110 protein-coding genes and 1 tRNA gene (1 of these 111 running past the window's edge) are annotated in these 115,343 nt (G+C 34.1%); 78 read left to right on the plus strand and 33 right to left on the minus strand.

Annotated elements, in window-relative coordinates; genetic code table 11:
- On the minus strand, positions 1–589 hold the 5' portion of the coding sequence (locus J2786_RS11585) for an MgtC/SapB family protein (RefSeq protein WP_047434878.1). 110 nt of this gene lie to the left of the window's left edge; the window shows 589 of its 699 coding nt (coding positions 1–589); the start codon lies at positions 587–589; its stop codon lies off the left edge, out of view.
- Between the two features lie 405 nt (positions 590–994).
- Between J2786_RS11585 and J2786_RS11590 the strand changes: the two genes are divergently transcribed.
- Complete coding sequence (locus tag J2786_RS11590) at positions 995–1,846, plus strand: EamA family transporter (RefSeq protein ID WP_047434875.1); 852 nt, start codon at positions 995–997, stop codon at positions 1,844–1,846.
- 61 nt (positions 1,847–1,907) lie between these two features.
- On the opposite strand, the gene J2786_RS11595 is transcribed toward J2786_RS11590, so the two are convergent.
- Both J2786_RS11595 and J2786_RS11600 read right to left on the minus strand, forming a co-directional pair.
- Entirely contained in the window at positions 1,908–3,269 is a 1,362-nt protein-coding gene (locus J2786_RS11595) for an ATP-binding protein (protein ID WP_047434873.1), read from the minus strand.
- A 31-nt stretch (positions 3,270–3,300) separates the two neighbouring features.
- Positions 3,301–4,002 carry a response regulator transcription factor gene (locus J2786_RS11600; RefSeq protein WP_047434870.1) on the minus strand — a complete coding sequence of 234 codons (702 nt, stop codon included), beginning with the start codon at positions 4,000–4,002 and terminating at the stop codon, positions 3,301–3,303.
- Between the two features lie 171 nt (positions 4,003–4,173).
- Here J2786_RS11600 and J2786_RS11605 point away from each other — a divergent pair, with 171 nt between their 5' ends.
- Together J2786_RS11605 and J2786_RS11610 are read left to right on the plus strand one after the other, a co-directional pair.
- Positions 4,174–4,776, plus strand: coding sequence for a YiiX/YebB-like N1pC/P60 family cysteine hydrolase (locus J2786_RS11605; protein WP_310025623.1), 603 nt, complete (start codon positions 4,174–4,176; stop codon positions 4,774–4,776).
- Positions 4,777–4,937: 161 nt separating this feature from the next.
- Positions 4,938–5,249, plus strand: a complete 312-nt coding sequence (locus J2786_RS11610) for an NIL domain-containing protein (protein WP_047434867.1) — start codon at positions 4,938–4,940, stop codon at positions 5,247–5,249.
- A 393-nt stretch (positions 5,250–5,642) separates the two neighbouring features.
- Here J2786_RS11610 and murA read toward each other — a convergent pair whose 3' ends face one another.
- Both murA and J2786_RS11620 read right to left on the minus strand, forming a co-directional pair.
- Entirely contained in the window at positions 5,643–6,950 is a 1,308-nt protein-coding gene (gene murA / locus J2786_RS11615; RefSeq protein WP_047434862.1) for a UDP-N-acetylglucosamine 1-carboxyvinyltransferase, read from the minus strand.
- Positions 6,950–7,621, minus strand: coding sequence for a DUF4290 domain-containing protein (locus tag J2786_RS11620; RefSeq protein WP_047434860.1), 672 nt, complete (start codon positions 7,619–7,621; stop codon positions 6,950–6,952). The genes murA and J2786_RS11620 overlap by 1 nt, the downstream gene beginning before the upstream one ends.
- 187 nt (positions 7,622–7,808) lie before the next feature.
- Between J2786_RS11620 and J2786_RS11625 the strand changes: the two genes are divergently transcribed.
- Positions 7,809–9,248, plus strand: coding sequence for an alpha-amylase (locus tag J2786_RS11625; protein ID WP_047434857.1), 1,440 nt, complete (start codon positions 7,809–7,811; stop codon positions 9,246–9,248).
- 224 nt (positions 9,249–9,472) lie between these two features.
- On the opposite strand, the gene J2786_RS11630 is transcribed toward J2786_RS11625, so the two are convergent.
- Both J2786_RS11630 and J2786_RS11635 read right to left on the minus strand, forming a co-directional pair.
- A complete protein-coding gene (locus J2786_RS11630) occupies positions 9,473–9,883 on the minus strand; it encodes a thiol-disulfide oxidoreductase DCC family protein (protein ID WP_047434854.1) in 411 nt (136 codons plus the stop codon).
- A 4-nt stretch (positions 9,884–9,887) separates the two neighbouring features.
- Complete coding sequence (locus J2786_RS11635) at positions 9,888–10,355, minus strand: heme-binding domain-containing protein (protein ID WP_047434850.1); 468 nt, start codon at positions 10,353–10,355, stop codon at positions 9,888–9,890.
- 451 nt (positions 10,356–10,806) lie between these two features.
- Between J2786_RS11635 and katG the strand changes: the two genes are divergently transcribed.
- The 10 genes from katG to J2786_RS11685 all read left to right on the plus strand — a co-directional run bounded on the left by katG (position 10,807) and on the right by J2786_RS11685 (position 21,698).
- Entirely contained in the window at positions 10,807–13,086 is a 2,280-nt protein-coding gene (gene katG, locus J2786_RS11640; protein ID WP_047434848.1) for a catalase/peroxidase HPI, read from the plus strand.
- Positions 13,087–13,262: 176 nt separating this feature from the next.
- Positions 13,263–13,784 (plus strand): hypothetical protein, encoded by a 522-nt coding sequence (locus J2786_RS11645; RefSeq protein ID WP_047434845.1) that lies wholly within the window; start codon positions 13,263–13,265, stop codon positions 13,782–13,784.
- Between the two features lie 211 nt (positions 13,785–13,995).
- Positions 13,996–15,459: a tyrosine-type recombinase/integrase gene (locus J2786_RS11650; protein ID WP_310025270.1), complete on the plus strand. Its 1,464-nt coding sequence runs from the start codon at positions 13,996–13,998 to the stop codon at positions 15,457–15,459.
- Positions 15,460–16,604: 1,145 nt separating this feature from the next.
- Positions 16,605–16,868: a helix-turn-helix domain-containing protein gene (locus J2786_RS11655; RefSeq protein WP_310025272.1), complete on the plus strand. Its 264-nt coding sequence runs from the start codon at positions 16,605–16,607 to the stop codon at positions 16,866–16,868.
- A gap of 222 nt (positions 16,869–17,090) precedes the next feature.
- Positions 17,091–18,320 carry a BT4734/BF3469 family protein gene (locus J2786_RS11660; RefSeq protein WP_310025274.1) on the plus strand — a complete coding sequence of 410 codons (1,230 nt, stop codon included), beginning with the start codon at positions 17,091–17,093 and terminating at the stop codon, positions 18,318–18,320.
- A gap of 256 nt (positions 18,321–18,576) precedes the next feature.
- Positions 18,577–19,281: a hypothetical protein gene (locus J2786_RS11665; protein ID WP_310025276.1), complete on the plus strand. Its 705-nt coding sequence runs from the start codon at positions 18,577–18,579 to the stop codon at positions 19,279–19,281.
- A 41-nt stretch (positions 19,282–19,322) separates the two neighbouring features.
- Positions 19,323–20,420, plus strand: coding sequence for an ImmA/IrrE family metallo-endopeptidase (locus J2786_RS11670; RefSeq protein WP_310025278.1), 1,098 nt, complete (start codon positions 19,323–19,325; stop codon positions 20,418–20,420).
- Entirely contained in the window at positions 20,420–20,974 is a 555-nt protein-coding gene (locus J2786_RS11675; RefSeq protein WP_310025280.1) for a hypothetical protein, read from the plus strand. Before J2786_RS11670 ends, J2786_RS11675 begins: the two co-directional genes overlap by 1 nt.
- A 4-nt stretch (positions 20,975–20,978) precedes the next feature.
- Positions 20,979–21,122: a hypothetical protein gene (locus J2786_RS11680; RefSeq protein WP_310025283.1), complete on the plus strand. Its 144-nt coding sequence runs from the start codon at positions 20,979–20,981 to the stop codon at positions 21,120–21,122.
- A gap of 105 nt (positions 21,123–21,227) precedes the next feature.
- Entirely contained in the window at positions 21,228–21,698 is a 471-nt protein-coding gene (locus tag J2786_RS11685; protein WP_310025285.1) for a hypothetical protein, read from the plus strand.
- A 113-nt stretch (positions 21,699–21,811) separates the two neighbouring features.
- On the opposite strand, the gene J2786_RS11690 is transcribed toward J2786_RS11685, so the two are convergent.
- Both J2786_RS11690 and J2786_RS11695 read right to left on the minus strand, forming a co-directional pair.
- Positions 21,812–22,606, minus strand: a complete 795-nt coding sequence (locus J2786_RS11690; protein ID WP_310025287.1) for an SH3 domain-containing protein — start codon at positions 22,604–22,606, stop codon at positions 21,812–21,814.
- Positions 22,607–22,632: 26 nt separating this feature from the next.
- Positions 22,633–24,246, minus strand: a complete 1,614-nt coding sequence (locus J2786_RS11695) for a GIY-YIG nuclease family protein (protein WP_310025290.1) — start codon at positions 24,244–24,246, stop codon at positions 22,633–22,635.
- A gap of 531 nt (positions 24,247–24,777) precedes the next feature.
- Here J2786_RS11695 and J2786_RS11700 point away from each other — a divergent pair.
- The 6 genes from J2786_RS11700 to J2786_RS11725 all read left to right on the plus strand — a co-directional run bounded on the left by J2786_RS11700 (position 24,778) and on the right by J2786_RS11725 (position 30,834).
- Positions 24,778–25,686 (plus strand): ParB/RepB/Spo0J family partition protein, encoded by a 909-nt coding sequence (locus tag J2786_RS11700; RefSeq protein WP_310025292.1) that lies wholly within the window; start codon positions 24,778–24,780, stop codon positions 25,684–25,686.
- Between the two features lie 3 nt (positions 25,687–25,689).
- A complete protein-coding gene (locus J2786_RS11705; protein ID WP_310025294.1) occupies positions 25,690–27,090 on the plus strand; it encodes a recombinase family protein in 1,401 nt (466 codons plus the stop codon).
- Positions 27,091–27,662: 572 nt separating this feature from the next.
- Positions 27,663–28,016, plus strand: coding sequence for a hypothetical protein (locus J2786_RS11710; RefSeq protein WP_310025296.1), 354 nt, complete (start codon positions 27,663–27,665; stop codon positions 28,014–28,016).
- A 146-nt stretch (positions 28,017–28,162) separates the two neighbouring features.
- Positions 28,163–28,450, plus strand: coding sequence for a hypothetical protein (locus J2786_RS11715; protein ID WP_310025298.1), 288 nt, complete (start codon positions 28,163–28,165; stop codon positions 28,448–28,450).
- 159 nt (positions 28,451–28,609) lie between these two features.
- Positions 28,610–29,839 carry a MutS-related protein gene (locus J2786_RS11720; RefSeq protein WP_310025300.1) on the plus strand — a complete coding sequence of 410 codons (1,230 nt, stop codon included), beginning with the start codon at positions 28,610–28,612 and terminating at the stop codon, positions 29,837–29,839.
- A gap of 275 nt (positions 29,840–30,114) precedes the next feature.
- On the plus strand, positions 30,115–30,834 hold the full coding sequence (locus tag J2786_RS11725; RefSeq protein ID WP_310025303.1) for a CPBP family glutamic-type intramembrane protease: 720 nt from the start codon (positions 30,115–30,117) through the stop codon (positions 30,832–30,834).
- Here the strand turns inward: J2786_RS11725 and J2786_RS11730 are convergent.
- Complete coding sequence (locus J2786_RS11730; protein ID WP_310025306.1) at positions 30,826–32,043, minus strand: aldo/keto reductase; 1,218 nt, start codon at positions 32,041–32,043, stop codon at positions 30,826–30,828. The two genes, J2786_RS11725 and J2786_RS11730, sit on opposite strands and share 9 nt — an antisense overlap.
- 35 nt (positions 32,044–32,078) lie before the next feature.
- Here J2786_RS11730 and J2786_RS11735 point away from each other — a divergent pair, with 35 nt between their 5' ends.
- The 11 genes from J2786_RS11735 (at position 32,079) to J2786_RS11785 (ending at position 46,634) form a co-directional block, all read left to right on the plus strand.
- The gene (locus J2786_RS11735; RefSeq protein ID WP_310025309.1) at positions 32,079–34,292 is read left to right on the plus strand and encodes a peptidase domain-containing ABC transporter; all 2,214 of its coding nucleotides are present in this window, start codon (positions 32,079–32,081) and stop codon (positions 34,290–34,292) included.
- Positions 34,292–35,572, plus strand: a complete 1,281-nt coding sequence (locus J2786_RS11740; protein ID WP_310025311.1) for an HlyD family secretion protein — start codon at positions 34,292–34,294, stop codon at positions 35,570–35,572. The genes J2786_RS11735 and J2786_RS11740 overlap by 1 nt, the downstream gene beginning before the upstream one ends.
- A 2-nt stretch (positions 35,573–35,574) precedes the next feature.
- Entirely contained in the window at positions 35,575–36,714 is a 1,140-nt protein-coding gene (locus J2786_RS11745) for a hypothetical protein (RefSeq protein WP_310025313.1), read from the plus strand.
- Between the two features lie 309 nt (positions 36,715–37,023).
- Positions 37,024–37,200, plus strand: coding sequence for a hypothetical protein (locus J2786_RS11750; RefSeq protein ID WP_310025317.1), 177 nt, complete (start codon positions 37,024–37,026; stop codon positions 37,198–37,200).
- Positions 37,201–37,588: 388 nt separating this feature from the next.
- On the plus strand, positions 37,589–38,104 hold the full coding sequence (locus J2786_RS11755; RefSeq protein ID WP_310025320.1) for a hypothetical protein: 516 nt from the start codon (positions 37,589–37,591) through the stop codon (positions 38,102–38,104).
- Between the two features lies 1 nt (position 38,105).
- Complete coding sequence (locus J2786_RS11760) at positions 38,106–38,909, plus strand: tetratricopeptide repeat protein (RefSeq protein WP_310025323.1); 804 nt, start codon at positions 38,106–38,108, stop codon at positions 38,907–38,909.
- 417 nt (positions 38,910–39,326) lie between these two features.
- Positions 39,327–41,528: a sigma factor-like helix-turn-helix DNA-binding protein gene (locus J2786_RS11765; RefSeq protein WP_310025325.1), complete on the plus strand. Its 2,202-nt coding sequence runs from the start codon at positions 39,327–39,329 to the stop codon at positions 41,526–41,528.
- A complete protein-coding gene (locus J2786_RS11770) occupies positions 41,525–41,704 on the plus strand; it encodes a DNA modification system-associated small protein (RefSeq protein ID WP_310025327.1) in 180 nt (59 codons plus the stop codon). Before J2786_RS11765 ends, J2786_RS11770 begins: the two co-directional genes overlap by 4 nt.
- The gene (gene dndD / locus J2786_RS11775; protein ID WP_310025329.1) at positions 41,701–43,812 is read left to right on the plus strand and encodes a DNA sulfur modification protein DndD; all 2,112 of its coding nucleotides are present in this window, start codon (positions 41,701–41,703) and stop codon (positions 43,810–43,812) included. Before J2786_RS11770 ends, dndD begins: the two co-directional genes overlap by 4 nt.
- Entirely contained in the window at positions 43,793–45,370 is a 1,578-nt protein-coding gene (locus J2786_RS11780; protein WP_310025331.1) for a DndE family protein, read from the plus strand. The genes dndD and J2786_RS11780 overlap by 20 nt, the downstream gene beginning before the upstream one ends.
- Positions 45,371–46,103: 733 nt before the next feature.
- On the plus strand, positions 46,104–46,634 hold the full coding sequence (locus J2786_RS11785; RefSeq protein ID WP_310025334.1) for an antirestriction protein ArdA: 531 nt from the start codon (positions 46,104–46,106) through the stop codon (positions 46,632–46,634).
- 144 nt (positions 46,635–46,778) lie between these two features.
- Here J2786_RS11785 and J2786_RS11790 read toward each other — a convergent pair.
- Positions 46,779–46,852: transfer RNA gene (locus J2786_RS11790), tRNA-Gln, on the minus strand.
- Between the two features lie 360 nt (positions 46,853–47,212).
- Between J2786_RS11790 and der the strand changes: the two genes are divergently transcribed.
- A complete protein-coding gene (gene der / locus J2786_RS11795) occupies positions 47,213–48,523 on the plus strand; it encodes a ribosome biogenesis GTPase Der (protein WP_047434842.1) in 1,311 nt (436 codons plus the stop codon).
- A 163-nt stretch (positions 48,524–48,686) separates the two neighbouring features.
- Positions 48,687–49,337 (plus strand): uracil phosphoribosyltransferase, encoded by a 651-nt coding sequence (gene upp, locus J2786_RS11800; RefSeq protein WP_047434840.1) that lies wholly within the window; start codon positions 48,687–48,689, stop codon positions 49,335–49,337.
- Between the two features lies 1 nt (position 49,338).
- Here upp and J2786_RS11805 read toward each other — a convergent pair whose 3' ends face one another.
- The 3 genes from J2786_RS11805 to J2786_RS11815 form a co-directional block, all read right to left on the minus strand.
- Positions 49,339–50,025 (minus strand): alpha/beta fold hydrolase, encoded by a 687-nt coding sequence (locus J2786_RS11805; RefSeq protein ID WP_047434836.1) that lies wholly within the window; start codon positions 50,023–50,025, stop codon positions 49,339–49,341.
- Between the two features lie 220 nt (positions 50,026–50,245).
- On the minus strand, positions 50,246–50,899 hold the full coding sequence (locus tag J2786_RS11810) for a ComF family protein (protein WP_047434834.1): 654 nt from the start codon (positions 50,897–50,899) through the stop codon (positions 50,246–50,248).
- Positions 50,900–51,230: 331 nt separating this feature from the next.
- Positions 51,231–52,709 carry a helix-turn-helix domain-containing protein gene (locus J2786_RS11815; RefSeq protein WP_047434830.1) on the minus strand — a complete coding sequence of 493 codons (1,479 nt, stop codon included), beginning with the start codon at positions 52,707–52,709 and terminating at the stop codon, positions 51,231–51,233.
- Positions 52,710–52,835: 126 nt separating this feature from the next.
- Here J2786_RS11815 and aceB point away from each other — a divergent pair, with 126 nt between their 5' ends.
- The 11 genes from aceB (at position 52,836) to J2786_RS11870 (ending at position 63,452) form a co-directional block, all read left to right on the plus strand.
- Positions 52,836–54,410, plus strand: coding sequence for a malate synthase A (aceB, locus tag J2786_RS11820; RefSeq protein WP_047434827.1), 1,575 nt, complete (start codon positions 52,836–52,838; stop codon positions 54,408–54,410).
- A 120-nt stretch (positions 54,411–54,530) separates the two neighbouring features.
- Complete coding sequence (gene aceA, locus J2786_RS11825; RefSeq protein ID WP_047434824.1) at positions 54,531–55,811, plus strand: isocitrate lyase; 1,281 nt, start codon at positions 54,531–54,533, stop codon at positions 55,809–55,811.
- Between the two features lie 182 nt (positions 55,812–55,993).
- Complete coding sequence (locus J2786_RS11830) at positions 55,994–56,566, plus strand: OmpH/Skp family outer membrane protein (protein WP_047434821.1); 573 nt, start codon at positions 55,994–55,996, stop codon at positions 56,564–56,566.
- Between the two features lie 129 nt (positions 56,567–56,695).
- Positions 56,696–57,082 carry an acyl-CoA thioesterase gene (locus J2786_RS11835; RefSeq protein ID WP_047434818.1) on the plus strand — a complete coding sequence of 129 codons (387 nt, stop codon included), beginning with the start codon at positions 56,696–56,698 and terminating at the stop codon, positions 57,080–57,082.
- Between the two features lie 29 nt (positions 57,083–57,111).
- Positions 57,112–58,278: a hypothetical protein gene (locus J2786_RS11840; protein ID WP_047434815.1), complete on the plus strand. Its 1,167-nt coding sequence runs from the start codon at positions 57,112–57,114 to the stop codon at positions 58,276–58,278.
- 32 nt (positions 58,279–58,310) lie between these two features.
- Complete coding sequence (locus tag J2786_RS11845) at positions 58,311–58,703, plus strand: hypothetical protein (RefSeq protein ID WP_047434813.1); 393 nt, start codon at positions 58,311–58,313, stop codon at positions 58,701–58,703.
- A gap of 71 nt (positions 58,704–58,774) precedes the next feature.
- Complete coding sequence (locus J2786_RS11850; RefSeq protein ID WP_052187128.1) at positions 58,775–60,217, plus strand: serine hydrolase; 1,443 nt, start codon at positions 58,775–58,777, stop codon at positions 60,215–60,217.
- A gap of 73 nt (positions 60,218–60,290) precedes the next feature.
- Positions 60,291–60,737: a 6-pyruvoyl trahydropterin synthase family protein gene (locus J2786_RS11855; RefSeq protein ID WP_047097353.1), complete on the plus strand. Its 447-nt coding sequence runs from the start codon at positions 60,291–60,293 to the stop codon at positions 60,735–60,737.
- Positions 60,738–60,757: 20 nt separating this feature from the next.
- Positions 60,758–61,528 carry a UDP-2,3-diacylglucosamine diphosphatase gene (locus tag J2786_RS11860; RefSeq protein ID WP_047434810.1) on the plus strand — a complete coding sequence of 257 codons (771 nt, stop codon included), beginning with the start codon at positions 60,758–60,760 and terminating at the stop codon, positions 61,526–61,528.
- Positions 61,529–61,724: 196 nt separating this feature from the next.
- Entirely contained in the window at positions 61,725–62,717 is a 993-nt protein-coding gene (locus tag J2786_RS11865) for a LuxE/PaaK family acyltransferase (RefSeq protein ID WP_185097564.1), read from the plus strand.
- Between the two features lie 189 nt (positions 62,718–62,906).
- Positions 62,907–63,452 carry a hypothetical protein gene (locus tag J2786_RS11870; protein WP_047434806.1) on the plus strand — a complete coding sequence of 182 codons (546 nt, stop codon included), beginning with the start codon at positions 62,907–62,909 and terminating at the stop codon, positions 63,450–63,452.
- A 262-nt stretch (positions 63,453–63,714) separates the two neighbouring features.
- On the opposite strand, the gene aqpZ is transcribed toward J2786_RS11870, so the two are convergent.
- On the minus strand, positions 63,715–64,431 hold the full coding sequence (aqpZ, locus tag J2786_RS11875) for an aquaporin Z (RefSeq protein WP_034696881.1): 717 nt from the start codon (positions 64,429–64,431) through the stop codon (positions 63,715–63,717).
- A gap of 219 nt (positions 64,432–64,650) precedes the next feature.
- Between aqpZ and J2786_RS11880 the strand changes: the two genes are divergently transcribed.
- The 13 genes from J2786_RS11880 (at position 64,651) to J2786_RS11940 (ending at position 81,045) form a co-directional block, all read left to right on the plus strand.
- A complete protein-coding gene (locus tag J2786_RS11880) occupies positions 64,651–65,271 on the plus strand; it encodes a DUF5715 family protein (RefSeq protein ID WP_047434802.1) in 621 nt (206 codons plus the stop codon).
- 62 nt (positions 65,272–65,333) lie between these two features.
- Positions 65,334–66,113 (plus strand): hypothetical protein, encoded by a 780-nt coding sequence (locus tag J2786_RS11885; RefSeq protein WP_310025346.1) that lies wholly within the window; start codon positions 65,334–65,336, stop codon positions 66,111–66,113.
- Positions 66,114–66,129: 16 nt separating this feature from the next.
- Positions 66,130–66,753, plus strand: coding sequence for a hypothetical protein (locus J2786_RS11890; protein WP_047434796.1), 624 nt, complete (start codon positions 66,130–66,132; stop codon positions 66,751–66,753).
- Positions 66,754–66,863: 110 nt separating this feature from the next.
- A complete protein-coding gene (locus tag J2786_RS11895; RefSeq protein ID WP_226798686.1) occupies positions 66,864–67,535 on the plus strand; it encodes a sensor histidine kinase in 672 nt (223 codons plus the stop codon).
- Positions 67,504–68,181 (plus strand): response regulator transcription factor, encoded by a 678-nt coding sequence (locus J2786_RS11900; protein ID WP_047434794.1) that lies wholly within the window; start codon positions 67,504–67,506, stop codon positions 68,179–68,181. The genes J2786_RS11895 and J2786_RS11900 overlap by 32 nt, the downstream gene beginning before the upstream one ends.
- A gap of 151 nt (positions 68,182–68,332) precedes the next feature.
- Complete coding sequence (locus tag J2786_RS11905) at positions 68,333–69,688, plus strand: T6SS phospholipase effector Tle1-like catalytic domain-containing protein (protein ID WP_047434791.1); 1,356 nt, start codon at positions 68,333–68,335, stop codon at positions 69,686–69,688.
- Positions 69,689–69,960: 272 nt separating this feature from the next.
- Positions 69,961–71,889: an ABC-F family ATP-binding cassette domain-containing protein gene (locus J2786_RS11910; protein ID WP_047434788.1), complete on the plus strand. Its 1,929-nt coding sequence runs from the start codon at positions 69,961–69,963 to the stop codon at positions 71,887–71,889.
- 149 nt (positions 71,890–72,038) lie between these two features.
- On the plus strand, positions 72,039–72,395 hold the full coding sequence (locus J2786_RS11915) for a hypothetical protein (protein WP_047434786.1): 357 nt from the start codon (positions 72,039–72,041) through the stop codon (positions 72,393–72,395).
- A 267-nt stretch (positions 72,396–72,662) separates the two neighbouring features.
- Positions 72,663–75,047: a TonB-dependent receptor gene (locus tag J2786_RS11920; RefSeq protein ID WP_047434783.1), complete on the plus strand. Its 2,385-nt coding sequence runs from the start codon at positions 72,663–72,665 to the stop codon at positions 75,045–75,047.
- A gap of 53 nt (positions 75,048–75,100) precedes the next feature.
- Positions 75,101–75,673, plus strand: a complete 573-nt coding sequence (locus J2786_RS11925) for a hypothetical protein (protein ID WP_047434782.1) — start codon at positions 75,101–75,103, stop codon at positions 75,671–75,673.
- A gap of 136 nt (positions 75,674–75,809) precedes the next feature.
- Positions 75,810–77,144, plus strand: coding sequence for a trigger factor (locus tag J2786_RS11930; protein ID WP_047434779.1), 1,335 nt, complete (start codon positions 75,810–75,812; stop codon positions 77,142–77,144).
- 194 nt (positions 77,145–77,338) lie between these two features.
- The gene (locus tag J2786_RS11935) at positions 77,339–78,025 is read left to right on the plus strand and encodes a hypothetical protein (RefSeq protein ID WP_047434776.1); all 687 of its coding nucleotides are present in this window, start codon (positions 77,339–77,341) and stop codon (positions 78,023–78,025) included.
- Positions 78,026–78,180: 155 nt separating this feature from the next.
- The gene (locus J2786_RS11940) at positions 78,181–81,045 is read left to right on the plus strand and encodes a M16 family metallopeptidase (RefSeq protein WP_052187126.1); all 2,865 of its coding nucleotides are present in this window, start codon (positions 78,181–78,183) and stop codon (positions 81,043–81,045) included.
- A 75-nt stretch (positions 81,046–81,120) separates the two neighbouring features.
- On the opposite strand, the gene J2786_RS11945 is transcribed toward J2786_RS11940, so the two are convergent.
- Positions 81,121–81,705, minus strand: coding sequence for a DUF3109 family protein (locus tag J2786_RS11945; protein ID WP_034696856.1), 585 nt, complete (start codon positions 81,703–81,705; stop codon positions 81,121–81,123).
- 6 nt (positions 81,706–81,711) lie between these two features.
- A complete protein-coding gene (locus J2786_RS11950; protein ID WP_047434772.1) occupies positions 81,712–82,617 on the minus strand; it encodes a DUF6427 family protein in 906 nt (301 codons plus the stop codon).
- Positions 82,618–82,659: 42 nt separating this feature from the next.
- Between J2786_RS11950 and J2786_RS11955 the strand changes: the two genes are divergently transcribed.
- Positions 82,660–82,893 (plus strand): DUF6341 family protein, encoded by a 234-nt coding sequence (locus tag J2786_RS11955; RefSeq protein WP_047434770.1) that lies wholly within the window; start codon positions 82,660–82,662, stop codon positions 82,891–82,893.
- A gap of 85 nt (positions 82,894–82,978) precedes the next feature.
- Here the strand turns inward: J2786_RS11955 and J2786_RS11960 are convergent, their stop codons facing one another.
- From J2786_RS11960 to J2786_RS11985, 6 genes are read right to left on the minus strand one after another with little or no spacing between them, the layout of a single operon-like run.
- Positions 82,979–83,416 (minus strand): universal stress protein, encoded by a 438-nt coding sequence (locus J2786_RS11960; RefSeq protein ID WP_047434768.1) that lies wholly within the window; start codon positions 83,414–83,416, stop codon positions 82,979–82,981.
- 59 nt (positions 83,417–83,475) lie between these two features.
- Complete coding sequence (locus J2786_RS11965) at positions 83,476–84,081, minus strand: fumarylacetoacetate hydrolase family protein (RefSeq protein ID WP_047434766.1); 606 nt, start codon at positions 84,079–84,081, stop codon at positions 83,476–83,478.
- A 7-nt stretch (positions 84,082–84,088) separates the two neighbouring features.
- A complete protein-coding gene (locus J2786_RS11970; protein WP_047434765.1) occupies positions 84,089–84,649 on the minus strand; it encodes a hypothetical protein in 561 nt (186 codons plus the stop codon).
- A gap of 8 nt (positions 84,650–84,657) precedes the next feature.
- A complete protein-coding gene (locus tag J2786_RS11975; protein WP_047434762.1) occupies positions 84,658–85,056 on the minus strand; it encodes a putative signal transducing protein in 399 nt (132 codons plus the stop codon).
- Between the two features lie 2 nt (positions 85,057–85,058).
- Entirely contained in the window at positions 85,059–85,823 is a 765-nt protein-coding gene (locus J2786_RS11980; RefSeq protein ID WP_047434759.1) for a 3'-5' exonuclease, read from the minus strand.
- A gap of 41 nt (positions 85,824–85,864) precedes the next feature.
- The gene (locus tag J2786_RS11985) at positions 85,865–86,578 is read right to left on the minus strand and encodes a CDP-alcohol phosphatidyltransferase family protein (protein WP_047434758.1); all 714 of its coding nucleotides are present in this window, start codon (positions 86,576–86,578) and stop codon (positions 85,865–85,867) included.
- A gap of 89 nt (positions 86,579–86,667) precedes the next feature.
- Between J2786_RS11985 and J2786_RS11990 the strand changes: the two genes are divergently transcribed.
- The 10 genes from J2786_RS11990 (at position 86,668) to J2786_RS12035 (ending at position 98,097) form a co-directional block, all read left to right on the plus strand.
- On the plus strand, positions 86,668–88,596 hold the full coding sequence (locus J2786_RS11990; protein ID WP_047434755.1) for an LTA synthase family protein: 1,929 nt from the start codon (positions 86,668–86,670) through the stop codon (positions 88,594–88,596).
- A gap of 196 nt (positions 88,597–88,792) precedes the next feature.
- Positions 88,793–89,212: a DUF2147 domain-containing protein gene (locus tag J2786_RS11995; protein ID WP_047434752.1), complete on the plus strand. Its 420-nt coding sequence runs from the start codon at positions 88,793–88,795 to the stop codon at positions 89,210–89,212.
- A 238-nt stretch (positions 89,213–89,450) separates the two neighbouring features.
- Positions 89,451–90,431, plus strand: a complete 981-nt coding sequence (locus tag J2786_RS12000) for a pyruvate dehydrogenase complex E1 component subunit beta (RefSeq protein WP_047378880.1) — start codon at positions 89,451–89,453, stop codon at positions 90,429–90,431.
- A 114-nt stretch (positions 90,432–90,545) separates the two neighbouring features.
- Positions 90,546–92,540 (plus strand): KUP/HAK/KT family potassium transporter, encoded by a 1,995-nt coding sequence (locus J2786_RS12005; RefSeq protein WP_047434751.1) that lies wholly within the window; start codon positions 90,546–90,548, stop codon positions 92,538–92,540.
- 65 nt (positions 92,541–92,605) lie between these two features.
- Positions 92,606–93,079, plus strand: a complete 474-nt coding sequence (locus J2786_RS12010) for a Fur family transcriptional regulator (protein ID WP_002976876.1) — start codon at positions 92,606–92,608, stop codon at positions 93,077–93,079.
- Positions 93,080–93,082: 3 nt separating this feature from the next.
- A complete protein-coding gene (locus tag J2786_RS12015; RefSeq protein WP_047434747.1) occupies positions 93,083–94,822 on the plus strand; it encodes an OstA-like protein in 1,740 nt (579 codons plus the stop codon).
- A gap of 12 nt (positions 94,823–94,834) precedes the next feature.
- Complete coding sequence (locus J2786_RS12020) at positions 94,835–95,425, plus strand: hypothetical protein (RefSeq protein ID WP_156121579.1); 591 nt, start codon at positions 94,835–94,837, stop codon at positions 95,423–95,425.
- Between the two features lie 27 nt (positions 95,426–95,452).
- Positions 95,453–96,628, plus strand: a complete 1,176-nt coding sequence (locus J2786_RS12025; RefSeq protein ID WP_047434743.1) for an aspartate aminotransferase family protein — start codon at positions 95,453–95,455, stop codon at positions 96,626–96,628.
- A 188-nt stretch (positions 96,629–96,816) separates the two neighbouring features.
- Positions 96,817–97,203, plus strand: coding sequence for an START-like domain-containing protein (locus tag J2786_RS12030; RefSeq protein WP_034696870.1), 387 nt, complete (start codon positions 96,817–96,819; stop codon positions 97,201–97,203).
- Positions 97,204–97,281: 78 nt separating this feature from the next.
- Positions 97,282–98,097 (plus strand): aminotransferase class IV, encoded by an 816-nt coding sequence (locus tag J2786_RS12035; protein WP_047434742.1) that lies wholly within the window; start codon positions 97,282–97,284, stop codon positions 98,095–98,097.
- Positions 98,098–98,182: 85 nt separating this feature from the next.
- On the opposite strand, the gene J2786_RS12040 is transcribed toward J2786_RS12035, so the two are convergent.
- Positions 98,183–98,767 (minus strand): N-acetylmuramoyl-L-alanine amidase family protein, encoded by a 585-nt coding sequence (locus J2786_RS12040; protein ID WP_047434739.1) that lies wholly within the window; start codon positions 98,765–98,767, stop codon positions 98,183–98,185.
- A 104-nt stretch (positions 98,768–98,871) separates the two neighbouring features.
- Positions 98,872–99,420, minus strand: a complete 549-nt coding sequence (locus tag J2786_RS12045; RefSeq protein WP_047434736.1) for a YqgE/AlgH family protein — start codon at positions 99,418–99,420, stop codon at positions 98,872–98,874.
- A gap of 24 nt (positions 99,421–99,444) precedes the next feature.
- Between J2786_RS12045 and pdxH the strand changes: the two genes are divergently transcribed.
- Positions 99,445–100,086, plus strand: coding sequence for a pyridoxamine 5'-phosphate oxidase (gene pdxH, locus J2786_RS12050; RefSeq protein ID WP_047434732.1), 642 nt, complete (start codon positions 99,445–99,447; stop codon positions 100,084–100,086).
- A 490-nt stretch (positions 100,087–100,576) separates the two neighbouring features.
- On the opposite strand, the gene J2786_RS12055 is transcribed toward pdxH, so the two are convergent.
- Positions 100,577–100,867, minus strand: coding sequence for an HU family DNA-binding protein (locus J2786_RS12055; protein WP_002976900.1), 291 nt, complete (start codon positions 100,865–100,867; stop codon positions 100,577–100,579).
- A 399-nt stretch (positions 100,868–101,266) separates the two neighbouring features.
- Here J2786_RS12055 and panD point away from each other — a divergent pair, with 399 nt between their 5' ends.
- The 8 genes from panD to J2786_RS12095 all read left to right on the plus strand — a co-directional run bounded on the left by panD (position 101,267) and on the right by J2786_RS12095 (position 108,742).
- The gene (gene panD, locus J2786_RS12060; protein ID WP_002976902.1) at positions 101,267–101,617 is read left to right on the plus strand and encodes an aspartate 1-decarboxylase; all 351 of its coding nucleotides are present in this window, start codon (positions 101,267–101,269) and stop codon (positions 101,615–101,617) included.
- Between the two features lie 3 nt (positions 101,618–101,620).
- Positions 101,621–102,703, plus strand: coding sequence for a lysylphosphatidylglycerol synthase transmembrane domain-containing protein (locus J2786_RS12065; protein WP_047434729.1), 1,083 nt, complete (start codon positions 101,621–101,623; stop codon positions 102,701–102,703).
- A 177-nt stretch (positions 102,704–102,880) separates the two neighbouring features.
- The gene (locus J2786_RS12070; protein WP_034698933.1) at positions 102,881–103,456 is read left to right on the plus strand and encodes a TerD family protein; all 576 of its coding nucleotides are present in this window, start codon (positions 102,881–102,883) and stop codon (positions 103,454–103,456) included.
- Between the two features lie 27 nt (positions 103,457–103,483).
- Complete coding sequence (locus tag J2786_RS12075) at positions 103,484–104,161, plus strand: TerD family protein (protein ID WP_047378866.1); 678 nt, start codon at positions 103,484–103,486, stop codon at positions 104,159–104,161.
- 88 nt (positions 104,162–104,249) lie between these two features.
- A complete protein-coding gene (locus J2786_RS12080) occupies positions 104,250–104,888 on the plus strand; it encodes a vWA domain-containing protein (RefSeq protein WP_047434726.1) in 639 nt (212 codons plus the stop codon).
- A 17-nt stretch (positions 104,889–104,905) separates the two neighbouring features.
- Positions 104,906–105,949, plus strand: a complete 1,044-nt coding sequence (locus tag J2786_RS12085) for a TerY-C metal binding domain-containing protein (protein ID WP_047434723.1) — start codon at positions 104,906–104,908, stop codon at positions 105,947–105,949.
- Positions 105,949–107,226: a PP2C family serine/threonine-protein phosphatase gene (locus tag J2786_RS12090; RefSeq protein WP_052187125.1), complete on the plus strand. Its 1,278-nt coding sequence runs from the start codon at positions 105,949–105,951 to the stop codon at positions 107,224–107,226. The genes J2786_RS12085 and J2786_RS12090 overlap by 1 nt, the downstream gene beginning before the upstream one ends.
- A 4-nt stretch (positions 107,227–107,230) precedes the next feature.
- Positions 107,231–108,742 carry a helix-hairpin-helix domain-containing protein gene (locus J2786_RS12095; protein ID WP_047434721.1) on the plus strand — a complete coding sequence of 504 codons (1,512 nt, stop codon included), beginning with the start codon at positions 107,231–107,233 and terminating at the stop codon, positions 108,740–108,742.
- Between the two features lie 175 nt (positions 108,743–108,917).
- Here the strand turns inward: J2786_RS12095 and J2786_RS12100 are convergent, their stop codons facing one another.
- From J2786_RS12100 to J2786_RS12130, 7 genes are all read right to left on the minus strand, one after another.
- Positions 108,918–109,358 (minus strand): GNAT family N-acetyltransferase, encoded by a 441-nt coding sequence (locus tag J2786_RS12100; RefSeq protein WP_047434719.1) that lies wholly within the window; start codon positions 109,356–109,358, stop codon positions 108,918–108,920.
- 235 nt (positions 109,359–109,593) lie between these two features.
- Positions 109,594–110,793: a tyrosine--tRNA ligase gene (gene tyrS, locus J2786_RS12105; RefSeq protein WP_047434716.1), complete on the minus strand. Its 1,200-nt coding sequence runs from the start codon at positions 110,791–110,793 to the stop codon at positions 109,594–109,596.
- 479 nt (positions 110,794–111,272) lie between these two features.
- A complete protein-coding gene (locus J2786_RS12110; RefSeq protein WP_047434714.1) occupies positions 111,273–111,863 on the minus strand; it encodes an NAD(P)H-dependent oxidoreductase in 591 nt (196 codons plus the stop codon).
- A 78-nt stretch (positions 111,864–111,941) separates the two neighbouring features.
- Positions 111,942–112,757, minus strand: coding sequence for a helix-turn-helix domain-containing protein (locus J2786_RS12115; RefSeq protein ID WP_047434713.1), 816 nt, complete (start codon positions 112,755–112,757; stop codon positions 111,942–111,944).
- A gap of 11 nt (positions 112,758–112,768) precedes the next feature.
- A complete protein-coding gene (locus tag J2786_RS12120; RefSeq protein WP_052187124.1) occupies positions 112,769–113,263 on the minus strand; it encodes a GNAT family N-acetyltransferase in 495 nt (164 codons plus the stop codon).
- A gap of 203 nt (positions 113,264–113,466) precedes the next feature.
- Positions 113,467–114,090 (minus strand): hypothetical protein, encoded by a 624-nt coding sequence (locus tag J2786_RS12125; RefSeq protein ID WP_047434710.1) that lies wholly within the window; start codon positions 114,088–114,090, stop codon positions 113,467–113,469.
- A 94-nt stretch (positions 114,091–114,184) separates the two neighbouring features.
- Positions 114,185–114,565 carry a VOC family protein gene (locus tag J2786_RS12130; RefSeq protein ID WP_310025373.1) on the minus strand — a complete coding sequence of 127 codons (381 nt, stop codon included), beginning with the start codon at positions 114,563–114,565 and terminating at the stop codon, positions 114,185–114,187.
- Positions 114,566–114,769: 204 nt separating this feature from the next.
- On the opposite strand from J2786_RS12130, the gene J2786_RS12135 reads away from it, so the two are divergent.
- Positions 114,770–115,333, plus strand: a complete 564-nt coding sequence (locus J2786_RS12135) for a TetR/AcrR family transcriptional regulator (protein WP_047434709.1) — start codon at positions 114,770–114,772, stop codon at positions 115,331–115,333.
- The last annotated feature ends 10 nt before the right edge of the window (positions 115,334–115,343 follow it).

Below are 115,343 nucleotides of genomic sequence, written 5' to 3' on the forward strand. Positions count from 1 at the left end.
CATGAACTTCTGCTGTTATGATGGCATTTTCAGGCAGACCGTTGTCATCGCTGGTAAGGGATTTCAGTAATACTTTATCATTTCCACTCAGCGATTGCATGAGTTGTACGCGGACATGATTTTCCACTTCACTTTTGCATTTGATGCTGAGAAGGTATTCGGTATAATGGTTTCTGCTGTTGATGTTATTGCCCAGTTTTACGCCTAAAGGACGAAGGATAATGTGGGTAAGAATAATAAATCCACTGGTAATGGCTGCTTCCACAGGAAATCCCATGGCGCTGAGAGCTCCTACCGATGCAGAACACCAGATGGTAGCTGCTGTATTGAGCCCTCTCACGGTAAGGCCGTCTTTCATGATAACGCCTCCACCCAAAAAGCCAATACCGCTTACAATATAAGAGGCTATCCTGCCTGTAGCATCACCTCCAATTCTGATAGAAAGAAGAACAAAAGCAGCTGAGCCGAGACATACAAGGGTATTGGTACGGAGACCTGCGCTTTTCTGACGCCATTGTCTTTCGAAACCAATGCTTGCACCCAAGGCAAATGCGGTAAGGAGACGAAGGGTAAATTCGAATGTATTCATAACTTTTCCTGTTTTTATAAAGCTTTTCAGCTGTACGGGAAAAGTGAGTACAACTAAAGCTTTTAAGATTGATTATTACTGTAAGGATCTGGGTCCATATGCTTTATTTTTTACAGTGCAAAAGTATAGAGGACTCTTTTCTTTCCCAGTTAGAAAAGCTTTAGAATACCATTAGAATATTATTAGAGAAATTCATGTGTGTTTTTTGGTGATTCTGAAAAGGAATAATTATTTATTATATCCTGTTAATATGTGTTAACTGTATCCATGGTAAGAGATAAAATTTCAATACATTTGGAGGTTGTTTTTTTTGTATGATAAATTTTCACAATTTGTTATATAAAATAAGAGCTTGTGTAATCCCGGAAATTTCCTTCCAAAATCTTTGAACACTATATTTTAAAAATGAAAAAATCAAACTTAGCAATACCGGCTACTCTTTTAGCGATTATCTGTGTGCAGGGAGGTGCCTCCATTGCAAAACAGCTTTTTCCGGCTATTGGAGCTATTGGTACGGTTACTTTAAGAATTGTACTTTCTGCTGTTTTGCTTACTTTGATCAACCGTCCGAAGTTTTTACAATTTAACAGCCAGAAATGGAAATACTGTGCGGTCTACGGAACAGGACTGGCCGCAATGAACCTTATTTTTTATATGGCTATTCAAAGAATTCCGCTGGGATTGGCGGTTACAGTAGAATTTGCAGGTCCTTTATTCCTTGCGCTGGCTTTATCCCGTAAACTGTTGGATGTCATATGGGCATTACTGGCATGTATAGGCATTCTGCTGATCGTTCCATGGCAGAATGATCATGTAGATTTAATAGGACTCGGGCTGGCTTTTCTGGCAGGAATGTTCTGGGCAGTTTATATTGTAATGGGAGGGAAGGTTTCCAAAATAATGGATGGAAAAGATGCGGTAACGACCGGGATGATATTTGCGAGTATGGTAATTATTCCCTTTACGATTTGGGATGGAGCGGTTTTTAATCTTACTCCTGCTATTTTTGTAAAAGGTCTCGGTGTGGCTATTCTTTCGAGTGCTTTACCTTTTTCATTAGAAATTATGGCATTGAAAAGACTTCCTGCAAAGACTTTCAGTATTCTGATGAGTCTTGAACCTGCATTTGCAGCACTTTCAGGATTGGTTTTTCTTGCCGAAGAATTATCTTTTTTACAGTGGATTTCTATTGCATGTGTGATTGCAGCCAGCATAGGAACTACGGTTTTCAATAAGAAATCTCTTTCTCACGAGTAGAGGTATGGAATTTTAAAAGGGAAATTAAGATTCAAATAAATTTTAATGAAGTGTTGACACATCAACTAATCATGAACTCTATCGTGAAAATAGTTTCGTTATAATCTGATATTACAGTCACTTTTGCATTGTGGAGCAGAATAATTTTCTGAGTGAGAAATAATCCTATTCCATGACCCTTTTCCTGTCTGGACGTTTCGCTTCTGTAAAAAGGTTCGAAAATATGAAGTACATCTTCTTTATTAATGCTATTTCCCGTATTGGTAAAACTGATTGTTAGAATTTTTGAATCAGTATTTACATCAATCAGACACGTGTGTTCCGGTGAATACTTGCAGGCATTGTCTATAAGATTGTTAAAAGAAACCTGTAGGAGATATTCATTTCCCTGAATGGTAAGCTGATGCTCTTCTACCGAGTCTTCTATGTTCAGTGAAACTTTATATCCTGAATTTTCTTTGGTGATTTTGGTATAAGATTCCAGAAGAACTTCATCCAGACGCACTTCCGAAAAACTGATCTCATTGGGATCATAGCTCGCTTTGGCAAGATCCATTAAACTATTCGATAATTTTACCATATTTCGGGCATCATCCAGTGCATATTGGATACTTTCCCGGTATTCTTCTTTGGTTTTATCTTTTTCAGAAGCCAGTTCAAGCTCGGTAATGATTGCGGATAGCGGAGTTCTCAGCTCATGGGAAATATTGGATACAAAATGTTTTTGCGAATCAAAAGAATTTTCAAGTCGTTCCAGCATTCCATTGAAATTTTGAGCAAGCTCATTCAGCTCATCTTTTTCTTTCGTTGTTTTAAGACGTAATTGGAGTTTTCCGGCAGTAATTTTTTTAATCTGAATAACCATTTCACTGAGCGGACTCAATGCTTTTTTGGAAAGAAATATTCCTGCCAGATAAATTAATATTAAGATACTGAAGAATGAAATAATACTGATGGTCAGGAGATGCGTGAGATAATCGTATCCGTATTGATCATAGGCAGCTGCGGTGACTGCGTAAGTTTTTCCTTCATAATGATAGACCATTCCAATGACCTGTAAATCATTTAAAAAGAAATTGATTTTCTTCTTTTGGAATATCTGAGCAAGCATTTCCGAAGTTTCCTTTACATAATCTACTTTGGCATCGTCATGATAAACGAGCTGCTTATTACTATCATAAATAGCAACCTGAACTTCATTAAGGGTTCTGGTATTGTTTTTATAAAGCTTATGCATTTCCTGTTCAGGCAATGAACTTCGGAAAAATAAATCAGCTTTGGCAATCGCCTCGTTCTGAAGTTCGCTGTAAAAAGATTTTTCTCTGGCTTCTTTGGATGAATAATAGATAGAAATACTGTAAATACTTAAAAGCATTGCAGTGATTAAGGTAAAAAGCAGGGTAAGTCTGGTTCTTATTTTCATCCCGATATTTTTAGTTTATCTCCTTGATTAATTATACAGTACCTGATTCATAGTCTTTTTTCAGAATAAATCCCATGCCGGCTTTGGTATGGATCAGTTTGGTTGCAAAATCTTTATCTATTTTCTTTCTGAGATAATTGATATAGACATCGATGAAGTTAGTACCCGTATCAAAATGGGTTTCCCATACTTTTTCCGCAATTTCACTTCTGGAAAGAACCCTTTCAGAATTTTCCAGCATGAATTTTAAGAGATTAAACTCTTTCGGAGTCAGCTTTATCAGAGTATGATCACGGCTCACCGTTTTTTGTTCCAGATTCATTTCAATGCCTTCATATTTAAGAACGAAAACTTTTTGATGTAACTGTTGTGAAAAACGTTTCAGAAGTACCTTTATCCTTGCTACCAGTTCCCGCATTTCAAAAGGCTTGGTGAGATAATCATCCGCTCCGGCATCAAATCCTTCCAGTTTGTCATCAGTAGTTCCCAGTGCAGTAAGCATAATAACCGGAAGATGGGGTTTTAAAGCTTTGATCTCATTGCAAAATTCAAGACCATCTTTTTTCGGTAATATAATATCGGTTACCACCAGATCAAAATGATTTTGCAGTGCCAGCTTCAGCCCCATGACTCCGTCATAAGCCACAGTGACCGCAAATTCAGCTTCCTGAAATCCCTTTGCAATCAATTTTGAAAGCCTGTCGTCGTCTTCAACTAATAAAATATGGGGCATAAGATTTTTGGAATGTTTGGGTTGTATGAGCAATAGATCAATATTCTCACAAATGTAATGAATTCTATTTTGTAATTTTGGCCCCGAAAAGTATTATAGATGTCCGAAATTAAAACGTTTTTTAGCAAAATAATCAAAAAAAATATGGTTACCGGGCTTTTGTCCTGTTTAATGGTGTTGTTGATTCAATGTAATCACTCCTTTCAAGGTAAGATACAACTCCAAAATGGTGACCTCCTTTTTGTGACAGCCAAGGAGTCGGGCCTTTCCGGAGCAATTAATAATGTCACTCAAAAACAAAAAGCGGTGTCATTTGATCACATAGGAATTTTGGAAAAAGAAGGCAGCAAAATGTTTGTTCTGCACGCTGCTCCAAAAGGTGGTTCTCAGAAACAGGATTTGAAAGATTTTATTAAAGATCAGAAAGAAGATGGGCAGGAGGTAATTGTCTACCGTTTAAAACCGGAATATCAGAAAGCAATTCCTGAAGCTGTTAAAAAAGCGAATTTAATGCTGGGAAAACCTTACAATTTTAATTATATTCTGGATGAAAACTCATATTACTGTTCAGATTTTGTAGAAAGAGCTTTTCGGACTGAAAATATTTTTAAGCTGGAACCGATGACGTTTATTGATCCAAAGACAGGAAAAACGAATACATTCTGGGAAGAATTTTATACTAAGAAAAACCTCAAAGTCCCTGAAGGACAACCGGGTTGTAACCCTAACGGACTTGCCGGGGCTGATAAATTAGAAAGGATAGGAAACTATTAAAATATGGAGAGAAGCTGATCGGGCTTCTTTTTTTTATGTTAAATTTTTAAAAATATTAGTCTACTAATTTGGTGGACTAATATTTTTTTATATTTTTGTCACAGATTTAAAAACAAAAGTGTCATATGATCTGACAGAGTTTAACCCAAAAATGTTTAGCAATGATTACACCTAATCCCGCCCTGCAGGTTTTACAGAATAAAATAAACCTGCCTAAAAAAGAATTGTTACTGGAAATAGAGTTGAATGGCAAAATGAAATTTGAACATTTGATGAATACCATCTATAATCAATTCGGCATCTGTCATAGAGTGTTATCTGCTAACGTAGAGTATGTGAACGGATATAGTTTCGGTTCAGTACAGTTATATATTAATGTCAATTCAGATGATTTTCAGCAGCTTGAAGTCTATCTGAATAAAAATAAACTTATCAATACAACGGTAGAATATACCTGCAGAACCTATTTTTAAGTGAGATTCATATAGTTTTAATTACCAAAGTGTCCGGTTCTTTTACCGGGCACTTTTTATTTTTTACAAAAGCAGATGATAAACAGATTAAAAAGATCAATCGTTAACAGGGACAAAATTCCCCTCCTTTGGAGGGGTGGCGAAAATTCAAAGAATTTTTGACGGGGTGGTAAAACAAAAAAAGCGCTCAGATATCCTGAACGCTTTTAAATGAAATTCTTGACTTATCTCCCTTTATTTAATACTCGAGATTAATAATTAACAAAGGTTTCTTCTTGATAACCCTTCGACAGGCTCAGGGTGACAGCCCGAATACCAACTGAAATTTTTAAGTGTTGCCAGGCTGAGCCTGTCGAACTATTATTACTAAAAGGATAAGGTCAATAAATAATTTTAAATTCTTTCGATGTCAGCACCAATAGCTCTCAGTCTTCCATCAATATTTTCATATCCTCTGTCGATCTGCTCGATATTGTGGATAATAGATTTTCCTTCTGCAGAAAGTGCTGCAATAAGAAGTGCGTTTCCAGCTCTGATATCCGGGGAAACCATCGTTGTTCCTCTTAACGGCGCTTCCTGATTCAATCCGATTACCGTAGCTCTGTGCGGATCACATAAAATAATCTGAGCTCCCATATCAATTAATTTATCCACAAAGAATAATCTGGATTCAAACATTTTCTGATGAACCAGAATACTTCCTTTGGCCTGAGTAGCCACTACTAAAATAATAGATAATAAATCCGGTGTAAATCCTGGCCATGGCGCATCCGAAATGGTAAGGATAGAACCGTCAATAAATTTCTGAATTTTATAATGTTCCTGAGCAGGAATATAGATGTCATCACCACTTTGCTCAAGCTCGATTCCTAATTTTCTGAAAGTATTCGGGATGACACCAAGCTGATTCCAGTTGACATTTTTGATGGTAATCTCAGATTTTGTCATCGCTGCAAGACCAATCCATGAACCGATTTCTACCATGTCCGGAAGCATGGTGTGCTCAGTACCTCTAAGGTATTCAACCCCTTCAATCGTAAGAAGGTTAGATCCGATCCCTGAGATATTGGCTCCCATTCTGTTCAGCATTTTACACAATTGCTGAAGATAAGGTTCGCATGCAGCGTTGTAAATTCTTGTTTTTCCTTTTGCCAGAGCTGCAGCCATTACAATATTAGCAGTTCCGGTAACAGAAGCTTCTTCCAACAGGATGAATTTACCTCTTAATTCTTTAGCTTTTAAAGAGTAGAAATACTCCTCTTCATCATAATTGAATTCAGCACCTAATTCTACAAGTCCCTGGAAGTGGGTGTCTAATCTTCTTCTTCCGATTTTATCACCTCCCGGAGTAGGCATGTAAGCCTCTCCATAACGGGCAAGCATTGGTCCCATCAACATAATGGATCCACGTAATTTTGCTCCGTCCTTTTTGAACTCGTTAGATTTTATATAATCAAAATTAACCTGATCAGCTTTGAAAGTATAATCTCCCTGTCCGTTTTTAGTAATTTTTACCCCAAAATCTCCAAGAATTTCAATCAGTCTGTTCACATCATGGATATCCGGAATATTTTTGATTCTTACTTCCTCGTCAGTCAGAAGAACAGCACATAAAATTTGTAGAGCCTCATTCTTGGCTCCTTGTGGAGTTATTTCACCCTGCAGTCTTTTTCCTCCTCTTATTTGAAATGTTCCACTCATTATTTTCTGTTTTTATGATTGTTATTGTGCCTTCTCTTGTTAGGCTGGTTATTGTTACTATTTTTATTATTGTTGTTATTCCTGTTGTTATTGTTATTATTTCGGTTGTTGTTATTGCTGGTATAATAGATTTTACTTTTCTCAAGAGAATCTATTCCGGTAAGATCCAACCTGTTTTCAGACAGTTCTTTCAGGTGGCGGAAAATAACATCATCCGTCACATGTTCTTTATTATAGACATTATAAGACTTCTTCATATTGTTAGCAATTACCTCAATAAGGGCTTCTTTTTCATCACCCGTTTCCAGTTCGATTGCTTTTTCTATCAATTGAAGAATACTTTTTCCGTAGAACTTAAAGTCACCTTGAAGTTTTGGATATTCCATTCTTTTAGGTTTTTCCGCCAGCTGTTCCATTGTAGGGAACGGATAAGGAGAATCTACATCCAGATCATAATTGGCAAGAATAAAAAGATGGTCCCAAAGTTTATGTTTATAATTTTCCTCGTCGCGAAGTTGTGGGTTTCTCTGACCCATAAAATCGATGATTGCCATAGCCATTTCATTCCTTTCGTCTTTGGAAGGAAGTTCTTTGCAGCGCTCAACCAACTGTTGTATAATTCTGCCATATTCCGGCATATGAAGCTGAGTTTTTTGGGTATTGTATTCCATAGTATGCAAATATATGCATTAAAAGAAAAATTGTCTCGGGAATCTTAAAAATTTATGATTTTTTAATGAAAAATTTGAATACCTATCTTTCTGATTTATTGCAGAAAATGAAAATATTTCCCGTTTATTTGAATTTGTTTTCTATAAAATCGTATCTTGTTTAATAGATTGATAATTAATTATAACGATGAAAAAAACAAACTTTTTCCTTTCACTGCTGGCTTTAGCATTAGTAAGCTCATGTAGAACCAGTGATGAATTGACAACTGAGCCCTCCAGGCAAGAAGAGGTGCACAACAAAACAGTGAATGTTACCAATCATGATGGCCGCCCGTTCAGTACAGGAAGTGGTTCAGGTTCTGCACAGAGTAAATTTACAGCCGGACCAGGTGGCGGAGTTCTGATGCAGGGCTTTTACTGGGATGTTCCGGAAGGTGGTAACTGGTGGAATACTGTTAAAGATAAACTGACAGCGTGGTCCGATGCAGGAATTGGTGCTGTATGGTTACCTCCGGCATCAAAAGCACAGAACGGAGCCTATTCTATGGGATATGACCCCACAGACTATTATGATTTTGGAGATTTTAATCAAAATGGAAGTACAGAAACCCGTTTCGGATCCAGAGCCGAACTGGAAGCATTGATCACAAAAGCACATACTGAAAATATGCAGGTGTATGCGGACATTGTAATCAATCACAACAGTGGAGGACAATCCGAGGCCAATCCTTTTACAGGAACCAATACCTGGACTAATTTTTCAGGGGTTGCATCAGGGAAATTCCAGAGGAATTATAATGACTTTTATAAAAATGCTTACGGAAACAATGATGAAGGAGCTTTTGGAGGTTTCCCGGATTTATGTCATGCGAATCCTCATGTACAGGACTGGCTTTGGGGAAGGGATGATTCCGTGGCAAAATATTATAAAAATGTAATGAAATTTGACGGCTGGAGATTCGATTACGTTAAAGGTTTCGGACCTTGGGTGGTCAATACCTGGAATTCAAAAGTAGGAGGATTTTCTGTCGGGGAATTATGGGATTCAAATGTCAACACATTGGAATGGTGGGCCAATAATGCCAACAGTTCCGTATTTGACTTTGCTGCCTATTATAAAATGGATGAAGCTTTTGATAACGGAAACTTAAATGTCCTGAATGATGATATGATGTGGAAAAGAAACCCATACAAAGCAGTTACTTTTGTTGCCAATCATGATACAGATATCATCTACAATAAAATGCCGGCATATGCCTATATCTTAACTCATGAAGGATATCCGACTATTTTTTACAGAGATTATGAAGAATGGTTAAATAAAGAAAGACTGAACAACCTGATCTGGATTCATAATAATAAAGCTACCGGAACAACTTCTATTCTGTATACCGATAATGATGAATATATTGCAAGACGTAACGGTTATAACGGCAATCCGGGACTTGTAGTTTACATCAACACGTCTTCAAACTGGCAGGAAAGATGGATAGAAACCAACTGGAGCAGCCAGCAGATCAAAGATTTCACAGGGAATTCAAGCTGGTATCCAACCACTCAGGGTGATAAATGGGTGAAAATACAGTGTCCTCCGAATTCATATTCTGTCTGGTCGCCGAATTTATGAGTAATGGGTAATGAGTAATAATGAATGATGAATGATAAAGTTGATAAGGGATTTTTATTCAGGTTATTTTTTATTAAACATTAAACATTAAACAAAAACAACTATACGTCTTATTTGTCATTCCGTAGGAATCTCTCTACAATGCATTATTCATAATACATATTGTAGGAGAATCTTACGGAATGATATCTTTTTATAGGTTGAATGAAATGGTGCAAGACTATTTACACCTGAATAAACTTTTTCTTCTGATGCTGATCCGGTAAATAACATTTCTGATTGGCCAGTTTCATCCTGTTTCTGGAAATGAGATCATAAGCCTTATCCCTTAAAAATGCAGGAATGATTTTTCCGATAAACGAAAGCTTGTAAATTCCTCCCAACAAATTAGCAATTTCCAGTACCGCCCTTGATTTGATCAAATAATACCGTCCGGGCTTCCACAGATACATAGTATTGAATACATTCGTTTCCAGTCCTCTTTCAGATAGAAACTGCTGTCCGAAATCAGACTGAAGAGAAGCAAACATGAATTGGTCTTTCTTATCCCGCTCCAAAATCCACTGCACCCAGAAATTGCAGACTCCGCAATCTCCATCAAAAAATACAATATGTTTATTTTCCCAACTTTCCATAATGTTATTTATTAAACATGATTCCTCTTTCAGTGTCTTCTTTTACTTTTTTGAAATACTGAATGAGATCGGCACGCTGCTCATCCGACAGTTTGGCATTCTGATGACCTAAATAATAAGATTCAAGCGGCATCTCTTTTTTCTCAACCATTTCTATACATTCCTCCAGCTTATGAAGCTGTCTTTTAGGTTCATATACTGCAAAGGTAGAAAAATTAAGATGTTTCCTTCCTTCATCAATGTGATTTTTTACCCACCACGAAGTAGGGGAGATATTGGCATACCATGGATATTTTGTTTCATTGGAATGACAGTCATAACATGAAGTTCTGAGGGTACGGGCAATTTTCTCCGGAGTATTTTTAATCTTCAGAAAATCCATACCGGGAGTAGGCGGCGGATTCGTTTTATCAATAGGAAAAAACTGTATAATGATAAATACAACGAGAATGACAACAATTATTTTTTTCATAGCAGATGTTCATGTTTGATCAATATAAAGATAGTTAATTTATTTTTATGAGATAAAATTGGAAACTAGAAACTGGGAAGGGAAGTGCTTTCAGAAATTGTTGAAATAGCATGTTTTTTCAGAAATTATAAAGTTACTTTTTTATGATGCTGTTAAACTTCCTTCTTCCAGCCTCCAACTTCCTTTCCTCTTTAAAATTCTTACGTTGAGTAATTCTAAATTGGACTGTATCCGGCTGTTTTTATTCAAGTTAATCTGAAAAATGACTAACTTAATACCACAATTATGTCCAGATGTTGTGCCGTTGAAAATATTTATTTATAGTTTTTGACTATCATAGAAATAAAAATTAATAGATTGTATTTATCGGTTAAACGTTGTAGGTTTGTCATGTTCTTACAACAGAAAATTGAAACTGTATTAATCAACATAAAAAATAAAATAAACGACAATGGAAAAAGATTTGAATGACATCAGTAAATGCCCGTTTCACAACGGAACAATGAAGAAGAGTGTAGCAGGAGGAGGAACCCAGAATTCTGATTGGTGGCCGGATCAGCTTAGAGTAGATCTTCTGCGTCAGCATTCTTCCCTTTCAGATCCTATGGATAAGGATTTTGACTATGCCAAAGCATTTGAGAGCCTTGATCTGGAAGCTGTAAAAAGAGACCTTCATGCATTGATGACAGATTCTCAGGATTGGTGGCCGGCAGACTTTGGTCATTATGGACCTCTGTTTATCCGTATGGCATGGCACAGTGCCGGAACATATCGTGTAGGAGACGGAAGGGGTGGAGCAGGAGCCGGGCAACAGCGTTTTGCACCATTAAACAGCTGGCCCGATAACGTAAGTCTTGATAAGGCAAGAAGATTATTGTGGCCTATCAAACAGAAATATGGAAGAAACATTTCATGGGCAGACCTTTTGATCCTAACGGGGAATATTGCTCTGGAATCGATGGGCTTTAAAACATTCGGATTTGCAGGAGGACGTGCAGATGTGTGGGAACCGGATTCTGATGTATATTGGGGATCAGAAAAAACATGGTTGGGAGGTGACTTACGGTATGCTCACGGTTCGGAAGGAGTTGTAGAAGGTCACTCAGCAGTTCTTCCTACCGATGATGATGCAGACGCAGATATTCATTCAAGAAACCTTGAAAATCCATTGGCTGCTGTACAAATGGGACTTATTTATGTAAACCCGGAAGGTCCGGATGGAAATCCAGATCCTATCGCTGCCGCTAAAGATATCCGTGATACTTTCGGCCGTATGGCGATGAATGATGAAGAAACCGTTGCTTTGATCGCCGGAGGACATACTTTCGGTAAGACCCATGGAGCAGGTCCTGCAGATCACGTAGGTAAAGAACCAGAAGGTGCCGGAATTGAACAGCAGGGATTAGGCTGGGCAAGTACTTATAAATCAGGAAGCGGAAGAGATGCTATTTCCAGCGGTCTGGAAGTAACCTGGACAGAAACACCGACTCAATGGAGTAATTATTTCTTTAAAAACCTTTTTGAAAATGAATGGGAATTAACAAAAAGTCCTGCCGGAGCTCACCAATGGGTAGCTAAAGATGGAGCCGATATTATTCCTGATGCATTTGATGCTGACAAAAAGCATAAACCAACAATGCTTACCACAGACCTTTCATTGAGACTGGATCCTGTATACGAAAAGATTTCAAGACATTTCTATGAAAACCCTGATGCATTTGCCGATGCTTTTTCAAGAGCATGGTTTAAGCTTACACACAGAGATATGGGACCACGTGCCCGTTATCTGGGACCAGATGTTCCGCAGGAGGAATTAATATGGCAGGATCCTATTCCTGAAGTAAACCACGAATTGGTTGATGAAAACGATGTGGAAGCATTAAAATCAAAAGTTTTAAACTCAGGACTAAGCAATACCGAACTGATATCTACTGCCTGGGCTTCCGCTTCTACTTTCAGAGGAAGTGATAAGCGTGGGGGTGCCAACGGAGCAAGAATCAGACTGGAGCCTCAAAGAAACTGGGAAGTCAATAATCCTTCTCAGTTGAATAAAGTATTAAATGTGCTGGAAGGAATCCAGAAAGAATTCAACGATTCTCAAAACGAAGGTAAAAAAATATCACTAGCGGATCTGATTGTTTTAGCAGGGAATGTAGCCGTAGAAGTGGCTGCCAGAAATGCAGGTCAGGATATAAAAGTTCCTTTTGCTCCGGGAAGAATGGATGCTTCTCAGGAACAGACGGATGTAGAATCTATGGGCTACCTTGAGCCTGCAGCTGACGGATTCCGAAATTATCTTAAAAGAAAATATACGGTCTCTACAGAATCTTTACTGATTGATAAAGCACAGCTATTAACCCTTACTGCTCCGGAACTTACCGTATTGATAGGAGGAATGCGTGCTTTGGATACGAACTTTGACGGTTCAAAACATGGAGTATTCACCAGCCGACCGGGCGTTCTTACCAATGATTTCTTTGTGAATCTCCTGGATATGGGAACGCAATGGAAAGCAATGTCAGATGACAGAGAGCTATATATGGGAACAGACCGAAAAACAGGCCAGCCAAAATGGACCGCTACGCGTGCAGATCTTGTTTTCGGATCTAATTCTGAATTGAGAGCTGTAGCAGAAGTATACGGAAGTGCTGATGCACAAGGTAAATTTGTGAATGATTTTGTGGCGGCATGGACGAAGGTGATGAATCTGGATAGGTTTGATCTGGTTTAATAAATAAAAATGAAAAATAGAGAAAGGCAGCTTTTATAGCTGCCTTCTTTTATTAATGTCAATATAGACAAAGTAAATATTTTATTTATAAATATATTAATCATTATATATGTGAATGATGTTGTTCTTTATAGAGTTTGTAAATTTGAGTGCCTTTAGTAAAAAGGTTAAAAGAGATGAAAACAAATGAGCTTATCAATAATGTTGTTTTAATTACCCTAAAAAATAAAAAAGAATTTGAAGGTATATTGATAGATATATCAGATGAATGGTGCTATATAAAATATATTCCTGTTGATTATGTGGTGGACGGTTTTGTACTGATCAACCAAAGATATATTAAAAACATTCAAAAATCGGAGGAGCATGAATTTAAAGAAAATATACTGAGATTAAAGGGAGCGATTGCTGAAAAAAGTGTTGAGCTAAATATTGGTGATACTATAAAACTATTATCGGATATGCAATCTAAAATTGAACTTATTCAAATTGAGCTGAAGTCACCTCATAAATGTTATATTGGTAAAATTGATCTTGTTAAAGAACATTCATTCAAAGTGAGATTATTGAGTCCCAAAGCAAACTGGTTGTTAATCGAATCTTTTCTGTATAAAGAAATACGGGCTATTTACTTTGATAACGACTATGTTAATTCTTTGCAGTTGGCGTTAACTCCCATTTCAAATAGGATTAAATAAAAGATAAAAAAAAAGAAAACCATCCTTGAAAAAGGATGGTTTGTAGACCCACAGGATATAGCATCTTTTATTTGTTTGCACCTTGTTTTATCTATTTATTGTTTCAAAATGCTTGTAAATAGCATATTGTGTTTTATTGAATTCAAATGAATTTAAATGCATTAAAAAAAATAGGGTGACTAAAAAGGTGACTAATTCCATATATTTGCATATGGCAAAAGTGAAAAGATACAGCAATGAAACAGGGAGTGTTAATTACAGATTGGCAGAACCTAAAAAAGAAATTTCTCGAATAATGGGGCGGTATTCGTTTAAAGATTTAAAAGTAGATTTTTCAACAGGTCTAAAAGTTTCTCCGAGCAATTGGGATACTGATTCTAAAACTGTTACTTCTGGCGGTGATAAAAGAGAAATCAATCAAAAACTAGCTAAATTCAAAACTTCAATCGTTGATGCTCATAAAAATTTCAATGAGCATTACAACCGTATGCCAACAAAAGGGGAATTAAAAACCATTGTGGATAATGCTATGTCTGGAAAAGAATTGGCTACTGTACAGAAAAGCAAAAAATCTTTTGATGATGTGTTCCAGGAGTTCATGAAAATAACAGAACTTAAAATTATACGTGCTGTTGCTTCAGGACAGAAACCCCTTCACAGAAGCTACGTATCATCTTTCAATACAATGTATACAGATTTAAAAGATTTTGCCAATGAAAATAATATCTTTCTGGATATTGACAAGTTTGATGAGGTACACTGTTTGGAGTTTCAAAATTGGCTTTTAGGTACGGAAAGAGTAGGAGAATTGAGTACACTCAAAACCCGAATCAAAAGACTAGCTGCAATACAAAAACGTGCTTTTGAGAAAGGTTATACGGATAACAGAAGCTATATGCAGGATGAATACAAAGTTAAAGTTCCACCGACTTTCCATACAGTTTTGACAGAGCCTGAAATCAAAATATTGTATGAACATGATTTTTCTGATACTCCAAGACTGGAAAAAGTTAGGGATTTATTTGTTTTGGGTTGTCATACTTCGCTTAGATTCGGAGATATTACACGTATTGAGAATGGACACATAGATCACAGCAGTAAAACTGTCAATATTCTGTTAAAGAAAGGCTCAGGAGTAGATAATTACAAGACAGTCCGTTTTTCATTTTTTGGTTATGCAGGTGAAATTTTGAGCAAGTACAATGATGATATGAAAAATATTGCTATATCCAACCAAAATACAAACGAATACCTGAAAGAACTATTCAAAGCAATACCATATTTCAAGGAAAAAATAATCACTCGTGAACGACCAACTAATGAGGGGGTGGTGTTTGATAAAATCAATTTTGCGGACAAAATAGCATTTCATGACTCACGTAGGAGCTTTTGTACCAACCGATATATAGAAGGTTGGGACTTATTGGAAATATGGCAGTATACGGGACATACGGATGAATCTGTTTTTAAAACTTACTTCAAACCAACCTTTGATCATGAACAGATAAGAAAGGAAAGTATTATAGCCAGAAATGAAAAACTTCAAAAGGTTGATTTGCAGACCAAAGAGATTGAAGAGCTAAAAGCACAGATGCGGAAAATGCAGGAACTTATTGAGAGTGGAAACATGGAGCAGTTGGCAGAAATCATTAGTATTAATAAAAGCGTTTCTTGAATCTTTGAAAAATAAAGTTGGCATATTAATTGTATGCCTAAAAAAGATTGATTTTTAAAAACAGTTATTTAAAATGATAATCAGATGAGCGTTCTTTATTCAATAATTTTCTGTGTAAATAGTTAGAAGCAAACTTAATAATTTTGAGTAAGTGTATAACTATATTTAAAAAATTCTGTTTCACTTGAAATAGTGATTAGGGGTGTCACCTATTTAAAAACGGCAACAGTCAGCTCATTTGAGAGAATGTAGAAATCTATTACAGTTGAAATACTGTTGAGGGGAGTCACCTGTTTAAAAATGGCAGTAGTCACTCATTTTTGAGACATTGAATAACTATGTCTATACTTTTTGAGCATAAGCTATTAAAACCGAAAGTAGTTAGCAACTATTGACGGGATGCACCTCATTAAACACGTGCGGTCACTCTGTTTTGAAATATTATAATGATTTTATATTCATTTCAAAATAGCAGGCATGGGAAAATTATGTTTATTTAGCATGGTTTAAATGCTATGGCTAAAAAAATCCAAACTAGAACAAGCCACTAGAGAGGGGACGCACCTCAATAAAAACGTGTTGGTCACTCAGTTTTTGAGAAAGAGATTTAATTTTTAAATTTCTCAAAGATGGTAGATATAACATAGTTATGTCTAAAATTAAAATCTCTATAGGAACTAACTGATCCATTCATGGCGTACCACATGTAAAACGGCTGTAGAGTAGCTCAGTTTTTGAGAATACATAAGTCTTTAAAAATCTCAAAACAAGTAGACAGGGGATAATTACGTCCAAAAATGAAATTAGGAGAATAATTTCTATACGGCACAAATAGCAGAACGTAACTGCAATAACAAATTAACGGTGCTATGATTGGAAAAGTTATGCCAAAAAAGTCGTAAGGTTTGATGAACCAAGAGGGGTTGCACCTCACAAAAAACGTATTACGCAAGCTCAGATTTTGAGTTGTATTTAAATCTAAATATAAGACTCAAAACAGTAGACAAAGAATAATTATGTTAAAAAAATAAGATAGATAGACCAGCTCGAAGGAGTTAGGTCTTTTTTTATGCCCGAAAATACAATATAGGAGACCCTTCGAGGTCTCTTTTTTTTGTTGGTATGAACTATAAAAAATAAATATTATGATACAATTAATTTCAATTTCAAAAGATGAACTAATGCAGGAATTTGAGCAAATAGTTTACAAAGTATTAGAAAAAATGCAACAGGATCAAGCACCAAAAGATCAAAAAGATTTTTACACTCGTGAAGAAACAGCTAAATTATTAGATGTTAGCCTAACAACACTTTTTCATTGGAATAATGACGGAACTTTAAAAAATACTAAAATTGGTAAAAGAGTTTATTATTCCAAAAATGAAGTTTTGGCACGTTTAAATCCTTAAAGCAAATTTGACAGTTGTTTTTATTAGTGCGTGGGGCGTAATTCTAAAAACTGTCCTCTTATCGATACATCTGTCAATCAAAAACACATCCTCTATTACAGTTGGGCTTGGATCTTAAATAATAGCCCAAAAATCAACTAAAACATTTTTATATAATCTAAAGCATTGCAAAAAAGCTATGTAAAGCCCTTGTTATGCCTTTTTTTAACAACAGTATTTATTATGATTAACAAAATTGATTATTGTACTAACCGTACTATTACAGGTTCATTTCAGGACATTGAAGAAATAGTAAAATTTATCAAAAACCCACCCCCAGAAAATAAAGAATTAGTTGAATATGCTCGAACTATAGAAAGAGATTCTAAGGAGTATAGAACAATCAAGATAAGCAAACTTCCTGCAATATCCATTAACTTTAGTTTTTCTCACGGCTATCTCAAAGGGGATAATATATCTACATCTACGGGGTACCTTTATATTGATGTGGATGGTAAAACCGAACAGGATTTAGAAATCAATACTGCTTATATATGTGCCTATTGGCGAAGTTTATCTAATACTGGATTGACTTTAGTAGTAAAAGTTGATGGGCTGACACCTGATAACTTCAAAACCGCTACTCAAGAGATTGCAAATGTTTTGGATATACCTTTTGATAAACGTGCAGTATCAATTGACAGGCTTACAGTATTATCATATGACCCGAATGCGTATTATAATGATAATGTAGAGGTATTTCCTGTTACAGAGTTGGTATCTGAGCAGTCAGTAGAACTCAGTAGCACGGGCTCTAAAAATTTCCGTAACACTATCATTAAAGATAACTCTTTAATAGGTATACACTGTAACGGAAAAATTGGTATAAGATACAATAACCTTGATGATGTAACTCAAGGTATGGAAATTATATACGATGATAATGGTATTTATGATTGTGGACAGGATAAAGTAAAATATCATACTGCCTTTATGCCTAAAAGAGTAAGTGAGGGCAACCGTGAGAAAACTCTAGGTTTGTATGCAAAGCGTTTACTTTTCCTAAATCCAGATTTAGACAAAAAAACATTATCTAAAATGATATTCCGTGCCAATATGATAAATTTACAGACTCCATTAGAAAGCAGTGAGGTTCGGGGAATAATAAATAAGACATTTGATAATAGGCAGAATTCACGAACAAATAAAACAAAAAGATTTTTCTTTGAAGATGTTACTCTTACTGCTGTTGAAAAAAGCAGAAAATGTTTAGAGGTTCTGAATCAGGAAAGAAAACAAAAAACGCAGGAAAAGAAAAATATAATCTCTGAATTATTCTGTAATTGGGATTGTCATACAGACGGTAAGGTTAGTCCTAAAAAAGTAATGGAATTGACAGGGCTAAAAAAAACAATGGTATATAACTATTTTAGAGATAACAAAGACTCTGTCCCAAATTGTGATAATCCATAGGTTTTCTGTTTATGACCTATGGTACAGGGACTATTTTTAAGCTATTCTCAGTGATGTTTTGCCAAGTTTTAACCTGAGAGCATGGTGCAATACTGATGAGTGCCTGAAAGTGGCTTAATGGGCAAAATTAGATTATTATTGAATTTTTTTGAAATAATTTTAATTGCACAGAATATTATATGAATAATTTTTTATAAATTTGCGCAAGGTGTTGTCATGAAAATACCCACGCGGGGTGGGTAAATATTTTTTAATTATGAGATTTAGAAATTTAAATTCAGGTGACTGGTACTCATCTGAATCATTGGGCAAATCTACAAAAGATTTGGAGAGTATGCAAGAAAAGTTAGAGTTATATTCTGATTTGGCGAACCAAGACGCAGTAAAAGCTGAGATTGGGGATATATTGGCAATTTTGGATAGTATCATAACAGAATCGCTAAAAGAAGTGTTTGAAAGAGAAGGAGCAGATAGTTTAAAATATAAAATGACAGGGATGTTTGCTACTGACTTAAATGCTACAATAAAATCAAAGGTATTCAGAAAGATGGATGAAGACCAAAGTTTTAGCAATAAAGTTCAAGTTAGGTATAATCATGGTTCACCATTTTTTATTGTTAAAGATAGATATGCTGTATTTATCAAAAAGCTAAATGGAAAACAAAACAAGCCTAATTGCTATCCAACTACAAATAGTTTGAAAACATTTTCAGGGAGTTTATTTGTAGGAAAGCATATTCCTTTTTTGTTTGTTGGTCCTAATCCCAAAAAAGGTGATGGGTCATTTGTTACTTCTTTGATTAATAGAAAAGAAGTGAACTGGACTACTGAAACACCAGATTTATTTAATTATCAATATCATGAACCTATTAAGCTTAAAACTGAAAAAGAGGATAATAGCACCTTAGAGAATGTAACGTTAAACAAAAACGTTATTAAAAAGAAAAAAGATATAAAATAACAATTAACAAAACCCACCCCGCTTTAAAATCTACAAACAAAATGAAAACAATCAGTGTAGACAGAATAAAACTTGCCAGAGAAAGTAGAGGATTAACTCAAACATCTATGGCTCAACAGTTGAGTTTTAATCAGGCTACTCTATCTAAAATTGAAAAAGGGCTTTATCATGTAAATGAGGAAATGATTAGTGAGATAGCTTCTATACTTGACTATAAAAAAGATTTTTTTTATAAAAGTCATGAAGTTTATCCTTTGAAACATTTCTATTTTAGAAAGAACTTAGGTACAACGGTTACAAACTCAAAAAAAATTGAATCAATAATAAATATCTTTTCAAGTAATATTATTGATTTGACGGAAAGTGTCGATATTAAGGTTGATTTACCATATATTGATTTAGAAAAAGAAGAAACAACCCCAGAGGCTTTTGCTTTATTTGTAAGACAATATTTTAATCTTCCAATTGGACCAGTTAAAAATCTCGTCAACATACTGGAGAGACAAGGTATTGTTGTTCATTTTTTTGACTTTAATAAAGACCTCAAAATTTCAGGTGTTAGTTTCATTACTCCTGATGGAATACCTTTAATTATTATTAATAATAGTATTCCGAATTCAAGAAAACGTTTTACATTGGTTCATGAGTTAGCACATCTATTAATGCACTACAAGGGCGGTGTTATTGATGAAAATAGAGATTTAGAAAAAGAAGCAGATAGATTTGCATCTGAATTTTTGATTCCAACAAAAGAAATCAAAAAACATTTATTCAATTTAACAGAACATACTTTATTTGCGCTTAAAAGTCATTGGAAAATTTCAATTCAAGCACTTATCTATAAGGCTAATAAATCTGGTGCTATGACCATTGACCAACATAGAAGATGGATTACAAAAATTAATTATAATGGCTGGAGAAAGGAAGAGCCTTTTGAATTTGAAATAGAAGCGCCTAGTTTACTACCAAAACTTTTTCAACTGCATTTTGATGATTTAGAATATTCTGTTGATGAAGTTCAAAATATGTTTGGTTTAAATCATGATGAGTTTTATAGATGCTATATTCAAAATTATCCTCAATTACATTCATATTATCCAAAAATTAATAGAAGTAAAATAAGTCTCAAATTAACATAATGAACAATAATGATGAAAAAAAAGAGATTAATACTCTCGATTTTTACAAAGAATTATATTTCAAAGAAAATGAAAGAAAAAAAGATTTTGATAATTTAGTAAATCTGCCGATATTAATATACACAACTATTGTTGCTGTAAATCTTTTTACTCTTGAAAAATTCATAAAAGAACCTTCAACAATAGACTGCGTAAATTGTTTTCTAAAAATTTTAGTTTCAATTACATTAGGGAGTATAGCTTACTCAATTTATTATTTATTGATATCTTTTGTCAATTTTCCTAAATCTTACATATATAAAGAGATAGGTAATCCAAAAGAAATTTTTGATTATGAGCAGAATTTACGTGAGGAACAAGAAACTTTAGAGGATGCTGAACTATTAATGAATCATTATTTGAAAGATAGTTTTATGGATTGTGCAAATACTAATTTCTTGATTAATCAAAAACGCTCTGATTATTATGCTCAATCTAAAAATGGTATTTTTTTAGGAGTTGCATCAACGATAATTATCATATTAATATATTTTATTAAACTTATAAATTTTTAAAATCATGGCTGAAGAAGAAAAAAAAGCAAAACCACAGTTGCCTAAAAGTGAAGTTCGTACACCTGTTAAAGTTCACGTGAAAAATGGAGCTGAGACTAAAGGGGAAACTAATATTAATATTGGTGGAATTAAGAAAACTAATATATAGTTAAAGCAATTTATTCATAGCCTCATATTTTAATGTGAGGTTATTTTATACAACCTATGCTGAAAACAAAATTTTTTGAGAATGGTAAAAAACTATAATTTCTAAATGAATATTAAAGAACTCTTTACAAAGACAACAACAGTTAATATAAGTGTTGTTAAAATTAATAATAAAAACTTAACAAAATCTATATTCAATCAATTGAATATTTCAAGCCCATTTGATAGGTTATACAATCTCAAAAACAATGTTAAGTTTCTAGGTTATGTTAATGATAAAACTAAATGGATGATTTGGACTGATGAAGTTAATCTTTTTAGGTTTGAATTGAAAGAATTTTTCACAATTAGACATCTTGACCTGAACAGAGACACCATTGATACACTTATGAAAGTTTATCCGTCAGAATTAGTTAAAAAGCTTTATAATTATGTAGATGAAGAATATCATGAAACGTACAGAAATAATCAAATATCTACGGTTCTTGATTTGAAAGAGCAGTATGTAATCCTTGAAAAGCAAAAACAAGTTAGAGAAATTTTTGAAAATATTCTTGAACGTCAAATATTGCTATGATAATCTAGCACTATGGAGTAGTGGTGAATTTCTAAAAGTGGCTTAAAATCAAAAATGATTGGCTTTACTTGTATGTGATGGAACCAATCATTTTTTTATTAGTCAAAAATAATTTACCTAGCAAAGTTTAAATGTTCTTTTCGTACCCATCCACTTTCAGCGGTATTAATTTTTATAACTAAACACCATTTTATATTATCTTTTAAAATTTCTACCTGGTCATTTTCTTGTAATATAAACATTTCCTTAGATGAATCTTTAGGATAATTTCTTATTGAACATTCTTGATTTGCCTTTACTAAAATATTGTTATTACTATCATAGTTGTTAATAATTTGTACTGTTGTGGGAGAATTTTGACTTTCTCCTTTAATTTTATCTAATATTATTGGAACAAGAATTTGCTGAATTAAAAACAAAATAAATAATCCAGAATATTTAATAGATGGATTGTTGACAATATAGTTTTTAATTGAAGTAACTAAATTATTGAATATCTCTAATGATCTCTCATCCAATTCTTCTGCATGGTTTGCTAACTCTTGTGCAAGTATTTCAATTTCTTCACTGTTAGGTATTTGTATTGTTTCATTTAATGATATACTGGCAACTTGTGTCCAATAACCAATAGAAGTAATTTTGTTAAAGGTTTTACTATTAAGCAGCTGTCTATTAATGCTCTTCATGGCTGCAAGTGTTGGCTCACTAGATATACGGTCAAAATTTCTAACTAAATCATAAATGGAAGGTGGTAATCCTATTTTTGTATTTTTATTAAATTCATCTAATATTGTTGAGTTACCATAAGCGTTAGTTACCTCCATAGGAGGGGATGAAACAATACTATTAAGTTGTTCAGTAAAAGTAGACAACTTTCTTAAATTTTCAAGGTTATTTAAACTTTTCACTTTTTGTATTTTTAAATGTAATAAATTTATTCTGTTTGATTTATGAGTGTTATTACTTCGGAACAAATATTCATAATAATCTCTAAATCACACTTGAAAAATTCCCTTCTGGTTGTTAACCTATACATATTTAATTTTTCATGTATAATTTGCTCTGCTTGGATACAATCTTTTGTTAAATATTTATGGATTACAAAAAAATTATCAATTGTACTTGTATTAGAAAGCTCTTTACTTCTAATTTTTACATCTCTTTTTGTGAGACCAATTTTGAATATATTTTCCTCATGTGCTGGTTGTCTCATTATATAAATATATCCTGCACTTTCATTTGTAAACTTTTCAACTTCTTTAATTTTCGTTACAACTTTAGGAGCAGTATAATAAGTATCATTACGTTCTACCCAAGTTTTACCAATAACTTTTTTTCCATATTTATCAAATCCTGCCTCTTCAATCCCTATTCTTTTCCAAAATCCTGATTTTTCGATCTGAAAACTATTGTCATTTAACTCATTGTTTTTGATGAAAGCCTGCGAATCTGATTCTAAGTAATATAAAGGTTTAGCATAGATTTTATACTTATTTGGAGCATTGTGAAAATTTCGTTTCACTAAAGGCGATACTAATAGTTCTGAAAGTTTTGTCTCATATGTTACGTCAACCAATTTTTCTTCATTTTCAAATACATAATGTGGAAGTGCTAAGCAATATCTTGCAAAATCAAATACTGCATCGTATTTACTTAATTCCTTTAATTGATTATTAAATATTTCTTTTCTCTCGTCCTTTGTCAATTGCGTTTGCCCAGCAAAAATTGCAAAAAAATCATCAGTCAAGACTCTGAAACTAAGATTTTCGTCTCTAGCAACATGTCGAATGTCAATTGTTTTATGTTTAATATCAAAAAGTAGAGAAACATTATAACTCCATAAATCATTATTCTCTTTAAAATTTACTACTTTCGAATGAGTTTGATCAGTTTCAATCGTTAATCCTAAAGACTTTTTTCTTTCACTCATACTCGCAGATAATGCTTCTTTTGTCCTATCTTTTAAATATTCTTCTGCTTCATTTTTATCATATGTTTCACCACATTGTAATAACATGGAAACATGATTACCCCGCCTGACAAGAGATGTGTTTCCTATGAAAAATGAAACATCATTTGTACTAGAAAAATTATACTCTTCACCATCAGAACTAAATTGAAAATGATAGATTATATTTTCGGGTATATTTTCAAAGTAATCAATATTATCTAAATTAAAGTCATTAGATGTCACAAAATTCAAAAAATCCAGAAGAGAAATAGAATAAGCTTCTTCTTCTTCAATTAATTGAAGAATTGAATTTTCTGCGTTAAAAATAAAAAATGGCTCTAATACATTAAAAGATGTGGGAAATGAATGTGGGCCAAGATTTAAGAATCTACCAGCATATTCTTTTAGGTAATATCTAATTGTATTCTCATTTACTGTATCTAAACCATTGTACGTTTGCAAAGTTACAATTTGCCTACCAATATCAAATTTTTTCTTTAGCCTTTTCCATAATTTAGGATTCTGAATCTTTAATTTTTCAGTAAGATTTTCATCTTTTTTTTCTGGGAAAATTGAAAATAATGTTTTTGCTCTCATGGTTTAATTTTCTAGTAGGTAATAAAATTGCATAATTAAATTTAATATGGACAAAATTTATTTAGTCATTAACTATAAATTACTGATGAATTTTCAGCGGTACATTTACAGTTACATTGTACATATAGGTCTCAATATCACTATCCATTGAGAATAAAGTATCACTGTACATTTCTACAGCAGATGCGGAGTCAAATCTAATATGTCACTTTGTACGATACATAATTCTTTCTGTACTACACAAAGTTGGCTTCCTGTTCTTGAATCTCTGGCGCAGGAGCTATTTTTAAGCTATTGTTGTATTTTACCAAGTTTTAAACCTAGTTATGGTGGGTGGTTTAAAGTGGTTTAAAATCAAAATGATCTACTTTATCTGTCTAGAATAGAGTTGTTTTTGGAAAAATATATTCAGATTGGTTATGACTTCATGTTGTTGTAATGTTTAGTTAAAAGAAAAATAATATCTGGCTTCAGATAATTGAGAGTAAATTTAAATAATTGATTGTAATAAAAATAATTAAATATAAAATTATGAGTGAAAATAATATAAAAAGTCTCATAGATTCATTTAGACCAAGACCTGCGGTGTTTATGGAGTTATCAGTCGATGTTATCGAGGGAGACCCAAATCAACCCCGTAAGGCATTTGGATTAGGTGTTGGCGGTGATTATAACCGTCTTATGAAATCAATTTCTCATTACGGCATTGAAGACCCAATCAAAGTAAGCGAAATTGAAAAAGGCCGTTTTCTAATAATGGATGGACATAGAAGATTTGCATGTGCAAAAGAATTAGGGCTTAAATCTGTCCCTTGTCGTGTTTACCCTAAAATGAGTGATGGCGAATTTGAAGCACGCAGATTTGAAATGCAAAATAATCGCAGAAGTTGGAAACCTATGGAAAAAGCGAATGCTATTCATAAAATAAAAATAGAATATAAGGATGCTACCAAAAAAGAAATAGCTGATTTACTGGGAATATCACAGGTGCATCTTTTTCATTTTACAGAATTAAGAGATATGAGAATGGAATATTTAGAGTTAATGTCTGAATATAATATGAAAGAATATCAACGAATTGCTTTTATGCAAATGCTCCCCAAATTAAGAAAGATTAAGCAATATGAAATTGATGATATTGTGAAAATATTATTTAAAAAAATTAGTAATAATGTAATGTATAGGGCCAGTGAATTTAAAGACCTGGGTAAAATTTTTTACAATGCATCTCTTCACGAAGAAGAAATATTAATCTTTTTAACAGAACCATTGAATACTGTTGCGGAACTATCAGAAAGGTGCCAGTTGTCAGGTTTTTCCAGCCAAATTAAAATTTTAATAAAAGAATTAAGTAAAAAAGAAAATCTAAATGTTCAACTGACAGAAAAAGAAAGTGGCTTGCTTGGCGACCTGAATAAACTTATGGAAGCCTTCATATAATACATGTTCAATATTGTTCAACAAACCTATAAAAAGGGAGTTGCTTATTATCGGCATTCTGCTGAAGATAAACAGGAAAACTCCGTAACAATTCAACGTGGCCATGTTGAACGGTTTGCTCTTGAACATAATATTACAATTATCCATGAAGAAGTTGATGAAGGGGTAAGTGGGCTTCTTGCAAATCGTCCTGGCTTTGAAAGACTTTTTGATAATTGGATTAAAAATGTTAATGCTCCAAATTTCGATTATGTATTAGTTTATGATGTTTCACGTTGGGGACGATTTCAAGACCAAGACCAAGCAGGACATTATGTTTATTTATGTAAGAAACATGGTAAAGAGGTAGTGTATGTTTCAAGAGGGTTTGTTGATGCTAATAATCAACTGTTCTCAAGTTTAGAGATTTCTATTCAGAGATACATGGCGGCTGAGTACAGTCGTCAATTAAGTGAGAAAGTATTTTATGGTTGTGTAAAGGTTTCACAACAGGGCTATTCAGCAGGAGGTATGGCGGTCTATGGAATGGCAAGACAATTACTTGATGTAAATAAAAAACCTATTCGTATTCTTAGTACAGGTGAACATAAACAGATTGCTAATGAGCGAGTTTCATTTACCCCTAAAAATGATGAAACGACAGAAACCGTAAAAAAAATATTTGATTTATTCGTAAATGAAAGATTGACTATACCTGAAATTGCTTCATATTTCAATCAAAGAAAAATATTTTCCACAAATAGAAAACAGTGGAATAAATCAAAGATTATAAAAATATTAACGGATGAAACCTACATTGGTACTCGGATATATAATAAAACATGGGGACGACTAAAACAAAAATCATATAGAAATCCTCGTTCTGAATGGGTTGTAGTACCAGATGCTTTTGAATCAACAATAGACAAAGATATTTTTAAAAATGCACAAGAAAGAATTTATTGGATGTTTCCCAGTAATTGGCGGAAAGGGATTAATGTTATTAAGAAAGCCAGGAAAAATATTTATAATGATATACGAAAATGGCTTTTAAATAAGGGAGCTACAGAATTTGAAGCTGAAGAGCTAATATCAGAGCTTCCTATTGTTTTCAGTGTTAAACCTGAAAGCAAAATTAATTTATTTTGGTGTTTTTTGATTTCCGAAAAAATGCGAAATTTTGAAAATGTCTTAGGGATAAGTGTATTGTCGAATTCTAAGAAGATCATAAATGAGTTTTTTATATTTTCAACAAAAGATTTTACTTCAACAAATTTTCTTATTTTATCTGAAAATAGCCCACTATATTACAAAACTAAAATTGAAACTCAAAATTTAGAAGAAGCTGTTAAGGAGTTGATAACAGAATTTAAAAAATCTAAAAAGTGGTATAAACATAAATATACATTTGTTGATAACTTTTGACTTTAAATCCCGATATGCCACTTTGGACGATTCATGATTCAATCTGTACTACAGTAAGTTGGTTCAAAATAATGAAAGAAACTGTCCAAGAGTTTATTTTTAAGTCATTATATGGGTATTATTCCTAGTTTTAAATTGGAATAATGAACTACTGAATGTCTCATAAAAAAATCTCCAAGTTATTGAATTAAGAAATAATATAGATAGAAAGATATAGTAAATATTAATAGAATGAAATAAATGCTGTTTTCATAAGACTAGGAACAATTTTTGATAGGTAGAAAAGGATTACAAATTTTTATATCTTTGTAATTCAAATTTTATCGAAAACGAAAAAGCGTTAATAATTATTCTGCCAATAGGAATCTGGTAAATTCAAAATAAGGAGTAGAATAGTAAGTTGAACGCTCACGTCCTGTATATCTATTGGGGCGTGGGTTTCGCTTATTTATTCCTTATGGCTTACCAGAGCCTCTATTGGTAAATAAGAGTTACGAGCCTACGTCCTTTTCTATTTTATAATATCACTAATAAAAATCACATCAGGCTCGGGTGAATTAAAAATTCATCTTATGAAAACACTAGTATTCACAATTAGTCTAGTAATCTCAGGACTGTCCTATGCACAACAAACAGAACAGAACAAATGTAATCTTCCAGTTAATTATCAGGAACCTAAACCAGATAAAAAAATACAATCCTTTTTAAAAAAGGTAGATGCTACTATTGAAGATCTTAGAAAGCATATTGCAGTAGAAAATGAATGTAACGAGAAAGATGTGATTTTTTTGAGAATTTCAGAACAAAAAGGTAATGGAATGTATTCGGTTTGTGTTGCAGGAAAACCAATGAAATATAAACGTATGGGAAGTGTTTTTATGGGAACAAATGAAAATCCCTTTGATACTGCTAATTCCAGTAAATAGGATAACATGAAACGGTTATTTTTATTCACAGGACTATTTTACAGTTTTTTCTATCAGCACAGGTATATCATGATAAAATTACATTTTCCTACGGATATGATGTCATTGAAGTTTTGGAGTATGGAAAACATATAAAATATAAGAAAATGCCCACTGTATGTACGTTTAATACAGGGACAAACAAATCAAAAGTTGTATGTACCAATGAATTATTTAACAATAGCAAAACATTTGTCAATATTGATGATGATTTATTCGATAACTCACAAAAAATAAAATTTCCAAAATATCCAGTGAAATTCTATGATTACAAAATTGTAGATGATGAAAATTATTATTTACTGAAACTGTGTATAGATAGGGCAATATTATTAGATATTCATGGAACAGGTTATGTTTTCTATGATTATAAAAAAATGAACAAGAAAAAATAAACTTTAAAATAGGTAGAGGATTGGTGAAAGGAACTTATTGCAGTAATTGAGATAGATTTGAGATAGATTTGTGAAACTTACCTATTAATTTCAGTTTTTCTTTTAAATTTTGGATTAAATATATAGCTTTACAAATGAAAATATTAACACAAATGAATCATGGAAAACATTTCTGAAATATTAACTCATTTTAATTTCACTAAAACAAGAAAATCCAAGCAATATTTAATATCATTTTTTAATCAAAAAACTTTTAATAAAAATCAGACACTTTATATTCAGCAAAAATTGAAATTGTTTTTAGAAAACTTTCAAATTGTTGATCTCTATGAGATTAGGGAAAATAGAATTTCTGCAATTCAAAAGTTTTTGGATGAAATTGATGTTACCCAATATAACTATTTAGCAAGCATTAAATATCGTGAATATTTTAAGGAAATAAATACCAATATTTCCCTCTTGATTGACTTTTTTTATCATTTTGGATTGCTTTTGAGAAATTTCCAAAAGAAAGAAATCTGCTTGGATTATTCTTTTGAAATTGACAAAATGATTGCATTCATCAATTCTTTACCTATCAATGAATTTTATAATAAGGAACTTGAATTTAAGACGAGGAAAGGTTTTCTTCTCAAAATCATGCCTGAAATTGAATCGGGAAACTTTGATTTATTTTGGGATTTCTTTTATACATTTGATGTATATGCCAGTATAGCAAAAGGAATTAAACTAAACAATTTAGTATTTCCTGAATTTAATTCTGAAAATAATTTTGCAATTGAGAATTTCTACCATTTAGATGTGAAAAATGCTGTTAAAAATACTATAAATATAAATAATAAAAATGTAATTGTTTTCACTGGGGCTAATATGTCAGGAAAATCTACTACAATGAAATCAATCAGTATTATTGTTTTACTAGCTCATTTAGGAATTGCTGTTCCAGCCAAAGGTTGTAATATTCCTTTTTATGATAGTGTTTTCTTATTTTTTTCGGTTAATGATAATATAAAAGAAGGCTATAGTCATTTTGCACAAGAAATTATGAATGTAAAAAATGTTTTATTAGAGTTAAAATCTAAAAATTGTTTTGTTGTGTTTGATGAAATATTTAGTGGAACCAATATCAACGATGCAGCACAAATTACTGTCAATACAGTAAATGGATTATCTAAATATAAAAATTCATTGTTTATTTTTTCTACGCACTTGAATCTTATCGAAAGTTATTTAACTGAAAATAAAAGTGTTGTACTGCTGAATTTAGAATGTTATTTAGAGAATAATGAACTGTCATTTACTTATAAATTAAAAGAAGGCTGGTCGAGGCTTGAAGTTGGAAAGTTATTATTCAATAAATATGGCTTAAATGACCTTTTAAATATATAACTTATTCATTTAAAAAATGATATTATTGAATGCTCGTTTTTGTAATTGTATATTAAATATTTAAATAAATTGATTTTTATACTTTTGTGAAAATTACTTTTATTTAAACAAATGATGATGCCTATTAAAAATGTGTTTTCTAATAAATGCTCCTCATATATTGATCAAGATAGGTTACAAATTGTTCAATCTTAGCCAATTTTGGCTATGGAATATAAAACTGTAATTGCATTTGATAAACCTGAAAAAATGTAAATATTAAATAGAATTCCTAAATGCCTAATGCTAGAACATCAGTTTTTATTGAGCTTTTAAAATTTATATATAATCCTGATGAAGAAAAGGAACAAAATAGTTCTATATATAGAAAGATATATAAAACCGTTGTTTTGTTTATTGTCAGTTTTCCATTAACTTTAATACTTTCAATAGTCATAACCTATATTACCAATAAATCGGTAAAAATACATGAAAGCGCAGAAAATTATGATTTTACTCTTTTCATACTAACTTGTTTAATTGTTCCATTAATAGAAGAAGTTGCTTTTAGGTTGCCCCTACGCTATTCTAAGATCAGTTTATCTTTATCTATAACTGTATTGTCTTTTTATACTATTAATTACTTTTTTACTTTAAAAGATCACTTCGATACAGAAAACTACTTTTTTCTTAGAATCGTTTTCTCAATCTTAGTTGGAATTTTCTTTTATTTATTTTGTTTAAAATATTCTAATAGCTTTGTGAAATTATATAAAAATAATTTTAATGTAATTTTTTATTTTTTTTCAGTTTTATTCGCAATAATGCATATTTCAAATTATGAATTTACTTTAGATACTTTATTAATAGCCCCCATAATTACACTCCCTAAACTAATATCTTCATTTGTAGGAGGATTTGTAAGGGTTAAATATGGATTTTTATATTGTTTATTTCTCCATTCATTTCATAATACGATCCCTTTTCTCATTATTTCAACTAAAATATTACAGTAAATATTTTACGCTATCCACATACTTTTTTTCTCTTAATCCCATTAAAACTGAGTTTATTCCAGAATTTTCGAGATATAATCCCGCTAAATAAGAAGAAAAGTTCCCTTTATAATTTTTATCTATTATTCCTTGACTATCAAGAAAAACTTTCAAATTATTCAATCTTTCCTGATTGTCATACAGAGAAAAAACATGCCAATAATTTTTAAGATTGTTTAAAACATTAATGGTGTTTTCATCCACTAAATTAATTGCTGATAAAAAAGGATATAAATAATCATTAACAGCCAGATTAATTGTTGTTATATCTGGCATATTTTTTCTGTTCTCTACAAAGAATTGTATTGGATAATATTCCTCTATCTTAGGATCTTCATCCATTTTAGACAAGGAGTTTTGTATTTTTTGTAGTAAATCATGGAATATTACCTCTTCTTCATATTCAAGGGATTTTACATCATTAATATCTGTATCGGCTAGTCTTAATAATTTACCATTTAGAATGGTATTAAGAGGGCGGTTTGTTAGAATAAAAAATCCCATCTTCTTTAATTGATCTATTGTAATGCTATTTTCATTATCAAAAAGAAACGAAGCATTTCTTTCAACTATATTATATGGAAATTGAAGAAACTTAAAATTAGGAAAAATAGGTAAATTATTTAGTATTGCTTTTAATGGAATCTTTGAAAAATTGTTAGAGCTTATACCGTAATATCTTAATTTGCCATCTTTTACTTTCTCTTCTAATAGTTTAAAAGAATCGAAAATTATTACTGTTAACTCTTCAGCAGAAAAATTCTTCTCAAAATAATATTCGGGATTATGAAGTAAATAGCAGTCAATATAGTTTGTATTTAACCTTCTTAAAGACTTTTCTAATTGAAAGGAAATGAAGTCTGGAGAATTAGAAAACAATGTATTTTCATCTAATGTTATTAAATTGGAATCTTTTTGATTAAATTCTGCTACTTCTTCCTCATTGGAATATCCTGTTTTGGAAACAATAAATATTGAATTTCTTGTTTCTGAATCAATACTTTGTCCTATTAATAGCTCAGATTTTCCATAACCATAACCTACAGCAGTATCAATTAAATTTATACCACAATCAATAGCATATTTTATAACCTCTATGTATTCTTCATTATCACTTGACATTCTATAAGTCCCAAGACCTATTTTAGATATTTCTTCTATTTTTATCATCTATATTGTATATTTGTTCAAAATTAAAAACTCAAATGCAATTTAGGAAAAAAAAATTCCCTTTTTTCAAGCAATATGATAGAACTGACTGTGGACCAACGTGTCTAAAAATGCTAGCAAAATTCTATGGTAAGGTATACTCATCCGAATATTTAAGAGATTTATGTAATATTACGCAAGATGGTATTTCTGTTATGGGAATGACAGAAGCTGCGGAAAAAATAGGTTTTCAATCATTAGTAGCAAGCATCAATTTTGAAACTTTAAAAAATCAAGCTCCTCTACCTTGTGTAGTACATTGGAGACAAAGGCATTTTGTTATTGTTTACAAAGTAGAGAAAAATAAAGTTTACGTTGCTGATCCTGAATATGGATTAATTAGTTATACTGAACAAAAGTTTAATGAGGCTTGGCAAAACACAAAGTATCTTAATGATACAAACGAGGGCTTAGTTATTATCTTTGAACCTTCATCAGAGTTCCATAGTATAGAGGAAGAAAGTAAAAAAAATATTGGATTCTCTTCTTTGATTCCATATGTAAAGCCTTATAAAAAATATACTTTTCAAATTATAGTTGGTCTTACTATTGTGAGTATTATTCAGTTAATACTTCCTTTTCTAACTCAGTCTGTTGTTGACAAGGGGATTAACTATAGAGAGTTAAGCTTTGTAAGTTTGGTTTTAATAGCACAACTCACGCTGTTTTTTTCACAAGCATTTATCAATTTTATTCAAAGTTGGCTTTTGTTATATATTGGCTCTAGAATAAATTTAAAGATAGCAACAGAGTTTTTAATCAAGCTAATGAAACTTCCTATAAAATATTTCGATGCAAAACGACCAGGAGATATTTTACAAAGATTACAAGACTCGGATAGGCTGGAGAGGTTTTTAACAACATCACCATTAACCCTATTCTCTTTTTTCAATATGCTCATTTTTATGGGTATTCTCTTATATTATAATAAAACTATTTTTGCAATTTTCTTTGTTGGGGCTACCCTTTATTTCCTTTGGATTTTATTTTTTATTAAAAAAAGAGCGGAGTTAGATCATAGGAGATTTGACGAATCTTCTGGTAATTCAAGTAGTTTACTACAAATAATAAATGGAATCAGAGAGATTAAAATTAATGGTTCTGAAAAAAGAAGAAGATGGGGGTGGGAAGAAATGCAAATAAGATTGTTGAAAAACTCAATACAATCTCTTAAATTATCTCAAATTCAATTTATTGGAGCTGGCTCAATAAATGAAATTAAGAATATACTAATATCTTTTACTGCAGCATATGCCGTTATAAAGGGGGATATGACATTGGGAATGATGCTCGCTATCCAGTATATCATTGGGCAATTAAATAATCCTCTTCTTTCAATCATTCAGTTTTTTAGAGATGCACAAGATGCTAAAATGAGTCTCGCTAGAATTAACGAAGTAAAAGATATCGAAGATGAATATGAGAAGCAAGAATTCAGTCATGATATTCCTAAAAATCATTCTATTGAACTCGAAAATCTTTCTTTTCAATACGGCGGAAAAGGATCTCAAGTAATTCTTGATGACGTCAATTTGACAATTCCCCAAGGAAAGATAACTGCAATTGTTGGTGAAAGTGGAAGTGGAAAAACAACTCTTTTAAAATTACTTTTAAAATTATATGCACCAACAGAAGGGAAAATTAAGTTAGGAGGATTAGACCTTTCAATTGTAGATACAAAAAAATGGAGAAATCTATGTGGTGTAGTAATGCAGGATGGATATATATTTTCCGACACAATTTCTAGAAACATTACCGAGTCTGGTTCAGAGGCTCCTTTAAATAAAGAAAAACTTGCAAATGCTGTAAGAATTGCAAATATTGAAGAAATGATTGAAAATTTACCGACTGGATATAATACTGTAATTGGATCTGCTGGATCTACTGGTATGTCATTAAGTGGGGGGCAAGTGCAAAGAACATTAATAGCAAGAGCAGTTTATAAAGATCCAGAGTTCTTATTTTTTGATGAAGCAACTAGCGCATTAGATGCGAATAATGAGAAAACAATATTAGATAATTTAAATGATTTTTTTAATGGAAAAACAGTAGTAGTTATTGCTCACAGATTGAGTACAGTTAAAAATGCAGATAATATTGTAGTTTTAAGCCGAGGTAAAATTGTAGAACAAGGAAATCATGAATATTTGGTTAGTATTAAAGGTGCATATTTTGAGTTAGTTAAAAACCAATTAGAACTTTCAAATTGATGAAAAAGAAGATAGATTTATTAGAGGAGCATAGTGATTATTCCAGAGAAGTTCTCGAAAAAACACCTTCTTGGATTGTTACATGGGGAAACTCAATTTTTTTCATTTTTATTACTGTTTTATTTTTTATTTCTTGGATGATAAAATATCCTGATATAGTTTCTACTCAAGTAGAAGTTACATCTCAACATCCACCTGTTTATTTAGTTTCAAGAACAAATGGAAAAGTTAATGAGCTTAATGTTTTGGATGGAAGCGAAGTTAAAAAAGGCAGTTGGCTTGCAATAATTGAGAACCCCGCTAAAACAGAAGATATTAGAAAAATTGATTCTCTCCTAAATCATAATTCAGATATAAAAACAATTCCTACTCCACTAAATTTAAAACTCGGAGAAGTACAATCTTATTATAATGAATTTATAAAAGCTTTAAATCAATATAGGTATTTTAATACTTTTAATCCCCAATTGGTAGGAATTAGTTCAAATCAAGATAGAATCAATAAAGTAAATAATGTTCAAGGGGAATTTAGCAACCAGAAAGAGATAGCTCGTCAAGAATATGAGGTAAAGAAAAAAGAATACAGTAGAAACAGAGACTTATTTGAACAAGGTGTGATTTCTAAAAACGAATTTGAAAAAAGTCAAATAGAATTACTTCAAACTGAAAATAAATATAAAAGTTTTAATTCTAATATTTCAAATTTAGAAAGTGATAAAAGTATTATCAAGAAAGAGAATGTCGATTTAAATTTACAAAAAGAAAATCAAAAGATTGAGCTTTCTACGAATCTTGAAAATGCAGCACAAGAACTAAAAGCACAAATTTTAACTTGGAAAAATAAGTATCTTATAGAAGCTTCCACTGATGGGGAAATCAATTTTTTTGACATTTGGCAAAAAAACCAATATGTTAAAAATGAACAGACTCTGTTTTCTATTATTCCTAATAATAATGATAACGGGAAATATTTTGCTAGAGCTAAAATGCCTATTGAAAGAGCAGGTAAAGTTAAAGTTGGGCAAAAGGTAAATATCAAATTATTAAACTATCCGTTTGAAGAATATGGTGTATTAGAAGGAAAGGTGAAAAAAGTAACCAATGTAACGAATGAAAATGTTTACTATGTTATTATAGAGCTTAATAACGGTCTTGTGACTAGTTACAATAAAAAAATTACACCTAATAATCTTATGGGTCAAGCTGAAATAATTACAGATGATATAAGATTATTACAAAGGTTTATATACACGTTAGTACGAAACTTTAAAGAAAGATAATTATGGATTTTTATAAAAATTTTGACAGTTGTCAGGGAAGTGTTATTGATTCTCTAAAAATGCTTCTTTATCAAAGACATGAAAATATCTTTGAAAGAATTGATTTTGAAGATGATCAAATATATCTTGAACCTTTGCTTTTTGCTTACATTATGCAAGAAAAAGATAGTTGGCTAGATTCGATCATATATGGGTATGAGAAAAATCCAAAATCTAAAATTAAAGTGTTTTCTAATAATACAGGGGTAATCTATATTCCTCAAATTGGTTATTTTTATACACAAGAAATCAATAAAGAACTTTTTTTAGAGTCAAAAAATAATATATTCTTTATCATTGATGACGAAGGAACTGAAATTTCTCATAGTTTTGAGCCTATATTTTTTTTAGATGAAAATATTGAAATAGTCAAATGTCAACATCCACTTTTGAAAAAAATATTTCTAGATGCTCAGGATGAAATAGTTGATATAGAAATCGAAAAAACATATACAAAACATATTGACCATGCTAATAAGGCAATCCTGCTAATAAAGAAATATTTTCCTGCTTATTTTAATTTAATTAAAAAGACCGTTAAAAAAGTAATGATTTTTGATGGGGAGCCAAATTCTTTTGCAAATATTCATGCTCATAATATGATCTTTCTTAACGCTCATGATGAAAATGATGAAGTGTTTTTTTTAGACCATATACTGCATGAAAGCGCACATGTTGTATTTAATACTCTAACATATGATTCTAAATTTAATTTATTTAATTATCCATTTGATACAAAATTTTCTAAAATAACAGGAGATGTAAATGAACATGGTGATTTGTATTCTAGATTTCATGGTTTATTTACTTTTATAATTATTAATACTTGTTTAGAAATAGTTATAAATGAAAATGCTTTACAAGCAAAACAAAATGCAGAAGTAATTGGAAGGTTTTCTCTTAACATGAAAAGATTTAAAACAGGTATAAATATGTTTAATATTCCTAATTTAATGGCTGAGGACGGACAAGATTGGTATAAATTATTTGTAAATACTTTTAATAAAATATATAAAAGGAAAAATAACTTAATTGAATCTATTGATGTGTCAAATCAATCGTACGTATTTTCATATAAGCTACTAAGGGAAATAAATGTGTAATTTATATGCGGCGCATATAAAAAGATATGTAAACACTACTCCTATATCAAAATTTATAATAGTTTTACAAAACTAAAATAACACAAAAACGATGAAATTCAAATTAAACTCAACAACACTTGTAGCAGATTCTGCTAAGTACAGAAAGACAGAAAACAACAATAAGTTTGTCAATTTCTCTCCAAATTATTTCTGTTTATAAAAATTATTTTTTACTTCAATTCTATACATAGGAAAATCTATATAAATTTATATAGTGTTATTCCTTTATATAAATAATCAATTTTTAACAACAAATTTTCAAAAAAAATGGAAAAAAGATTAACACTTGATCAATTCAAGAAAAATGTAGGAACTCAAAACCTAGAATTACAAAAATTATCTGTAAGAGGATTAGGTAATTGTCATCCTCAAAATCCTAGCACTGGTGCTCAAGGAACACTAGAGGGTGCATTAAATGAAATCTGGGATAGAATTAGAAGATAAGAATATAACTTATTTAGATTTAAAGACGGTTTACTTCTTTAATTTAATTCTTAAAAACAAAAGATGAGAGAGCTATTAGCTCTCTTATTTATTTTTCTTAAATATTTAAAACTGTCCTAAAAAATAAAGGGAGAGATTATTTTGAATATTAAATGCTATTTTTACGAAGAGTTGGTGATGACCGTACAAAAATTGAATGTGTAATATAAGAGCAATAGAAAGTACTATTTGCTAGTAAGAAAATTTATTGTAATGTTAATTAAATATAAAAAGCTCTACATTATATTCAGATTAATGAGTAGAGATTTAAACGTAAAAATTGAAGACTGATCTTTTATTACAAGAGTCTATTTTGAGATGTAAATTATTAAGATTTTAAAATCCCGCAATGAAACTAAAGATACCTATAGTAATTATTTTAATAATTCCTGTCTTATTTAGCTGTCAGATTGAAAAAAAAATTTCGGAATATCCTGCTAATATTGGGGATATAGAATTTAATCCTGACTCTGACAACAAAGATTATAATCTTTGTTTCGGAAAACATATCTTTCAATATTTCAATTATACAAGCGAACCTGAAAATTATAAAGGTGAAAAGATAGAAATTGATAAAATATTTTTTATGCGGTATAAAAACCAGAATATTCCTAATGAAACAGGACTGATAAGAATTCGGTTTGTTGTTAACTGTAAAAGTGAAACAGATCGTTTCAGGGTAATAGGAGTGGATGAGAATTATAATCCCAAAAAATTCGATAATAAGATAACCAGTCAATTGTTAATGATAGCCAAAGGTTTAGATGGGTGGATTCCTAAAAAGATAAAAGATCACGAAGTTGATTATTATCAGTACTTGATCTTTAAAATCGAAAATGGAAATTTAATTGAAATAATGCCATAACATGAAATATATTCTTATCATTATAACTTCTTTACTTTTTTCAAAACTGAATGCCCAGCCTAATTGCTATGCTTTTAAATATTATGGTGATACTTTACAGTATAAAGCATGTAAAATGGTCGAAAAAATTGATGATAAATATTATCAGTTCAGTAAGGAATTTCAACAGGCATATGATAGGGCTATTGAAGTCTGCCCTTATTTTGCCTATGGCTACAAAGAAAAATCAGTTGCCTATTTAAAAAGCGGAGACTTTATAAACTGGAAGATACTAATAGATAAGGCCGTTTATTATAATAAACAAGACAATCTCGGTTATCGTGGTTGGTGTAGGTATCAATTCTTTAAAGACTATAAAGGAGCAATTGCCGATTTTGAGGAGCTGGAAAAATTGGTGAAGGATATAGGGTATTCTGCGAATGGAGATTATCATCTTCAGATAGCAAAGGCAATCTGTTACAGTGCCTTGGGGAAAAAGGAAAAGGCTATTGAGATTATTCAGCGTCAGCTCTCCCAAAAAGATTATCCTCCTGGATGGTTTGATTATTATCAGTTAGGTGTTACTTATTTTGAAATAAAAGATTATTCCAACGCAATGAAAGCTTTTCAAAAGCAATCAGAAATACATCCTCTTGCTGAAAATCTGTATTATATTTCCAAAGTCTATGAGGTGTTTAATAATTCTCAAGAGTTGGAAAAAAATAGAAAACAAGCAATAGAATTATATAAGCAAGGAAAGTTTATGAAAGACGGATATACTCATCATTTTAATAAGGTGTACTTTTCAGAAATAGACAACAATTAATTCATTTCACATATCTTTTAGTGAAATAATATAGATAATTGAAGTTTTTCACTAGCAACTAATTTATTAGAGAGGTTGAGATTTCCTTTGTTGTAGATGCACTTCCCTGTTTCAAAAGCTATGTTTTAATAATTAATATTTTTTAAATGTTTCCAAAAGCAAAGCTAAAATTTTAGCCGTGCTAAATTTGTATTATTTAAAGTGTAAAGATTTGTTCAAATACAGGGAAAATACGGAGTTAATTTTAACCATTTTTCATCATAGTTGCTACATAGAACATTCTTATAATGCTAAGGCTATTTAATATTAAAAATAATAAAGGCCAATTTTCTAATCAAAATGTGGGAAACCGTAACCTATTTATAAAAAAAAATTATTATTTTATCAATTGAAAATTTTTAAAATTACTCTTAGTAAATGACAATAGATGAAATTTATAGAACTGAGGACATAAGTATACGTTCTTATAATATTTGTAAATATAATGGATTAGATTCTATTGAAAAGTTAATACAGTACTATTTAACTCGTGGCTCGTTTGAAAAACTTAGAAATTGTGGAAGGAGATCCAGTGAAGAATTGATTGAAGTTTGTCAAAAATATCAGAAAATTATTTCGGAAAATATTGCAAATGATGCAATGCAGGGAAGGTCTTTAGAAGAAATAATTTCAAGTTTAACAAGAACACAAAGAGAAGTTATTAATAGTTTTATTGTCATTAATTCACATAGTTTATCCGTAAGAAGTCGAAATGGCATTGCTAAGTTTATAGATGGAAATTTCAAAGTAAAAAATTTCGCTGAAAAACTTTTGCTACCTCAAAACTTTAAAATAAGAGATATTGATAATATTGGGGCAAAATGTATTCCCGAGTTAGATGTTTATATTTCAATTGTAAAAGATTTTATATTAGAAGTGAGTCAATTAAATGATGAAAAGCAATTGATATCTTTAAAAAATGAATATTTAATACAGAAGACATTTTTAATATCAAAAATCCCAGCTAAAATATTAGAATCAGAGAATATTTTTCAGATTGTTGATTTTTTACTAAATAAAAATGCTTTTTTTAATGAAAATTATACTGTAATAATAAAAAAAGGATTAAAGATTTATCGAAACGAAAAAGTATTAACTCTTGATGAAATTGCACTAGAGATGGATTTGACAAGAGAAAGAGTCAGGCAGATAAGAAAAGATGCTTTGGAAAGCTTTCATGAAAAATTATTGTTTATTAAAAATTTTAATGATAACTTATTTCAAAACTATGGATTAGATATTTCTACGAAGCAAATTGAAATAACAGACGAGATAATGATTAGTGTAAATAATGTGAATGATACTAATTTTTCAAAAGAATTCATTTCTTTCCTATTGTCTGTTTATTTGAATGACGATTTTTCTTTGCTTGGAAATGTTGAAGATGTATTATTATCTCGATTTTTTACTTCTCGAAACAGACATAATTGGAACAACATATATTTAATTCGAACAAATATTATTGATAATTTGGATTTCAGTTTGTTTGTAAATGATGTAGAAGAAAGAATAAACGAGCGGATTGAAGAAACTTATTCTTTCAATTTTAAAAGCTATTTATCAAGATTTATTACAAAATTTGAAATTGAAACAATTGATTCGGTTTTTCCTGTAGCTGAAAAAATAATAAGAGATGAATTTGAATTGTATCTTGATTTAGATGATAATATTGTATTTAAAAAAAATACCATCAAACAATCCTATCAATATGCTTATGAAGCTCTTGAAAACTTAGGTCAACCATCCAAAGTTGAAGAGATTTTAAAAAAAATTATAGAATTATATCCCAATTATGATACGGATCAAAATAAAGTTCGAGCTTCAATGAAAAGAAAGGATGGATTTGTTCCAGTTGGTAGAGATAGTATATTTGGTTTAAAAAAATGGGAAAAAGAATTAGAAGATTTTAAAGGTGGTACAATTAGAAGTATTGCTATTGAATTTCTTGAAAAATTTAATGAGCCAAAACATATTTCAAGCATCACAGAACATGTATTAAAATATAGGCCAAAGTCAAATGATAAAAGTATTTATTATAATTTAAGAATTGACGAATCTAAAACTTTCATTTTTTTTAAAAACTCTCATATTGGAATAAATACTAAGACTTATGAAAAAGAGTTTGAAATCTTGGATGTTACTGATATTAATGAACGTAACTCTTGGGAAGACCGATTTGAAGATTTAAATGAATTTCTTTCAACTGAAAAAAGGTTGCCATTTTCTAATAATGATTTTTCGGAAGAAGAAAATAAGCTTTACAGATGGCTTAATGTGCAAAAAAGAAAGATCAAATTTAAAGAATTAGATGAACAAAAAGAAAAATTAATTATTGAAGTTTTTGATAAATTCCAACCAACAAATGGTAGAAGACGTTTAAACTCAATTGAAAAGTATAATGAACTATTTGATTTCATTGTAAATGAACGCAGATTACCTAGCATAAATATACAAGGAGAAGAAAAACTTTACAATTTCTTTTACAAACAACGAAAGATGTATAGTAATAATGAACTTGACAATTATGAAAAAAAATGTTTTTTAAAGGTAAATAAAATATTAAATGATCAAAATTTATGAAAATAAAAGAAACCAAAATATATCAAAACGAACGACTTAAAGAGATTTGTTCAAATAAGGGAGTTGATTATAAATCCTTGCAATCTTTACTAAACTCTGTGAAAGCTAAAAAAATAAAACGAGTAAACTATCATCAACAAAAAATTGTTGATACAATTGAAAAAGGGATAAAATGAAATTTTCTAATATAAAAATCAGCAATTTTCGACAATATTACAATACTGTTGATTTTGATTTATTCACTAATGATGAGCGTAACATCGTAGTTATTGGTGGTAAGAACGGGTATGGTAAAACTAATTTTCTACTTTCTATTGTTTGGTGCTTATATGGAGAGAAAATTTCTCAAATAGATGATAATTTCAAAAAAGAAATTCAAAAAGAAAAGAACTATTCTTCATTTATGCAACAGTCAATAAATTGGTCTGCACAAAAAGAAGGAATTGATACTTTTTCGGTTAGCATTCTTGTTGATGAAATTGAATTACCTGATATAACTAAGTTATCTTATACTACAGATAAAATAATAATAAGCAGATCTAGAAATACAGCAAATACAGAAGAGAAATTATCAATTATTGATCCAAAATCAGGTTTGGATGTATTCGATGATGATGACGATAAGTTTAATTTCATTAATGACTACATTATACCTATAGATGCGGCTAAGTTTGTGTTTTTTGATGCTGAAAAAATTGCTGACATTGCCAATCTCTCTATTAAAGAAGAAGGAAGTTTTATAAATGATGCACTGGGTAAAATATTAGGCTTAGATACTTACGAAGCTTTAATTGATGATTTTGAATTTTATATTAATACCTTAAAAAAAGAAGGAGCAAATAAAAATCTTCAAGAGCTAATTATTGATAAAGAAAAAGCTATTGAGCTATCAAACTTAGAAATTGAAAAATCAGAAGAGGAGAATGCTGAGAAACTTAAAGAAATTGATGAATTAAAAAAGCAAATTAGACATTTCGATAATTTAATTTCTCAAAATAGCAAACAAATAAATTCAAATTTCGATAGAGAGAAAGTAATTTCTGAGATACAAGAGTTAAAGATAAAAGAATTAGAACTTACTGAAAAGTTTAGTGAATTAAATGAGATTTTGCCATTAACTATTTTAGCTGGAAAGCTTGAAGAAGTTAAAGAGCATATTTCAATTCAAGAAAATAATGATATTTCTCAAAAAGTATGGAAAGAAAATGCGGAAAAAATAGAAAATTTTATTGAACTACTTTTTAATAAACCACCTGAGCCTGATAATTCAACAATGTCTTTTAAAGACAAAAGTTTCTATTATGAAAAAGCAAAGCGTTTAGGTGGTGAGCTTTATATTTCTGGAGATAAACATCAGGAAGTAGAGTTTGAACACGATTTAAATAATGCGGAAAAGAGTTTGATTTCTAACGCCATTAATTTTGTAAATTCTCAATCAAGCGATTCATTTCAAAGTATTGCAGAGGAATTAAACATTACTACTTTGAGAATGTCTGATTTAATAAAAATATTAAATCAAGCAGATGCTGATTTAGAAGATGATATTATTTTGGAATATTTTGCCGAAAAAGAGACAACTGAATATAGTATAACCTTGAATAATCGAAAAATTGGGGAAAACAATCAACAAATCAACAAATTAAGAAAGGACATAACTCGTTTTAATCAAGAACTGATTAGTCTTAGAAATAAGGTTGATATTAATGCTCAAAACAAATTAAAAATTAAAGAAGCAGAAAAATATATTGATACACTTAATACATTTTTAGAGGAACAAAAAAGTAAACATAAGAATAGCTTAGAAAAAACAATTCTTAACGAATTAAAAGCCTTGATGCATAAACTTGCAAGTGAAGAAAATAATAGCAAATTTATTGAAGATGTCAAGGTTACAATTTTAGCTTCTGGGCAAGGAATGAAAATTACACTACTTGATCAAGATGATACTGAAATTAGAAAGGAAAGTTTATCATCAGGAGAAAAACAGATTTATATTTCTTGTTTAATTAAAGCTATCTTAAATGAATCTGTCCAAACGTTACCCATTTTCATTGACACGCCCTTAGGAAGGCTTGATGAAGAACATAGAGATGGAATTACTAAAAAATATTATCCTACTTTATCAGAACAGGTTGTTCTTTTCTCAACTAATAGTGAGATTACACCTAAAAGATTTAAAGATATTTCAGAAAATATTGCAAAGTCTTATTTGTTAGTTAATGACGGTGTAAATACTAATTTAAAAAACGGCTATTTCCATAATTATGAGAATAACATTAAGTAAAGAAAATGATGAAATCCTATATAATCTTAAGCAATTATATACCTTTAAAAATGAAGGAATCGCTCCTCGTATCGCTTTTGCTTTAAGTTTACAGTCAGGCAAACATTTTAGTTTAGAAAATGAAATTATTCCAAAATCTGATGGTAAGGAATTTAGAGACGATAAAGCTCTTTTTGGCACTATAATAAATGATACTTCTAATGTTGTTATTTTCAAAGCAATATTAGATCAACATTATAATAAGAATACTTTTGAAGATGAATTTATAAAATTATTTAAGCTCCATTTAAATCATGGTCTGAAAATATGGAATGATGATTTAGAAAACGAAGATATTTCTAATGGAAATCACATAAATGTTTTATTAAAGTCTCTTAAAAAAGGTTTAAATTTAAGATCTAATATAACTCATGTCGCTTCAGGCAGAAAAAGATCGAATGTTAAAGAATTCCAAGAGTTGCTATCATTTGAGATTGGAAAATCAGAAAATAATGAATCAGTTATTATTAATATAAACGATTTACGAGAGTTTGATAATAGAAACATTGCAATTGCAGGCATGGCAGGTTCTGGAAAGACTCAACTTATAAAAGATATTCTTTATCAAATTTCTAAAAACTCTAATAACGAATTGAAATTTATATTCTTTGACTATAAAGGAGAAGGAAATCCAGAGCAGTTAAAACCATTTTTAAAAGCTACTAATGCAAAATTCGTAGATATAGTAAATGATGGAGGTGTGCATTTTAATCCTTTTTTATCTATTAATTTAGATGAAAGACAAAGACCTTTTAGCATACGAGCATTTGTAGATACAATTTCTACATTTGTACCAAGAATGGGAGTTGCTCAAGAGAATATTTTGATAACACTAATCAATGATTTACTTGATAGGAAGAATGGTATATATCCAACGATTACAGAATTATTTGAAGATTTAGAAAATTATTACGAGGAAAATACAATTAGACAGGATACCTTATATTCTGTAATAAGAGATTTATCTACAAATATTTTTAATTGTGATCCAAATAATTCAGATGTTTTAAGCCAAAGCTTATATTTGAATTTACCTCCTGCTCTTTCTGATACATTAAGACAGTTGGTGGTATTCCTTTTATTAAGATATTTTAATTCTTATTTCAGTTCTACAAATGACTGTGAGCCTAGAGATTATATATTCCCTGTTCGATATGTAATCGTGATAGATGAAGCCCATATTTATTTAAAAAACAAGAATGCTAGAAAAGCGCTCGAAGATTTATTGAGACTTTTAAGGTCTAAAGGAGTTATTGTGGTGATGCTTTCACAAGGTGTTGAAGATTATAAAACAAAAGATTTTGATTTTGCATCACAAGTTAAATTACCAATTTGCCTGAATGTACAGAACAAAGATTATAAATCTATTAGTAATTTTGTAGGAACTCCTAATAGTAAGTATAAACTCGAATCTGAAATCAAAAAACTAGATTCAGGGAAAGGATTAATAAATATTGGGGAACCTAAAACAATTGAATTAAAACAGTGGTGGAAAACTAAAATAGATGAAAATTTATGATGAGTTTTAGACCTTTTAGTAGTTCTAATATATAAAGATAATCAATTATTATGTTGAAAGTATATCACAACTAGATGATGTGGGCTGAGAATCGTTAGAGATACATGAAAATTTCACAAAAAAAAGGCTGTTTTCACGAGTTGTGAGATGGCCTCTTTTTTTCTATTCATAGCCAAACAATGTAATATAAAATTATTTAAAAAAAAACAGAATGGTAAATCCTCATCCACAAAACTACCCCTGCCCATATCTCTCAAAAAATCAAATAATCCTTTATAGTAGAATTTACGACAATTTAATACCAAAAAAATATAATAAGTGTACGGACATGACCTACTACCTCTAATCAGTACCCCTCCGAAGTTTCTTTTTGGGTGCCCCCCTCCTAACTGTCAAACTTTTTCTCATACAGTTCTTTTGTTGTATGCGGTTTTTGTAGATTTAATTTTATTTTCCACTCAAATATTTTACTGATTATACTCTTAAAACTAGATATTTATTAAATATTTTTTTGACAGTTTTTGTTCTGTTTAAAAATATTTTAAAAACTTTAATTTTATAGTTAAAATCTCTGTCAATTGGCATGAATATTGACTTTATTAATGTGTCAAAGAATTATTTCAAGTTCTTTTTTCCTAGATTGATTCCTAAAATATTATATAAAAAATGCCTAGAGTGCTACGAACACAACTAGGCTATATCAATAAATTTTAACTATTCTAAAATTATCGACATGACAAATTTACAAAATTGTCTTGATTCTTGCAGTATCTATGTAGGAACGTATTCAAAGTACAACAACGGGAGTCTATATGGCAAATGGCTGAACCTTTCTGAATACTCAGACTATGACGAACTACTTACAGCAATGTATGAACTACATTCAGATGAATCTGAACCAGAATTTATGTTTCAGGACTATGAAAACTGTTCTTTCTTTGAGAAGTTAGGATTAATAGGAGAAAGCTATATATCCAATAATATATTTGAAATAGCAGACCAAATAAACGGTTCTGGACACGATTTAGAAATTTTTGAGGCTTACCTTAGTTGTGTTGGAAAAATGGATTTTCAGAGTGTTTATGATGGTGTAATGAACTATTATATGGGCCAATATTTAGATGATGAAACATTTGCACAATATATTTTAGAAGAAAGTATTGCCGAAAGTTTACCAAACTATATCTATATTGATTGGGAAGCTACAGCAAGAAATTTAATGTATGATTATTTTGACAGTAATGGGCATTATTTCCGTAACTAAAATACAATCAGATTCAAATAGATTCAATGAAATTCACTCCAAGCATATTTTATCAAAAGTATGACTAAAAAGGTGACCAAACGTCAAAAAGTGACCAAAAATAAAATGCAACTTGCTGTAATTTAGCGAGTTGCATTTATTGAGTGGTAGACCCACAGGGATTCGAACCCCAGATGACTGAACCAAAATCAGTAGTGTTACCGCTACACCATGGGTCTGTTTCTATGCCGCGAAATTATAGAAATTATTTTAAATATGAAAATCTAAATTAAAGATTAATTAACATAAAAGAAGCTTGAATTGCTTTACTTATTGATATCCAAATAATTATTTTTCAAGAAAAATTAAAAAAAATCTGCTTCTACCCATAAACAGTAGATTTGTGGATATTATCTGTTCGATTTGAAGAGCAGGGGTTACATTAATTTATCCGAATAATAATAACTTCCCGCTTCCATTCTAAAAAGATCCGTTAAATAATAAAATCTTATCTTTGCAAAAAATTGGGCTCCAAAAGTTGGAGTAACCCATTAATAACATATCCTTGAGCAAAGTAAAAGGATTATTAAACATTTTTTATGTCAAATATTGTCGCAATCGTTGGACGTCCCAACGTAGGAAAATCCACGCTTTTTAATCGTTTATTAGAAAGAAGAGAAGCAATTGTAGATTCTACAGCGGGTGTTACCAGGGACCGTCACTACGGAAAATCAGACTGGAACGGAGTAGACTTTACGGTAATTGATACCGGAGGTTATGATGTAGGTACAGATGATATCTTTGAAGAAGAAATCCGTAAGCAGGTACAATTAGCGGTGGATGAAGCCACTTCTATTATCTTTATGATGAACGTAGAAGAAGGACTTACTGACACAGACTACGAAATCTACAGACTTCTTAGAAGATCCAACAAACCTATTTATATTGTTATCAATAAAGTAGATTCTGCAAAGGAAGAACTTCCTGCAACAGAATTCTATCAGCTGGGAATAGATAAATATTATACACTTTCTTCTGCTACAGGTTCAGGAACAGGGGATTTATTAGATGATATCGTTAAAGATTTCCCTACTACAGAATACAAAGATCCGTTTGAAGGATTGCCTAAAATCACCATTGCAGGCCGTCCAAACGTAGGAAAATCTACGATGACCAATGCTTTATTGGATGTTGAAAGAAATATCGTAACAGATATTGCTGGAACTACAAGAGACAGTATCCAGACTTTATATAACAAATTCGGACATGAGTTTGTATTGGTAGATACTGCAGGGATGAGAAGAAAGTCTAAGGTAAACGAAGATCTTGAATTCTACTCTGTAATGAGATCGATCCGTTCTATCGAATATTCTGACGTCGTGATCATCATGGTAGATGCTACGCAGGGATGGGAATCTCAGGATATGAACATCTTCGGATTGGCTCAGAAAAACAGAAAAGGAATTGTAATCCTTGTGAATAAGTGGGATTTGATCGAGGATAAGCAGACCAATACAATGCGTGATTTTGAAAAATCAATCAAAGATAAAATTGGTCAGTTCCAGGATATTCCAATCTTATTCGTTTCAGCTTTAACGAAGCAGAGAATCTTAAAAGCTGTAGAAGTAGCTATGGAGGTTTATGAAGACCGTAAGAAGAAAATTAAAACTTCAAAACTGAATGAAGTAATGCTTCCGATCTTCGAACAGACACCACCACCGGCATTGAAAGGAAAATATATCAAAATCAAATATTGTGTACAGCTTCCTACGCCTTCACCACAGTTTGTATTCTTCTGTAACCTTCCGCAGTATGTGAAAGAACCATATAAGAGATTTACTGAAAATCAGTTGAGAAAACAATTCGGGTTTACCGGAGTTCCGATTGAAGTGTATTTCAGACAAAAATAATAAGAACAATTGTTCATCAAAAACCCTCCGGCAAGCGAAGCTTGCCGGAGGGTTTTATTTCATCAGAACAGACTTTCTCCTTAAGCCCAATCTTTCAATTCGTTTTTTAGTTGTAATTTTGCAGCAATTAATATCAATTAACTGAAATTAAAATTAAATTTTCATGCTTACTATTTTATCGCAACAATTTTCTCTTGTCAACGAATGGATTAACGAACTTAGAAACGTTACGATCCAGCATGACCGAATGAGATTCAGAAGGAATATGGAAAGAATCGGGGAGATTGCCGCTTTTGAAATAAGTAAAGGTCTGGAGTACAGGGAAGTAGAAATTCAAACTCCTTTAGATACAATAAAAAGCAGGGAAATTGCTGTACAACCGGTTATTACAACTATTTTAAGAGCCGGAGTTCCGTTATTCGAGGGTATTCTGAACTATCTGGACAGGGCAGACTGCGGTTTTGTAGCTGCTTACCGAAAACATGATGCCAACGATTATTTCTCAATCAAACAGGATTATCTTACCTGTCCAAGCATTGAAGGAAGACCGCTAATCGTAGCAGATCCCATGCTGGCAACAGGAGCATCTCTCATTGAAGCTATCAAAGATTTGCTGACCAACGGAAACCCAACACAGCTTCATATTGTTGCAGCCATTGCATCGAAACAAGGAGTTGAAACTATCCGGAATGCATATCCTGAAGCTCACATCTGGGTAGGAGCTATTGATGAACATTTAACTTCAAAAGGGTATATCACACCAGGATTGGGAGATGCCGGAGATTTGAGCTACGGAGAAAAACTTCAGCGATAAATTAAGAAAGATTCCAGAAATCTTTTATTAAATTCAATAATAAATTGGGTCGTACTTTATCCATAGGATGCTTGGTGTCCGGGAGTACGGCCAATTTTGCATTAGGAAGGCTTCTGTAAACCCTCGCACTCTCTTCCAGAGTTACCATATTATCTTTATCACCTACCATGATTTGAACCGGAGTGGTAATCGTGGCAAAATTATTTTCCAGCGGAGGATTTTTACCTAAATCAATCATCAGATCAGCAATAGCTGGAAGAAGCTGTTTCCATTTTGTTCCGTGCTGAGATTCTAAATGCTGAGCATACTGGGGAATTTTTTCAAGAATCACATCCGGATTAAGCATCTTGCTTTCTTTTATGGCCTCTTCCTCAGTCCAGTCAAATTTTGTCCCCAGTGTTATAACAGAATTTACATTGTCAGGGTTTTCCATGGCGTAGCAAAGCGCAACATAACCTCCCATGCTGTGTCCGAAAACAGATACATCTGTCAGATTATTCATTGTACAATACTCAGATAATTCCTCAACATACTTCTTAATAGTAAGGCCGCCTTCAGGAAGTTCCTGGTCTCCATGTCCCGAAAAAAGGGGAGTATGAACTGTAAAATAGGATGACAGAACATTCAGATAAGGCTTAAAAATGTCGCTGTGGCCTAAAGCTCCGTGCAGTAAAATCAGATTGGGCATTGTTGTATAGTTTCCTGAAAATTAGGAAAAAGAATTGAATGGTGAAAATGAAGGTAAGAGCGGGAGAGAGTTTGAGAGTCTAAGAGTAAGAGTGTAGGAGAGTTTGAAGGTTTTAAATTTTGACAATATTTTTGAGAATAACCCACCCGCCATCTCGAAACAAATCCCTCGTCTTCTAAACTGCACCCCACACCTCGAAACTCGTATCCCGAATTCCATATCAAACATCCACTGCCATCACCAGTACACTCACTCTGTTATTTCCGGCATTTAAAATTTCCCAAGCAATCGATGAAACAGTATTTCCTGTGGTAAAAACATCGTCGATCAAAAGAATATGCTTTCCCGTAACAGCTTGTGTGACGGAGAATGTATTAGAAGACTCCAATCTATGTTTTTTATCTTTTAAAGCCTGTGCTTTTGAATAATGATTTCTTTTGATTAATCTGTGATCGAAAGGAATGTTGTAAAATGCAGATAAGGTTTCAGTGAACAAATGGAGTTGATTATATCCGCGCTCTTTCAGTTTCCTGGGATGAAGAGGAACACTTGCCAGTAAGTCAGGTTTTTCATTCTTGAAATCCAGACGTTCTGTTGTCCAGCCTGCGAGAATCTTACCGACTTTTTCCCTGCTTCTGTATTTTAGATCGTGAATAATCTTACGGCTTAAGCCTTCCTCTTCAAACTGTATCAGTGCAAAAGTGTTCTCTACAGGGAAAAATAAATTACATTTTTCTTTGATTGGATTATTTTCGAAATAATCATAATGGGTAAAGTGAATCTGATTAAAGCAAAGGCCACAAACCAAAAGTTCAGGATCAATGATTTTGTTGCAGTGAATGCAACGATTCGGAAACAATAAATCTAATATCATGAATGTGTTTTTACTAAGATAGAAAATAATTGTCAGATTTTGCTTTGCAAAGCCAATCGTGAATTATTAACGCTACTGTTCACAAAGTTTGTTATTTCGTATTGTTCGCAAGATCATTTCATTTAGCAAGGGAAAAACCTTTTTGTTGCTGAGTGTATGTCTTCGCGAGCAAATATTCTAAAATTATAATAGAAAACTTTGTGAACTCAGCGTTTAGATAAATATAGTTACATGTAAATTTCAGCAGCAAGTTGATTATTAATAAACCCGAATCTCGCATCCCGAATAAAAATTCACAAGCGAAGCGCATTGACGATTCACTATTCATATACTAATTCTCAAATCTCTTCCTGATCTTCTCCACAGAGCTCTTCATACTCAGATTAAAATGTTCCTTTTCCAGTCTTACCGGTGGAGCTTGTCTTACTTCACAGTCAGGAATACTGCAGGATTCACAGGTAACTCCTACGTTGATAGTTTTTAAAGAAGGAGACTTGATAAAACCTATTTTTTTAATCGTTTGAGAATTCAGTAAAATCCCCAGACAATAACTTCTGTTACTTCCATCTGAGAAAGGATTTTTCTGTGAGGTAGAAATCACCAGATAGCTTATTCCCTGGTCTTTGTAATGAGAAATCTGAGCATCTGTCTGTGTTTCATTTTCTTTTAAATCATCGAGATTTTTCACAGCAATCCATCTTCTGCAATAATGTTCATTGGTAGCATTGGCGTGAGGCGCCTGTTGATGATTAAGATGCAGCTCCTTTAAAATCTGAATTTTATCCGAATTTTTCTTTTTGACCAGACATAAATAAAAAAGATCCCTGATCCCCATCTCAGCCGAAAGAATATTCGTAAGGCGGTAATAAAAGGTTTCCGGTGAACGGGTGAAGCTATTGATCAGGCTTTCGAAATTTTTGGGCTCCCAGGTATTTTGCTGAAAAAATTCCGAAGTCTTTTCAATAACCGGTTCTTTTGAAATAAGCAAAGCGCCAGCGAAATAAGAAGCATAAAAATTATTCAGTATTTCTTCAAAACTTCCAAAGTCCAGCCATGAATACGTATTGGGACGATTTTTTAATTCCAGTACATTGAAACCGATTTCTTTGGCAAGGATGAACGTTTTCTGATCCTTTTCCAGTTTTTGATTCAGAAGCAAAAGTTTTTTCTCTGGAATGAAAAGAGAACGAAGATTATCCAGGGTTCCATATTTTTCAAAATCTTCAGACTGAATAGTGTAGCTGAATTTTTCTCCAAGAATTTTCTCCAGAATATCAGACTTTAAGCTTTTCCCGATTTTTAAGTGATTTTCCTGGGTAAACAGCCTTACTTTTTCTTCAATTTCCGGAAAATAGTTATCATACAATTCCTGAAAAGACCTTAATACCGCAAAATAGAACCTTTCCTTTCCCAGATTATAATTCTGAGAAATTTCAATAAGAGCATTGATAAAAGCGGTTACTTTTTTAGGAGCATCACTGATAATACTGATAAGGTTGTTTTTATTGATCCCGAACAGTTCCAGAGGAACTTCTTTGAAGAAATCAGACTGAAGAATTTCGTTGAAAGGAGCAAGGCTTTTATCCAGCTTGGTAGAAACCAGATCATCGAAAGTACAGTTTAGTGCTTCAGAAAGCTGGATAATTTTATCGTGCTTGGGATATTTTTTTCCATTCTCAATTTCGTTGAGGTAAGATTTTGATAATCCTGTCTTTACAGCAAGGTCCTGCAGAGACCAGTTTTTCTTTTGTCTCTGCTGTTTCAGTTTTAGTCCGAAAACTGTTTTGATAAAGTCACTTTCTGAATTCATTACTCAAATATAAATAATTAGATGCGATTATTCGCATAATAATTTTTAAATAAAATTAGCGAACGTTCGCTGTTTGTGAAAATTTTTATTTATGTTTGTAACATCAAATCACAAAATCAATAAGTTATGGAAACAAAGACTCAGTTAGAAATAAAGTCGCAGAAGCAGTTTGAGGATATATTTACTCCTGATTTGGCAGATTTTCTGATTTCGCTTCATCAGAACTTCAATCATAAAAGACTTGAACTTTTAGAAGAAAGAAAAAATACTCAGCATCATTTTGATCAGGGAAACCTTCTGGAGTTCTTAAAAGAAACTGAAGACATACGGAACGGGAATTGGGTATGTGCTCCGCTTCCTGACGATATGTTGGATCGAAGAGTAGAAATTACCGGCCCGGTTGACCGCAAGATGATTATCAATGCCCTGAATTCCGGAGCTTCTACATTTATGGCTGATTTTGAAGACAGCAGCTCGCCGGTGTGGGAAAACTGTATCCAGGGACAGATCAATCTTTCTGATGCCATTAACCGAAAGATTGATTTGGTCAACGAAAAGGGAAAGGCATATACCCTTAATGAAAAAACAGCCGTTTTACAGGTTCGTCCAAGGGGGCTTCATCTTCCTGAGAAACATATTGAAATTAATGGAGAAAAAGCTTCCGGATCGCTGACCGATTTTGGAATGTACTTTTTCAGAAATGCAAAACAGCTTCTGGAAAACGGAAGTGGTCCTTATTTCTATCTTCCGAAATTAGAGCACTATAAAGAAGCCCGATGGTGGAATGAGGTTTTTGTTTTTGCACAAAACTACCTGGGAATTCCGGAGGGAACTATCAAAGCCACTGTTTTAATAGAAACAATTACCGCATCATTTCAGATTGATGAAATTTTATTTGAATTAAAAGAACACAGCGCAGGATTGAATTGTGGGAGATGGGATTATATTTTCTCTTACATTAAAAAATTCAGAAACCTTCCCGAATTTATCGTTCCGGACAGAGATCAGGTAACCATGACTTCTCCCTTTATGAGTGCTTATTCAAAAAGAGTGATCGAAATCTGCCATAAAAGAAATGTACATGCTATTGGAGGAATGGCAGCCCAAATTCCGGTAAAAGACGATGACGAAGCCAATACAAAGGCTTTTGAAAAAGTGAAAAGTGACAAAGAAAGAGAAGTGAAAAATGGTCATGACGGAACGTGGGTAGCACATCCGGCATTGGTAGCGGTGGCAAAAGAAATTTTTGACGAGCATATGCCTTCCAGAAATCAGATCGATAAAAAATTTGAATATCATATAACAGAAAGCGAGCTGCTGGAAATCCCCAAAGGTGATATTACCGAAAAAGGAGTCCGGAAAAATATCAATGTAGGAATTCTTTATCTGGAAAGCTGGCTGATGGGAACTGGCGCTGCCGCCATTTATAACCTGATGGAAGATGCTGCAACTGCCGAGATTTCAAGGACACAAATCTGGCAATGGCTGAAAAATGAAGCGGTTCTGAGCGATGACAGAACATTAACCCGAAGCATGGTATTGCAGTGGGAAAAAGAAGAAATGGATAATATTGAAAAGTATGTAGGAGAAGCCCGTTTCCAACATGGAAAATTTAACCTTGCCAAAGAACTTTTCAATGAATTGATTTTCTGTGAAAAATTTGAAGAATTTCTGACCCTTAAAGCATATCCTTTTATTTAGTTAGAAAGTGGGAGAGTACAAGTATCTGAAAGTTTGACAATCATATCTCAAACCCTGAACCTCGTACCCCGAATCCCGAATCTCGAAACCCAAAATCTAATCAAACAAAATCCAAATATTATGAAAACAAGACAAGAACAACTCCAGGCTCTGGAACAAGATTGGTTGACAAATCCACGTTGGAACGGTGTAAAAAGGCCTTATACAGCAGAAGAAGTTTTAAAACTTCGTGGTTCTTATACCATAGATTATACTATTGCTACAGAAATGTCCAAAAAATTCTGGGATAAATTGAATACTCAGGATTATGTGGCAGGATTGGGTGCATTAACGGGTAATCAGGCGGTGCAGGAAGTGGATGCCGGGCTGGAAGCAATTTATCTTTCAGGATGGCAGGTAGCTGCAGATGCCAATTTATCGGGAGAAATGTATCCGGATCAGTCATTGTATCCAGCCAATTCAGTGCCTTCTGTGGTAAAGAAAATTAATAATGCTTTATTGAGAGCAGATCAGGTACAATCGGTAAGCGGAACAGGAAATAAAGAATATCTTGTACCTATCATTGCCGACGCTGAAGCTGGTTTTGGAGGCAATCTGAATGCTTTTGAACTGATGAAACAAATGATCGAAGCAGGAGCTGCTGCCGTACATTTTGAAGATCAGCTTTCTTCTGCAAAAAAATGCGGACACTTAGGAGGAAAAGTATTAGTGCCTACCCAGGAAGCAGTGAATAAACTGATTGCAGCACGTCTGGCTGCCGACGTATTAGGTGTTCCGAGTCTTATTATTGCAAGAACAGATGCAGATGCCGCAGATTTACTGACTTCTGATATTGATGACAGGGATAAAAAATTCGTCACAGGAGAAAGAACTTCCGAAGGATTTTACGTGGTGAGAAACGGAGTAGAACAGGGAATCGATAGAGGTTTGTCATATGCGCCATACGCAGATCTGATCTGGATGGAAACTTCCAATCCCGATCTGGAGCAGGCCAGAAAATTTGCAGAAGGAATTCATGCGAAATTTCCAGGGAAAATGCTTGCTTACAATTGTTCACCTTCATTCAACTGGGCCGCAAGACTGAGTGTAGAAGAAATGTCTACTTTCCGTGAAGAGCTGGCTAAAATGGGATACAAATTCCAGTTTATTACCCTTGCAGGATTCCACGCCCTGAACACCGCCATGTTTGAATTGGCTTTAGCTTATAAAGAAAGAGGAATGGCCGGATATTCGGAGCTTCAGGAGCGTGAGTTTGCATTACAGCAGAAAGGATTCCGGGCAGTGAAACATCAGTCTTTTGTAGGAACCGGATATTTTGATGAAATACAGAATATTGTTACCAGCGGCGCTTCAGCTACTGTAGCCATGAAAGATTCTACAGAAACGGCACAATTCCATTAGTCATTTTTTTCCATATTTTTTGATGTTAAACCTTCTCGTCTGTGGGAAGGTTTTTCTTTTGTTTAAAGGGGGTTGAACCTTTTTTTACCGTATTGATATCTCAAAATAATAAAGAAATAAATACTACATGATAAGTAATTGAAATTTGAATTATATTTGGGGCTGAAAAAATATTATTAAAAATGAATTTAATTAAAGTACTTTTTATTACATTAGGATTAACGCTTACTGCAAATGCTGCAAATGCTCAACAGAAGGTTGGAAGTGTAAACACAGAGGATATTTTTGCAAGTTTATCTGAAGTAACTACTATAGGAACTACTATTGATAACCTGACTAAAGCTAAGCAGGCTGAAATTGAAAAAATGATCGGTGATTATCAGACTAAACTGAAAGCAGCACAGGCTAAAGAAAAGACTCTTAGTGAAGCCAACAAAGAAGCTGTGACTAAAGAACTGATGGCAGCACAAACAGAATTGCAGACTTTAGGTAAAAAAATAGAAGATTCAAGAGCACAGGCTGCTAAAGATATTTCAGCTAAGCAAAGTGAATTGTACACTCCTTTACAGCAAAAGGTAAAGAGTGTTATTTCTGCTGTTGCTAAAGAAAAAGGATTGAATTTTATATTTGATACATCATTCCATGAATCAAACAATTTGGTTTACACGGATGGAAGTGAAGATATCACAGCTCTTGTAAAAACAAAATTAGGAGCTACAGCAACACCTGCCAAACCAGCGGGAAAATCTAAATAGAAATTTCAATATACCGGATATTAAAACGGAATCAGAGTTTATGATTCCGTTTTTTTATGCGTAAAAGTGAGTGATGGGAAGAAGAAAGTTTTATTTTAAAATGATACATTTGGGTAAACTTTCAGGAGAATGAATTTAATGTACGAAAAACAGATCAAAGTAACAGAAGATCATATTGATCAGAACAACCATGTAAATAATGTACAGTACGTGCATTGGGTGGAAGAAGTAGCCGCAGAACACTGGGATGTTTTGAAACATAAAACAGAATATGTAAATGATGCCTGGATGCTTCTGGATCATCATATTCAATACAAAAAACAGGTTTATCTGGGTGATGTCATTACGGTGAGAACTTATCCGCTTACTCCTGAAGGAGCCAAACAGCCAAGAAAAGTTGAATTCTATTGCAATGATGAACTTGTGGTAAATTCAAGTACACTCTGGATTTTGTTTGATCCCGGAACCAAGAAGATCAAACGTTTGGAAAACGACTGGCTGGAGAAGTTTTTTTAGCATACCATTAAATCAAAAACTAAATACACATGAAGCTCTTATATTCACTGGCATTACTGTTGGTAAGCATGGCAGGTTATGGTCAGGAAACCCCTTACTGGTTTACAGACGATATCAGAAAAAAGGTAGCAGACTCTACCCAAAGTCAATCCTGGAGAAGTCAGATGGCGGCAACATATTATTCCATAAGCGGACAATACAAACCGGCATTGGAAAGTTGGGATATAACTTTTGGAAGAGTAAAAAAGCTGAGCACAGCAGATAGTTTGAGGTTTTCAAAATTAATCCCTGTTAATGCAAAAGAGTATATCTTAGACAAAGCAGGTAATGAACAGATTGTCATCCTGAATGAAGCTCATCATAACGCCAGTCACAGAACTTTTGCTTCTTCTTTACTTCAGGGATTGTATGACAAAGGCTACAGATATTTGGGAGTCGAAACATTAGCGAATGATTCTTTAAATACTACAAAATTTGCCGCCCTCAACAGCGGTTATTATTCCAAAGAACCTGAATTCGGAAATTTTATCTATCATGCTTTGAAAATTGGGTTTACCCTTTTTCCATACGAAGCTGAAGGAAATAATAAAGAAAGAGAAATTGGAGAAGCAAAAAATATCTTTGATTTTATGCAGAAAAATAAAGAGGGAAAATATCTCATTTATTGTGGTTACCAGCATGCATACGAAGGTGTTCATAAATCCTGGGAAAAAACAATGGCAGGAAGGCTTTCAGACCTTACGGGGATCAATCCTTTTACCATTGACCAGACTCAGTTTTCAGAAAAAAGTAGTCTGAAATTTAATGAACCCCTTTTAAGACTGGTGAAAAATACAGTGCCCGTTGTTTTAAAAGATGGAAATCAGGAAATATACAATGGGGAAGACAAGGAGTTATATACCGATATTAAAATCATTCATCCCGTTACAAAATACATCAAAGGCAGACCGGATTGGATGTTGATAGAAAACCGAAAGTTTTACAAGATTCCAGCTTCTAAAGTTTCAATATATCCGGCCTTGGTTTTAGCATACAGAAAAGGAGAGTTTGAAAAACAGGGGATTCCTGCTGATATTATTGAAGTCAATACTTCTAAAGACCATCATTTTTTAATCCTGGATAAAGGGAAGTATGAAATTGTTGTAAAAGACAAAGAGCAAAAAATCACGAACAGATTTGAAAAAACGGTGAAATAATGTTTGAAACAGCTTGATAGAAAAATAAGGTAATGAAAAGTAAGTTAAGAAAAATAACCATCAATGCTGTAGAATATTTGTATTCAGTTTCCAATCAATATCATTCCGAAACGAAGACTAATACTTTGACTGTAAAAGTATTTTTAAACGGACAAAAGCAAACTCCTTTAATTATCAAATCTTTGACTGTTGATGATTATGTGATGGGACAGCCTTTACAATCAGGTGTGAAGCTGGTGAATAAAATGACAGGTTCAGAAGATGAGGTAAATCTTAATAGGCCAAAGTATATCAGGCAGTTCATTGTATTGGGATTAAAAAAAGGATGGTCAGGATTCAATTCAATGGAAATACAAAACGGATTGGATTATTTGAATGAATTAGGCTTTGAAACAGATCAATTAAAACCAGAAAATAATAGATAATTTTTTCTATTAATGTAATACAATAAGGCTCACAGCTGTTTTTAATAAGGAAACATTAAACAAACCTCCCCATGAAACCATCTATCTTAACACTAGTATTATCAGGTTTTTTCTTTACAGCATACAGTCAGACCGCAGAACAATCAAAAGCAATTGATCAATATATTAAAAAGGTTATTCAAATCAATGAGATACCGGGAATGGCTGTAGGAATTGTAACCAACAATAAAGTAACTTTTCAGAAATATTACGGAACAGAAACGTTGGAAAGTGATAAAAAGATAGATCAAAATTCCATGTTCAGGGTGTATTCCACAACAAAACTGATGTCCAATATTGGGATTTTTCAGCTTATTGAGAAGGGGAAAGTATCTCTGGAAGATGAAATTTCAAAATATATTGACAATATACCGGCAGAATGGCAGAATGTTAAGGTGAAAAATCTTTTGTCTCATTCTTCAGGGTTGCCTAACTGGATTAATTTCAGTGATATTGCAACAGATACACCCAACGCTGAGGTTATCAACCGCCTGTCAAAAGAAAAAATGGAATTTGAAACCGGAAGTGATTACAGGTACAATCAGACCAACTACATGCTGATTGCGATGATCATTGAAAAAATAACAGGAGAGAAATTTGAAGATTATATCCTGAAAAATCAGTTTTCAGATTCTAAAAATCAGGTAGTTTTTTCATCCAATTCCATTGAGAAAATTCCTAACAGAATTGTAAAATATATCTACAATAAAAATACACACCAATATGAAAAATCTACATTTGTAGAAGGGAGAAGAGCGCATTCAGCGAATGGTTTGGCGATTGCTTTACCCGCGTTTTTACAGTGGAGCATTCATTTGAGTAAAAATGATTTTCTAAAACCTGCCACTCAGGCATTGATGTGGAAGCCATTTGAATACAAAAATAAAGAAATTACCTTCGCTCATGGTTGGGATATGGACCTATTTAATACAATAAAATCCTATAATTTCTCAGGAGGAAATGTAAGTGCTTACAGGATTTTCCCGGATCAGAATATGGCAATTGTAGTGATGTACAACGGATATAAAGAATTTCCGGTTTTTTACCCTATGATCAATCAGATTGCAGGTATGATGGATAAACGTTTGCTCGATCCGTATATGGTGGCAGAAGAATATACAAAGTCTGAACCTATTGTTCATCCCACACTTAAAAAAGAAAACTATGGCTACCGGACTGAAAAGGATAGTATCATTTTTTCTTACCCATTTCCGGAGAATCAAAGTGTAGAATATATCAAAAATATGTCAGTTACCGGCTCTTTTAATAACTGGAATCTTGATGACCAGAAATATTATATGAGCCTGAAAAAGAACAATACTTTTGAACTGGTACTGCCAAAATCTCACTTCGAAAAAGGAAAAACCTATCAGTTCAAATTTGTCATGAATAAAAAAGGCTGGCTTTCTGTACCTTACAAAGCAATGAATGTGGATGGAACCAGAGATAATAATCTGACTTTAAAAATGGATTAAAAAGAATATTTTAAAATCGTTGTAATAGAAACAGTCTTTTCTGTATTAAGCTGTTTTATCCTATCTTTGTACTATGATACGTATTACAAAAATTTTTACATTCGAAACGGCTCACGTGCTTTACAACTACGATGGGAAGTGTAAAAATATGCATGGACATTCCTATAAGCTGTTTGTAACAGTGAAAGGAAAACCGATTAATGATATTGAAAATCCTAAAAATGGAATGGTGGTAGATTTCGGAGATATCAAAAGTATCGTAAAATCTGAGATCGTAGACGTTTGGGACCATGCGGTTCTTGTTAATGCACTGTCTCCACACAAAGAACTGGGAGATGACCTTGAGCAGAAAGGACATAAAGTAATCTACTGCAGCTTCCAGCCAACCTGTGAAAACATGTTGTATGCCATTGCTGCTAAAATCAAATCGAGACTTCCCGAAGGAATTTCTTTAGCCTATCTTAAACTTCATGAGACAGAAAACTCTTATGGAGAATGGTTTGCAGAAGATAATCAATAATTTTTCACAAAACTCAGAAGGTGTTAAAAACAACAATTAATTTAGAACCTGGAAAAAAAGTGTATTTCGCTTCGGATCAGCATTTTGGTGCCCCTACACCAAAGGAAAGCAAGGTGCGCGAAGAGAGATTTATACGCTGGATGGATCAGATCAAGGAAGATGCTCAGGTTTTGTTTTTAATGGGTGATCTTTTTGACTTCTGGCATGAATGGAAGCACGTCATTCCCAAAGGATATGTTCGGGTACTTGGAAAAATTGCGGAACTGAAAGACAGAGGAATTCATATTTATTTCTTTGTCGGGAATCATGATCTCTGGATGAAGGATTATCTGGAAGAAGAGATTGGTTGTACCGTATTCTATCAGAAACAATATTTTGAAATGGGAGGGAAGCAGTTTCTGCTGGCTCATGGAGATGGACTGGGACCTGGTGACAAAGGATATAAAAGAATGAAGAAATTATTCACAAATCCTGTGGCACAATGGTTTTTCAAATGGCTTCATCCCGATATTGCGATGAAAATTGCATTATACATGTCCCAAAAAAATAAAATGATCTCCGGAGAAGAAGACAAAGCTTTTCTGGGAGAAGATAAAGAATTTCTGATTATTTATTCCAAGGAAAAACTGAAAACCCAGAAGATTGACTACTTTATCTATGGACACAGACACCTGCCAATGGTACTGGATCTGGAACAGAATGCAAAATATATCAACCTTGGAGACTGGATTTCCTATTTCACATATGGGGTTTTTGAAAAAGATTTTGAACTGAAGACTTTTGAAAAATAAAGCAAAAAAAAATTACCCCTAAAAAGAGGTAACTTTCGAACGGGTGGAAAAACCCACTCTTGTTTTTAATCCATATTCCAAGTAACTCATTGCAAGAAGTCTACCAAAATTGGTTTTATACATTAAAAAAATTACTAAAAAAATATTCTATCTCTGTAATTGCCCTGTAGCCGGGGATTAAGAAACTCAAAAAATTATGGAACTGAAAAATATATTCAACATACAGACTGAACAGGATTTCCTGAATGCCGCATTGAAAACATTTCGTTATCAATATGAAAATGTTGAAATATACCGGAAATTTGTTGATTTTCTGAAGGTTAATCCCGATGAGGTCGATCGTCTGGTGAAAATTCCGTTTCTTCCTATTGAAATGTTTAAAAACCATCAGATTCTGGATAAAAATGTTGCTGCAGATCTTTTCTTTCAAAGTTCAGGAACAACACAGATGAACCTTTCCAGGCATTTCATCGCAGATACTGAGCTGTATGAAGAGAGTATCTATAAAAGTTTTGAACAATTTATCGGAAAGCCGGAAGATTTTATTTTTCTGGGATTACTTCCAAGCTATCTTGAAAGACAAAATTCATCACTTATTTATATGGTAGATTATCTGATGAAGAAGTCTGCAAAACCGGAAAACGGATATTTTCTTTATAATCATGCCGAACTTTTTGAATTGTTAAATACATTACATGGCAAAAAAGTTATCCTTTTCGGAGTTTCCTTTGCCTTATTAGACTTTCTTGATTACTGTCATTCTGAGCAAAGCGAAAAATCTCTGAACTTTCCTGAAAATTTAATCGTAATTGAAACCGGTGGTATGAAAGGGCGAAAGGAAGAAATGACCAAGGATGAATTGTTGGAAATTTTACAGAAAGGACTTAAAACGGACAGAATATATTCAGAATATTCAATGACTGAGTTACTTTCACAGGCTTATTCCCTTGGAAATAATGAATATGAGTGTCCCAACTGGATGAGAATAATGGTTCGGAATGCAGAAGATCCTTTGGCTTACGAAAAAGAAGGCCGTACAGGAGCTATTAATATCATTGATCTTGCCAATACCCATTCCTGCGCATTTATTGCAACACAGGATCTAGGAAAAATTGTAGGTGATAAATTTCAGGTGCTGGGAAGAATAGATCATTCCGATATCAGAGGCTGCAGCCTGCTGGTGAGTTGATGATTTAAACCGAAGAAAACAATGGTGAATGATCAATTCGCTTCGCTTGTCAATTTTTGTATAATCACAATAAATAAAATAGCTTGCGACTTTTGCTGAGTAAAACGCCTTTACGAGCCTTTAAACACTTGGCTATTAAAAACTTTGCGGGCATTGCGTTTTATTAAATATTTTTACCATCATAAAAAAATGATCAAGATAGAAGAACTTATACATGCCTATATTCATTCACACTGCGATTTTGAAAAAGAAATTGTACTGACTAACTATTTTCAGGCTGATTGGGAAGCGGACATTCTGATCATTGATTCAGAAGGTGGAAGTCACGAAATTGAGATCAAGCTTTCGAAAAGTGATTTTAAAAATGATTTCAAAAAATCATACCTGAATAAAGACACCGGAGAAAAATTTCTGAAACACGATAAAATTTCCTGTGGGGATTATATGTGTAATTCTTTCAGTTTTCTGCTCCCAATGGGAATGGTAGATGCTGCTTTAATTCCGGAACATTGCGGAATCATCGAGTTTTATCACAATGCAGATACCTGGGATACCGAATTTTATCTGATTCGCCAGCCTAAAAAGCTGCATGAAGATTCTTACTGGAAATTGAATGATAAAGATTTTTTTATCAGGAAGATGGCTTTGAACCTTCTTCAGCGTAAAATGGAAATCAAAGGGAAACATGAAGAACTGATCTTTAAAAATCCTTTTGATATCAAAAAACTGAAATAAGATTAAAAAAATTCTTTATTAACGCAAAGTTTAATTTCTTATTGATCTGTCTTAAGGATGCAAAGAAGGAATCATTTCATTGATTTTTATTAAGCAGTTGTAAAACTTATCACTTCATCAACGACGTAGTTGTAACCACTTTGCTCTCTCTTTAATAAAAAGTTTCTCTTATAAAATCTTTGCGTTTACAAAAAATCAAGAACCAAAAAATAAAAAAATCCTGCCGCCTGACAGGATTTTATCATTGAATGTTATTATAAAATTAATCTGCAATTTCAGCAGTATCTCTCTGAAGTAAGAACTTGTAGATCAATCCTCCTACAACTCCCCCTAAAATAGGAGCTACCCAGAACAACCAAAGTTGTGACATTGCAATTCCTCCCATAAAGACTGCCTGAGAAAGTGATCTTGCAGGGTTTACAGAAGTATTCGTAATCGGGATAGAGATCAGGTGGATCAAAGTAAGCGCAAGACCGATGGCAAGACCGGCAAACTTACCGTTAGCCCACTTATCTGTGGCTCCCATGATTACAATAAGGAAAAATGCAGTTAATAAAAACTCAGCAAGAAATGCTGCGCCCATACTGAAAGCTTTTCCATTGTAAACGGCTTCACCGTAAAAGTTCGTGGCAAAATCTCCGGGTTTTGAGAATTCTACCGCTCCGGCTCCGTTAAGGATCGTATACAGACATCCTGCTGCTACAATCGCTCCCAGACATTGGGCTACAATGTAAGGGATAAGGTCTTTTGCAGGAAATCTTCCTCCCGCTAAAAGTCCAAAAGAAACTGCCGGGTTAAAGTGCCCTCCTGAGATATGACCTACAGCGTAAGCCATGGTAAGAACAGTAAGACCGAAGGCTAAAGCAACGCCTAACAGTCCGATGCCGATGTCTGGAACACCCGCTGCGAAAACAGCGCTTCCACATCCTCCGAAAACAAGCCAAAATGTGCCGAAAAATTCAGCGAAAAGTTTTTTTATCATGTTGTTTATTGTTTAAAGTATCTCAAATGTAAAATTTAAATCTTAAAGTAAAAAGTTAAAACTGAAAAAATATTTCGAAAAAGAGTGAACAAAAATTGTAAAATCTGTAATTTGGTGTAAAGTTTGTTTGGGATTTATTCAGAGAGTATTATAGTCGGTTTTGAAAGATATAACATAAATGTTTTATCTTTCATTTGTAATTTAAAAGGACGGTGAATGAGAAAGTTTTTTTGTGTGGTCTTTGTACCTTTTATTTATAGTTTACATTATGCGCAGGCAGCTAAAAAAGCTTTTCCCTGCTATGATCTTGCCACTGTACTGAAGGTTGAACCCACGCCACTTTATAAATCTCATCTTGATGCATCAAAGAGTTTTGGAGTACAGCTGCTGAAAGATTCCAAAACAGTACAGAAATACATCAATAGCGGTAAATTCCACAAAATAAAAAAATCAGGGAAAGGATATCACGTTCAGAGGCTTGATTACAGCAGAGCTTATATGGTATCAAAGGGAAAAACCACTCTGGAGAAAATAGGGTCCAAGTTCAGTAAGGATACCAAAGGAGGTACATTTACTGTTTCGTCCATTACCAGAACGCTTGAAGACCAATGCAGGCTGAGAAGAGTGAATTCTAATGCCTCACTAGGGATCAGTTCTCACAATTATGGTAATTCTTTTGATATTTCCTATGTCAGATTTAACAATGTTCTGAAATACAATCCGAAGATGGAAGTAGCGCTGGAGAAAGTTTTAAAGTATTATGAGAAGGCTGGTAGAATATATTATATCAAAGAGAAGCAACAGAGCTGTTATCATATTACTGTGAAAAATTATTAATTAAAATCCTCTTGCATAGCATGTTTTGTTTCTATACTTTTATAGAACTAAAAACTATGCTTATGTCAACATTAAACATTGTGGACTATATGCTGCCTGTAGAAGAATGCAGAGCAGCATCAAACCAGTGGAAAGCATCCCTTTCTGACTTTTCCAAAATTCAAAAACTTATCCCTACCAACTATGTTTTTAATATTTCCAGAGAACACCTTGAATGGATGAAAGGGTTCAAGGATTATAAAGACTTTTGTGCTGCAGTAGGAATTTACAGAGATCGGTTGATCCTTATCTTTTATCCTATGAATAACGATGGGGTAAAAATAGATGTAAAAGAATATCCATACAGCTTCCTTACCGAGCTGGAAAAAGATCTGAGACTTCAGGAGATTCAGGAATACACTCTTATTAGAAATGCTGTTCTATCGAAAGATCTTGAGAGCACGGAGAAGAATGCCAATATGGGATTTCCTATTTCCAATACTCCAATTCTTGAGCAGGATAAAGCTGTAGATGCTATTGAACGCTGGAGAAATCAAGGTATGGATTGGTTTTATAAAGAGAGCAGAGAAAATCAGGGAAGTGGAATCTTCAGAAAATTCTATGTCCCTACAGCAGACCTTTGCCTTTCTGATGATGGTTTGGCAGGTATTACCTGTTCCTTTGGTATCAGATACAATGATATTTATGGGAAAATGCTGGTAACACTTATTTTTATCTCTTTCCGTGAAAACCTTAGGAATGCAGAACTTGGAGCCGAATCAATTTCCAATACATACGACTGGGCAAAACCATGTCCTCCTATCTGCCGTATTCCGGATGTAGAAGTTGGAGGTGAATTTTAAAACGATATACTGAGGAATGGCTGAACTTTATAAGGCAATTTTATTCCTGAATTATGCACTGCTCCTATCCGTTATACTGCTGGGGGCAGCAAAATACCGCATATTAAATCATAAAGAAAAGCAATATTTTTATTGTATTGCTTTTCTTTTTTTTATTGAGCTGCTGAATCTGGCCCTGCCTTATATCTTCAGATTGAATGACACCTCATTCCTTTATCCTTTGTACATCGCAGGAGAGTTTTTCCTGCTGACAGGTTTATTCATCAGGAAACTGGACTGGCCAAGATATGCTCTGTGGATTGTAGGTGTAATGGCAGCGGGCTTTATGATCTCGAAATACGGATTTGACTATCCTGCCAATGCTGATATTGCGAAAGTAGTTTCTAATATTATGATCATCTGCCTTTCCGGATTTACCCTGATCCGGGAAATTAAGAATACCTCCGCCCAGAACCGCTTTCTTCTGGTAGATGCCAGTATTTTTTTCTACTATTCCGTTTCGGTGTTTATTTTTATTATCCAGCATCAGATCGCCAATCTGTCGGAAAACGATTACTATACTATTCTCAGTGCCAATAATATTCTTTCGAGTATTTTGTACTGTTCACTTTTATATACTTTTTTCAGATTAAAGAAGTAACGCTAAATATCAACCTGCTGATCCTTATAATTGTTACCATAACAGTTATAGTATCCTTTATTCTTCTAGCTTACAGAGCTTTTATAACCAGAATTATTAAGGAAAAAAATGTGCAGCATGAAGCAGAAGTTCTCCATCAGAAAAAATTAGTGCTGGAAAACATCAAAGCCCAGGAAGAAGAAAGAAAAAGAATTGCAGTGATGATTCATGATGATATCGGAAACCGCCTGAATATTCTTTCATTATGGCTGAATAACCTCGATACTCAGGGAGATGAGCTGATTAAAAAAAATATCTATGGCCAGATGTCTTCCCTGATTGATGCTGCCAGAAGTATTTCCCATTCATTGTACCCTGTAAACCTGGAATCGGTGGGGCTGGTTTTATATGTTGAAGAATTAATAGCGAACCTTTCCCATAAAATCAATATTTCTCTACAGGTGATGCCGGGATATAAAAAGAAAGATCTTTTCGGGGAAGTACAGCTGTATAGGATTATTCAGGAGTTTACCACCAATGTGATCAAGCATTCAGACGCAACGGATATCTGGATTTATATTAAAGATTATCCCGAAAATATGGCCGTGGTAATTTCTGATAACGGACAGGGATTTGAATATGAAGAAGTGAAAAAAGGAATGGGAATCAAAAATATTGAATCCCGCATCAAATCAATGAATGCCACACACAAATGGAAAAAAACTTTTTCGAATAAAGGAAGTCGTTTAATCATAAAAATTCCAAAATATCATGAGTTCCCAAATCAAACTAGCACTGATTGATGATGAACAGCTGATCCTCGAAGGGGTAAAAATGTTGCTGTCCAATGAAAAAAATATATCGGTATGCCTTACCGCTGATAATGGCCCCGATTTTATAGAAGACCTCGGAAAACTTTCAAAAGATGAATTTCCTGATATCGCTCTCGTAGATGTTCAGATGAAACCTATGAACGGGTTTGAGCTGGTAGAAATCCTCAAAGAAAAATATCCGGATCTTAAAATTATTATCCTGTCATCCCATTATAAAACCTCTATTCTTGGATACATGGTTAAGCTGGGAGTATCGGCATTTCTTCCCAAAAACTCGAATAAGAAAACCTTTATTGATGCCATTACGATGGTGGATAAAAATGGAGTCTTTTTTACCGCTGAAGATCATCAGATGCTGTTTACTTACATGAATGGTTCTGCCAAGAAAAACTCTCTTTTTGAAACAGAAGATGAGCTTTCAGAAAGAGAAAAAGATGTGGTAAAACTTATCTGTCAGGAATTCACCAACAATGAAATCGGAGAAAAACTCTTTATCAGCCCAAGAACCGTAGAAAGTCACAGACAGCGTATTCTGGAGAAGATAGGAGCCAGGAATACCGTGGGAATAGTGATCTATGCCATTGTTAACAATATTTACGCTTTAGAAAAAATGTAAATTGATTCCGTAGAAATACGGATTTTTTTATTTGGTACTTTTCACTCTAGCTAACCTTGTTTTTCTTCTGTTATTTTGAAATGTCTCTCTCAGGGATGGTAGTTGAAAAAAAACACAAACAGGATCTTTAGTAAAAAATTAAAGTAGAAACATGAATGGTAACAGAGTGATTTCCGTCGGGATTTTCTTTGACGGTACAGGAAATAATGGGGAAAATATTCTTTCACCGGATAAACCGCTGAACAATAATGAAAGCTACTACGGCACTTTCAGCAATATCTATAAATTATACAGTTTATTCATTGGAGATGAAAAGATATATATTGAGGGAATTGGTACTTTGACAGGGCATGAAGATAATAATTTTGCTATGGCAACATGTGCAAATCCGCCGTATGGAAGCGGGTATTCATCTGATGATAAACTTCAGAAAGCTGCTGATTTTGTACAAGAAACAGCACATGATGAGACAAAGGAATACCATTTCTACCTCTACGGATTCGGAAGAGGTGGTATGCTGGCAAGAACTTTCTGTAATCAGCTTTTGACAAATTACGCTGTGGGAAATTGCAGAATAAAATTTTTGGGACTTTTTGATACGGTAGAATCCAGGCCTTTTAATACCTATAATATGAAAGTGTCTGCACAGGTAGAGAATGCTTTGCATTTCTGTGCGGTCAATGAGAGCAGGTTTTTCTTTCCACTTACAGGTTTTTTTGAGAATTCGAAAACAATGCAGGACCAAAAATCAGAAAATCAATTGTCAGTGTGGAAGGAAGTATTTGTCCCTGGAGATCATGCTGACATTGGAGGAGGATATTTGGAAGGACCGCAATCTGTTTATATTTCTACAGATTTCAATAATATTGATGATCTGCATAACTATGTTTCAGATATCAGAAATGCAACAACCAATGCGGATGGAAATAAAATATGGGATGCTTTACTCTCAGAATATAAAGTGGAAACTGCGGATGGTCTTTCACAGGCATATGTTTGCCGTGATAAAGTATACAATGACCTGTCAAAAGTATATGGAAAACTGATGATGGACGAAACCAATGCCATATTATCGGTATTTAGTACCGAGAATGAAGCCTATTTTGGAATAGATTATAATAGACATGCTTTTCTTAACCGGTTTTATATTAAAATGAAAGAATATGTAAAGGATCTTTCTGCAAACAAAAAGCCCATCTATGATTTCGGAAGATTTGCAGATTATATTCATATTTCATCGAACTTCGGATTGTATAGTAATAGTTTTCAGTACAGGACCCAGCGTGAAATTAATATAGAGCTGATCAATAACGGATTAAATGTTTCAAGCAGTACTTCTGTTGATGAAACAAGCCAGGCAAAAAGACTTTCTTTAGAACTTCATCTGCCGGAAGACAGCTTTGTTGCAGATTTTCTTTACGGAACAAACGTTCCCAATAATGATATATGGGTTCGTTCTATTATAAAAACACTGACAACTAGTGTATTGAATGAATGGAAGAATTAGTGAAAAAACTTCTCAGTTTTAAATTTAGGTTAGGGGACATCTTATGGTGTCTCCTTTTTTTTACATTGAGTAGGAACCAATGCCGGATTTTGAGATATTGTGATCTGTTTGTTTTTCAACTAAAGGGAATTTTGCAGATCCAAGATTCAACCGCTTTATATCCATGTGAGAACTATTCTACGGAAGCCGTTTTTTTATTTCTCGACTATTCATTTCTTTTTCCGTATTTTTGCACCCGAAAATTCATTATTCATTACTAATTATTAATTAAGATGCTTTCGGTTCAAAGTTTAGGGTTACACCATTCAGGAAATTATTTATTTCAAAATGTCAATTTCACCATTAAAAAGGATGATAAAGTAGGTCTCGTTGGTAAAAACGGAGCGGGAAAATCCACTTTATTAAAAATGCTGTCCGGAGAAATTAATTTCTACGAAGGAGAAGTGGTAACTGAAGGGAGCGTTACCATTGGTTTCCTGAAGCAGGATCTTGATTTTGTAAAAGGAAGAACGGTATGGGCAGAAACCATGCAGGCCTTTGAGCAGATTAATGCATGGAAAGAAGAGCTTGAAGAAGTGAATCACCAGATGACCGTGAGAACGGACTACGAAAGTGATTCCTACACGGATCTGATTAATAAAATGACGGAACTGAATGACCTTTTGATGAACCATGACGCCTACAATCTTGAAGGTGACATGGAAAAAGTATTGTTTGGTTTAGGATTTAAAGCAGATGATTTCCAAAAGATCACTGATGAATTTTCCGGAGGGTGGAGAATGAGAATCGAATTGGCAAAATTACTTCTTCAGAAGAATGATATCATGCTTCTCGATGAGCCTACCAACCACCTGGATATGGAATCCATCATCTGGCTGGAGAACTTCCTGAAAGACTACCCGGGAGCAATTGTTCTGGTAAGTCACGATAAGCAGTTCATGACAGCAGTGTGTAACCGTACTTTTGATATCAACAATAAAAAAGTTGACGACTATAAAGCCAACTACTCCAAATATCTTGTCATGAGAGAAGACCGCCGTGAAAAACTGATTCAGGCTAAAAAGAATCAGGATGCGGAGATCAAGCAGATGGAAGATAATATTAATAAGTTCCGTGCAAGTGCTACCAAAGCATCTTTTGCGCAGTCACTTATTAAGAAATTAGATAAAATAGAACGTATCGAAGTTGATAACGAAGACGTTTCAAAATTCAATATCCGTTTCGTTCAGTCTATGGTTCCGGGGAAAGTAATCTTCGAAGCTATCAATCTTGGGAAAGCGTACGGACAGAAGCAGATCTTTGATGATGTAGATTTCATTGTTCAGCGAGGAGACAGAATTGCTCTTTTAGGGCAAAACGGACAGGGGAAAACAACTTTAGCAAAAATTTTAGCGGGAGATATTAAAGATTATTCAGGAACATGGAATCTTGGGCATAACGTTAATATCGGATACTTTGCACAGAATCAGGAAGAGGTTTTAACCCCTAATAAAACGGTTCTTGAAGAAGCAGAAGATGCTGCAACAGAAGAGACAAGACCAAGAGTAAGAGACTTATTAGGATCTTTCCTTTTCCAGGGAGATGCAGTTACTAAAAAGACAAAAGTACTTTCCGGAGGAGAAAGAAACCGTCTGGCACTTTGTAAACTGTTACTTCGTCCTTTCAATACGCTGATCATGGACGAACCTACCAACCACCTTGATATCCAGTCTAAGGAAATTATCAAGCTGGCACTGCAGAATTTTGAAGGAACTTTAATTGTCATCTCGCACGACAGGGAATTCCTTCAGGGACTTTGTGATAAGATCTACGAATTCCGTGATGGGAAAATGAAAGAATTCCTAGGAGATATCAACGAATACCTGGAGTACAGACAGAAAGAAACCATCAGAGAGATTTCTGCTGAAAAAGCTAAACTTCACAGTGAAGTAAAGGTAGAGCCTAAGAAAGTAGAAGAAAAACCTGTCGTAACAAGCAGCCAATCTTCTAATATCATTAGTAAAGAACAGAAAAATATTCAGAATAAAATCAAGAAAGTAGAAGAGAAAATTTCTGAGCTTGAAACTAAAGTAGAGGAAATGGAAGCTTCTTTTGCCAAAGAAAATCCTTCAGAGGAAACCTTAGAACAATACAACAAAGCTAAGGAAGAGCTGGATACAGCTTTACAGGAGTGGGAATATCTTGGAACCCAACTGGATTAAACTTAAAATATAAATGCTTCATCAACGCAACGTTATGAAGCATTTTTTTTGTAACAAAATCGTATTCGTTTCTACCCATTGTCAACAATCATTAAGTAATTTAATAAAAGTTTAAGGAAACAATTAAATTATTTTCATAATTTTGAACCATGATTATTAAAGAAAGCAGAAACCTAAAGAGTTTTATCTCCAAGCTATTGTTTGGAGTGTATTTCCTCGCGCTGCTTTCTCAAAGCTTTCACCATCACGATTCTGTAGATTATTTTAAGGTTTTTCATCTTAAAAAAGCAGAAAATACGATGACGAAAGCCGTTACTAAAGAGAAAGCTGGCGACTGTCTGGCCTGCCACTTTTTGGTTACCGGACATACATTAGCTCCTGAAGAATTCAGTTTTACTTTTGAGCATTACAGCCATGAAGTAAAACAAATCATCGCCATCCAGGAGAAAATCTGGTCACAGACCAAATTCACTTTCCAGCTTCGGGGACCGCCCGCAATTGCATAATTCATAGATTCTATAGGGTTTAAAGTTTTGTACTTTAAAGTTCAATGTTTCAAATTCAATATTTAAAGTTTAGGGTTTAAGGTTTAAGGTTGTTGGAAAACAGCTGATAATCTGTAATTGATATTTAATAATGTTCAATTACTAATTTCCAACCTCTAACTTCTAACTTCTTACCACGAATACACTGTACAATCAAACTAACCCTTCCCACAAATTTTAACGAAAAATGTACCCTGTTGAAAAGGGTGCGCAATCAATCTATTTACAATGAAATTGATATATTGCCTGCTGCTGATCTTTTGTGGATCAGTATTTACAAGTGCACAAAAAACATATACTGTAGAGGGAACCGTTCACGATTTCCACGATAAAACATTGCTGGAAAATGCAGTGATTAAAATCGGGAACTTTACAGCCAAAACCAATAAGAAAGGTCAATTTTCTTTTGATAAAATTCCTGCAGGAAAGTATACCCTCATCGCACAGCATCCTGATTGCAATGATTATACTGAAAATATAGGAGTTGATAAGGATGTTCAGCTGGTGATTACACTGGAACACCACATTAAAGACATCGAAACTGTGACGATTCATGGTAGTCATAAGAACAATGGTTCATTGGTAGTCAAAACCCTTAATAAATCTGAAATTGAGAAAAATTCTACAGATAATCTTGGAAACTTATTATCTAAAATTTCAGGGGTAACTGCTTTGAAAACCGGAAATAATATTTCAAAACCTGTTATTCATGGGCTTTATGGAAGCCGTATCAGTATTCTGAATAATGGAGTACGTCTTGCTGAGCAGGAATGGGGAGTAGAGCATGCTCCTAATGTTGATATTAATAATTTTCAACATATCGATGTCATCAAAGGAGCGTCCGCTTTGAAATACGGAAGTGATGCCATTGGTGGAGTAGTTGTAATGGAACCGGAAATTTTCCCTAAAAAGGATACCATCAAAGGTTCAGTCGGGCTTACTGGAATTTCCAACGGAAGAGGTCTTGGATTAGATGTTGATGTAGCTAAAGTCTGGAAGAACGGATGGGCGGTCAAATCTGGCGGAAGCATCAAGAAACTTGGTGATCAGAGTGCTCCCAACTATAATTTGAAAAATACGGGAATGGATTTTTCTTCCTTCAATTTTACAGTTCAGAATAATACTTATGAAAGAGGAATCTCTTTTGATTATTACCTGACAAATCAGAATATTGGGATATTAAGAGATTCACACGTTTCGACTTCTGAAGATTACGACAGGGCAATGAATGCCAACCCTCCAATATATTCAGGTAAATTCAGCTATGATATTGATAATCCAAGACAGGTGATTGAACATCATATTGCAAAAGTTTCAGCTTTCAAAAGGTTTGAAAATATAGGAAAAGTATCTGCAACATATAGCTATCAATACAACCACAGACAGGAATATGATATCAGAAGAGGTGAGTTGAGTGATACACCTTCACTGGATCTGGAACTGATGACGCATCAGTTTAATCTTAATGATTTATTAGAGAGGGAAAAATGGTCTTTAGAAACAGGAATTGATGCTGCCTTTCAAAACAATTATTCAGATCCGGCAACCAAAGCAAGACGTCTGATTCCAAATTATGATAAATATTCTGCAGGAGCTTATTCAGTTTTCAAATATAAAATTTCTCCTGAATTCAATTTTGAAGCAGGAGCGAGATATGATTTCACCCGTTATGATGTAACCAAATGGTATGATAAAAGTGACTGGGAAAAATTATATGCAGATGCTTATCCACAATTTTATGTGAAAACAGATCAGAACAGAGTTTTAACACGCCCTCAACTTAATTATAATAATGTTTCTTTCAATGCTGGTCTGGAATACCGTCCCAATGCTAATTTTGATCTGAAATTTAATTATGCAAAAGTAGGAAGATCTCCTAATGTTGCAGAATTATTCTCAGACGGGCTGCACCATTCTGCAGGTATCATTGAAACCGGGTACATGGGATTGAAAAATGAACAGGGACATCAGTTTAATTTGAATGTTGACTCGAAGTTTAATGTTCTGAAAGGGTTAAATGTTTCAGTAAACCCATATTTTTTCATCACTAAAAATTTCATTAACGAAATTCCGGTAGGAATTAAGGGAACAATCAGAGGGGTATTCCCGGAATGGGTGTATCAGCAGATTGATACGAAAATGTACGGCGTGGATCTGGATATCAACTGGAAACTTACAGAAGATCTTACCTATGTAGGAAAAGGAAGTTATGTATATGGGCAGGACGATACCCACAACGAACCGTTGATCTTAATGATGCCACCAAATTTTTCCAATGCATTGCAGTTCAAAAAACCGAAATGGAATAATTTTTATTTCACTGTTGAAAATCAGACGTTTTTAAAACAAACCAGATTCCCGATCCGAAATGCACCATTAGAACTTTATGTGAATGGTGAATTGGTGGATAAGGAAATAGATTTCAGTACTCCGCCAAACGGATATTCACTTTGGAATATCCAAACCGGAATCAACATCAGCAAAAATCTTTCTGCGGGACTTATCGTAAACAATCTTTTCAATACCTCATACAGAGAGTATCTGAACCGTTTGAGGTTCTTTGCAGATGAGGCGGGAAGAAACTTTATTTTAAACTTTAGATACAGATTCTAAAGATTTCAAAAAACTATTCAATCAAAATTTTACAATTTTAAAATTCTTAAAAAATGAAAAATCTATTCAATACTAAAAATATTATCAAATTATTAGCTGTTTTATTCATCACTGTTACTGCCGTTACTTCTTGTCAGAGAAACGGTTCTGCGGAAGAAGACGATCTTCCTCAGGAAGAACTTACCAACATCCTTTTGTTGGTGACAGATGATGCAGCTGGAACTACTCAGACTTATGACTATAGTATCGGGGCAGGGGGAACACCTACAATACCGCTTACAAATGGAAAAACCTATACTGTTCAGGCAAAATTCAAAAACGGAAACGAAGATGCTACTCAGGAAATTATTGATGCTAAAAATGAACATTTTTTAATTTTTGATTTTCCAAAATCTAATATTACTGTAGAAAGAGTAGATGGTAGTGACCTTAGAAGCGATGGAAAAAGAGTAGGACTAAGAACAAAATGGACTGTCGTAAAAGCTGTTGATGGAACAGAACCATTCTTAAAATTAACTCTAATTCACTCTCCACAAAGCGTAAATGATGCCAAATCAGGAACTGCCTGGGGAAGCGTAGTAGGAGGAGAAACAGATGCTGAGGCAAAATACAACCTAAGTAATTAGGACAATTAATCTTGTTTGGACCACCGGAATTCTCCGGTGGTTTTTTATTTAACAATATTTGGCTTTATAAGTTGATTTTAAATGGTTTTTTTTCATAAAAAATTCCTATTTTTGCAACCTAAAATTTTAATCAATAATGAAGGTTACCGCACAAAACCATGATGATGTAAGTGCATTGCTTACAGTAACATTGGAAAAATCTGACTACAAAGAAAAAGTAGAGAAGCAGTTGATTAATTATGCTAAAAATGCGCAAGTTCCTGGATTCAGAAAAGGGAAAGTGCCTTTAAGTATGGTTAAAAAACAATATGAAGCAGGTATTGCATTTGAAGAGATCAACAGACAAGTTTCTGATGCTTTAAACAACTATGTTAATGAAAACAAATTAAGATTAGTTGGTCAGCCTGTTCCTCAGCCAGTAAACGAATTCGATTACAATGCTGATCAATTAGAAGTTGCTTTCGAAGTAGGATTTGAGCCTGAATTCACTATAGATTTAGCTAAATATGAAGCTCCTCACTACAAAGTAGAGGCTTCTGACAAAGAAATCGGTAAGAGTATTGAAAACATGCAGAAGCGTTTCGCTGAGCAGGTTCCTCAAGATAAAATCACTAAAGATTCTTACATTGCTTTAGAAGTTTCTCAGGTTGTGGAAGAAGATGCTGAAGGTGAGCACCACCACCACCCAAAAAACCTTACGATTACAGCTGAAAACAAAGAAGCTTTCAAGTTGGTAAAAGGGTTGAAAATGGAGGAATCTGTAAAAGTGACTAAAGAAACTCTTGCAGGTGACGAAGAATTAGCTAAAGAATTAGGATTCAGCAAAGAAGAAGTTGAGCACTTACACCACAATGAGGTAGAAGTTAAAGTAAAAGATTTCTATTCATTAAACTTAGCTGAACTTAACCAGGATCTTTTCGACAAAGTATACGGAGAAGGAAACATCAAGTCTGAAGAAGAGCTTAAAGATAAAGTGAAAACTGAATTAGACGAGTATTTCCAACAGAATGCTGATGTTCACTTTGTGAATAAAGTATTAGAACAAGTAACAGAGAAAGAAGAAGTAAAACTTCCTGAATCTTTCCTTGTGAAGTGGTTATTATTCTCTAACCAGAATATCCAGTCTGAAGATCAGGCTAAAGAAATTCTTGAAGCTGAGAAAAACCAGTTGAAATATCAGATCATCGAAGGTAAATTGATGACTGAGAACGAAATCAACCTTGACTATGCTGATGTATTAGCTCAGGCTGAGCAGTTGGTGAAAAACCAATTGGCTATCTACGGAATCCACCACTTAGGGGATGAAGAAATCCAGAAATATGCTGTTGAAATGTTGAAAGACCAGGAGCAGGTAAGACAAATTTCTTCTGAAGTAGCAATGGCTAAACTGAAAGATGTAATTCTTGAAAAAGCTACAAAAAAAGAAACTAAAATTTCTCACGACGAATTTTTAGAAGAACTTAAGAAATAATTATACCCAGATATAAATATTTGAAAACCGTCAATTTTTTGGCGGTTTTTTTATTTCACCTCCAATCTAAGATTATTCAACCATCATCACCCATCATTTATCAATTATCATTCATCATTCATTACTCATTACTCATTATTTATTTGTATGTCCGCCAATATTCCTATATTTACTTTTTAAACTTTATTATAAATATGAAAAAGATCATCATTCCGTTTTTCTGCGCTGTACTTTTCTCAGTGCCTGCAGCAGCTCAGAAAAAAGGGGCTGCATCTGCTAAAACAGAAGCCGTACAATCAAAACTTACACCTAAAGAAGTTGTTGATAATTATTTCAAAGCACTAGGTGGAAAAGATAAACTGGACGCTGTAAAATCTACCATTACTGATAACACAGTTGCTGTGCAGGGAATGGAAATCCAAATGACAACTAAGAAATTAGGGAATAAATTCAAATCTGTACAATCTTTCATGGGGAAAGAAATGGTGCAGCTTTTTGACGGTGAGAAAGGATATTTTGATCAGATGGGAACTAAAACAGATATTCCTGCTGACAAAATTGCAGACCTTAAAAAAGGAAAACCAATGGATGCTTTAGCATTTGATGCTTCTAATTTCAAGACTGTATCTACAGAAAAACTGGATGGAAAAGACTATAATGTACTGTCTTCAGACAAAGGAAAATTCTATTTCGATGCCGGAACGGGACTTTTGTATAAGACGGATGCAGGAGAAGGTAAAGCAACCATTAAAAGCTATATGGCTGTAGATGGAATACAGTTCCCTGCTGAAGTAGAAGCTGAAGGTGGAGGTCAGAAAATGACAATCAAAACGAGCAAAGTGGTAATCAACTCCGGAGTTTCGGATGCTGATTTCAAATAAAAAATTGCTTTTTAAAAGATAAAAAAACCGGGAAATTCCCGGTTTTTTTAGTATATAAATAATTTTAACTCAAATTTAACTATAAAATAGATTTAATGATTTCTTCACCTTGTGAATAAATATTAGTTTTAACCCGTAAATAAAATCAAATAACCATGAAAAAAGTATTATCTTCATTTGCAGTCATTTTCCTGATGTCTGCGAATGCCTTTGGACAGAATATTCCAGTGGATCCATCTGTACGAATTGGTACTCTTTCCAACGGAATGAAGTACTACATCAAAAAAAACACGTTACCTGAGAAAAAAGTAGATTTCCGTCTGGCAATCAATGCCGGATCTATTCTTGAAGACGAAAATCAAAGAGGATTGGCCCATTTTATGGAGCACATGAACTTCAACGGAACCAAAAATTTTCCGGATAATAAATTAGTAGACTTTCTACAGTCTATCGGAGTGAAATTCGGACAACACCTTAATGCGTATACAAGCTTTGACGAAACTGTTTATATGCTTCCTGTCCCGTTGGATAAGCCGGGAAATCTTGATGCAGGGCTGAAAGTAATGGAAGACTGGGCATTTAATGCAACACTTTCCGATGAGCAGATCAACAAAGAAAGAGGAGTTGTATTGGAAGAACTGAGACTGGGACTTGGAGCTGATAAAAGAATGATGGATAAATATCTTCCTAAATTTTTATATAAATCTCAGTATGCAGAGAGGCTTCCAATTGGTAAAAAAGAAGTGCTGGAAAATTTCAAACCAGATGTTATCCGAAAATTCCACCAGGACTGGTACAGACCGGATCTGATGGCAATCATTGTAGTAGGAGATATTAATGTAGATGAAATTGAAAAAAAAATCAAGGATAATTTCAGTAAATATAAAAACCCTTCAAAGCCCAGAGAAAGAAAATCTTTTGATCTTCCGAATCACAAAGAAACTCTGGTAGCTATTGAAACAGACCCTGATGCTACTAATTCTATGGTACAGTTTATCATGAAAGATGCTGATGCCTATAAGCCTGACGTAACTGTAGAACAGTATAATCAAAGTATTGTTGAAAACCTTTCAACTACCATGTTAAATAACAGATTGAGAGAACTGATCAATTCTACAAACCCACCATTTACTTTCGGATCTGTGTACCATGGGGGAACATATGCAAGAAGTAAAGAAGCGTTCCAGGGATTTGCTATGGTGAAAGAGGGAAACCAGCTGAGCGCATTGAAAGTCTTATTGGAAGAGGTTGAAAGAGCAAAAAGATTCGGATTCACACAGTCTGAACTAGACAGAGCAAAATCTCAGGTGCTTTCCAATCTTGAAAGATCTTATAACAACAAAGATAAAACAGAGAGTGAAATTCTGATAGATGAGTATGTGAGAAACTTCCTGGAGCAGGAACCAATTCCCGGAATAGCATGGGAATATGAAGATACCAAATCTTTCTTACCATCTGTTACCCTTGCACAAACCAATGAAATCATCAAAAAAATGGTGAAAGATGACAGCAGGGTAATTGTAATTACAGGACCTAAAAAAGATAATGTAACCATGCCTACAGAAGCAATGGTGCTGAATACATTTGATGCTGTAAAAATGGCTGATCTTAAGCCTTACGAAGAAAAAGCAGCCATCAAAAACCTGGTGAAGCCTTTCAAATCTGAAGGGAAAATTGCTAAAACCGAAACAGATGCCAAGTTAGGAACAACAACGTGGACCTTAAGCAACGGAGCGAAAGTTACTTTCAAGAAAACAGATTTCAAAGATGATGAAATTGTGTTTACAGCAAGAAGTTTAGGAGGAAGTTCTCTTATCCCCGATGCAGACTACAATAAGACGCAGTTTGCATTCTCAGCATTAACAGAAGCCGGAGTAGGAGGATTCTCAAAAGCTGATCTTACCAACTATCTTGCCGGTAAACAAGTGAACGTGAATCCTATGGTAACTTCTCTTTTTGAAGGGGTTTCCGGAAGAACCACACAAAAAGATTTAGGAACTGCTATGGAGCTGATGTATGCTTATTTTACAAGCTTAAATTATAATCCCGCTTCCTTTAATGCTTATAAGGAAAAGCAATCTGCGTTGCTGAATAACCTGCTGTCTAATCCTCAGGCATATTTCTCTAATGAGCATGCAAAATTCATGAATCAGAAGAATCCTAGATTTATCGGGGTATTCCCAATGGAGAAAGACTGGGCTAATACGGACTATAAAAAAGCATATGATATTTATAAAGATAAATTTGCCAATGCTGGAAACTTCCAGTTTTATTTTGTAGGAAATATAGACGAAGCTAAATTTAAAGAAGAAGTGCTGCAGTATATTGCAAGCCTTCCGTCATCAGGAAAAACAACAATGTATAAAGATACAGGATACAGAACGATGACCGGAGATTACAGCAAAGTGTATAAAAAAGGAAAAGATCCTAAGAGTATGGTTTCTATCTCTTACAGCGGAGAGGCTCCGTATAATGAGAAAGAAGCTTTAGCATTATCCGCACTTGGAGAAGTAGCTACTATTAAAGTTATCGAAAAATTAAGAGAAGATGAAAGCGGTATCTATGGAGGAGGTGCAAGAGGAGGAATGAACAAAATACCGTACGGAACTTATAGTTTCGGTATTAATTTCCCTTGTGGTCCGGAAAATGCAGATAAACTGACTAAAAGTGCTATTGCAGAGCTTCAGAAGCTTATAGATAACGGCCCTGAACAAAAAGACCTGGATAAATACAAAGAAGGTGAATATAATGACAACAAAACAGAACTGAAAGATAATATGTTCTGGATGAATGCCATTGCTAAGAACCAGTTAGACGGAAGTGACAAATATGATATCTTAAATTATCAGGATAAAGTAAAAGCACTTACAGTAAAGGATCTTCAGAATGTTGCAAAAAAATATCTTACAAAAGGTAGAATTGTAGCCACTTTGATGCCGGAAGACGGTTGGGAAAATGCTAAAAAAGAGGAAACTAAAAAAATAGAAGTAACTACTGTGAAAGCAGGAGCTGCTAACTAGTCATACTTTTTACTTACAATAAGAAAACCGCAGAGAAATCTGCGGTTTTTGTTATTTAATTCAAATCCTTATCAGTTAAGAGCCATACTCTTTTTTCCATTCTTCAGCAGCTTCGCTCAGAACAGTATAAAATTCTTCACCATACTTTCTCGTCAGTGGAGTTTTTAAAAACTTATAGACAGGAACCTGAAGCTCCTTTCCAAGAGTACAGGCATCGCTGCATACATTCCACTCATGATAATTCAATGCGGTAAATGCAGAATATTCTGTAACACGGATTGGGTAAAGGTGGCATGAAATAGGTTTCTGCCAGTCTACAGCACCATCCTCGTATGCTTTTTCAATTCCACATTTTGTAATTCCTTTTTCATCGAAGGTTACATAAGCACATTCGCGGTTCTCCACCATTGGAGTAACATACATTCCGTCGTGCGGATCAGTAGTCCATGTTCCCTGTTCTTCAAGGGCTTTAATTCCTTCCTGAGTAAGGTAAGGTTTTATTTTATCAAAAATACTGTCCAATATCTCAAGCTCGTTTTTATCCAACGGAGCTCCCACATCTCCTTCCACACAACATGCACCTTTACATTTTGTAAGGTTGCAAACAAATTCTTCGGAAAAAATTTCCTCTGAAATCAATTTATCGTCTATCTGAATCATAATTTTCTAAAATAAATCAAAAACTGTACCTGCTTTAAAGGTCAGTAAACTAATAATAATAAGCCATACGCTGGCTTCACGCATCCAGTATTTGGGTAAAAATCTCATCATTCTACTAAGAATAATGCTTGAAGGAAATGCCAGAAGAAGCAGATATTCGTAGCTTTTATTCATATATAAAATGATGGAAACAAGCTGTGCCACAGAAAAAACAAGTAAGAAAGTATATTTATACCTGCTTATCGGACTTTTCTTATTATAATTTTTAAAATGGTCATATACGGCATAAATAAGCATCAGAACCACAGGAATCAATGGTAAAAGTTCCGTGTAATCTGTTACCGGTTTCATTCTTCCAAACGGAAAATAATCAATATTCCATGAGGTGAACTGACAGAAATACATTACAGAAAAATAACTGAATGTGATCAGAACAATTCCCAAAAGGAATCTGAAAAGATTCAACCCGATTTTGGCAGAGGTTGCAATCACGTGAATAATTACAAAAACAGCCATTGGCCATGTTGTAGGAAGAAAAATAAAGTTCAGGGCTACAATAGATCCCACCAAAACATAAGACTTCTTCCTGATATCTTCATCTGCACTGGTCAGTAGCAGGATAAGAAAGGAATTGGTAAGCAGAGAAACCGCAATTCCTATATCCAGATTTCCGGGATACAGCCCAAAAATAAAAAAGGTATATAAAAATAATGGCAGATGGGTCTGATAATTAAGGGCAATACTGTGAAAACAAAAATATCCCAAAGCAATTCCCAGAAAAGTTATTCCGGCAACTATAGCTTCGTAAGTATTGAAATTCAGTATGTTAAATATTACGACTACTAAAAGAAGAAAACCAATATAAACAGGAATTGAAAAAATATTGCTTTCTTTTGAAAGTAATTTAAACATTTTTTATAAATTTGTACAAAGTTAATTTAAAAAAGGAAAATAATGACGTCTTTCTTTCTATTCTTAAGCAAAGTTTTCAAATGGACTTTCGGTTTCTTTGATGCGTTTGGAAATGTTTTAAACTGGATTCTATTTATAGTTTGCTGTGTACTATTTACTTATTGGTGCTATGTACTGGTGGTTACACTAGGTGGTGACAAAGATAAAGACTATTATTCTCCAACGGAAGGTAAGCATCCTTACTACGATCCGAATATCTACAAAAAAGAAGGTTAATTAATTGGTTATATAGTAAAAAACCGATCAGACAATATGCTCTGATCGGTTTTTTTATTACTAACGATTAAAATTTTCTTTTTCTTTAGTCGTGAATTGGAAGTACTAAAACAGGAATACTTGAACTTTTCGTAATTCCTTTCGTTAAGCTTCCCACAAATACATCATAGATTCCGCTTCTGCCATGTGATCCCATCACAATATAATCTGCATTTTTTGCCTTTGCATGTTCCAGAATAATATCTTTGGCAAGTCCTTGTTTTAAAAGGTGCTCGCAATCAATATCATGGCTGATGATTCTTTGCTCAATTTTATTAAGCTGCACCAGCTCTTCTCTGATTTCATTGGCTTCCACTTCAGGAAAATATTGAAATCCCATATCACCAATGGCAAAGCCGATATCTGATGGCGCTACGTGGATCAGGTAAATTCTGCCGTTAAGCTGTTTTGCAAATTTTATGGCACCTTCTACCAATTGGTCTGTCTTGTCCCCAAAATCTACGGGTAATACAATATTTATCATAACCTCTAGTTTTGTTACCTAAAGATAGGAAAAATTTGTCAGACTGTGATGTTAAATACTTATAATATTCGGATATCAAGGATTTTTTCCTCTTCAAGATAAGCTTCCAGGATATCATTTTCTTCTACTTTTCCAACCCCTTTTGGAGTTCCCGTGAAAATAAGGTCACCTACTCGTAATGTAAAATACTGGGATGCAAAAGCTACAATGTCATCAAAATTGAACATCATATCTTTCGTATTGCCATCCTGTACCTTCTCTTTGTTTTTTAATAATGAAAACTGAAGATTCTCAAGACTGAAGTTCTCTTTTTTGAAGAAACTGCTTACCACTGCAGAACCGTCAAAACCTTTGGCAAGCTCCCATGGAAGCCCTTTTGATTTCAGTTCACTCTGAAGATCCCTCGCTGTGAAATCTATCCCCAGGCCAATTTCCTCATAATGTTTGTGTGCTGTTTCTTTCTGAATATATTTTCCTCCTTTTGAAATTTTTATTACCACTTCAAGCTCGTAGTGAATATCATTGGAGAATTCAGGAATATAAAAATCATTTCCCTTTAAAACAGCGGTATCCGGTTTCATGAAGATAACAGGATTCTCAGGAATTTCATTTCCTAATTCTTTTGCATGCTCACTGTAGTTTCTTCCTATGCAGATTATTTTCATAACTTAATTAATTTACTTTACCTTTAAAATATCCTTTACCTTCTTCTATATATTTTTCAGGACCATATCTTCTTTGAACTTTAAGTTCAGTATATCCGAAGAGACTATCTCCTTTTTGATAAGATTCTTTATCCAGAATAACTTTACTGTCCAAAATTTTATAATATTCTCCTGTGTCCAAAAAGTCAAAAAGTTTTACATTGTCAGTATAAGAATAGGGAGAGATTTTATATCTATTTTGAAAAATATCTATCTGAAAACCACCACCGCTGAAACCATCTCCAACAGAAAATGTAACGTTTAGCATTGGATTTTCATTAATAGAACACCTATAATATGCTGGACTTATACTGTCTGATTTTGTCTTAAAATCATTGGTTTTAATATCTTCACTCTCTGAACCCCAAATACTTGTTTGTTTTTGTTGATCAAAAGATTTAAAAAGAGGTTTCTGGCTTAAACTATGATCAACTTCTACGCTGTTCCATACTAATAAGAACTTTCCCGTTATGAAAACAAGAGAGCCAAGAATGATGATGAGTAAAATTTTTCCAATCTTTTTGATCATATAAAGCTTTAATGCGTAAACTCATTCCCGCAATAATAACATTTGAATTTGTGACTCGTCAGGAAAGAAATACCAAAGAAACTGGTAGCACTGTCATCCCTGTAGATGTGATTGGAACCACATTTCGGGCAGACAAAATCAAACTCAGGATCTTCAATGGTATGTTCTACTTCCAGCGAATATTGCTCGTTGTCTTTATAGTCTTGCAGGATTTGCTGTGCTTTTTCCACATCTTCTTCGAACACCTGAAGCTGTATTCCTCCTACCGCCTGTGATAAAAGCCAATCCGACTGGATCAGCTGCTCATTCGCAATGAAACTATTGATACCGTTTTCACTCAGTATCTGCTTGTCCCTGTTAGCTTCAAGGGCAGTTTCATAAAATTTAAAACGAACCAGATCAGACATTTTTAAAACCTGCTTGAGAGTTGAATTTTTGTGAAAATTTTCTTCGTATACAAAGGAAAATCAGCGTTTTGAAGCCATCCGAAATATCCTAAGTCTTTTTGGAATACCGCTTTTACCCCCTGGCCTTTATATTTTCCAAAGTTGAAAACCTCTTCCATTTTTTCATTATAACCGATAAATCCGGCAAGATCTGCATTCTTATTATGGAATGTAAACTCGCTTAACGGTGCTATTTCATTCGGAATATCGTCATATTTTCCCACCTGAGCGTCCAGAACTTCAAACGTTGCCATTACATCAGCCTCTGCAGAATGGGCATTTTCCAATGTTTTTCCACAGTAGAACTGATAAGCTGCTCCTAAATTTCTAGGTTCTTTTTTATGAAAAATAGTCTGTGCATCTACCAGTCTGAATTTACTCAGATCAAAATCCATTCCTACTCTTAAAAGCTCTTCAGCCAAAAGCGGAACATCAAACCGGTTGGAATTGAATCCTCCCAAATCACTTCCGGTAATCATTTCCATAATTTTAGAAGCAATATCTCTGAAAGTAGGAGCATCTTTTACATCTTCATCATAAATCCCGTGGATCTCACTGCTTTCTTTTGGAATAAGCATTTCCGGATTGACACGCCATGTTTTGCTTTCTCTGGAAGCATCTGGATTTACTTTTAAAATACAGATTTCAACAATTCTGTCTTTTCCGATGTTGGTTCCTGTAGTTTCCAGGTCAAAAATACAAAGCGGTTTATGGAGTTTTAAATTCATGTCGATTATTAATAATTTGAATGTGTTTTATTTAAGTGAGTCTATTTTAACTGTGCCTGAAAAATGAGTGACACTACCATATAATAAATAACAAGCATTGGAATTCCAACAATTTGGAATATCGCAAGAATGGCAATTCCTCCTACCAACAATACAACTTTAGGATAGTTGTCTTTTAGTTGTTTTGATTTGAATTTCATGGCCATCATTTTGATCGGGCTGATCAGAAGCCATGAAGTAAGAAGAGTAAGCAGAACCAGTAGCAGTTCATTATCAAACAAAAAGCTGAAAGATCCGGTTTCTTTAAAGGCGTAATAAAGACCGAACAGCAAAACGGTGTTGGTTGGCGTATTCAATCCTTTGAAATAATAACGCTGCTCTTCATCAAGATTGAAGATGGCAAGTCTCAGGCAGGAAAATACAGTGACAATGAGCCCCAGATACTTGATTTCAAACGGAAAATGCATTCCAAGCAGTTCTGCACCAAACGGTTCAAGAGCTTTGTACATAGTAAGTCCGGGAATAACTCCAAAGCTTACCATATCCGCAAGCGAGTCCAGCTGAAGCCCAAGATTGGAGTTTGATTTTACAGCTCTGGCTACAAAGCCATCGAAAAAATCGAAAATTGAAGAGAGGATAAGACAGATTGCCGTTGTCTGATAATCTCCTAAAATTAAATGTATTGCCCCTACACAACCTGCAAATAAGTTGGCCAGGGTTAAGGCATTGGCCAGATTATTCTTTATAAAATCCATAAGCACAAAATTACAGTTTTTAAAAATTCTAACTCAAAATAATATGAACTAAAAAATGCATTACAGTGATTTTGATGTAAATTTGCTCCATGAAATTTTTAAAAGGATTTAGAAAACAGGAAGTTCTGGCATTGGTTTACAGGATTTTTTTAGCCTATTTTTTCTATCAGATTGCCAGACTTTTATTCTGGTATTTTAATAAAGATCTGATTAAAGTTGACTCTGTTTCAGAATATATAAAGCTGGCATTCCATGGTACAGCTTTCGATACTACAGCTATTTTATATGTCAATGCACTATTTATACTCCTTAGTTTATTGCCATTGGTTATTAATACAAAGAAAGTTTTTCAGAAGATTCTTTTCTGGCTGTATTTCATTACCAACGGGATTGCTTATGCTATGAATTTCGGGGATTTTATTTACTATAAATTTTCGCAGGCAAGGCTTACTTCAGCAGTATTTCAGGTAGCAGAACATGAATCTAATGTTTCCAAAACATTGATGATCTCTGTGGGAGAACATCCTTTTGTCCTGATTTGGTATGTTGTGTTGATGGCCTTATGGGTTTTCCTTTATAAAAGGGTAAAAGTACAAGAGGTGAAACCTTTGAAACTACTTCCTTACTTTATTACTTCCATTCTTACACTGTGTATTACAGCGGTGCTGGTTGTGGGAGGAATCAGAGGAGATTTTAAACACAGTACAAGACCTATCAATATGGTGGATGCAACCCGTTTTGTGACAAATCCGCTTCAGGGAAATATGGTACTCAACAGTACGTTTTCCTTTTTCAGGACTTTAAATACCAACAATTTCAAGGAAGTTCACTTTGTAGACGAAAAGTTTATCGAAGACAATGTTCAGCCCTATAAAGTATATGACAGAAAAGTGGAGAACCGTCCCAATATTGTTATTTTCATTGTAGAATCTTTCGGGAGAGAATATTCAGGCGCATTCAATAAAGACAAAAATATTAAAGACTACGTTTCTTATACTCCCTTTATGGATAGTTTAGCTACCCAAAGTCTTATTTTCCCCAATACTTTTGCAAACGGAAGACAGTCTATTCATGGGATGAGCAGTGTGTTGGCCGGAATTCCGAGTCTTACGGATGCATTTACAGGATCTCCGTATTCCAATCAGAAAATTCAGTCTATCGTTTCTGTCTGTAATGATCTTGGATATGATACTTCTTTTTATCATGGAGCACCGAATGGTTCTATGGGATTCCTTGGATTCGGAAATATTTTAGGATTTAAACATTATTTCGGGAAAACAGAATACAATCATGATGAAGATTTTGATGGGATGTGGGCCATATGGGATGAACCTTTCCTTCAGTATTTCGCAAAGAATGTAGGAAAGAAACAACCTTTTATGACTACCGTATTTACGGCATCATCACATCACCCTTTTAAAATTCCTGAAAAATACAACGGGAAATTTAAAAAAGGAAAAATTGAAATCCATGAGCCGATGCAGTATACGGATTATGCGATCAAACAATATTTTGAGACCGCTAAAAAACAGCCTTGGTACAATAATACGATCTTTGTTTTCACAGGAGATCATACCAACCAGGTATATTATCCGGAATATGAAAGAGCCATGAACCGTTATGCCGTTCCATTGGTTTTCTATTCTCCGAATCCTGCGTATCAGTTAAAAGGAGTCAGTCAGGAAATAGCACAGCAGGCGGATATTTATCCTACACTGGCAGACCTTATCGGGTACAATAAACCAATCCGAAGCTGGGGGAGAAGTCTGGTGAGTGACAAAAAATATCCTTTCATCGTAGTCAACTCGGATGGAAGTACAGATCAGTTCATGATCGGAAATTATATTTATCGCTTTGACGGAAAAGAAATTATCGGAGTATATGATAAATCTGATCTGAGCCTTGAAAAAAATATCATGAATGAAGTTAAAAATCCTGAAATAGAACGAGGAAAGAAAATAGCAAAGGCCTGGTATCAGGATTATATGGATAGAGTGATTAACAGGAAGCTGTATTAGGCAGAAGACAAAAAATAGAATGGCGAAATAGTCAATATGCTGATTGGCAAATTAATTGTTTTAGTATTTATTGATTTTACTTTTCTTCGCCTCTTTATGCTTTGTATAATAAAAGTTTTTGTTCGTTGAAAATTAATTTATATTTTTATCAATACGTAGATAAGAATATTGTATTAAAATTAAAACTATAAGAAATATGAAAAAAATATTGTTAACGTTCGCACTTTCTTTATGTGGTGTACTTACATTTGCACAGATCGAAGGTAAGTGGAAAACGATAGATGATGAGACAAAACAGGCAAAATCTATTGTTGAAGTGTACAAAAAATCAGATGGGAAATATTATGGAAAAGTTTCTCAGCTGTTAATAAAACCAACTGATCCTAACTGTACACTTTGTAAAGATGACAGAAAAGGAAAGCCGCTTTTAGGATTGGAAATCATCAGAGGATTGAAAAAAGATGGTGATGAATTCACAGGCGGAACCATCACGGATCCTAAAACAGGAAAAACATACAAATGTACCATTACAAGAAGCGGTGATAAACTGAACGTAAGAGGGTACTTAGGATTATCTTTATTAGGAAGAACCCAGGTTTGGGAGAAAGCTAATTAATATAAGTTTAAATAGAATTTTAAATGACATTTCAGAAATGAGATGTCATTTTTTGTAGATAAAAGAATGTATAGAATGTATTCAGGATCTTATGAAAAATTACAAAGGGCTCAGTCTACAGGAGAAAAATCAGTTTTAAATAAAATTAATAAAAGACTTCTCGGTCAAATGAGACGTCTTTTTATGATGTGTATAATAAAAAATCACTATTTTTGTAGTCTAAATTTTTCGAATAAATATGGCAGAATATACTTTTCGTGAGGTAATTGCACAGGCAATGAGCGAGGAAATGCGTAAAGACGAATCCATCTTTTTAATGGGGGAGGAAGTTGCAGAATACAATGGTGCTTATAAAGCTTCAAAAGGAATGCTGGATGAGTTTGGTCCTAAAAGAGTAATTGATACCCCAATTGCAGAACTTGGATTTACAGGAATTGCTGTGGGTGCTGCAATGAATGGTAACAGACCAATTGTAGAGTATATGACATTCAATTTCTCATTGGTAGGAATTGATCAGATTATCAATAATGCAGCGAAAATCCGTCAGATGAGTGGTGGACAATGGAACTGTCCAATCGTTTTCCGTGGACCTACAGCTTCTGCAGGACAATTGGGAGCTACCCATTCTCAGGCTTTTGAAAACTGGTTTGCAAACATCCCTGGCCTTAAAGTAGTGGTTCCTTCAAATCCTTATGATGCAAAAGGATTGCTGAAAACCGCAATTCAGGATAATGACCCTGTTATTTTCATGGAATCTGAGCAGATGTATGGAGATAAAATGGAAATTCCTGAAGAAGAATATTATTTACCACTAGGAAAAGCAGATATCAAGAGAGAAGGTACAGATGTTACTTTGGTTTCTTTTGGAAAAATCATGAAGCTTGCTTTACAGGCTGCTGAAGATATGGCTAAAGAAGGAATCTCTGTAGAGGTTATTGACCTTAGAACAGTTCGTCCTCTTGATTTTGATACTATTCTGGCATCAGTAAAGAAAACAAACAGACTGGTTATTTTAGAAGAAGCTTGGCCATTTGCTTCTATATCTTCTGAAATTACTTATATGGTACAGCAAAAAGCATTTGATTATTTGGATGCTCCTATCAAGAGAATCACTACTCCTGATGCACCTGCACCTTACTCTGCAGCATTGTTTGCAGAATGGTTCCCTAAACTTGAAAAAGTAAAAGAGGAAATCAAAAAAGCGATGTACGTAAAATAGTTATAGAAAAAAACTTCCGAAAGGAAGTTTTTTCATTTATTATATTCATGAAGAAAAATTCTTGACGTCATAAAATTAGTATAAATTTGCGCCTTTAAAATAAATTAAGCTGATATGGCAGAAGTTACAGAAGATGGCTACCACTTCGATATAAAGAAGCTTTCCTTTATGGGAGTTTTAGTGTCTCTAGGAATTGTTTTTGGAGATATTGGTACCTCTCCGCTTTACGTAATGAAAGCAATTGTGAATGCAAGGTCCCAGGGGAGCAATATGCCTTTCAATGAATACATAGAAGGAGCTCTTTCCTGTATCATCTGGACTCTTACCCTGCAAACCACAATAAAATATGTGATCATTGCTTTGAGAGCAGATAACAAAGGTGAAGGTGGTATTCTTGCTTTGTTTTCACTGGTAAGAAACCTTAAGAAAGGATGGTTGTACCTCATTGCAATCATTGGAGCTGCAGCCCTTATTGCAGACGGAGTCATTACACCGTCACTAACGGTAATGTCAGCTATTGAAGGTCTTGAAATTTATAATCCGCACACTCCCGTTGTGCCTATTACCATCGGAATTCTTATTGCCATTTTTGTGGTACAGCAGTTCGGAACAAGCTTTATCGGAAAGTTTTTTGGTCCGGTAATGGTAGTTTGGTTCTTAGTATTGGGAGGTCTGGGAGTAATGCATTTAAGTGAAAACTTTGAGATTTTAAGATCTTTTAACCCTTATTACGCTTATAAACTTATTGTCAACTCTCCGAGTGCCATTGTTATTTTAGGAGCTGTTTTCCTTTGTACAACCGGAGCAGAAGCATTGTATTCGGACTTAGGACACTGTGGTGCGAAAAACATCAGAATAAGCTGGGCATTTGTTAAGATTATGCTTATTCTTAATTATCTTGGACAGGGAGCATGGCTTTTGACCAATTACAGCAAACCAGGGTTCTCTGTAGTCAATCCGTTCTTTGGAATTATGGAAGAATGGATGATTATTCCGGGAGTAATTTTAGCAACAGCCGCTGCAATTATTGCCAGCCAGGCATTGATTACAGGTTCCTTCACCATATTCTCAGAAGCAATGTCTCTTAACCTTTGGCCGAATCAGAAAATTGATTACCCTTCCGGAGTAAAAGGACAGATGTATATTCCAAGAATCAACTGGGGACTTCTTATCCTGTGTATCATTGTTGTTCTTCACTTCAGAGAGTCAGGAAAAATGGAAGCTGCTTATGGACTTTCCATTACTGTGACGATGTTGATGACCACAGTTCTGTTGGTCTTCTGGCTGCTGAAACACAGAGTAAGCAAGGTCCTGATTCTGGTTTTCGCTATGGTTTATATGGCAATTGAATTAGGTTTCTTCAGTGCCAACATTATCAAATTCATGGAAGGTGGATGGATCACCGTTGTATTAGCTGGCTCTATCGGAGTTTCTATGTATGCATGGTATAACGGAAGACTGATCAAAACAAGATTTATCCAGTTTGTGAAAATAGAAAAATATGTGTCTATTCTCAAAGACATGAAACTGGACGAAACTATTCCGAAGTACGCTACCAATCTGGCTTATCTGAGCAGAGCAAAAAGAAATGATGAAGTAGAATCAAAAATTATCTATTCCATCATCAAAAAACAACCCAAAAGAGCAGATCATTACTTCATCCTGAGCATCGTAAACCAGGAAGATCCCTACACTTTCAGATATACCGTAGATGAAATTCTTCCGGGAACCGTGTATAAAATCAACTTCCTGTTAGGATTTAAAGTGGACCGAAGAATCAATGATTATTTCAATATGGTTCTTAAAGATTTAATGGCAGACGGAACCATTCCATCAAGAAGCAGCCATCCATCTTTAAGAGCTCATGATATACCACCGGATCTTAAATATGTGATCATAGATAACACCTATATCAACGATATCCTTTTAACTGTTAAACAGAAGATTACTCTTAACATTTATAACTTTGTAAAGTATATCGGAAGTGACGACTTTAAGGCCTGGGGAGTATCTTCGCATAACGTAGAAGTAGAATCTGCACCGATCACAGAATTAACAGTTTATGATAATAAGATCGAGCAGTCCGGGTATTTCCGCCACAACTCGTAGCCACCCGTATTTAACCATACTATCTATTTAAATAAAATTCAATAAATTTGTAGATAATTTTTTTAATGGATACAATACAAAAAGAAAAAAATATAGCTTTGATCAAGGATGTTTTGAGAAACTACTTATTAGAAAAGGGGTTCCGAAACACACCTGAAAGATATACGATATTGGAAGAGATTTATAATATGGATCATCACTTTAACGTTGATGATCTGTATCTTCTGATGATGCAGAAAAAATATCATGTTTCCAAAGCAACCATTTACAACACTATTGAAATTTTCCTTGATGCTGGCTTAATCCGTAAGCATCAGTTCGGAGAAAAGACATTGACTTCTTCATCTTATGAAAAGTCTTATTTTGACAAACAGCATGACCACCTGGTGATCTACAAAAAAGACTCTGATAAAGAAATTGAAGAAATTATTGAATTCTGTGACCCAAGAATCCAAGGAATCAAAGAAGCCATTGAAGAAGCTTTTGGCGTAAAAATTGATTCTCATTCGCTATATTTCTATGGCACTAAGAATGACTAATTAATGAGAATAGCCCTTTTTCTGTTACTCTTTATTTCTACGCTAAGCTTTGCGCAGGATAAAACTCCTGTGAAGAGAGATCCTTATTTGCAGGCTCCTTCACCGGCTCAGCCCAAACAGGTGAGACCTGAAGATAAAGTAAAGATCATCCATGCGGACGAGATCAAGAAAAACCCTGAAAAATACGACGGAAATCAATATTTTACCGGAAATGTTCAGATAGAACATCAAGGCTCCATCCTTACAGCAGATGAAGTCGTTTTGTATAATGAAGAAAACTTTGTAAAAGCAATAGGCAATACAAGACTTCAGAACACCGACGGCTCTGTCATCACAGCAGGTGAAATGGAATATGATGCCAATACCCAGAAAGGTGTTGCCCGGAAAAATGTGGTTTTAACTGATCCTAAACAAACCATAAAAACAGATATCCTGTACTATGACAGGTTGGCTAATCAGGCTTATTTTAACACAGGAGGGACAATTTCTGATGGGCAGAACGTAACCTATGCCAAAGTAGGAACCTATTTTCTTAATACAAGAGTGGTAGATCTTACTGGAAATGTAAAGATTGAAACCCCTCAGTATACTATAGAAGGACCCAACATCAAGCAGAATCAGAATACAAAAATTGCTGATTTTCTAGGTCCTACAACCATTACCAGCAAAACCAATCCAAGAAACAGAATCTACACGGAAAAAGGAACTTATAAAATGGATTCCAAAGAGGCTTATCTAACCAAAAACTCCAGGATCTTTTATAATGAAAAAATCCTTACCGGTGATGATATGTACTATAATCAGATTTCAGGATTTGGCAAAGCAACAGGAAATGTAACCCTTGATGATCCTATAGAAAGGAGATATATAAAAGGAGGTTACGGAGAAATTTTTGAGAAAAAAGACTCCGCAATGATGACTAAAAATCCTTATGCTGTAAAAGTAATGGAAAAAGACTCCATTTATTTTGCCGCAGAAAAAATTATCTCTTACCAAAGACCGGATACATTAGATATTAAAATCAAGAAAAGCTATCTGAGAGCTTTTAAAAAGGCACGTATTTTTAAATCCAATGCACAAGGAAGAGCAGATTCCATTGCCTTCAATGAAACAGACGGAATCATGCATATGTATACCAACCCGATTCTTTGGAGCGGTGAGAAACAGGTTACAGGAGATAAAGTGGAAGCTTATTTCAATACCAAAACAGAAGATATTGACTCTCTGAAAGTAATCGGAAATGCCTTTGCCATCAGTAAAGTAGATTCACTTACCCTGAAAGACGAATTTAATCAGGTGAAAGGGAAATTCATGACGGTGTACTATGAGAAAAATGCGATTAAAGAAGCAAGAGTAGTTGGAAACGCGCAGTCAATCGTATATGTTGATGATACTGATCAGGAAACTAAAAAGCCTGAAAGAATAGGAATTACATTATCTACCTGCGGAATTATCGGAGCATTGTTTGAAGAAAGAGCACTCCAGATTATTTCCTGCAGTATTGGAGCTGCTTCCGATACTTACCCGATGAGTATGATAGAACCTTCGAAAAGAAAATTCCCGGATTTCAACTGGAATACAAAAGACCGGATCCGGAAATGGCAGGATATCCTTGTAGACAGTCCCAATAACGAAGAAATACAATATACGGCTGATAGCGAATTGTTTGATAAAGCGCAGAAAGCAATTGACGACGAAAAAGCTAAAGAAGAAGCTAAAAAACCAAAGAGAGTAAGAAAATAGAAAGCAATAGGTATGAAAAAAATTCTGTTATTGTTATTATTTTTTCCATTGATGTTTTTTTCACAAGATTTGCAACCGGGTGAATTTGTATGGAGTAAAGAACGAAAATTACAGAAAGAGGATTATAAATTGATTACCCATGATGATCGTATTTCAATCAGATCAGCAATCAACTTTTCTTATCAGTTAAGGGGATTTAATGCATTAAGTAATAATTTTAATAAAAAGATTATCAATAAATTTTCCAGCAGTGCTTCATCAATAAATCCTGATTCTCGCAATATTCCGGCTATGATAGAATATCAGCAGGTCAATTTTGATTTAGCCGAAGTATATGCCCGAAAAATGCGTAAAGATCTGCTTATTCATAAAAATACGTTGTGGAAAGGTTTTACTTATGCCAATGAAATGTTTAATAATCTGACAGCTGAATATACAAAAGCTCAGGCCCTGATAGACAATGAAACCAATTATGGCCTTAATACTCAGAAACTACAGGACTGGAAACAGAAAATTCAGACTGAGCTCGATGATCTTTCTGATTTTGATTACAACAATACATCTAAAATAAAAATAAAGAAAGGTACTAAAGAAGAAAACTGATTTAGACTTTCATAAAATATTTCTGAAATGCAAAAAGATTTTTTTCTATATCAGGCACAAACTACTAAGTTTGCTGCAGGTTTTGAAGTTGAAAAAGCTGAAGGAAGCTATATTTATGGTACAGACGGGAAGAAATATCTTGACTTTGTAGCAGGGGTTTCTGCCAATACTTTGGGACATTCACATCCTAAAATTGTGAATGCAATCAAAGAACAGACGGATAAATATCTTCACGTAATGGTGTACGGAGAATATGCACAGGAAAAACCTGTCGCATTATGCAGTTTGCTTGCAGAAGCGACGCCTGATCCATTAGAAGTGACTTACCTTGTGAATAGCGGTGCAGAAGCTATCGATGGAAGCTTAAAACTGGCTAAAAGATATACTGGAAGGGAGGAAATTGTTTCCTTTAAAAACTCTTACCATGGAAATACCCATGGGGCTTTAAGTGTTTCAGGAAATGAAACCCACAAGAGAGAATTCCGTCCTTTACTGCCAATGGTGTCTTTTATTGAATTTAACAATGAAGAAGACTTTGGTAAAATTACGGAGAAGACCGCTTGTGTTATCCTTGAAACCATTCAGGGAGCAGCGGGGTTTCTCGTTCCGGATAACGACTATCTGATCAAATTAAAAAGAAGATGCGAAGAAGTAGGAGCGCTTTTAATTTTAGATGAAATACAGCCGGGATTCGGAAGAACAGGGAAGTTATTCTCTTTCGAACATTTTGGTATCGTTCCGGATATCCTTGTGATGGGTAAAGGAATGGGAGGAGGAGTTCCTGTGGGAGCTTTTATGAGTTCCAGAGAAATTATGGAAACCCTTTCTCACTCACCAAAACTTGGGCATATTACTACTTTTGGAGGAAACCCACTCATTGCAGCAGCAAGTTATGCTACATTGAAAGAAGTTCTGGAAAGCGGTTTAATGAATGAAGTGGAGGAAAAAGAGAAGTTGTTCAGAGAACTTTTGGTTCATCCTAAAATCAAAAATATCAACGGTAAAGGATTGATGCTTGCCGTGAATTTAGGAACTCCTGAATATACGCTGGAAGTAGCTAAAAAATGTATGGAAAGAGGGCTTATTGTTTTCTGGCAGCTATACAGAAATGAATACATGAGAATCTCTCCGCCTCTTACATTATCTCTGGAAGAAATCCGTGAAGGATGTCAGATTATTCTCGATATACTGAATGAAAATTAAAGATAAAATCTCTCCTGAATGGGGAGATTTTTTTATGTTTTGCATGGTAACTTTTAGCTTTAAAATTTAACATCACGGGGATTTAAATCCAGTGACAAATATCATACAGATTCTATAAAAAAGTAATTGTTTTTTTGCGTAATAAAAAAATTAATTTATATATTGCGGGACGATAAAACAAAGATTATATGGCGAAACATAAAGTCCATTACGAATTTCCAATGCACTGTTTATCAGAGATTTTATACGAATATCTGGCGACTGCAGAGGGATTGTCTGAATGGTTTGCGGATGAGGTAACAGAGAAAGGCGATGATTTCTTTTTTAGCTGGGGTGGAGGACCTGCTGAGAAGGCCACTTTGATCAGATATAAGCCTGAAGGTTTCGTGCGTTTCAGATGGGAAGAGGATGAAGGAACAAAAAATTTCTTTGAAATGACTATCACAATTGATGATATTACAGAAGATCTTGCTTTAAATATTACAGATTTCTGTGAAGAAGGTGATGAAGAGGAAAATGCAATGTATTGGGAAAATCTTATCGAAAACCTGAGAATAAAACTAGGTGCGGCATAATACCGGGCTATATGAAATGATAAAACTGATGAACGATTTATCGTTCATTATTTTTTTGTAAATAAATCACATCAAAAATTGGAAAATCAATATTTTACATCAGACGAGTTAAATGTAAAGAACAGAGCTTTTCTTTGGGGAGACTCAGTGAAAGTTTCTTTCTTTGTAAGAAATGGTGGATTGATCATGGACGAAGAATGCTACTTTTTCCTGATGGCTTCCATGAGAAAGATGAGACTCAATATTCCTTTGACTTATACACTGGAGTTTTTCCAGACTCTTTTCCAAAAAGAAATTATTGAAGGTAAAGGAGTACAGAACGGAATTATCAATTTCCAGGTGTTCAGAAATAATGATGGCGCAACATTGGCGAAATCTTCTGTTTCCTACTTTTACGAAGTAACGGAAATGGCGGATGTGCTTGCTGTTCATCAAAGACCTTTGGAATTGGATTTGATTAAAGAAATTAACGTTAATAACAACCTTTTGAGTAATATCAGGGTTCACTGTCCGGAAAATATTTATGGGGGGATTTATGCCCAGGAAAATGATCTTGACGACGTAATTCTTCTGAATCCAAACAAAAGAATAGCACGTACCACTGCCGGGAATCTTCTCTTTTTAGAAGGTGATGTGATCAAAGTGCCAAAGCAGACAGAAGGAGCCTACATCTCTCCTTTAATGGAAAATTTTGTTACTTTTTTACATAAAAATAACCTTGCGGATATCCAGGAACACGAGATTATTGCATTTGAATCTCAGAAAGCTGAAGAAATTTTAATGATTTCTGACGAGAAAGGTATGTTTTCTGTAGGTAAGATAAGAAACAAGACTTTTGAAACCTCCCGTTTCTCCGGATTGGTAGAAAGCTGGAAGAAAAGTTTTAACTCATAAAAATTGACAAACCCGGTAAACAACAAAGTTACAGAAGTCCTTTACCGGGTTTTATTCTGAGTAAATCAGAAATTGTTTTTTTTATTTAATATTCGTTGATAATTTCAACAAATTTTTGTGCGATTTCTTTCTGCCCTTTTTCACTGGTAATGTAATTCCTGTTGTCAGAATTATTAATGAAGCCAAGTTCTACCAATACAGCAGGTGCTTTGGTTTCTCTTAGCATGTGAAGATTGTGGCGTTCTTCAATTTTACGGGCATTGAATTTCTTGTAAATTTTTCCAGCCAATTCCTTTGAAACATCAGAATTCTGAACGTAAACTTCAAATCCGTTGTCAGATCTTTCTTTTTGCGGAGAACTGTTAACGTGAAGGGAAATGACCATTTCAGGGTTCAGCTTGTTGATCAGCTCTGTTCTTTCGGAAAGAGTAGGATAGCTGTCTGAATCCCTTGTTAAAATAACTTCATATTTGTCCTGGCTTTCATTGATTTTCCGGATTTCCTTAGCTACGCTTAATGAAATATTTTTTTCCAGAATTTCACCATAAGTGGCCCCAAAATCATTTCCACCATGTCCGGCATCGATGACAATATATTTTTTGTTGATAGGAGTAAATGATAAAAATGCGGTAGAAAATATTGATAAAGCAAGTAATGTAATACCTTTCATATCAGTGATTTTAGTTTCCCAAAGAACGGAAAAACTTTCTTTAAAATTGGTTAAAAGAATCTTAAAGTTTGTTAATTATCAGAATGATACGAAAAAGTATGCATTTAGTTTAGTGAAATATCTTCAGGGGAATTGGCCCAGAGAAGAAATTCTCCTCCCAGATTCTGCATGATAGACTTCCAGAGTGTCTGATCATTGGGAAGCGTATAATCAAGATTGTAAACATCTACTACGGTCCACATTTTTCTTTGAACCTCAGTGTCCAGCTGGTTCGAAGACCATCCGGAATACCCGGAAAATATTTTGATATGCTCAATATCCAGTTCACTGCTTAAAACCGCATTAATGATCTTTTCAATATCTTCTGTAAGATAGTATTCATCAGTGATATCGGTATAGATTTCTGTAACTCTTTTGCCTTTTACAATGAAAAATACCTTGTCGTTTTCTACAGGTCCTCCATCATATACCTCTATTTTAAAGTCAAAAAAATCTTTGAATTTGCTACTCATCTGGCTGTTCTTTTTATTCAATATCAAACCAAATGCACCACTTTCATTATGTTCAATAACCAATACCACCGATCGTGAAAAAATATCGCCGGAAATGTCAGGTGTCGAGATTAATATTTTACCTTTGTATGAGTGATTCATACTCAAATTTAATAAAAAATATTTATGGAAAACCTGCACGACAAAAGAAAAGTGTACGAGAAATCCCAACTTATTGAAAGTGAGATAAAACAAAATCCAATTGAGCAGTTCAGAGACTGGTTTTTGGAAGCCAATGAGAGTCCGATGATCTCAGAAGCCAATGCTATGGCAGTTTCTACAATAGAGGAAGATGGGTGTCCGAGAACAAGAATGGTACTTCTTAAAGCATATACCCATGAAGGATTTATTTTTTATACCAATTATGACAGCAGAAAAGGAAAAGCAATAGAAAGCAATCATAAAGCCTGTCTGCATTTTTTCTGGCCTAATCTGGAAAGACAGATCATTATTAAAGCAGATCTTGAAAAGATTGCAGAAAACCTTAGTGATGGTTATTTTCATTCAAGGCCGAAAGGCAGCCAGCTGGGAGCTGTGGTCTCTCCGCAGAGCCAGGTGATTCCGAACAGAGAGTTTCTGGAAGGTAAATTAAAAGAACTGGAAAAGGAGTATGAAAATACGGAAGTCCCAAGACCTGCCAATTGGGGAGGTTATCTTGCAAGACCTTATGAAATTGAATTCTGGCAGGGAAGACCCAACCGCCTCCATGACAGGATTATTTATCAGCTGGAAGATCTTGACTGGAAGATTTCAAGACTGGCTCCTTAAGGGTAAAATAAGAGGTTAGAAGTGACGGTTTTAATATGAGATAAACCACTTGAAATATAAACTCTGTAATTCAATAGAAGCGGGCTTTATCCCGCTTATTTTTATTATGCATAATGATAGAGGTTTCAGCCAAAACTTATTTAGTTTGCAGAGAATAATGACAAGATATGCTGCACTATATTTACTTTTAAGTTTTGGCTAAAGCTGTGCGAATTGATATTTATTTTTAAACCGGCTCCCTTCGACTAAGCTCAGGATTATAGCGCGTTCCTATTGAATGACTATTTTTTCAAATACAACAAGGTTTCCATTATCAATAGAAGCGGGCTTTAGCCCGCTTATTTTATTATGTATAATAAAGGCTTCAGCCAAAACTTAATAATTCTTACCCCCTTAAAACATCTTAATGGTTTAATTCTCTATCATCTTTTTAAAATAAAAAAAAGGCTGTTTCTAAGAAACAGCCCTTGAATTTTTGTAATCTGAATGATTATTTTTTCTTAGCACCTGAAACTGCATTTGATAAATCAGCTCCAGCTTTGAATTTAGCAACTTTTTTAGCAGCAATTTTGATTGGTTTTTTAGTTGCAGGGTTAATACCTTGTCTAGCCGCTCTCTCAGCTACTGAGAAAGTACCGAAACCTACTAAAGAAACTTTTCCGTCTTTTTTCTTTAAAGTAGTTGTAACGTTACCAATGAAAGATTCTAAAGCAGCTTTTGCTGCAACTTTAGTGATACCTGCATCTTTTGCGATTGCGTCGATTAATTCAGACTTGTTCATAATTTTTAATATTAAAGTTAGTTCGTAATTATAGCAAATATAGTACTATTTTCTAATTGTGCAATTTTTTTATTAAAACTTGTAAAATTTTTTTGCTTTTCACTGAAATCAGTTAAAATATGATAATTCCACTTTTCACAGAAAATCTACGTTACAGGTTACTAAAATCATGCCAAATGCTTATGTGTATTGACTTTAGCAAAAAGTTAATATTATTTTTCGTATTTATTAAATCCTAAATTGTGTATAAACAATTAATTTTTTTGACCATATGATTGTTAAATATATAAGTAATTTTTATATTTCTTGTGTTTTGTGAAATTAAACCCCTGTGTTTGTGGGAGTTTTAAAATGTTAATAAAGGCCTGTTTTATTAATTTTTATTAATAAATTTGCAGCATGTTAATAGAAGTTTTCAAGTCTAAGATTCATAGGGTGAGAGTAACTGCCTCTGACCTTAATTATATAGGGAGTATAACGATCGATGAAGATCTTATAGAAGCTGCCGGTCTGGTAGTGGGAGAAAGAGTCTATATCGTCAATGTGAACAACGGAGAACGTTTTGATACCTACGTGATCAAAGGGAAAAGAAAATCAGGAGAAGTATGTCTGAATGGGCCTGCAGCAAGAAAAGTACAGAAAGATGATATCATTATCATTATTGCTTATGCTCAGATGACTCCGGAGGAAGCAAAAGACTTCCAGCCGAAGATCGTTTTCCCGGATGAAAAAACAAACCTTCTTACATAGTACATGGAGAAAACATCAAAAAGTCCGGTAAAATCAATACTTACAATAGTAATATCGCTTGCTTTTGCAGGCTTTTTTTTATGGCTTGCCTTAAGGGGGCTGGATTTTAAAGTCATTCAGAAATCACTGGCAAAAGCTAATTATATCTGGGTATTGTTTGCTTCCGTATTTGGTCTTCTGGCGTATTGGTTCAGGGCTATCCGCTGGAATCTGATGCTGGAGCCGATGGGACACAGAATTTCAAACTCCAATGCACTTTGGTCCATATCATTTGGATATCTGATGAATCTTACCATCCCGAGGAGTGGGGAAGTGGCAAGGGCAACAGCTTTATATGGAGTAGAAAAAGTGCCTGTAGACAAATCTATTGGGACTATTATTTTAGAAAGAGTAGTGGATCTTATATGTATGATGGGATTTTTACTTCTAACAGGAATTTTTAAATTTAATGCAATTCTTGCTTTCTATCATTTTGTAATGGATAAAAAGGATGAAAAAGAAGAGTTTGTTCCTAACTTTTTTGAGAGGCAGATCATGAAGTTGGGGGTAAGTGATTTTGATTCATTTTATTTATGCGTTAAAATTGGTCTTGTAATATTGGTTTTAATTGGGTTAGGCCTACTTTATAAATATAAAAAAGAGAAACTTGTCAACTTTGGAAAAGGAATTCTTCAGGGGATAACTTCCATTTTTAAATTAAAAGAAAAAGGAAAATTCATTCTTTATACATTAGGAATCTGGATTTGCTATTATTTTGCCGCTTATCTGGTTTGCTTTGCCCTTCCTGAAACATCCGCATTTACCTTTGCAGACGGTTTCTTCATTATTGTTGTAGGAACATTAGGTATGATTATCCCTGCCAGCGGAGGAATCGGAGCGTATAACCTGGCTATGAAGTATGGTTTTATGGCGTTGTTTATTTCAGTAGGAAAAAGTGCAGATTTCGGTGGTGAAATGGGACTTACCTATTCCTTTATTTCTTTACCACTGCAGATTGTGATAATGCTGGTAATGGGATTAATATCTATTCCTATGCTGGCCAAAGCAAGAAATGCCTCTGTTTCGGATAAAGAATTTGAAAATTAATTCAATACCAACCTATACAATACAAGGTTCAATTTTTTAATTGGACCTTTTTTTATTGCTTTTTTTGATTTAAATCGTTTTAATTAAGCTGTCTGTGGCATTTTTTTATCAATAAATTTGGTCAGTTCATAAATCACTTCTATCTTAATGCAAAAAATAATTATAATATAAAACACTATGGCCATTAATCTACAGAAAGGACAAAAGATCGAGATTGGATTGACTAAAATGACGATTGGATTAGGCTGGGATCCGAACGAAGGAACCGGCTACGACTTTGACCTGGATGCTTCTGCAATCATGATTGATTCTGACAGAAAATTAGTAAGTGAAGAATACTTTGTTTTTTACAATAACCTGAATTCTCCGGACGGAGCGCTTACCCATACAGGAGATGATCCCAGTGGTAAAAACAGTGATGGTGACGATGATGAGGCTATTATTATAGACCTTGATAAAGTAGACTCAAGAGTAGAAGAGATTCTTTTCGTGGTAACCATTGAGGATTTTGAAAGAAGAAGACAGAATTTCGGACAGGTAAGAAACTCTTATATCAGAGTAGTGGATAATCATTCCAATCAGGAAATAGCAAAATACGAACTGGATGAAGATTTCTCCATTGAAACCGGAGTAGAGTTCGGAAGACTGTACAAAAGAAACGGAAGCTGGAAGTTTGAAGCTTCAGGAATAGGATACAGAGCAGATCTTGGCTTCTTCCTTGAAAAATACTACAAAGGGCAAATCATCAAATAAATCATCAAATACACAAAAACTATAACTATGGCAATTAATTTACAGAAAGGACAAACGATAGATTTAAGAAAGAATGACCGCGGTGAAAGCGTGTATGATCTTTCAAAAGTAACCATTGGCTTAGGGTGGGATGTAAGAAAACAAGGCAGTGGATTCTTTGGAAAGCTGTTCAGTAAAGAAGCCGAATATGACCTTGATGCAGTCGCATTTCTTCTGGATGGCAACGGAAAAGTAGCCAATCTTGGAAGAACAGTACAGACCAATGATGGAAGACAGATGGGCCTTTATCAGGGAGATGTGGTTTTCTTCAACTCTATGCAGCACCCAAGCGGAAATGTATGGCTTACCGGAGATAACAGAACCGGAGCAGGAGATGGTGATGATGAGCAAATCATTGTAAGACTGGATCAGCTGGATCAGAGTTATCAGAAAATCGTATTCCTGGTTACCATTTATCAGGGAAGAACCAATAACCAGCACTTCGGAATGATCGAAAATGCATTTATCCGTGCAGTAGATGCTTCAGGGAAAGAAATTACGAAATACAGCCTTTCCGGAGATTCAAGTATGAACGGAATGTGTGCTATGGTTTTTGCAGAAGCATACCGTCATAACGGCGACTGGAAGTTCCGTGCTGTAGGAGAGCCGCATCATACAGATAACTTTATAGATATTCTGAGACAGCAATACGCATATTCCAACTAGATTCTCAAAATTTTATCAAATCAAAATAAAAGCCGGCCTGGAAGTCTCCGACTGCCTCTGCCGGCTTCAGAATTAATACTTGTCTATAATGAGCAGGAGATTATTAGCTTATTTTTTATTAGATACCTCAGGTTCTATGAATGGAGAACCTATTCAGGCTTTGAATAATGGTTTTAACGGCCTTATCAGTATGCTGCGTGCCGATCCGCAGGCGATGGACAGCCTGCATCTGAGTGTTATTACCTTCGATAGAGAAGTTAAAAATATCATTCCTTTAACAGATCTGGCCAGCTTTTATCCCATGGAAATTACCTGTCCGGATAGCGGTCCCACGCATACAGGAGCAGCACTGGAAATGGTTTCAGAACTGGTTCAGAAAGAAATAGTCAAAGAATCTGCTGATGCCAAAGGAGACTGGCAGCCGTTACTGTTTATATTTACGGATGGAAAGCCTTCAGATATTCAGAAATACAGGCAGATGATTCCTGTGATCAGAGGACTGGAGTTTGGTGCTATTGTAGGATGCGCTGCAGGCCCGAAAGCAGATGAACAGTTTCTGAAAGAACTGACAGATCATGTCGTAAAGCTGGATACTACAGACGCAATTACCCTTTCTTCCTTTTTCAAATGGGTGAGCTCTTCCATTACACAGGGAGGACAATCACAGAATACAGGGGAAAACATCACCTTACCTCCGCCACCATCGGAGCTTAATATTATTATTTAAAAAATTGTCTTTACAGCATGAGAAGACTGCCGATTTATTTTTTAGTAGACGTCTCCGAATCTATGGTAGGAGAGCCTATTGAGCAGGTACAGGAAGGTATCGCCAATATTATAAGGGAATTAAAAAAAGATCCCTATTCACTTGAAACCGTTTATATTTCCGTGATTGGTTTTGCGGGAGAAGCTGAAGTAATTACTCCCATGCAGGATATTATCAGTTTTTATCCCCCTAAAATTCCGGTTGGAAGCGGTACGTCACTTTCTCAGGGTTTAATTAAACTAATGGATTGTATCGACCGGGATATTGTAAAAACAACGTACGAAAGAAAAGGCGACTGGAAACCTATCGTCTTCCTGTTTACAGATGGTGTTCCCACGGATGATGCTACCAAAGCCATTGAAAGATGGACTCAAAAATATAACGGGAAATCCAATACAATTGCAGTATCTATTGGGGAAAATACCAATTATAAACTTCTCGGTTCTCTGGCAGACAACGTTTTATTATTCAATAATTCTGATGAGAATTCTTACAAAGAGTTTTTCAAATGGGTAACGGATTCTATTAAAACAACCAGCCAGAGCGTAACAGAAGCCAAAAAAGAAGGAATTAATTTGTCTAAAATTGATTCTCTTATTCTGGAGAAAGTAGATCCCGAAATGGAGCAAAAATTCCCGGATAATAATTTTGTTGTATTGAATGGAAAATGTCAGGAAACAGAAAAGCTTTATCTGATGAAGTTTAAAAAAGCATTCGCAGAATCAAGCATACCGGGAATGGCTACAAGATACTACAGGCTTGACGGTGCTTATAAAATTGATGAAAAAGCTTACTACAGACTTTCCTCAAACAAAAAAACACATCTTAAAATCAATATCGAAGAACTGGACGGAGGAACTTCATGTCCGCACTGTGCCAATCCCATTGCATTAGCTACCTGTTCATGCGGAGGTATTCATTGCCTGAGAGGAGAAGGATACAGCAAATGTCCATGGTGTGGAACGTCGGATTATTACGGATTTTCCGGCGGCGGATTTGATATTAACAGAACCTTAGGCTAATGATGGGCAAGTTTTTCAGAAAATCAACTGATGAATCCAGGCCGAAGACGATGGAACAGGCTGTTATTTTTAAAGAAAAAGAAGAATTCAAAGATGCTCATTGGGTATTGAAAAATGCCAGTGCCAAGCAGTTCTATGAATTCAGCCTTGATATGGATGATTTTCCGAATATAGAAATCCGGAATATCAGCGGTCTTGAGGAAACAGGGCTTGTTTTTGAAAACAATACCATTTCAGGAACCCCGGTTACCAACAATATGTATCATCTGGATGTTCAGTTTTATCACATTCATGATCAGAAGCATATCGAGACAAAAAAAATACAGCTGTTTGTCAATGCAGATCCGAAAGATTTGTGGAAAAATATTCCCAGCGATACAAATGCAGCTTTTTATAAATCTGAAGAAGATTCTTTTAAAGGTTCTTTTTCAGATAAAAAAATTGTGGTGGCTTCCAAAAGAGGACGTTCCCATGCCCATGAAGGGAAATTCCGTGAAGATGATTTTACTGTGTATAATCTTCCCGAAGACTGGAATATTGTTTCTGTTTCAGATGGAGCGGGCTCAGCAGCTGTTGCAAGAGAAGGTTCAAGATTGGCAACAGCAACGATAGGTCAGTTTTTTAATTCGCAGGAAATAGTAAGGGGAATTGAAAATAATATCAATCAGATGTATGCTTCAGACTCTTCAGATGTAGAACGATCAGATGCTGAGCAAAACATCAAAAATATTTTATCGGAAAGTGTTCTACATGTCCATCAAACATTGGAACAAACGGCATCCGAAAATGCTCTGTCTGTAAGTGATCTGCATGCTACGCTGATTTTTACTTTACTTAAAAAGTTTAGTTTCGGGTATGTCATTCTTAGCTTTGGAGTAGGAGACTGCCCGATTAATCTCATCAATCCTGATTTTTCTGAAGTAAAACTCTTAAATCAGATGGATGTGGGTGAGTTTGGCGGAGGCACCCGCTTTATCACCATGAAAGAAATTTTTAATGATACAATGGCTTCCCGTTTCCGGATCACCTGTGTGAAGGACTTTTCTTATCTGGTTCTGATGACGGATGGTATTTATGATCCTAAATTTATCACAGAAAATAAACTGGAAGACACAGAAAGCTGGAAAACTCTTTTTGAAGACCTTGCCGGAAATAATGATGACCGGACGAAAGCAGATTTTATCAATGATGAAAAAATTGATGAAGAACTTTTAATCTGGTGCGATTTCTGGAGCAGAGGAAATCATGATGACCGTACATTGGCAATAATCTATTAATACCATGAAAAAGACCATTAAGGTTGTTTCTGTTCTGGACACAGCCAAATCCTATGAATATGTAGATGAAAACCCTATCCGGGGCGGTGTGAAAGATGTTTATTTTTCGCCTGATAAAGAATATGTAGTCGCTTTCTACCGTAATCCGCTGGATGAAGGACAGAAAGAAAGAATCATGAAGATTGTTTCCACTTATCTGCAAAACATACAGAATGGAAATACTTCAGACTACTTTCTGAACGAAATATTCAGATGGCCTTATGATATTGTTGAAAGAAATACACTCACAGGAATTGTAGTTCCTGTTTATCATAATAAATTTTATTTTGCCAAAGGCTATGTCGGCTCGGATAATATCCGCGGACAGGATAAAGTGGGGAAGTGGTTTACGGCTCCCATGTTCAGAAATCAGCAATACCCTTTAAGACTGGATCAATCGGAGCTTGGGGATTGGCTGAGCTATTTCCAGATTGCAGTCAATATCAGCAGGGGAGTGAAAAAGCTGCATCAGATGGGGCTGGCACATTCCGATTTATCTTATAATAATATTCTGGTAGATCCCGTAACAAAATCTGCCTGTATCATTGATATTGACGGGCTTGTTGTTCCCAAGCTCTTTCCGCCGGAAGTCATAGGAACAGCAGACTTCATTGCGCCTGAAGTTTTAAAAACCCAGCATCTGAAACTTCAGGATCCCGGAAGACATTTGCCCAATCAAAAAACAGATCTGCACGCACTCGCTGTTCTGATTTATATGTATCTTCTGAGAAGACATCCGCTTCGTGGAGGAAAAATCTGGGATCTGGATTCCGAAAAAGATGAAATTTTATCCATGGGAGAAAAAGCGCTGTTTGTAGAAGATCCGGAAAATCCTTCCAATCAGGTAAAAGCAGATCATCTCAGAAAATGGGATGCCTTCTGGGGCGATCCTCAAAAGATTCCTTATACGGTTACAGGGCCTTATCTTTCAGAATTGTTCAGAAAAACATTCATAGACGGACTGCATGATCCCATCAGACGTCCTACTGCCAATGAATGGGAAGCTGCATTGCTGAAAACTGTAGATCTGATCCAACCCTGTCATCATTCGGATTGTACCGAAAAATGGTACGTCTTTGATAATACGAGCAATCCAAAATGCCCCTTTTGCGGAACACCACATCAGGGAACATTACCGGTTTTAGACTTATATTTTAAATTTGATGATGAGGTCTGGAAACCGGAAAATCACAGACTGATGGTCTATCATAATCAATATCTGTTCAAATGGCATGTTTCCAGGAAAGTAATAAGAAATGAAAATCTGACGATGCAGGATAAAATGCCTGTAGGATATTTTACATTCCATCAGGGAAAATGGGTATTGGTAAATCAAGGATTATCCGGAATGAAAGATATCACAGAACAAAAAGAAATTCCGCCGGGTTCTATGGTAGAACTCACTGATGGTAAAAAAATACTGCTGTCTACGGAAGAAGGCGGAAGACTCATCTATGTGACCATGGCCAATCAGTAAAGGCTAACGGATAATCAAGGCTTGTTTCCGGAGTGTCATTCTGAATGGAATGAAATGTAATGGAGAATCTCATATGGCTGTTTATGTGTGAGATTCTTCCTTCGTCAGAATGACAAAAGTCAAATTATTTGATCAAAGGAAACATTCAACTACTTTGGCCAGAACTTAAAAACATCTATTGCCTTTCCGTTTCCATAAAATAAGAATACTGATCTTCATCCACAATTCTAAAACCAAGACTTTTATAAAGATGCTGGGCTTTATTGGTTTTTAAAACACTTAATGAAACTGTTTTTCCTGCTAATGAAGCTTCCTCCAGGATATCAGACAAAATCTTTTTTCCAAGTCCTTTACCTTGTTGGGAGGGATCAATCTGAAGCTGCAGAACCTCAATGTTGGTAAATGTTCTGTCTAGTTTTAACAGCCCTATCGGTTGATGATCTAAAAAAATTATATGAGCTTTTTCAAACTGGTACAGAACTCGTTGTAAAGTTGTCTCTCTGTCAGTAGACAGTCCTGAAGTTTCATAATGAGGATTCATGGTTTTCATTCTGAGATTAAGAAGAAAATCAATATCTGTTTCATCAGCTTGTTTATAATGCAGGTTAAGATCCATATTCAAATATAAAAAATTAAGCTCTTACTTGAATGCAATTTTCAGTCCCATTTCTTATTGCGTATATTAAAGGTTGGAAGCTGAGAGAAGGAGGCAGGAAGTTACTATTGTGCTGGAGCGAACTTCTGCTTTTTTTATTGTAACTACTGTTTTTTAAAAAAATATTCCTGTCAAAAAACTTCAGATGTTTGACTTCCGCCAGAAACTTCCATCCTCTAGCTTCCATCTTCCAGCCTTATATTAACTCAAAAAAGCCCCTTCTCCCTATTTTTATTTTAGTTTGGGGGATCAGTTCCATTTTTTCATCAGCGTCCGTTATTTTGATTGTATTGATCTGAATTCCTCCGCTCTCAATTAACCTCCGGATTGCTGATTTGCTGAGGTCGCTTTTAAGCTGATGACAGAGTTCAACAAGAGAAATTGTGTTTTTCATACTTTTCAATGAAGCGATCGCCACACGTTCATACACTTTCTCTTCAGAATTTTTATTCTGAAACTGATTGATAAAAAACTGTTCTGCATTGTCAGCCGAAGCCGGATCATGGTACTGGCTGATGATATTTTTGGCAATCAGTTTTTTTATATTCATAGGGTTTTCACCTTCTGAAATTCTGGAAAGAAGCGCTGATTTTTGTTCCATAGAAAAATCGGTGGTAAGGTTGAGAAACTCTTCAATCAAAGCATCAGGAATAGACATGGTTTTTCCAAACATTTCATTAGGTTCGTCCGTCAATCCGATAATATTGTTCAGGGATTTACTCATTTTTTCTTTTCCGTCAAGACCTCTCAGCAATGGCATGCACATCACAATCTGAGCAGGCATTTGATGCACTTCCTGAAGCTGTCTTCCCATTGTGCAGTTGAAAAGCTGATCCGTGCCTCCCATTTCAATATCACATGCTATTTTTACAGAATCAAAACCCTGAAGAATCGGATATACCAGTTCATGCATAGCGATAGGTGTATTTTCTGTAAACCTTTTATTAAAATCATTTCGATGCATCAGCTGTGCGACGGTAACTTTTGAAAGGAGCTGGATCACCTCAGAAAAATCAAGAGCATCCAGCCAGTCAGAATTAAAAACAATTTTTGTTTTTTTTACATCGATAACCTTGGAGAGCTGATTGATATAAGTCTGGGCATTATGCTGTACATCTTCAGCACTTAAAGGTTTTCTGGCTTTGTTTTTCCCGGTAGGATCACCAATTCTTGCCGTAAAGCTTCCTACAACAATAATAATCTGATGTCCCAGATCCTGAAACTGTTTCAGTTTTTTTAAAACAACGGCATGTCCCAGATGCAAATCCGGAGCCGTAGGATCAAACCCCAGTTTGATAGAAAGTTTTCTGTTTTCTTTGGAGGCTTGAGCGAGTTTTTCTTCCAGCCCGTTTTCCGGCAGGATGATAGCCACATTTTCTTGTAATGGATGAATCATGTTGAATAGTTTTAAAATGAAAAAAGCCCGGACAGGTATTGTCCGGGCTCTATATATACGTTAGATTATTTTATTGGATTACAGATATAGAAAGTCTTCCCGAACGATAGCCCGGAGTGTAATATTCACTGAAGAATGGAAGACGTAATATGCTGTTCAGATATTTCATTGTTATGTAAATATACAGGTATTTCCTGAGGATCCAATATTTAAACCATTAAGACGCATTGCAGGGTTATAACAAGATTTGTTTTAAAAGAAAAACTTAACCATCCATCAATCTTAATGGCTTAAAATAATGGTTCAAAACAATTTTACTTGCGGTTTTTGAAGCTAATTTCATGCCATAAATCTGATAAGAACAAAATACACAGAAAAGATATTTATACTATATTTCGTTATCTTCGTATTCAGTTGGTAAGAAGCCTTTAGTACAAGGTAAATCTTCTGTTTTTAAATAAGTTTTATGAAGAAAAAAATTAATAGTTGAGTGCATGTTCAGCGTATAAGTTTTTAATCTGATCTTTCCAGATTTTCAGATCTTCAGAAGACGCTTTATCTGCTTTATCAAAAAATAAATGCCTGATGATTTCCAGCCCGGAATAGATAAAAATACCATTATCAGAGGTTAGTGTCAACGCTTTATCCATTCCCGTTTTTTCATATTCCTCATGAGATTTTCCATGGGTATTGATGATCACCGTCTTTTTATCTTTCAGAAGTCCCTTCTGTACGCCCTGATCATAGCGGTAGGCAAAACCATAACTGAAAACACGGTCTATATATCCTTTCATCATGGCGGGAAGTCCGGTCCACCAGATAGGATAGATAAAAGTAATCTGCTCTGCCCACGAAATGTATTCCTGTTCGGCTTTTACATCATCCGAAACTTTTCCCATGCGCTGTCCCTGCATATCATTCAGAGAGAGCACAGGATTAAAACCGATTTTATAAAGATCTCTTACGATAATTTCTTGATTATGGGACTGGAGCGTTTCAACAACTGTGTTTAAAATATTGTGATTTAAACTGTTTTCGTTAGGGTGTGCGTAAATGATTAAATGTCTCATTGCTTTGATTGTTAAGATTAATGAGACAAAAGTACTGCGGCGTGCCTTTCAAAAATTGTAAGAAAACGAAACAGTCTATCAGGATCTTGGATTACAGATCTCCTGCTGAAATTTTAAATACTGAGCCGGGGAAATATTGATAAAATGCCTGAAATCATGAATAAGCTGGCTTTGATCATAGTAACCACATTCGTCAATGATCGTAAACCACTTGACAAGGTTTTGCCTTTCTGTTTCCTTTTCAATGATTTTTATCGCTTTTAAAAAACGGTTATAGCGGGCAAGCTCTTTTAAAGAATAGCCAAACTGCTCTTTCTGCTTACGCTGGATATTTCTTTCCGTCTGTTGAGTTTGCTCTGCAATTACTTTTATTGGATTTAACAGGTCATTTTCAAAACTGCTCAAAAGCTGGCTGGTAGAATCCCGGTGCTGCAGATAAGGTCTACAGAATTCAAGGATATGATTTACCTGTCCGGAGGTTGAATGTAATGAGATAAGCTGATGCCAAAGGTCTGTAAAACAGTTTTCTTCCAGCAGTTCATCCGGATGTCTTGCCGGCTGTTCAATGGATATTTTTCCGAAAAACCTGAAAAATGCATCATCTTTAAAATTAGCAACCAAAATAGATGATCCTGAGGGAAGTGTATATTCAAAAGCTTGTCTCACAGGCCCAAATACCATACATTTATCTATCTGTATGACGGTCTTTTCGCGGGTAGACATGGTAGCACTTTCTCCAAAACAAAATAACAGAATAGTCTGATAAGTGGGTAAAAGCTTTTTGGTAATGGAGAATTCAGAAGAATTTTCAGCAAAATAAAAATGAGTAAATACGTTTTCAAATTCCTGAGGAACAGAAATTCTGTACTCGTTATATTCAGAATGTAATTCCATAAGCCTGAAAATTAAGAGATGAGGTGTTTTATCATTTTATAATTGATCATAGCAACTCCTTTTACAGAGACCGTTTTTTCCTGAACTACCTGAAAACCTGATTTTTCAAAAAATGGTCTGGCTGTTTTGCTTACATCCGCAGTAAGGGCCTTTTTATTATTCAGCAAAGCTTCTTTTTCAATCTGTTGGTAAAGGAGGGTTGCAATACCTTTATGCTGATAATCTTTGTGTACAAAAAGCAGATCAATATAATTTCCCTGATCGAGCGCACAGAAACCAGCGATTTTATTTTCAGTAAGAGCAAGTAAAACATATTGATCCCTGATCACTTTTATCCATCTTTCTTCATGATCTGCCCCAGATTTCCAGGCTTCAAGTTGTTGAAGATCATAGTCTTTTTTACACACTTCATCTATCGTTGCTCTAAAAAGCTGCAACATTTCCGGGAGATCATTATCAATTCCTTTTCTGATAATGATATGATGATCTGATGTAATTTTGTTCATAAAGCTTTTGCTGTTCTTTAGCCTTTCATAAAAAAGCAAGCAGTTCCACATCGTAAAAGGAAACTGCCGGCCATGTTATAGTTTTTATCCTGGTTCAATAATTATTCTTGCTGCATTTTAGTTTTTGAAGACAGCTTTTCTTTCGGTTATGTATAAAAGACAATTATTGAATGCAGGATGTTACATGAGTTGCACATATTTTTCTACTCCTGCTCAAGCTTGATGATAGATCCCTTGTAAAATTTAGTCAGATCATAAAGATCGGTAAAATAATGCTGAAGATCCGGGATGATGGCAGGATCAAAATTTTTCAGATCACATTGGTTTTCTGCCAGAAGATACAAAGACTGGTTATCCGGTTTCAGGTATTCACAAAGAATATTATCCGGATGCTGTTTTCTGTTGATGATCTCTGTAAGAAAGATTCCGTAGATCAGAAACTGATTGAAGTTTTTAGAATCCACAATATAATTCATGTCCTGTTTCAGCAATTTTTCATAATCTGAAAGAATCTGCAGAAAATTTTCGGCATGAACATTAGTTGGAATTTCATAAAAAAGGTCTATACCATTAATGAAAAGCTGTGTTTTGGTCTCCTCATGATCTGAAGAATAGACTTGATGAAACCATTGAAAAATAAGCAAAAGCTCTTCCTGGGTAAGCTCTTCAACAGAATCCTTTATTTTTTCTTTAATTGTTTCAAGGGTGTTTCTCGCTTCAGGCTGAAGAAATTTAAGAATATTCTCTTCTTCACGGCTGAGCTTATTGTACAAATTAATTTTGGCAATAGTGGGATTGGTCTTGATGAAATAAAGTTCTTCCGCCATAGTTATTTACCAAATTAGATTTCAAATGGTTGTTTAAATATACAAAATATGCATCAACTGTATTAAAAAAAATAATATGCAATGAATGGGATAGCTATTTTACAGTTTCATGCAGTGCAATTCTGTTTCCTTCTGAATCTTCGAACTCTGCTACAGCAAACCCATATTTTTCGTCAATTCTTTTGGGATAAAGAACAGAACCTCCGTTTTGAACGGCTTTTTCCAATGTTTTGTCAATATTTTCTGTTTTAAAATAAATAATAACACCGTTTTTGGATGGTTTGTATACTTCTCCTTTGGCCAAAGCGCCCGTAATACCACTGTTTTTTTCTTCAAAAGGAAATAAAGCCATTTCATAGTGGTCTATCACTTCTTTTTCAAAATTAAAGTTGAAAACAGCAGTGTAGAACTTTTCAGCACGTTCAAGATCATTTACAGGAATTTCAAAATAGACAACAGGATTGGTGGTTTTCATATTTTTTACAGGATTAGTTTTCTGTGGCTGACTACAAGATACACTTATTAGCAAAAAAAATATCAAAAAGGAAAACATCGGTTTCATGATTTCAAAATTTATACGGTGGATATTATTTACTGAATCTAAAATAAAGTTTTTAATTCAATTTCAAAAATAGATAGACTTATCTATTTTTTATCTACATTTGTAAAAATTTTCAAGATGAAAAAGGAAAAAGTACGGGAAAGAATTATCAGAGTTGCCTCAGAACTGTTTTATAAGCAAGGATATAATTCAACGGGAATCAATCAGATTATTGCGGAGGCGGATATTGCGATTGGTTCTTTGTACAATCATTTTTCTTCCAAGAATGATCTTCTCCAGGCGTATCTAGTCAAAGAAGAATTGGATTGGTTTGAGGGATTTGAAAACAGCGTATCCAAAATTTCAGAACCAAAAGAAAAAATTCTGGCACTTATTGATTACAGGAAAAAACTTCAGGAGACTTCAAAATTTGCAGGATGCCAGTTCATTAAAATTGTTTCCGAAATAGGAGAAGGCAATCCCTCTGTTTCTGGTTTTGCCAGACAGCATAAAGAGAAGCAAAAAGAAGTGATCCGAACAATTGTAAATGAATATGCGGCACAAACGAAGCAGGCAGATCCGGATTTATTAGCAGAAAATATTTTCCTTTTAATAGAAGGAGCGGTGATTACATCCACGATTAACAGAGAAAATAACTCATTTGATCAGGTAAAAAAATTGGTACGGGGCTTATTACCCTGATTTTTTTACT

Origin of the sequence: Chryseobacterium vietnamense, assembly GCF_031454475.1 — a bacterium.
Classification (GTDB): domain Bacteria; phylum Bacteroidota; class Bacteroidia; order Flavobacteriales; family Weeksellaceae; genus Chryseobacterium; species Chryseobacterium vietnamense.

Bases quoted from the DNA above. Each gene is read 5' to 3' on its own strand.
- J2786_RS11590 (WP_047434875.1), top strand. From the start codon at position 995: ATGAAAAAATCAAACTTAGCAATACCGGCTACTCTTTTAGCGATTATC.
- panD (WP_002976902.1), top strand. From the start codon at position 101,267: ATGTTAATAGAAGTTTTCAAGTCTAAGATTCATAGGGTGAGAGTAACT.
- J2786_RS12030 (WP_034696870.1), top strand. From the start codon at position 96,817: ATGGCGAAACATAAAGTCCATTACGAATTTCCAATGCACTGTTTATCA.
- J2786_RS11885 (WP_310025346.1), top strand. From the start codon at position 65,334: ATGTCAACATTAAACATTGTGGACTATATGCTGCCTGTAGAAGAATGC.
- J2786_RS11710 (WP_310025296.1), top strand. From the start codon at position 27,663: ATGAAAACACTAGTATTCACAATTAGTCTAGTAATCTCAGGACTGTCC.
- J2786_RS11930 (WP_047434779.1), top strand. From the start codon at position 75,810: ATGAAGGTTACCGCACAAAACCATGATGATGTAAGTGCATTGCTTACA.
- J2786_RS11730 (WP_310025306.1), bottom strand. From the start codon at position 32,043: ATGATAAAAATAGAAGAAATATCTAAAATAGGTCTTGGGACTTATAGA.
- J2786_RS12055 (WP_002976900.1), bottom strand. From the start codon at position 100,867: ATGAACAAGTCTGAATTAATCGACGCAATCGCAAAAGATGCAGGTATC.
- J2786_RS11735 (WP_310025309.1), top strand. From the start codon at position 32,079: ATGCAATTTAGGAAAAAAAAATTCCCTTTTTTCAAGCAATATGATAGA.
- J2786_RS12115 (WP_047434713.1), bottom strand. From the start codon at position 112,757: ATGGAATTACATTCTGAATATAACGAGTACAGAATTTCTGTTCCTCAG.
- J2786_RS11980 (WP_047434759.1), bottom strand. From the start codon at position 85,823: ATGAATTTAAAACTCCATAAACCGCTTTGTATTTTTGACCTGGAAACT.
- J2786_RS11845 (WP_047434813.1), top strand. From the start codon at position 58,311: ATGAAAAGTAAGTTAAGAAAAATAACCATCAATGCTGTAGAATATTTG.
- J2786_RS12090 (WP_052187125.1), top strand. From the start codon at position 105,949: ATGATGGGCAAGTTTTTCAGAAAATCAACTGATGAATCCAGGCCGAAG.
- J2786_RS12020 (WP_156121579.1), top strand. From the start codon at position 94,835: ATGAAAAAAATTCTGTTATTGTTATTATTTTTTCCATTGATGTTTTTT.
- J2786_RS11715 (WP_310025298.1), top strand. From the start codon at position 28,163: ATGCCCACTGTATGTACGTTTAATACAGGGACAAACAAATCAAAAGTT.
- J2786_RS11595 (WP_047434873.1), bottom strand. From the start codon at position 3,269: ATGAAAATAAGAACCAGACTTACCCTGCTTTTTACCTTAATCACTGCA.
- J2786_RS11670 (WP_310025278.1), top strand. From the start codon at position 19,323: ATGAAAACAATCAGTGTAGACAGAATAAAACTTGCCAGAGAAAGTAGA.
- J2786_RS11765 (WP_310025325.1), top strand. From the start codon at position 39,327: ATGACAATAGATGAAATTTATAGAACTGAGGACATAAGTATACGTTCT.
- tyrS (WP_047434716.1), bottom strand. From the start codon at position 110,793: ATGATTCATCCATTACAAGAAAATGTGGCTATCATCCTGCCGGAAAAC.
- aceB (WP_047434827.1), top strand. From the start codon at position 52,836: ATGGAAACAAAGACTCAGTTAGAAATAAAGTCGCAGAAGCAGTTTGAG.
- J2786_RS11880 (WP_047434802.1), top strand. From the start codon at position 64,651: ATGAGAAAGTTTTTTTGTGTGGTCTTTGTACCTTTTATTTATAGTTTA.
- J2786_RS11610 (WP_047434867.1), top strand. From the start codon at position 4,938: ATGATTACACCTAATCCCGCCCTGCAGGTTTTACAGAATAAAATAAAC.
- J2786_RS12125 (WP_047434710.1), bottom strand. From the start codon at position 114,090: ATGGCGGAAGAACTTTATTTCATCAAGACCAATCCCACTATTGCCAAA.
- J2786_RS11960 (WP_047434768.1), bottom strand. From the start codon at position 83,416: ATGATAAATATTGTATTACCCGTAGATTTTGGGGACAAGACAGACCAA.
- J2786_RS11910 (WP_047434788.1), top strand. From the start codon at position 69,961: ATGCTTTCGGTTCAAAGTTTAGGGTTACACCATTCAGGAAATTATTTA.
- J2786_RS11655 (WP_310025272.1), top strand. From the start codon at position 16,605: ATGATACAATTAATTTCAATTTCAAAAGATGAACTAATGCAGGAATTT.
- J2786_RS12095 (WP_047434721.1), top strand. From the start codon at position 107,231: ATGAAAAAGACCATTAAGGTTGTTTCTGTTCTGGACACAGCCAAATCC.
- J2786_RS12045 (WP_047434736.1), bottom strand. From the start codon at position 99,420: ATGAATCACTCATACAAAGGTAAAATATTAATCTCGACACCTGACATT.
- J2786_RS11725 (WP_310025303.1), top strand. From the start codon at position 30,115: ATGCCTAATGCTAGAACATCAGTTTTTATTGAGCTTTTAAAATTTATA.
- J2786_RS12010 (WP_002976876.1), top strand. From the start codon at position 92,606: ATGGATACAATACAAAAAGAAAAAAATATAGCTTTGATCAAGGATGTT.
- J2786_RS11900 (WP_047434794.1), top strand. From the start codon at position 67,504: ATGAGTTCCCAAATCAAACTAGCACTGATTGATGATGAACAGCTGATC.
- J2786_RS11970 (WP_047434765.1), bottom strand. From the start codon at position 84,649: ATGATCAAAAAGATTGGAAAAATTTTACTCATCATCATTCTTGGCTCT.
- der (WP_047434842.1), top strand. From the start codon at position 47,213: ATGTCAAATATTGTCGCAATCGTTGGACGTCCCAACGTAGGAAAATCC.
- J2786_RS11950 (WP_047434772.1), bottom strand. From the start codon at position 82,617: ATGTTTAAATTACTTTCAAAAGAAAGCAATATTTTTTCAATTCCTGTT.
- J2786_RS12085 (WP_047434723.1), top strand. From the start codon at position 104,906: ATGAGAAGACTGCCGATTTATTTTTTAGTAGACGTCTCCGAATCTATG.
- J2786_RS11620 (WP_047434860.1), bottom strand. From the start codon at position 7,621: ATGGAATACAATACCCAAAAAACTCAGCTTCATATGCCGGAATATGGC.
- J2786_RS11815 (WP_047434830.1), bottom strand. From the start codon at position 52,709: ATGAATTCAGAAAGTGACTTTATCAAAACAGTTTTCGGACTAAAACTG.
- murA (WP_047434862.1), bottom strand. From the start codon at position 6,950: ATGAGTGGAACATTTCAAATAAGAGGAGGAAAAAGACTGCAGGGTGAA.
- J2786_RS12120 (WP_052187124.1), bottom strand. From the start codon at position 113,263: ATGAACAAAATTACATCAGATCATCATATCATTATCAGAAAAGGAATT.
- J2786_RS11740 (WP_310025311.1), top strand. From the start codon at position 34,292: ATGAAAAAGAAGATAGATTTATTAGAGGAGCATAGTGATTATTCCAGA.
- pdxH (WP_047434732.1), top strand. From the start codon at position 99,445: ATGGAAAACCTGCACGACAAAAGAAAAGTGTACGAGAAATCCCAACTT.
- J2786_RS11925 (WP_047434782.1), top strand. From the start codon at position 75,101: ATGAAAAATCTATTCAATACTAAAAATATTATCAAATTATTAGCTGTT.
- J2786_RS11990 (WP_047434755.1), top strand. From the start codon at position 86,668: ATGAAATTTTTAAAAGGATTTAGAAAACAGGAAGTTCTGGCATTGGTT.
- J2786_RS11955 (WP_047434770.1), top strand. From the start codon at position 82,660: ATGACGTCTTTCTTTCTATTCTTAAGCAAAGTTTTCAAATGGACTTTC.
- J2786_RS11665 (WP_310025276.1), top strand. From the start codon at position 18,577: ATGAGATTTAGAAATTTAAATTCAGGTGACTGGTACTCATCTGAATCA.
- J2786_RS12070 (WP_034698933.1), top strand. From the start codon at position 102,881: ATGGCCATTAATCTACAGAAAGGACAAAAGATCGAGATTGGATTGACT.
- J2786_RS11945 (WP_034696856.1), bottom strand. From the start codon at position 81,705: ATGATTCAGATAGACGATAAATTGATTTCAGAGGAAATTTTTTCCGAA.
- J2786_RS11630 (WP_047434854.1), bottom strand. From the start codon at position 9,883: ATGGAAAGTTGGGAAAATAAACATATTGTATTTTTTGATGGAGATTGC.
- J2786_RS11750 (WP_310025317.1), top strand. From the start codon at position 37,024: ATGGAAAAAAGATTAACACTTGATCAATTCAAGAAAAATGTAGGAACT.
- J2786_RS11835 (WP_047434818.1), top strand. From the start codon at position 56,696: ATGAATTTAATGTACGAAAAACAGATCAAAGTAACAGAAGATCATATT.
- J2786_RS12040 (WP_047434739.1), bottom strand. From the start codon at position 98,767: ATGAAAGGTATTACATTACTTGCTTTATCAATATTTTCTACCGCATTT.
- J2786_RS12025 (WP_047434743.1), top strand. From the start codon at position 95,453: ATGCAAAAAGATTTTTTTCTATATCAGGCACAAACTACTAAGTTTGCT.
- J2786_RS12130 (WP_310025373.1), bottom strand. From the start codon at position 114,565: ATGAAAACCACCAATCCTGTTGTCTATTTTGAAATTCCTGTAAATGAT.
- J2786_RS11685 (WP_310025285.1), top strand. From the start codon at position 21,228: ATGAATATTAAAGAACTCTTTACAAAGACAACAACAGTTAATATAAGT.
- J2786_RS11865 (WP_185097564.1), top strand. From the start codon at position 61,725: ATGGAACTGAAAAATATATTCAACATACAGACTGAACAGGATTTCCTG.
- J2786_RS11850 (WP_052187128.1), top strand. From the start codon at position 58,775: ATGAAACCATCTATCTTAACACTAGTATTATCAGGTTTTTTCTTTACA.
- J2786_RS11915 (WP_047434786.1), top strand. From the start codon at position 72,039: ATGATTATTAAAGAAAGCAGAAACCTAAAGAGTTTTATCTCCAAGCTA.
- J2786_RS11650 (WP_310025270.1), top strand. From the start codon at position 13,996: ATGGCAAAAGTGAAAAGATACAGCAATGAAACAGGGAGTGTTAATTAC.
- J2786_RS12000 (WP_047378880.1), top strand. From the start codon at position 89,451: ATGGCAGAATATACTTTTCGTGAGGTAATTGCACAGGCAATGAGCGAG.
- J2786_RS11600 (WP_047434870.1), bottom strand. From the start codon at position 4,002: ATGCCCCATATTTTATTAGTTGAAGACGACGACAGGCTTTCAAAATTG.
- J2786_RS11810 (WP_047434834.1), bottom strand. From the start codon at position 50,899: ATGATATTAGATTTATTGTTTCCGAATCGTTGCATTCACTGCAACAAA.
- J2786_RS11705 (WP_310025294.1), top strand. From the start codon at position 25,690: ATGTTCAATATTGTTCAACAAACCTATAAAAAGGGAGTTGCTTATTAT.
- J2786_RS11840 (WP_047434815.1), top strand. From the start codon at position 57,112: ATGAAGCTCTTATATTCACTGGCATTACTGTTGGTAAGCATGGCAGGT.
- J2786_RS11660 (WP_310025274.1), top strand. From the start codon at position 17,091: ATGATTAACAAAATTGATTATTGTACTAACCGTACTATTACAGGTTCA.
- J2786_RS11675 (WP_310025280.1), top strand. From the start codon at position 20,420: ATGAACAATAATGATGAAAAAAAAGAGATTAATACTCTCGATTTTTAC.
- J2786_RS11770 (WP_310025327.1), top strand. From the start codon at position 41,525: ATGAAAATAAAAGAAACCAAAATATATCAAAACGAACGACTTAAAGAG.
- J2786_RS11745 (WP_310025313.1), top strand. From the start codon at position 35,575: ATGGATTTTTATAAAAATTTTGACAGTTGTCAGGGAAGTGTTATTGAT.
- J2786_RS11830 (WP_047434821.1), top strand. From the start codon at position 55,994: ATGAATTTAATTAAAGTACTTTTTATTACATTAGGATTAACGCTTACT.
- J2786_RS12080 (WP_047434726.1), top strand. From the start codon at position 104,250: ATGAGCAGGAGATTATTAGCTTATTTTTTATTAGATACCTCAGGTTCT.
- J2786_RS11870 (WP_047434806.1), top strand. From the start codon at position 62,907: ATGATCAAGATAGAAGAACTTATACATGCCTATATTCATTCACACTGC.
- J2786_RS12135 (WP_047434709.1), top strand. From the start codon at position 114,770: ATGAAAAAGGAAAAAGTACGGGAAAGAATTATCAGAGTTGCCTCAGAA.
- J2786_RS11720 (WP_310025300.1), top strand. From the start codon at position 28,610: ATGGAAAACATTTCTGAAATATTAACTCATTTTAATTTCACTAAAACA.
- J2786_RS11700 (WP_310025292.1), top strand. From the start codon at position 24,778: ATGAGTGAAAATAATATAAAAAGTCTCATAGATTCATTTAGACCAAGA.
- J2786_RS11935 (WP_047434776.1), top strand. From the start codon at position 77,339: ATGAAAAAGATCATCATTCCGTTTTTCTGCGCTGTACTTTTCTCAGTG.
- katG (WP_047434848.1), top strand. From the start codon at position 10,807: ATGGAAAAAGATTTGAATGACATCAGTAAATGCCCGTTTCACAACGGA.
- J2786_RS11940 (WP_052187126.1), top strand. From the start codon at position 78,181: ATGAAAAAAGTATTATCTTCATTTGCAGTCATTTTCCTGATGTCTGCG.
- J2786_RS11760 (WP_310025323.1), top strand. From the start codon at position 38,106: ATGAAATATATTCTTATCATTATAACTTCTTTACTTTTTTCAAAACTG.
- J2786_RS11975 (WP_047434762.1), bottom strand. From the start codon at position 85,056: ATGTCTGATCTGGTTCGTTTTAAATTTTATGAAACTGCCCTTGAAGCT.
- J2786_RS12100 (WP_047434719.1), bottom strand. From the start codon at position 109,358: ATGGATCTTAACCTGCATTATAAACAAGCTGATGAAACAGATATTGAT.
- J2786_RS11965 (WP_047434766.1), bottom strand. From the start codon at position 84,081: ATGAAAATAATCTGCATAGGAAGAAACTACAGTGAGCATGCAAAAGAA.
- upp (WP_047434840.1), top strand. From the start codon at position 48,687: ATGCTTACTATTTTATCGCAACAATTTTCTCTTGTCAACGAATGGATT.
- J2786_RS11605 (WP_310025623.1), top strand. From the start codon at position 4,174: ATGGTGTTGTTGATTCAATGTAATCACTCCTTTCAAGGTAAGATACAA.
- J2786_RS11695 (WP_310025290.1), bottom strand. From the start codon at position 24,246: ATGAGAGCAAAAACATTATTTTCAATTTTCCCAGAAAAAAAAGATGAA.
- J2786_RS11625 (WP_047434857.1), top strand. From the start codon at position 7,809: ATGAAAAAAACAAACTTTTTCCTTTCACTGCTGGCTTTAGCATTAGTA.
- J2786_RS11785 (WP_310025334.1), top strand. From the start codon at position 46,104: ATGACAAATTTACAAAATTGTCTTGATTCTTGCAGTATCTATGTAGGA.
- dndD (WP_310025329.1), top strand. From the start codon at position 41,701: ATGAAATTTTCTAATATAAAAATCAGCAATTTTCGACAATATTACAAT.
- J2786_RS11890 (WP_047434796.1), top strand. From the start codon at position 66,130: ATGGCTGAACTTTATAAGGCAATTTTATTCCTGAATTATGCACTGCTC.
- J2786_RS12110 (WP_047434714.1), bottom strand. From the start codon at position 111,863: ATGAGACATTTAATCATTTACGCACACCCTAACGAAAACAGTTTAAAT.
- J2786_RS11920 (WP_047434783.1), top strand. From the start codon at position 72,663: ATGAAATTGATATATTGCCTGCTGCTGATCTTTTGTGGATCAGTATTT.
- J2786_RS11755 (WP_310025320.1), top strand. From the start codon at position 37,589: ATGAAACTAAAGATACCTATAGTAATTATTTTAATAATTCCTGTCTTA.
- J2786_RS11905 (WP_047434791.1), top strand. From the start codon at position 68,333: ATGAATGGTAACAGAGTGATTTCCGTCGGGATTTTCTTTGACGGTACA.
- J2786_RS11995 (WP_047434752.1), top strand. From the start codon at position 88,793: ATGAAAAAAATATTGTTAACGTTCGCACTTTCTTTATGTGGTGTACTT.
- J2786_RS12015 (WP_047434747.1), top strand. From the start codon at position 93,083: ATGAGAATAGCCCTTTTTCTGTTACTCTTTATTTCTACGCTAAGCTTT.
- J2786_RS11645 (WP_047434845.1), top strand. From the start codon at position 13,263: ATGAAAACAAATGAGCTTATCAATAATGTTGTTTTAATTACCCTAAAA.
- J2786_RS11855 (WP_047097353.1), top strand. From the start codon at position 60,291: ATGATACGTATTACAAAAATTTTTACATTCGAAACGGCTCACGTGCTT.
- J2786_RS11680 (WP_310025283.1), top strand. From the start codon at position 20,979: ATGGCTGAAGAAGAAAAAAAAGCAAAACCACAGTTGCCTAAAAGTGAA.
- J2786_RS11985 (WP_047434758.1), bottom strand. From the start codon at position 86,578: ATGGATTTTATAAAGAATAATCTGGCCAATGCCTTAACCCTGGCCAAC.
- J2786_RS11805 (WP_047434836.1), bottom strand. From the start codon at position 50,025: ATGCCCAATCTGATTTTACTGCACGGAGCTTTAGGCCACAGCGACATT.
- J2786_RS12005 (WP_047434751.1), top strand. From the start codon at position 90,546: ATGGCAGAAGTTACAGAAGATGGCTACCACTTCGATATAAAGAAGCTT.
- J2786_RS12075 (WP_047378866.1), top strand. From the start codon at position 103,484: ATGGCAATTAATTTACAGAAAGGACAAACGATAGATTTAAGAAAGAAT.
- aceA (WP_047434824.1), top strand. From the start codon at position 54,531: ATGAAAACAAGACAAGAACAACTCCAGGCTCTGGAACAAGATTGGTTG.
- J2786_RS11780 (WP_310025331.1), top strand. From the start codon at position 43,793: ATGAGAATAACATTAAGTAAAGAAAATGATGAAATCCTATATAATCTT.
- J2786_RS11635 (WP_047434850.1), bottom strand. From the start codon at position 10,355: ATGAAAAAAATAATTGTTGTCATTCTCGTTGTATTTATCATTATACAG.
- J2786_RS12065 (WP_047434729.1), top strand. From the start codon at position 101,621: ATGGAGAAAACATCAAAAAGTCCGGTAAAATCAATACTTACAATAGTA.